Below are 112,416 nucleotides of genomic sequence, written 5' to 3' on the forward strand. Positions count from 1 at the left end.
TTCCACAGCAGCACCACTGCGGTGAGGGCCAGCAGCGCGCCGACCGTGAGCACGGGGAAGGGCAGGGCGTTCATCGCTGGCCCTCCGTCTCACCGGTGCTGCGCAGCGCGAGGGCGTCGTGGGAGAAGTCCGCGGCCAGCTCGCAGGCCTTGGCGTGCTCGGGGTGCGCCACGTCGGTGGTGACCGGCTTGAGCAGCGTCACGGCCAGCTCGAACCAGTCGGATACCGCGTCGTGGGAGGCGTGCATACCGGGGGCGAGCGACGCCCAGCCCAGCAGGATGCTCGACAGGTGCGACAGGTCGGTGGTGGGCTCGGGGACGGTGGTGGTGGACACTGAGGTGGCCCTTCGGTCTGTTGATCGCTTGGGGTGTTGGAACCCGGACCGGTGGTGTCTCTTGCCGGAGTTGGCCGCCGGTCCGGGCGAAAGCAAGTGGCGCGGATGCGCCTCAGAAGTCGTCTTCCTCGTCACCGACGACCGCGGTGAGTCGCGGGAAGATGGAGATCTGGCCACGCCCGCCGCAGAGCAGGCATCCGGGATGAGCCGGGGCGTCGGCGGGGCAGTACGCGCAGTCGACCGTCCGCTCGTCACGCACGTCGTCCAGCGCCATCCAGACCCGGCCGGTACCAGCACAGAGTTCACAGCCGACGTAGGTGTTTTCGTCCCAGAGCTGGCCCGATCCCTCACAGTCGGGGCACCCCTCGGCGGCGGCGGGGATGTCGAAGAGGTCGGAGTTCTCTGCCATCAAGCGTTCTCCCTGTTCTCGTTGACCGGGCGGTCCTTCGGTCTGTTGATCGCTTGGGGTGTTGGAACCCGGACCGGTGGTGTCTCTAGCCGGAGTTGGCCGCCGGTTCGGGCGTAGCTAGGCGTCGGACCTGTTGACCTGCAACCAGGTCGTCACCCAGGCCGCGGTCTTGTCGCTCGGGTCGTCCCACGTGGTGTCGGGGTCGGTGTGGAACTCCTGGCACAGCCGCACGGCCAGCGCCTGGTCCGGCAGTCCGACCGGCAGGACATGCGTCTTGCCGTTGGCGATGCGGGCCGGAGACCACTGGCTGAAGTCGATCTGCACGCTCACGCCGGCGTCGGCACCCTTGATGCGCGGGACCAGGGCGAGACCGTTGCCGATCCGCATGAACGGCAGCGGGAACTGCACGGTGGTGCCGTCACCGAACCTCGCGGTGATCGACGGGTCGAACACGACCACCTGGTTGCCGCGGTTCTCGACGTAGTGACTGGTGAGTTGCAGGTACGTGGACATCACGCGGCCTCCGTCATCTCGGTGTTCTCGTTGGCTTCAAAGCACTTCCAGCACAGACGGGTGCTGGTCGGGACCACGTACAGCGGGTCCTTGCCACAGTGGCAGCAGATGCGCCGCGCGAGGTTGGCCTTGGCCAGCGCGGTCCACTTCGCCGGCGTCATCGGCCGCACCGGCGCGGCCTTCGCAATCAGGTACAGCGACGCGAACCACGTCGTGCCCGACCCGTTGTGCCGTCCGTACAGCACCGCCACCGGGTCGGACCCGTTGGGACGCAGGCTCATCGCCCGCAACTGGCGGTAGGTGGCCAGCTTGTCCCGCGGCGCGCAGCTGTACGACAGCAACGGCAGACCGTCGTGCGTGCCACGCGTCCACTGCGGACCCTGCGCCCACACCACCGACGTGAACACCCACGGGAACGTCTTGCCCGCCACGGCTACACCACCGCCGTGACCGTCAGCGCGACACCCAGCAGCAGCAAACCAACCACCAGCAAGTCCACGGCGCGGCGCACGTTGGCGTACTTGGCCTGGGCGATCGCCGACAAGTGGCACACGTCCACCGCGAGCACGGTCGGCGACGTCTCGTCCGCGAACTGCTCCAGCAGCTCAGACGGCCGCTCCACGTAGCCCGCGAAGTGCAGGAACCCGTGCGGGGCGACCTGGGTCAGCCTCGGCCGCACCGCGGACAACAGCAGCAGCAGCACGCTGAACGCCATCGGAGCCGCGGCCAGCCACAGCACCACCTCAGCCGCGACCGGGAGGCTGCGCGTCGTCAGCGCGACCACACCCGCGAGGAACCCGCCGAACAGCGGCAGCAGCGTGGCCGCCTTGGTGTCCGCGCGCCTCAACTGGTCAGCCACATCCGCCTGCGCCTTGTCGATCCGCGCAACCACCTGGTCGTCGGTCCCGCTCATCACGCGGCCTCCGTCCCGCTCGGAACGGACGTCGCCTGAACCCGCAGAACCCGCACGGTCTGACCGGTCACCCGGTTCACCTCACGGCGCTCCCATCGAACCGCGGCCACGCCGTCCAGCAACCGCGACGTCGGCACCGGCATCTCCTCCAGCTCCGCGTCCACCTCGGCGATCACGGCGTCGATCGCCACCTCGGTCAGCCCGTCCGGGCTGAACCACCTCTGACCGTTGCTGTGCATCCGTCAAGCTCCTCAACTTGGTTAACCTGGCTAGTCAGATTCGGTCGTGAGGACGAGCTTGGGCTACATGGCTAGTCATGTCAAGAGGTTGGCTGCGACAGGACTGTCTTGGCTAGTCAGGAGGGGTATGCTCCCCGGTATGAGCGACGCAACGGACCTTCTAGACGACCTGGACCCTGACGATCCGCGCACGGAGTCTCAGCAGATCGCCAATAAGCTGCGTGCCGCGATCCTGACGCGAAAGCTTCAGCCGGGAGACAAGCTGCCATCGCAGCCGGACTTGGCCAGCCGGTACGGCGTCGCTCGGGAGACAGTGAAATCGGCTTTGCGTGTGCTGGTCAATGAGCGGCTTATTGTTAGTCGGCAGGGGAGTGGCACGTTTGTGCGCGCGGAGACGGAGCGGCCGGTAGGTCTGCGGCCACATGTTGAGTTGGCGTTTGAGCGGCCGCATATCTCTATCGATTTCGCTGGCTTCTCGGGTGAGACTCTTCGCAACACGTTGTCTGAAGTGCTGGACAAAGTGCGCGCAGGGCGGCTTACGCCTGAGTCGATTGCTGTTCGGATCATGCTCACGGATACATCGGTTCCGCTGGCATTGCCTTGTCGAGTCGACACGGGGGCGGACGATCCTGCTGTTCGCAAACGCGCCGACCGAATAACGCGACGGGCCATTGAGAGTATCGTGGACGAAGTGGAAGAGCTTGCGGATCTTGGACTTGTTAAGGCAGCGAAAGCTGAGGTTCGGGTAATCGGCATCGCGCCGCTATTCAAGCTTTACATCCTCAATAATGAAGACGCTTTCTTTGGTTTCTATCCGGTGGTGGAACACTCAGTCTCGATCGGCGGTGAGCAGGTCCCGATCTTCGATCCAATGGGCAAAGATGCCACCCTGTTCCACTACTCGGTCAGTGCGGACGAAGACACCTCTACCGCCTCTCGTTACGTCGAACAGGCTCGTACCTGGTTTGACTCCCTCTGGAACACCATTGCTCGGGAGTACGTCCGTGGCTGAGCTTCGAGACTTGCTGAATGAAGTGGACGCTGTTCTGCTGGACTTTGATGGTCCGGTCTGCGGTGTCTTTGCGGGTTATCCGGCTCCGGTCATCGCGCGAGAACTTCTGGACTTCCTGGCTGGCCAGTGCGTCGCTTTGCCTTCTGAGATAAGCGAGCTGCGTGATCCGCTTGAGGTCCTGCGCTGGACGGGCGGGCACCATCCTGTGCTCACCTCCGCTGTTGAGGAAATGCTCTGTGCCGCAGAATTGCGGGCGGTGGAAACGGCCGCGCCTACCGAGTTTGCGAACGCGGCGATTGAGGCGGCGCGAGATCGCCGTCAGTCGGTAGCGATCATTAGCAACAACTCGGGTAAAGCGATCAAGCAGTATCTCTCTTCGCATAACCTAACTCGACATGTTGGCATTGTGATTGGCAGGCCATATGCGGAACCTGACCGAATGAAGCCCAATCCGGAGAACGTTGTTCGCGCTGTCGAGAAACTTGCTATTGCGCCTAGTGCGGCGATATTCGTGGGTGACACGGTGTCGGATATGGAGGCATCACTTGTCGCTGGTGTGCATCCGGTCGGGTATGCGAAGAGCGCTGATCGCGCGCGGGCTCTCTCCGATGCCGGGGCTGAGGTCGTGATCGGGAGCATGCGGACGCTCTGCTGAGCGTCGAGGATATATCCACGGATCTTGCAGTGGCGGAGAGGAAGACAGTAGAGCGGGCTCCGCCTTTCAAACATCGGTAACTGCGGTAACTGCGGTAACCGTGCAGGTCAGACGGTTACCGCAAGGGGCGCGGTTACCGATTGCTGCGGTAACCGGGGGCGTTCGCGGCGTAGATCCGCACTGCCGGCGTGAGCGCAGGACGGCTGTAGCCGGGGGGGACTGCGGTAACTGCGGTAACCGTGCAGGTCAGACGGTTACTGCATGAGGTGAGGTTACCGATTGCTGCGGTAACCATCAGCCTCCAGCACGCGCGTCCTTTGCCCTGCGGTGAGGCATTGGTACTTGCCGCAGGAGGTGGAACTCGCGTTGCCGACGTCGATATCTATGCTGGTGGGAGCGTTTCTTGACAGAGGGCGGCTATCGCCGAACATCGCCAATGCCCCCCGGCTACAGCGTCCGTAGCGTCGTCGCGCGCCGTTCGCAGCAACGACAGGGTTACCGAGCTGATCGGTAACCACGCCCTCACCGGTAACCGTCTGACCTGCACGGTTACCGCAGTTACCACAGTTACCGACATTTGAGAGGCAGGGGAGCGCTACAGCAGCGCCAGGAACTCGGCGGGTGTCAAGCCTGCCTGTCGGATGATCGAGGCGAGCGTGCTGCGCTTCACGGTGCCGTGCCAGTCGCAGCGGTGTCGGCTGAGCCGCTTTGGGGCGGCCTGAGACGGGCGCCGGCGGGGACAGTTCGAGAGGGCCGCGAGGGACCAAGGAGGTGCAGAAGCGCACTCAGACAGTGTCCACAGTGGATCGATCCGTCTCAGTCTCCGTCTCAGTTGTCGTTCGTACGGCGCTGTTCGCGACCGTTCGTGAGCGTCCGGAGAATGTCTGAGTATTGCCTTAGCCTGCACGAACGCTCTTCGGTGGGTCTGGCCGGACAGCCGCTCGCAGACCCCGAAAGAGTATGAGGTGAGAGCCTCCGGAAGTCGATATCACTCGAATGGCGGAGTAGAAACCTTCGCAGAAGGAGAAAGATCTAGGAGTAGTTCGAGTGGTGGGCTGAACCAAACGCTAACTAATTGGCGTATAACTACAAGGCGCTGCTCGGAAGTTTAGTTTATGGAAAACGGGGGGTATGGTCTGCATGGAAAAAAAATTCGGACGTGCTCTTGTTGTATTTATTTCCTTTTTGAGCGCTGTCGCCATTCATCGTGAAGCCTCGGCGGCGGATTCGACGGAATCTGTTCGGTCGTCGGAATGGTGTCATTGCGACACTTATATAACTAGGAAGTTTAATATTCCCTTTGCTACTCCGAGGCGATTGCCTCCGGTGTTGCAGGCTGCTGGGTTTCGGCAGGTCTCGTCGTGGCAGGGCGGTGACATTGTTATCTATGCGCCGAGTGACCCATCTAATCCAAATGATGCTGGCCATGTAAGCTGGATCGATGTGCATCCAACAACAGGTGCTCCATATGATGTCGGAGCTGCCCAGGGCGGATGGCCTGAGTACACTGACGCAAATTGTAGTAATGTTTCTTCTAGGGTCTTTCCGGTCTCGTCAGCGGCGCGCACCTATTGGCGTAGGTAACGTGAGGTACGTCGCTGCGGTAACCGACCGAGCTTCGCGCTACACGGCCGTTGCGGGAGCAGGGCGGCCGTAGCCGGAAGGGCTCCGGGTCGGTAACTGCGGTAACTGCGGTAACCGTGCAGGTCAGACGGTTACCGCAGTAGGTGTGGTTACCGATCGCTGTGGTAGCTCGAACTTTCAGCACGCGCGTCAGTCTCTCTACGGCACGGAATTGGTGCTTAACGCAGATCAGAGCCCTGATCATCACATCCGGTGACCGGGGCTCTGGCGTTTCGTCTCAGTTCTCTCGTGGGTCGTCGTCAGCCGCTGACTTCCAGTTACCGGGGGAGTAGATTGCGACGACGTGGTTCTTGGCGTTCCGGACGCGCAAGTGACCGTCGATGGCCTTGATCGAGTGCCCTTTGCGCGTGCGTCGTGTGGTTGTTGCTTGACGTTCGAACCGTGATGCTCATGTCGTCATCGTCGTAGTGACGTCCGATGGTGTTACGTCGGAACTAGGGGTGCTTCGACGTTCCAGGGCACTCCAACGGCCTTTGAGCGACGTTAGGCCGGATTAAGGCGGGTCTGGAGGTCGGTAACTGCGGTAAACCGACCGCCTGCGCGGAGTGCGCAGGGGTGTGGTTCCATCGCCGGCGGGAATGTCTTCGCTGGTGACGATACCGCGTCCCCCGGCTACGGCTCATGCGATTACCGTTCTGATCGGTAACCGCGCCCCTATTGGTAACCGTCTGACCTGCACGGTTACCGCAGTTACCGACATGCAGGCAACCTTGTCACCTGCTAGTGCAGCTCATTCCCCTTGATGTACTCCAAGGTCTCCATCGCCTGATTGGGTTGGTCGACATCTACAGTGTAGGAAATCCTATCGAGAGGGCTCAGAAGACCTTCTAGGTCAAGGTTGGGCAGTGCGCTGCTGGCATAGAAGGAGACGAAGCTTCTTGCCGTACCTGCCCGCTTAACTGCATCTATGCGTGCGCGCAGCTCGCGCGCGTCAGCCTCCGCCTTGTCTGGCTTCACGTGCCAGTAGATGCGGTCCATTAGATGAGGCTGTCCGTTCACGAACGAATAGCTGAATGGAACCTGTACTGTCGGCCCGTCATCAAGCCACTTGCCGTTTACTTTGACATGCCTGTCGGGCTGAATTCCGGCATTGGAAAGGAGTTCTTCGATGGCCGCATCGAAACGATCTTCCGCTTTGTTTTTCAGTGATGCAGGTTCTTCGGGGGCCTCTACTAGCTCGGAATACAGCTGATTGAGTGTGCTCGTCCATGACGAAGAGTCAATTAGCAGGTGGCCGCCGATCTGTGCAACATAGTTTCCTCGGCGAGTCGCCTGAAGGTCGTCGACATCATTCCATTTGTTGCGCTCAGCCTTGCGTCGGTAGTACGACACCCAGGTCTTGTAGACCTCGGTATCGATTCCTCTTCCGCGGAGCTTGTGCCCATTGATCGTTCCGTCTGACTGCTCAGCGAAAAACCGGGTCAACCATCCGGACGGAGTGTGGAGCGCTACACCGATGTTTCGCGGCTCGCGGCGTCGCACATCGGGAATGTACTGGACTAGGTACCATGTGGCGGTCATCTATTCCTCACCCCGTTCCGCTGCTTCCTGATCTTCATCAAGTGACGGTGCTGTCACACTTGATTGTACGGTGCTCTTAACTAGCCTGTGGATCTCCTGCTGGCGATGAAGCAAGAAGTCTTCTAGATCGTCAGGATTCCCCGGATTGAGCAAACCGCGCCTGTCTGCTTCGGTGACTATGCCCCTGATTGCAGTCTTGGTTATCTGTTGAACTCGAACTCCCCATGAATGGAGGTCGCCGGGGTTTAGGTTCGAATCCTGGAACATGTGCCAAGACGTTCGGCTCTTCATGCCCTTTAGGCCTGACGTTCCGCTTGCGGTTTGGCCCATCAGTGCCTGGTCGTGGTCAATGACGTAGATGCCGAGGCGTGGATGGGAAATAACGTTCTTCTCATGCCTGTCGTAGTTACACACCCAGACGTCAAAGACCAGGATGCCAGCGCACAAGGACGGCTCCCGTGCGACGAGGTCATCAGGGTCCTCGGGAGCCGGCGTGCCGCCTGGAAGCTGCACGACAGCGCTGGACCACGAGAGGCGGTTATCGGGCAGTGTGCTGACGTCACCGAATGGTGTGAGGATTCCGAGTGCGTTCGCCAGGCGTGCACAGACGAACTCGTTCGCGACCATGAGCGGGTGGGCCGGTTCTTGGATCTTGATGTGGCCATCGAACGTTCCCCACCACGCGTCGTTGGAGCTCTCGCCGGACGGCGTGTCAAGCGACCTGACCTTGACTCCGACGGTCAGCCTGTTTCGGCTCACAGACGATGCTCCTTGGGCTTGCCATGGCGAGACTCGACGATCTATTGGACCGTACCGCTGGTTGCGGTCCAATAGGCAGTGCGGTATCAAGCTCCACGGCTCGCCGTGGGCGAGGCTTGAGGATCTGACAGCGTACGTACCGGTGATGTACCGAAGTCGGGCTCAGCGTAGGTCGCACCGCAGGTCAGGGCAGGTGCTCACGCGAGTCTGTAAATCCGTCGCGAAAGCTACAGAGGTTCGAATCCTCTACCCGCCACTCGACGCCAGGGGTCTCTGTCTGCGGACAGGGACCCCTCGTCGTTTTCCGGGTCAGTTCGTCCGATCGGGACTGAGTCCGAACGCTCACCCGTGCCGCGGAGCCGGCTCGACGCCGCGGCGGCGCGCGATGTCGGTCATGTTCTCCTCGCCCCAGTCGCCCAACGGCAGCAGTGCGTCGTTCAGCCGCGTGCCCTGCGGCGTCAGCGAGTACTCGACGCGGGGTGGGACCTCGTGGAACACCTCGCGGTGCACGATCCGGTCCGCCTCCAGCTCGCGCAGCACCTGGATGAGCATCTTCTCGCTGATGCCGGACACCGAGCGGCGCAGTTCGCCGGTGCGCATCGGGCCGTGGTGCAGGGCCCAGAGGATCAGGGCCTTCCAGCGGCCGCCGATCACGTCGATGGCCGCATCGAGGCCGCACGAGTACGTTCGTGGCTTCATGCTCGATCCTTACCAAAAGGTGGGTACCTGACAAAATAGTAGGTACTTGTTGTTCTGTCAGTGTCGGCACGACGATTTCGGCCATGGGGACCAAGAAATCGGTGAGCGTGCTCGGCCTCGGCCGCATGGGCAGCGCGCTCGCCTGCGCCCTGGTCGAAAAGGGCTACGACGTGACGGTGTGGAACAGGTCGGCGGACAAACCAACGCCGGCCGGCACGACGAGGGTGCGCACGACCGAGGAAGCGTTCGAGGCGGACGTCGTGGTGACGTGCCTGACCTCCTACGCGGTGCAGCAGCCGTTGCTCAGCAAGAACATCAGGACGCTGGTCAACCTCACCAGCGGCACGCCGGAGGAGGCGCGGGCCACCGCGCGGTGGGCGTCGGACAACGGGGTCGAGTACGTCGACGGCGTGATCATGGCCGTGCCGCAGCAGATCGGGACGCCGGGTGCACGGATCTTCTTCAGCGGCAACGAGGAACACCACGTGCTGGACGCGTTCGGCGAGCCGGTGCACGTCGGGCAGGACGCCGGGCTGGCCGCGCTGTACGACCTCGGGTTGCTCGGGGTCATGTGGTCCACGTTCGCGGGTTACCTGCAGGCGCTCGCGCTCACGGGTGCCGAGGGGGTCACGCCCGAGCAGCTCACGCCGATGGTCGCGGACTGGTTGCGCGAGCTCGCCGGGATGCTGCCGGAGATGGGGGAGGAGACGCGCCACCGCAACTACGAGACCGAGGTGTCCGCTTTGGACATCAACGTGGCCGGGCTGCGCATGCTCACCGAGGCCAATCGGGAGCAGGGGCTCGACACCGCGCTGCCGCAGGCGTTGCACGACCTGTACCGGCGCGCGCAGGAGCAGGGGCACGGCACGCACAGCATCGCGAGCGTCATCGAGGTGATCAGGTGAGGTACCAGGGGAAGAAGGCCGTCGTCACCGGCGGCACGCACGGCATGGGGCGCGCGGTCGTGGACAGGCTGCTCGAACAAGGCGCCGAGGTGCTGCTGACCGGGCGCAAGGCCGACGACGTCGAGCACGGCCTCTCGATGGACGCCGCGAACCTCGGCGACATCGCACGGCTCAGGGACGAGGCGAGGCGCCGGTTCGGCACCATCGACCTGCTCTTCGTCAACGTCGGCTTCTCCACGCTGACGCCGTTCGCGCAGACCGGCGAGGCCGACTACGACACGACGTTCGACGTGAACACGAAGGGCGCTTTCTTCACCGCCCAGCTGCTCGCGCCGCTGGTCGTCGAGGGTGGCTCGATCGTCTTCACCACCAGCGTCGCCACGGTGCTGGGGTCGCCGGGGCTGAGCGTCTACGCCGGGGCCAAGGCCGCGGTCAGGGCGTTCGCCAGGGGGCTCGCGGCGGAGCTGGCGCCGCGGGTCAGGGTCAACGTCGTCAGCCCCGGGTTCATCGACACCCCGTCGATGGGCGTGACCGGTGTGCCGGACGAGGTCGTCCAGCAGTTCAAGGAAGAGGGCGACCGGATCACGCCGCTCAAGCGGCACGGCACGTCCGACGAGGTGGCGAAAGCCGTGCTGTTCCTCGCGTTCGACGCGACCTTCACGACCGGGGCGGAGCTCGCCGTCGACGGTGGTCTCGGCCAGGGCGTCAGCGCCTGAGGCGAAGTTCTCGCGCCGGCCTGTCACACGTTCGCCGCCCGCCGGGTCAACAGGGCACAGGCGAAGACAGACAGGGAGAACGACGATGAGGATTGCCAACCCGGTGCTGAGCGTTCCCGGTGCGATGCAGGCGCTGCTGGCGTTGTCCGAGGCGGCCGCGACCACCGGGGTCGACAAGGACCTCGCGGAGCTGATCTGCCTGCGGGTCAGCATCATGAACGGCTGCGGGGCCTGCATCGACTACCACACCAGGCTGCTGCGCGAGGCGGGCGTCGAGGACCAGAAGATCTGGGCGATCGCGGGGTGGCGGGACGTGCCGTACTACACCGACGCGGAGAAGGCGGCGTTCGCGCTGGCCGAGCAGGTGACGCACGTGCACGTCAGCGACGAGGTGTGGAACGGGGCCGCGGAGCACTTCGACGAGGAGCAGCTGGCCGGGCTCATGCTCGTGATCGGCGCGATCAACCTGTGGAACCGCATGAACGTCGGCACCCAGCAGAAAGCCGGCTGATCCGGCGCCTCGAAGAGCGAGGCCGGCGCGCAAGAGCTTCCTCTCCCTTGCGTGCCGGCCTCACGGCGCAGCATACCTCATGTCGAACAAATGTTCGATCATCAGGCGATCAACTCGCCGCGAGCGCGGCGCGTCCGTCCTCGGTCAGCTCGGCGCACACGCGGTGCTCGAACCGGGTCGGTTCGGCCGCGCGCAGCAGTCCCGCGTGGACGAGGTCGTGCGTCGCCGTCTGGTCGCAGCACGGCAGGCCGTCGACGTACAGCTCCGGTTCCGAGCCGCCCGTCACCTCGGCCCTGCCTGCCTCGACAGCCTTCAGCATCGCGCGGGCTCTTCCGCTGAGCTCCATCTCGACCCCCAGGTGTGGTGTCCGGTCCACTTGTCCCTTTGTCGAAAAGAGTCCGCATTCGTTCCACAAGTACGGGTCGGTCCGGGTTCTTCACGGTTGCGAACGCCGTGAGCTTGACCCAGTAGGCCGTTCGGGTCACGGCGACACGCCGGGGGAGGACCTCAGCGCGGGCCGGCGCACCCACGTCGTCCAGCGCGGCCGGTAGCCGTGCGAGTACCAGAACGGCGTCGAGCGCGGGTTCGGCAGCGCGTGGTGCAGCAACGTCGACGCCACGCCTGCTCCGTCCAGTACCGCGTGGGCGTGCGCGACGAGGGCGCTGCCGGCGCCGCTGCCGCGGGCGTCGGGTCGCACGCCGAGGTGGCCGAGGTAGGCGAACGGCCGCTGCTCGGCGAACCGGTCCATCCACCCCGCGTGCCGCGGCAGGTCCACGTAGACCATCCCGACGGGCGTGCCGCCGTGGACCGCGAGCCACATCGCCTCGTGGTCGCGGTCGAGCACCTCGGCCAGCGCCGCCCGCAGGTGCTCCGCGCCGTTCGCGCGCACGGTGACCATGCCGAACTCGGCGTCGTACCGGACCGTGTGCAGGTTCAGCTCGACCGCGACGTCCAGGTCGGCGCGGGTCGCGGGGCGCACCGCGACGGTCGAGGGCCGCGCAGGGGCGGTCCGCCCGGCGAGGCGTTCCGCGACCACCGTGAGCGGGGCGAAGCCGTGGTGCAGCAACGGCGCCGCGGTCGCCGTCTCGTGGCTCGGCACGGTCACGAGCGCCGCGGTGTCGGGGTCGTCGAGACCGGTGAGCCGGGGCTCCCACTCGTCGAGCAACGCGGGCAGGTCGCAGCCGGGCCGCCAGTGCAGCCGGTGCACCCGCAGCGGCCCCCAGGTCGCCCCGATCGAGCCGGGGTCCGTCTCGGTGAAGGAGAAGTCGTCGTCCACCGGCCACTTCTACCTGGCAGGGTCGGTCCGGTGGAGATATTCGTGGTGGACTCGTTCACCGACAAGCGCTTCGCGGGCAACCCGGCCGGGGTCGTCCTCCTGACCGAACCGCGCGACGACGTGTGGATGCAGCACGTCGCCGCCGAGATGAAGCACGCCGAGACGGCCTTCGTCACCCCCGACAACCACCTGCGCTGGTTCACCCCGGAGGTCGAGGTCGACCTCTGCGGGCACGCCACGCTGGCCACCGCACACGTGCTCGGCGGCGAGCAGAGGTTCACCACGCGTAGCGGTGTGCTCACCTGCGTACCCGACAACGGGTGGATCCGGATGGACTTCCCGGCCGATCCGCCGAAGTTGACTGACCCGCCAGTCGGACTAGTGGAGGCGCTCCCACATGCGACGATCAAGTCCGTCGCGGTCGGCCGCTTCGACTACCTGATCGAACTCGGCAGCGCGGAGGAGGTCCGTTCCCTGCGGCCCGACGTCCAAGGACTGGCACAGATGTCGTCACGTGGAGTGATCGTCACGGCGGTCGGCGATGGCGAGGCGGACATCGTCAGCCGGTGCTTCTACCCGGCCGTCGGCATCCCGGAGGACCCCGTCACCGGATCGGCGCACTGCACGCTCGCGTCCTACTGGGTGCCCCGGTTGCAGCGCGCTGACCTGCTGGCGGAGCAGGCGTCGGCGCGCGGCGGGTTCGTCAGGGCTGCTCTCGCCCAAGATCGGGTGCTGCTCTCCGGGCAGGCCGTGACGGTGCTCCAGGGGCGTCTGACCGACTAGCCACGTCTGGGTGAACAGGCGTCACGCGGGGTGCTCGACCTGCCATTTCGTCCCCCGAGCGGGGTACTCTGGTGCCCCTGGAGGGGTCCTGATCATCAAGTACGGGACCCCTCAGTCACGCCTGAGCGTCCCCACCCCAGGCCGACGAGGAGGCTGGATGTCCGACCGAGCGTCGGCCCCCGTGTCGAACTCGGCCGCCTGGTCGGCCAAGTCGACCAACCGCGCGTTCAGCGCGTTCGCCGTCACCCTCCTGGTGGCCGGCGTCGTGTGCGCGGGCATGGTCGCGGCCTGGCTCCCCGAGGAGGAGCACACCTCCCTCTTCTGGATCGGCCCGCTGCTCGTCGTCGGCTTCCTGCTGGCCGAGCAGCTCGCGATCAACGTCGACGTCCGCAGCGGCGTCGCCTGGACCATCTCCTTCACCGAGATCCCGCTGGTGCTCGGCCTGCTGGTGGCCCCGTTCGAGATCGTCCTCGCCGCGCACGTAGTCGCGGGCGTGGGCACGCTGCTGGGCAGGCGGATCCTGGACCGCGCCGTCTACAACGCGGGCCTGATGTTCATGGAGATCTCCGTCGCGTTCGCCGCGGCGGCCGTGGTGAACCGGGTGGTCGGCGAGGGCGGGCCGTTCTGGGCGGGCGCGTTCGTCGGCACGATCACGGTGCCGCTGCTCGCGAGCGTCCTGGGCCTCTGCGCCCTGCGGCTCATGGGCAAGTCGATGCGGGTGGGCAACAGCCTCCGCCTCGTGCTCCAGACGCTCGTCGTGGCGCTGCTCAACACCTCGGCCGGCCTCGTCGGCTACCAGATCGTCTCGACCACGCAGTGGGGCGGCCTGCTGATCGTCCTGGTGCTCGCCGGGATCATCGCCACCTACCTCGCCTACTCCGGGCTGCTGCGCGAACAGCGCGACCTGGAGGCGCTGAGCGAGGTCAGCCTCCGCGTCGCGCGGTCGGGCCAGCACGGCACCGGCCCGCGCCAGCCCGACGACGACCTCACCGCGAACGTCGAAGAGGACGAGTGGCAGCTCATCGCGGAACGCATCCGCGAGCAGCTCAACGCCAACCGGGTCGTGCTGCGCCTGCGCACCGACCCGCAGGAAGCCATGATCACCCTCGTCGCCGGCGAACCGCTGCCGGAGGAGATGACCACCACCGACCCGCGGGCCGTGCGCGAGGACCCGGTCCTGCAGCTGCCCGGCACGCACGTCCGCTACTACCGCGTGGCCGACGCGACCGAGGACGTCACCGAGGCCCTGCTGCGCCGCGACGTGCAGGAGGCGCTGGTCGTTCCGTTGCGCGGCGCGACCCAGCTGCTCGGCGCGGTCGAGGCGCACGACCGGCTCTCCCGGTGGCGCGGCTTCGGCAAGGCCGACATCCAGCTGCTGCGCACCCTCGCCTCCCACCTCGCGACCGCCGTGGACAACCGGCGGCTGCTCGCCCGCCTGCGCCACGACGCCTACCACGACCCGCTGACCGGCCTGCTCAACCGCGCGGGCTTCCGCGAGGCCTGCGCCGAACCGCTGCGCGAGTCGAAGAGGGGCGTGGTGCTGCGCATCGACCTCGACGTCCTGTCGACGGTCTCCGACGCGCTCGGCCAGGCCTGGGGCAACCGCATGGTCGTCGCCGCCGGGCGCAGGCTGCGCGACGCGCTGGGCGCCGACGTGCCGCTGGCCCGCCTGGAGGGCGGCGCGTTCGCGGCGTTCTTCGACGACGAGCGGGCGGCAACGGCCCACGAGATCGCCGACCGGCTCCGCGCGGGCCTGTCCGTGCCGTACCCCGTCGACCGGCTGACCGTCGAGGCCTCCGCCGTCGTGGGCTACGCGTCCAAAGCGGACTCCGAGACCGAGGACCCCGACCCCGACGCGTTGCTGCAGCGGGCGGACGTCGCCGTGCGCGCCACGACGGAGGGAACGCCGGTGCGGGCCTACGCACCGAGCATGGGCCAGATCTTCCTGCGCCGCTTCCAGCTCGTGACGCAGTTCCGCCAGGCCGTCGAGACCGGGCAGATCTCCGTGCACTACCAGCCGAAGGTCGCCCTGCCCTCACGCCAGGTCGTGGGCGCGGAGGCGCTGGTGCGCTGGACGCACCCCGAGTTCGGCCGCGTCGACCCGGACGAGTTCGTGCCGGCCGTCGAGGCCACCGGCCTGGTGGACGTGCTGACGGACTTCGTGATGGACCGCGCCCTGGAACGGGTGCGCCGCTGGCTCGACCGCGGGCTGCGGATGTCCATCGCGGTCAACCTGTCCGTGCGGACGCTGGGCGACGAGGACTTCCCCAACCGCGTGGCGGCCGCGCTGGAACGCCACGACGTGCCCTCCGGCCTGCTGACCTTCGAGCTCACCGAGTCCGGCGTCATGGCCGACCCCGAGCGCGCCCTGCCGGTGCTGCGGCGCCTGCACGCGATCGGCGTCGTGCTGGCGGTCGACGACTTCGGCACCGGGTACTCCTCGCTGGCCTACCTGCGCCAGCTGCCGGTGGACGAGGTGAAGATCGACAAGTCGTTCGTGCTCGGCATGGGCACCGACCTCGGCGACATGGCCGTGGTGCGCTCGATCGTCGAGCTCGGTCACTCGCTCGGTCTCGTCGTGGTCGCCGAGGGCGTGGAGGACGACGCCGCACGTGACCAGCTGGTCGGCATGGGCTGCGACGTCGCGCAGGGGTACCTGATCTCCCGGCCGCTCTCCGAAGATCGCTTCGAGGCGTGGCTGCGGGCACGAACGGTGCAGGTCAGGGGTGCTCGTGATGAGACGGTGCTCACCTTGGTCCACTGAAGGGACCCCCGGATTTCGTTCTTGGTGGACGGGTGTTGTAGAGTTCTCCTCGCTCGGCAAGAACGAAAGAGCAAGCCCCTTTAGCTCAGTCGGCAGAGCGTCTCCATGGTAAGGAGAAGGTCTACGGTTCGATTCCGTAAAGGGGCTCCACTACTGGCCGCGGTGCTGAGCATCGCGGCTGTGGTGTGTTAAAGCGGTGTAGCTCAGTTGGTAGAGCAAGCGGCTCATAATCGCTGTGTCGCCGGTTCAAGTCCGGCCACCGCTACGTGAGTGGGTGAGGTGTGCTGGCGGAGAGCGCCAGCCGTCCTCACTCCGCCATGATTTTGGGGGCCGAGCCCCCAGACCCCCGGGCAGCACCCTCGCTGCCCATCCCCGCCAGGCGGTAAGCCCGCACTGGGTTGTCCGGGGTTCGCGTGCTCTCAGGAAGGCAAGGACCGTGGCTGCAACCGACGTACGCCCGAAGATCACCCTCGCGTGCGAGGAGTGCAAGCACCGGAACTACATCACCAGGAAGAACCGGCGCAACGACCCGGACCGCCTGGAGGTCAAGAAGTTCTGCCCGAACTGCAAGACGCACCGCGCGCACAAGGAAACCCGCTGAGCGCGTAGCGAGTCTTTCGGCGAGGCCCGTCCCACACCGTGGGGCGGGCCTCGCCGCATATAGGCTCATTCGGTGCCTCTGGACCCCGCCTTCATCGGACGTAGTTATCCGCCGTCGCAGCCGTACGACGTGAGCCGCGAGAAGATCCGCGAGTTCGCCGACGCGATCGGTGCCGACAGCCCGGCTCATCGCGACGCGGAAGCGGCGAAGGCGCTGGGGTACGGGGACGTCATCGCGCCGCCGACGTTCGCGATCGTGGTGTCGATGAAGACCAACGAGACGGTCATGTTCGACCCGGAGCTGCAGCTCGACTACAGCCGGGTCGTGCACGGCGACCAGAACTTCGTCCACCACCGGCCCATCACCGCGGGCGACCAGCTCGTGTGCGTGGCGCACATCGACGGCATCGTGGCCCGCATGGGCAACGACATGGTGACCGTCCGGACCGAGATCAGCACGGCCGAGGGCGAGCCGGTCACCACCGCCAGGTCGATGCTCGTCGTGAGGGGAGAAGACGCGTGAGCCACGAAGTCGGGACCGTGCTGCCGGCCCTGTCCGTCCGCCTCACGCGCGCCGACCTGGTGCGCTACGCGGGCGCCTCGCTGGACTTCAACCCCATCCACTGGAACGAGAAGACCGCGAAGGACGTCGGCCTGCCCGACGTCATCGCCCACGGCATGCTCACGATGGCCGTGGCGTCGCGGATCGTCGCGGAGTGGATCGGCGACCCCGGTGCGATCGTCGAGTACGGCTGCCGCTTCGGCCGGCCGGTCGTGGTGCCCAACGACGACGAGGGCGCGCTGGTCGAGGTGACCGCGAAGGTCACCAAGGACCTCGGCGACGGAACTGTGAAGGTCAACATCAACGCGGCTTTTGACGGCAAGTCGGTGTTGACGGGCGCGTTCGCCCGCGTGCGCGTGGCCTGACGATGTGATCAACGACACCGCCGGGCCACCCGGTCCGGTGGTGTTTGCCGTGCTCACGGGAGGTTCTGGTCACACCGCCGCCGCGGTTGCCCGACCCTGATTCGTCTTCTCGGCACTCGTGTGGGTAGGGTGTGCGACAGGCCGCTCGACAGATGCTTGGGCGGTCTGGTTGGAATGGACGGGGCAGGCTCCCGTACACTTCCTGCGTGGCCAGGGGATCTCTCGCAGATCCCGAAGGGGCGTAGCTCAACTGGCAGAGCAGCGGTCTCCAAAACCGCAGGTTGCAGGTTCAAGTCCTGTCGCCCCTGCTGTCGAAGCGTCATGGGTGGAGTGGAGGACGGCATGAGCGAGGGCCGCGAGCAGGACCAGCCGGAGGAGCGCGAAGGCGCTGTCCGGCCGTCCACTGCTGCGGCGCGGCGTGAACGTCGTGCCTCCTCTCGCCCGGCCGCCCGCAAGGACGGCAGCAGCGCTGAGTCGAAGAAGAGCGCCGTCAAGTCCGACGACTCGGACGACGACGCCAAGAAGGGTCGCCCGACGAAGACCCGTGATGGACAGGAGAAGGGCCCCTCGCTGATCGGGCGGTTCTTCCGCTACATCCGCGAGGTCATCAGCGAACTCCGCAAGGTGATCTGGCCGACGCGCAAGCAGCTCGTCACGTACACCGGTGTAGTCCTGGTGTTCGTGGTCGTGATGGTCGCGCTGGTGTGGGCTCTCGACCTCGGCTTCGGCGCGGCTGTTTTCGAGTTGTTCGGCTGAGCCGGACAGCTGCCGCTGCAACCAGGAAGCGAGATCCACAGTGAGCTCCGACAACGGCGTTGACGCCCAGGAGAAGACCGACCTCATCGACGACGAGGTGTCCGAGGACACCGCGGCCGACGAGACGGTCGAGTCGGAGGCTGTGGACTCCGAGGACGCCGCTGACGCCGACGTCGCGGACGAGGCCGACGAAGACGAGGCCGAGGACGTCGACGTCCTCGCCATCGACGAGACCCCGATCGACGAAGAGATCGCCGACCCCGCCGAAGAGCTGCGCCAGGCCCTGCGCCACGCGCCCGGCGACTGGTACGTCGTGCACTCGTACGCCGGTTACGAGAACAAGGTCAAGGCCAACCTCGAGACCCGCATCCACACGCTCGACATGGAGGACTACATCTTCCAGGTCGAGGTGCCGACCGAAGAGGTCACCGAGATCAAGAACGGCCAGCGCAAGCTGGTGCAGCGCAAGGTGCTGCCCGGCTACATCCTGGTCCGCATGGAGCTCACCGACGCGTCCTGGAGCGCCGTCCGCAACACGCCGGGCGTGACCGGGTTCGTCGGGGCCACCTCCAAGCCCTCGCCCCTCACGATCGACGAGGTGCTGAAGTTCCTGCTCCCGCAGGGCGAGCAGAAGCCGGCAGAGGGCAAGAAGGCCGCCTCCACCACCGCGCCGAAGCCGACCATCGAGGTCGACTTCGAGGTGGGCGAGTCGGTCACCGTCATGGACGGCCCGTTCGCCACGCTGCCCGCCACGATCAGCGAGGTCAACGCGGACGGCCAGAAGCTGAAGGTCCTGGTGTCGATCTTCGGCCGGGAGACGCCGGTCGAGCTGTCGTTCAGCCAGGTCTCCAAGATCTGAGCGGTTCCCTCGAGAGAGGAACCGATCGGCCACGCTGCGGCTGGCAGGGCCGCGCGCGGACACCGCAATAACAGGAAGTACGGACATGCCACCCAAGAAGAAGAAGCTGTCAGCGATCATCAAGCTGCAGATCAAGGCTGGTGCCGCCAACCCGGCACCGCCCGTCGGTCCCGCGCTTGGTCAGCACGGCGTCAACATCATGGAGTTCTGCAAGGCCTACAACGCCGCGACCGAGTCGCAGCGCGGTCAGGTCGTGCCGGTCGAGATCTCGGTCTACGAAGACCGCTCGTTCGACTTCAAGCTGAAGACCCCGCCGGCCGCGCGCCTCATCCTCGCCGCCGCCGGCGTCGACAAGGGATCGGGCGAGCCGCACCGCGTCAAGGTCGCCAAGGTGACCATGGAGCAGGTGCGCCAGATCGCGCAGACCAAGATGGTCGACCTGAACGCGAACGACGTCGACCAGGCCGCGAAGATCATCGCCGGCACCGCCCGCTCCATGGGCATCACGGTCGAAGGCTGATCTTTCTCTTTCGCAAGCGTGGGAGAGCCGAGCGCGGCTCATTCACCACGACTGATCCACGGTTAGGACAGAGTCATGAAGCGCAGCAAGGCCTACAAGGCCGCAGCCGAGCTGGTGGACCGGGAGCGGCTGTACTCGCCGCTGGAGGCCGCCAAGCTCGCCAAGGAAACGTCCAAGGTGAAGCTGGACTCGACCGTCGAGGTCGCGATTCGCCTCGGCGTCGACCCCCGCAAGGCCGACCAGATGGTCCGCGGCACCGTGAACCTGCCGCACGGTACGGGCAAGACCGCCCGCGTGATCGTCTTCGCAACCGGTGACAAGGCCGCAGAGGCCGAGGCCGCCGGTGCGGACGCCGTCGGCGCCGAAGACCTCATCGAGCGCATCCAGGGTGGCTGGCTCGACTTCGACGCCGCGATCGCGACCCCCGACCAGATGGCGAAGGTCGGCCGCATCGCCCGCATCCTCGGCCCGCGTGGCCTGATGCCGAACCCCAAGACCGGCACCGTGACCCCCGAGGTCGCGAAGGCGGTGAACGACATCAAGGGCGGTAAGATCAACTTCCGCGTCGACAAGCAGGCCAACCTGCACTTCGTGATCGGCAAGGTGTCGTTCGACCCCGAGAAGCTGGTCGAGAACTACGCCGCGGCTCTGGACGAGGTGCTCCGCGCCAAGCCGTCCGCGGCCAAGGGCCGGTACGTCAAGAAGGTCACCGTCTCCACGACGATGGGCCCCGGCATCCCGGTCGACCCGAACCGCACCCGCAACATGCTGGTGGACGAGGCCTGAGCCTCGCGGTTCTGAAGCACCCGTGAAAGGCCCCCGGCGCACGCCGGGGGCCTTTTGCCTGCGTCGCTCAGTGCTGCTCGACGGGCGGTGAGGCCCGCTTCCGCCGCTCCGGCTGCCACGCCTGCCGGTAGTCGCTGGGCGACACCCCGACCTGCTTCAGGAAGTGGTGCCGCAGGTTGTTCGCCGTGCCGATGCCGCTCAACGCCGCGATCTTCTCCACCGGCAGGTCAGTCGACTCCAGCAGCGCCTGCGCCCTGGCGATGCGTTCGTTGAGCAGCCACTGCAACGGCGTGGTTCCGGTGGCCGCGTGCAGGCGGCGGTAGAACGTCCGCGGGCTCACGGCGGCGCGGCGGGCCAGGGCGTCGATGGTCAGCGGTTCGTCCAGGCGTTCGCGAGCCCAGTCGAGGGCCGCGGTCATGCCCGCGCTCGTGAGGACGTTGCCGTCGTCGACGTGGAGGACCGAGTCGTCGACCCGCACCGCGGGGTAGCGCTCGGCGAGCAGTGCGGTGTGCATCCAGTGGGCCGTTGCTCTGCGGCCGTCGAGGAGGCCCGCTTCGGCCAGTGCGAAGGCGCCGACGCAGAGCGAGACGATGCGGGCGCCGGCCTCGTAGGTCTCACGGAGGGCGGAGACCAGGGCGGTGTGCAGCGCGAACGTCGAAGTGCCTTTGCCCGCAAGGCTTTCCGTGCGGCAGAGCCACAGGTCGTACCAGGGGTCGGCGAGGTCGGGGTGCGGCGTGCCGAAGACGGCCGAGGGGATGCCCAGTTCGTAGAGGTCCAGGACGCCGAAGTCGTCGGGCACGACCAAGGCGACGGAGCCGGCGGTCATGCGACCCAGCCTATGGCAGGAATTTGGTGGACGGGGGCATTCCGGTCACTGGTTGCGGTGATCACCGGTGGCGAAGCTGGAGCCATGACGACTGAGGCGATCACGGTGCTGGGGCTGGGCAACCTCGGACGTGCCGTGGCGGAGGCGTTCCTGCGGGGCGGGCACCCCACGACGGTGTGGAACCGTTCTGCCGCAAAGGCTTTGGCGCTCGTGGAGGGTGGTGCGACCGCGGCGGCCACCGTCGGGGAGGCGGTCACGGCGGGTGAGCTCGTGGTCGTGGCCGTGCTCGACCAGCGGGCGGTGCGGGAGGTGCTGCACGGGGTGGACGTGCGGGGGCGGGTGTTGGTGAACCTCACCTCCGGCACGCCGGACGAGGCGCGCGCGGTGGCGCGGTGGGCCGGGGAGAACGGCGCGGAGTACCTGCACGGCGCGGTCTGCGCGGTGCCGCAGACGATCGGGACCGCGGCGTCGTCGATCAACTGCAGCGGTTCCGCCGCGGTGCACGAGCGGTGGCAGGAGCGGTTGGGGCTGCTCGGGAAGGTCACGTTCCTCGGCGCCGACGCCGGGCGCGCGTCCGGGTACGACGTGGCGGTCCTGGCCGGGATGTACGGGCTGATCGGCGGGTTCCTGCACGCGGCGGCGCTGGCGCGGCCGGTGCCATCAAGGCCACCGAGCTGACGCCGATGTTGTTGTCGTGGCTCGTGGACCTGCACCCCGCGCTGGTCGCGTTCGCCGAGGAGGTCGACTCGGCCGCCTACGCCGGCGGGGAGTCGAGCCTCGCGATGAACCAGAGCGGGCTGGCCACGCTGATCCGCGCCGCCGAGGCGTAGGGCGTGCCGTTCGCGGGATTCGACGCCGTCAAGGCGCTGGTCGACCGGCAGGTCGCCGAAGGGCGGGGCGCGGAGAGCCTGGCCCGCGCCGTCGAGTCCCTCGGCGGCTCACCCCGGCGTGCGGGCTGACAGCAGGAACACCGGGCGAGCCGCCCTGCTCAACCGCAGGTGCTCGGGTTCCAGTCGGTGATGACCCAGCCGGAGCCGACCTTCTCGACGACGAACGTGCCCAGCCGCGGGCCGCCCTCGACGGTCAGCGCGCAGGAGTCGATGGTGACCTTGGTGGAGGTCGGGGTCTTCAGCATCTCGGGCGGGAACATGACCTGCTGGTACCGGTCGACGTTGGTGACCTGCGCCCGCAGCCCCTTCACCGCGGCGGCGCAATCGCTTGCGCCCTGGGCGTTCGCGAACTTCTGGCGGGTGTCGTCGCGCAGGATCAGCGTGCAGGCGCGGGTCGTGTCGGCGAAGGAGACGTGCTTGTAGAACATGCCGACGGTGCCCTGCAGGCCCGCGGGTGCGGACAGTCCCTGTGCCGCACCGGTCACGCCGCCGCTGTCCTGCGCGATGTCGCCGGGGTCGTCGGTGCCGAAGAAGTGGTTGTAGGCCCAGATCGCCGAGCCCAGCACGACGAGGAACGTCAGCACGCGCCAGAAGAGCGCGCTGCCGAGGATGAACAGCACCCACCGCAGCCGGTTGCCGGGGCCCGGCCTGGGTGCCTGCGGCGCTTGGCCGGTGGCCTCCTGGTAGCGCTGGAACTCCTGGAAGCGCTGGAACTCCTGGAACTGCCGGAGCTGTTCGGGGTCCATCGGGGGCTGCGGCGGCTGCGGGGGCTGCCGGGGTGCGAGGTCCTTGCCGGGCTCGTCCGTCACAGGTCACATCATGCCGATTTGGAGTGGCCGTACACAGTCGAGTACTCTTTTCCTGGTTCTACCGAAGACCGCTGGTTTTCTCCGCGAGGAGAACGAAGGCCCCGTTGCAACACGGGCGGCCCGCGCAGGGAGGACGAGGCTCAGCTTGTCGTGACGCCCCGTGCTGCTTGTGCGCGTGGGCGTTTTTGTTGTTTCGGAGCCTTCTCGAACCGGCGGTCACCCAGCCCAGAGAGGAGGCGATCATGGCGAAGCCCAGCAAGGTTACGGCGGTCGCTGAGCTCGCGGACCAGTTCCGCAGCAGCTCGGCAGCGGTTGTCACCGAGTACCGTGGCCTCTCCATGGCGCAGCTCACGACGCTGCGTCGCGCTCTCGGCGCGGGCACCAAGTACACCGTCGCGAAGAACACGCTGGTCAAGCTGGCCGCCGCGGACGCCGGCATCGAGGGCCTCGAGGCTCTCCTGTCCGGTCCGACCGCCATCGCGTTCGTCGAGGGCGAGCCCGTCGACGCCGCCAAGGCGATCCGCGACTTCGCGAAGGACAACAAGGCCCTGATCATCAAGGGCGGCTTCATGGATGGCCGCCCGCTCTCGGTCGACGAGGTCACGGCTATCGCCGACCTCGAAAGCCGTGAGGTGCTGCTCGCGAAGCTCGCGGGCGCGATGAAGGGCAACCTGGCCAAGGCCGCGGGTCTGTTCAACGCCCCGGCTTCCCAGGTCGCTCGCCTGGCTGCTGCCCTGCAGGAGAAGAAGGCCGAGTCGGCTCCCGCCGCCGAAGCCGACGCTCCCGCCGAAAGCTGATCACCCGAAGACACACCCGACGCTTTCGCGCGGGAAATTAGAAAGGACCGCCGATCATGGCGAAGCTCAGCACCGAAGAGCTGCTCGACGCGTTCAAGGAGATGACCCTCCTGGAGCTGTCGGCGTTCGTGAAGCAGTTCGAGGAGACCTTCGAGGTCACCGCCGCGGCTCCGGTCGCCGTCGCTGCCGCCGGCCCGGCCGGCCCCGCCGCCGCCGAGGTCGAGGAGAAGGACGAGTTCGACGTCGTCCTCGAGTCCGCCGGTGACAAGAAGATCCAGGTCATCAAGGTCGTCCGCGAGGTCGTCTCGGGCCTGGGCCTGAAGGAGGCCAAGGAGCTGGTCGAGTCCGCTCCGAAGCCGATCCTCGAAGGTGTCGCGAAGGACGTCGCGGACGCCGCCAAGGAGAAGCTCGAGGCCGCCGGCGCCAAGATCACCCTCAAGTGATCCGGGCCCCCTCGGGGGCTTGGCGTTCAGCCGCTTGAAACGGGCGTGCACCCACAACGGGGGTGCACGCCCGTTTTGCTGTGTCCGGACCTTCACGACATGCGCCGTGTGACCGTTTCACGAGGTCACGCTCAGTGCTGTTATCCGAACGCAACCGCCATTAACCCAACTGGTGAGTAACCTCCCGCGAACGAACTCGTTGCCCAGGTGTGACGCCGGTCCCGTCGGCGTCGTCGGGCTGTGCGGAGGTGCGGATGGGCGTCGAGGTGGTCGTCGAGGGTCTGACCAAGTCCTTCGGCAAGCAGACCATCTGGCAGGACGTCACGCTCACGTTGCCGCCGGGTGAGGTCAGCGTGATGCTCGGACCGTCGGGCACCGGCAAGAGCGTGTTCCTGAAGTCGCTGGTGGGACTGCTCAAGCCGGAGCAGGGCAAGATCGTCATCAACGGCACGGACCTCGTGCGGTGCTCCGAGCACAAGCTCTACGAGATCCGGAAGATGTTCGGCGTGCTGTTCCAGGACGGTGCGCTGTTCGGGTCGATGAACCTGTACGACAACATCGCCTTCCCGCTGCGGGAGCACACCCGCAAGAGCGAGGCCGAGGTCCGCAGGATCGTCCTCGAGAAGATGGAGATGGTCGGTCTCGTCGGTGCGGAGAAGAAGCTCCCCGGTGAGATCTCCGGCGGCATGCGCAAGCGGGCCGGTCTGGCCCGCGCGCTGGTGCTCGACCCCGAGATCATCCTGTGCGACGAGCCGGACTCCGGGCTCGACCCGGTGCGCACGGCGTACCTGAGCCAGCTGCTGATCGACCTCAACGCGCAGATCGACGCGACGATCCTCATCGTCACGCACAACATCAACATCGCGCGGACCGTGCCGGACAACCTCGGCATGCTGTTCCGGCGGGAGCTCGTCATGTTCGGGCCGCGGGAGGTCCTGCTCACGAGCGACGAGCCGGTGGTCGAGCAGTTCCTCAACGGGCGGCGGCTCGGGCCGATCGGCATGTCCGAGGAGAAGGACCAGGCGACCATGGCCGCCGAGCAGGCGCACGCGGACGCCGGGCACTCGGACGGGTCGCCGGACGAGGACATGCGCGGGGTCGTGCCGCAGCTGGAACCGACGCCGGGGTTGCCGTACCGGGACGCGGTGCGCCGGCGCAAGGACCGGGTCATGTCGATCATCCACCGGCTGCCGCACGAGGCGCAGCAGGGCATCATCGCCAGCCTCACCACCGAGGAGCAGGTGCGGTACGGGGTGCACGTCGGGACGCCGGTCGCGGCTCCCACGCCGAGCCCGTGGCCGCGGACCGGTGGTGTGCTGTGAGCACCCAGACCTTTCCCGGCGCGGGCGCGCTGCGGGAGACCGGGAAGCTGTGCCAGCTCGGCATCGACGTGGTGCGCACGTCGTTCCGGCGGCCGTTCCAGCTGCGGGAGTTCATCCAGCAGAGCTGGTTCATCGTCAGCGTCACGGTGCTGCCGACGGCACTGGTCAGCATCCCGTTCGGCGCGGTCATCGCGTTGCAGCTGGGCAGCCTGACCAGGCAGATCGGCGCGCAGTCGTTCACCGGTGCCGCCAGCGTGCTCGCGATCATCCAGCAGGCCAGCCCGATCGTGACGGCGCTGCTCATCGCCGGTGCCGGCGGCAGTGCGATCTGCGCGGACCTCGGGTCCCGCACGATCCGCGAGGAGATCGACGCCATGGAAGTGCTCGGGGTGTCGCCGATCCACCGGCTGGTCGTGCCCAGGGTGCTGGCGGCGATGCTGGTGTCCGTGCTGCTCAACGGCATGGTCAGCGTCGTCGGCGTGCTCGGCGGCTACTTCTTCAACGTGATCATGCAGGACGGCACGCCCGGTGCCTACCTCGCGAGCTTCAGCGCGCTGGCGCAGCTGCCGGACCTGTGGATCAGCGAGCTCAAGGCGCTGATCTTCGGGTTCATCGCGGGCATCGTGGCCGCCTACCGGGGGCTCAACCCCGCGGGCGGGCCGAAGGGCGTGGGCGACGCGGTCAACCAGGCCGTGGTCATCACGTTCCTGCTGCTGTTCTTCGTCAACTTCGTCCTCACCACGATCTACCTGCAGGTCGTGCCCGCGAAGGGGAGCTGATGGCGAACAAGGTGCTGTCCACCCTGGACGGGTTCGGCGACCAGCTGTCGTTCTACCTCAAGGCGCTGGCGTGGACCCCCCGCGCGTTGAAGCGGTACTCCAAGGAGACGCTGCGGCTGCTGGCCGAGGTGAGCTTCGGGTCCGGTGCGCTCGCGGTCATCGGCGGCACGATCGGCGTGATGGTCGGGTTGTCCGTGTTCACCGGCACCGTCGTCGGTCTGCAGGGGTTCACGGCCCTCAACCAGATCGGCACGAGCGCGTTCGCCGGGTTCGTGTCCGCCTACTTCAACACGCGTGAGATCGCGCCGCTCGTCGCCGGGCTGGCGTTGAGCGCGACGGTCGGAAGTGGGTTCACGGCGCAGCTCGGTGCCATGCGGATCTCCGAGGAGATCGACGCGCTGGAGGTCATGGGCATCCCGAGCCTGCCGTTCCTGGTCACCACGCGGATCATCGCCGGGTTCGTCGCGATCATCCCGCTGTACGTGATCGGCCTGCTCACCAGCTACCTGGCGGCCAGGACGATCACCGTGGAGTTCTACGGGCAGTCGGCGGGCACGTACGACCACTACTTCAACCTGTTCCTGCCACCGGTCGACGTGCTCTGGTCGTTCGGCAAGGTGCTGGTCTTCGCGGTCGTGATCATCATGACCCACTGCTACTACGGCTACCGCGCCTCCGGCGGGCCGGCGGGGGTCGGTGTGGCCGTCGGACGGGCGGTGCGCACCGCCATCGTCACGACCGCGCTGCTCGACTTCTTCCTGAGCCTCGCGATCTGGGGCGCCACGACGACGGTGAGGATCGCCGGATGAAGAAGCGCGTGCTGGGCATCGCGTTCCTCCTCGCGATCGCCATGTTCCTGTCGCTCACGGTGGCGCTCTACAAGGACGCCTTCAGCGACTACGTGAAGGTGACGCTCAAGACCGACCACATCGGCAACCAGCTGCTGACCGCGAGCGACGTCAAGGTCCGCGGGCTGATCGTCGGCTCGGTCAAGGCCATCCGCACCACCGGCGACGGCGCCGAGCTGGAGCTCGCGCTGCTGCCGGACAAGGTCGAGCAGATCCCCGGCAACGTCTCCGCGCGCCTGCTGCCCAAGACGTTGTTCGGCGAGCGGTACGTGAACCTCGTGCTGCCGCAGCGCAAGGGCGCCGCCATCAGGGAGGGCGCGGTCATCGAGCAGGACCGCACCAGCAGCGCCATCGAGGTCGAGCGCGTGCTGAACAACCTGATGCCGGTGCTGCAGGCGATCCAGCCGGAGAAGCTCGCCACGACGCTCACGGCGTTGTCGCAGGCGCTCGACGGCCGCGGCAAGCCGCTCGGCGAGACGCTGGTGTCGCTCGACGCCTACCTCGGTGAGCTCAACCCGCAGCTGCCGGCGCTCAAGGAGAACATCTCCAGGCTCGCCGACGTCGCGAACGTCTACTCCGACGCCGCTCCCGACCTGCTCCAGGCGCTCAACGACATGACCACGACGACCAAGACCGTGGTCGACCAGCGGGACAACCTGCTCGCGCTGTACGGCTCGCTCACCACGACCTCGCAGGACCTCACGGGCTTCCTCGCGGTCAACAAGAACAACATCATCCAGCTCGCGGACACCAGCCGCCCGACGCTGGAGCTGCTCGCCAAGTACGCGCCCGAGTACCCGTGCCTGCTCAAGGGCCTCAGCGAGTTCAAGCCGGTCATCGAGAAGGCGTTCGGTGTGGGCACCAACGAGCCCGGCCTGCACATCACGCTGGAGATCACGAACACCCGCGGCAAGTACAAGCCCGGCATCGACGACCCCGAGTACCGGGACAAGCGCGGGCCACGCTGCTACGACCTGGTCCCGCGGCCGGACCCGTTCCCGCAGTACCCGCCGGAGGGTCCGGTGAAGGACGGCTCCAGCTCGCCGCCGCCCGCCCGCGTCGCCAACGACGGGATCCTGCCGCCCGCGACCGCCGGGAACGCGACCTCGCCGTCGTCGGCCACCGCGGTGAACCTCGCGAACTCGCCGGAGGAGGCCCGGATGATCGCGGCGCTGTTCGGCCCGCGGATGGGCGTGGACCCGCAGGACGTGCCGGGCTGGTCGAGCCTGCTGCTCGGACCGCTGGTGCGCGGAACGGAGGTGACGGTCGAGTGAAGGGTGTGCTCGCCCCGCTGCTGAAGCTGATCACGTTCGCCGTGGTCACGATCCTCGCCACGACCCTGCTGGCGATCACCATCGCGAACGTCAACCTGGCCGGCGCCACCGGGTACAAGGCGCGGTTCACCGACGTCACCGCCCTGAACGAGGGCGACGACATCCGCATCGCCGGCGTCCGCGTCGGGCAGGTCGACGAGATCAGGGTCGTCGACCGCAAGACCGCCGAGGTCGAGTTCTCGATCGACGGCGACCGCCGGCTGCCCGACGCGGTGACCGCGACCATCAAGTACCGCAACCTGGTGGGCCAGCGGTACATCGCGCTGGAGGCCGGCACCGGCGACACCAGCGCGGTGCTGCCCGAGGGCGGCACGATCCCGCTGGAGCGCACCAGGTCAGCGCTCGATCTCACGGTGTTGTTCAACGGCTTCAAGCCGCTCTTCCAGGCCCTGTCGCCGGACGACGTGAACAAGCTGTCGTTCGAGATCGTCCAGGTGCTGCAGGGAGAGGGCGGCACGATCGACAGCCTGCTGCGGCACACGGCGTCGCTGACCAGCACGCTCGCCGGCAAGGACAAGGTCATCGGCCAGGTCGTCGACAACCTCAACGTCGCGCTGGACACCGTGAACTCGCGCGGCGACGACCTGAACAACCTCGTCGTCACGTTGCAGCAGCTCGTGTCCGGGCTCGCGCAGGACCGCCAGCCGATCGGCGAGGCCATCACCGCGCTCGGCGACCTCACCAACGCGACCGCCGGCCTGCTGGAACAGGGCCGCGAACCGTTGCGCAACGACATCGCTCAGCTCGGCATCGTCTCGAAGACGCTGGGGGACAACGAGGTGCTCGTCGAGGGCGTGCTCCAGCGGCTGCCGAACAAGCTGGAGACGATCACCAGGACCGCGACCTACGGCTCGTGGTTCAACTTCTACCTGTGCGAGGCCAGCGGCCAGATCGCCGTGCCGCCGGTCATCACCAACCCCGTCCCCATCACGGCGTTGCCGGTGACACAGCAGAGGTGCCGCCGATGAAACAGCGCAACCCCATCGCCACCGGCGCGATCAGCCTGACGTTGATCGCACTGCTGCTGCTCGCCGCGTTCTACTCCGACGACCTGCCGATCGTGGGCGGCGGCACGAGCTACGCGGCGGACTTCAGCGAGGCCGCGGGCCTGGTGCCGGGCAACGAGGTCCGCGTCGCCGGCGTGAAGGTCGGCAAGGTCACCAAGGTCGGGCTGAACGGCGACCGGGTGCGGGTGACGTTCAAGGTCAAGGACGCCTGGGTGGGCGACCGGTCGACCGCGATGATCCGCATCAAGACGTTGCTGGGCCAGAAGTTCCTGGCGCTCGACCCGCAGGGCTCGCAGCCGCTCTCGCCCGGTGACCCGATCCCGAAGGAACGCACGCTCGCGCCGTACGACGTGAACGAGGCGTTCAACGGGCTCGCGACGACCGTCGGCCAGATCGACACCAAGCAGCTCGCGGACAGCTTCACCGTGCTGTCCGAGACGTTCAAGAACTCGCCCGAGCACGTCCGCGGCGCGCTGGACGGCCTGTCCGCGCTGTCGAAGACGATCTCCTCGCGCGACGAGCAGCTCGCGAAGCTGCTCGACAACACCCGGCAGCTGACCGGGACGCTGGCCGACCGCAACGCCGAGTTCGAGAAGCTGATCGCCGACGGCAACCTGCTGCTGGGCGAGCTGCGCAAGCGGCGGGAGGCCATCAGCGCGGTGCTCGGCGGCACGCGCGACCTGGCCAGGCAGCTCTCCGGGCTGGTCGCGGACAACCAGGACCAGCTGCGGCCGGCGCTGCAGCAGCTCGACCGGGTCACCACGATCCTGCAGCGCAACCAGGACAACCTGGACCGCAGCCTGGCGCTGCTGGCCCCGTTCTACCGGGTGTTCGCGAACACCCTGGGCAACGGGCGCTGGTTCGACACCTACATCTGCGGTCTGCTGCCGCCCTCGGTGAACCTCGGCGTCGTCGGGTTCAACGAGGAAGGCTGCCTGCCTCCGGGGGTGGCGCGATGACGACTGTGGTGCACAGCAGGGCCGGCCGGTTCATCGCGATCGCGTGCGTGCTCGCGCTCGTGCTGACCGCCGCGCTCTGGTGGGTGTTCAACGGCATGAACGGGCGCAAGGTCACCGCGCACTTCGCGGCGGCCGTCGGCGTCTACCCCGGCGGTGACGTGCGGGTGCTGGGCGTGAAGGTCGGCACGATCGACGAGGTCACGCCGGAGGGCAAGACGGTGAAGGTGGTGTTCACCGTCGACCGCGACGTGCGGGTGCCGGCGAACGCGCAGGCCGTCGTGGTCTCGCCGAGCGTGGTCAGCGACCGGTACGTGCAGCTCTCGCCCGCCTACACCGGTGGGCCGGCGATGGCCGACGACGCCGTGATCCCGCGCGAGCGCACCGCGACACCGGTCGAGCTCGACGAGCTGTACTCGTCGCTGGACAAGCTCACGACCGCGCTGGGGCCCAACGGCGCGAACGCCGACGGCGCGCTCGCGGACCTGCTGAACTCCGCGGCGAAGAACCTGGAGGGCAACGGCCAGGCGCTCAACGACACGCTGAAGAACCTGGGCCAGGCCACCCGCACGCTGTCGGGGTCGAAGGAGGACCTCTTCGCGACCGTCGACAACCTGCAGAAGTTCACGGCGATGCTGGCCGCGAACGACAGCCAGGTGCGGGACCTCAACAAGCAGCTGGCTGACGTGGCGAAGCTGCTCGCCGACGAACGCGGCGACCTCGGTGCCGCGCTGAGCGAGCTGGCGACCGCGCTGGGGCAGGTGCAGGGGTTCGTCAAGGACAACCGCGCCGGGCTGAAGTCCAACGTGGACAAGCTGGCGTCGATCACGCAGGTGCTCGTGAACCAGCGGGCGGCACTGGCCGAGACGCTGGACGTGGCACCGCTGGCGCTGGGCAACCTGCAGAACTCCTACAACGCGGCGTCCGGCACGCTCGACACCCGCGCGAACATCAACGAGCTCAACCAGCCGCCGATCGTGCTGATCTGCAAGCTGGTGCAGCAGGCGACGCCGAACAACGTGCCGCCGGTGCTCGCGAACACGTGCAAGCAGCTGGAGCCGCTGCTGAGCGGTGCGATCCCGCTGAAGTCGCCCGCAGAGGTGCTCGGCGACCTCAACGCGGGCAAGCTGCCGCTGCCCCTGCCGCTCGCGGGGGTGCCCCGGTGAAGAAGCTCGTCGTGGGTCTCGCGGCGGTGTTGCTGGTCTCCGGCTGCGGTTCCGGTGGCTTCGACGGCGTCTACAACATGCCGCTGCCCGGTGGCGCGGACGTGGGCGACCACCCGTACCGGGTGAAGGCGCACTTCAAGGACGTGCTCGACCTGGTGCCGCAGGCGGGCGTGAAGGTCAACGACGTGCCGGTCGGCCGGGTGGAGCGGATCGACCTCGCTCCCGGCGGCTGGACCGCCGAGGTCACGCTGCTCGTCAACGGCGACGTGCAGCTCCCGGCCAACGCGTACGCGAACCTGCGCCAGTCGGCGTTGCTCGGCGAGAAGTTCATCGAGCTGGGCAAGCCCAAGGACGCGAGCGGCAAGCTCGCGGACAACGCGACCATCCCGATCGAGAAGACCAACCGCAACCCCGAGGTCGAAGAGGTCTTCGGCGCGTTGTCGTTGCTGCTCAACGGTGGCGGTGTCGCGCAGCTGCAGAACATCACCAAGGAGCTCAACGCGACGTTCGAGGGCAACGAGCAGGAGATCAGGTCGCTGCTCGGCAACCTCGACACGTTCGTCGGGCAGCTGGACGAGCACAAGGCGGAGATCGTCCGCGCGCTCGACTCGATGAACCGGCTCGCCGCCACCCTCGCGCAGCAGCGGGACCGGATCACCGTGGCGCTGACCGACCTGGAGCCCGGCCTGAAGGTGCTGGCCGAGCAGCGCACGCAGCTGGTGACGTTGCTGCAGTCGCTGACCAGGCTGTCCGACGTCGCCGTGGACACGGTCAACCGCAGCCGCGACGACATCGTGGCCGACCTCAAGGCGTTGCAGCCGACGCTGACGAAGCTCGCCGAGTCGGGGCAGAACCTGCCGAACGCGTTCGAGCTGCTGCTGACCTACCCGTTCCCGGACGCGGCGGTCGACGGCATCAAGGGCGACTACACCAACGCGTTCATCGACCTGGACCTCAACCTGGGCAACGTCCTCGACAACCTGGGCCGGTCGCGGCAGACCCCGCTCGAAGGCATCCTGCCGCCGAGCCAGGGCACTCCGCTGCCGCTGCCGAACCTCCCGCTGCCCGGCATCGGCCAGGGCACCGGGTCGGGTCTCGGCGACATCCTCGGCGGTCTGCTGGGAGGGGGGCGCAAGTGATCACGCGGGGCACGAAGCTCAAGGTCGTGGCGTTCGTCCTGGTGGCGTTGCTGGGCATCTCCTACGTCAGCGCGAACTACGTCGGGCTCTTCCGCTCGTCGTCGACCGTCGTGACGATGCAGCTCGCCGACTCCGGCGGCATCTTCTCCAACGCCGAGGTCACCTACCGCGGTGTCACGATCGGCCGGGTCGGGCAGCTGCGGCTGACCGCCGACGGCGTCGAGGCCGACCTGGAGCTCGACGCCGACGCACCGCGGGTGCCGGCGTCGGCCGAGGCCGTCGTCGCCAACCGGTCGGCGGTCGGCGAGCAGTACGTGGACCTGCGGCCGAAGACCGACGGCGGCCCGTTCCTGGAGGCCGGGTCGGTGATCCCGCGGTCGGCGACGAAGACACCGCCGCCGGTGGACGGGCTGCTGACGAACCTCGACGCGTTCGCCACCTCGGTGCCGACGGACTCGCTGAAGGTCGTGGTCGACGAGCTGCACACGGCCTTCAACGGCACGGGCGGCGACCTCCAGGTGCTGATCGACAACACCGCGGCGTTCACGGCAGCGGCGCGCGAGCACCTGCCGCAGACCACGCGGCTGCTGCAGGACGGGCGGATCGTGCTGGCCACGCAGGCCGCGTCCGGCGGCGCCATCCGGTCGTTCAGCGGTGACCTGCGGTTGCTCGCCGAGCAGCTGAAGGCCTCCGACGGCGACCTGCGGCGGCTCATCGTCGCGGTGCCGCCGGCGTCCGAGCAGGTGTCGGCGCTGCTCAGGGAGAGCGGGCCGAACCTGGGCGTGGTGTTCGCGAACCTGCTGACCACCTCGAACATCCTGGTGACGCGGCGCGACGGCCTGGAGCAGATCGCCGTCACCTACCCGATCGCCGTGGGCGGTGGCTTCACCGTGGCGCCGGGCGACGGGTCGGCGCACTTCGGGCTGGCGCTGAACGTGTTCGACCCGATGCCGTGCACGGTCGGGTACGAGGGCACGCGCATCCGCACCGGTGCCGACACCGCGCCCGTGCCGCTGAACACGCAGGCCTACTGCGCGCTCGCGCCCGGAAGTGCCACCTCGGTGCGCGGGTCGCAGAATGCTCCGTACGGCGGGACACCGGTGGGCACCGCGGTGACCCAGCCCGGCCAGGAGCCCACCACCGGGTCGCAGACCACCGTGCCCGAGGTGCCGTTGCTGACGTCGCTGGGCCAGCTGCTGGGCCTGCCAGAGGGGAAGAAGTAGTGCGGACCTTCACCACCGTCGCCGCCGTCCTCGCGGTCCTGACCTTCGGCTTCGCCGCGTACGCGGGCGTGACCTGGTACGCGGCGGCCCATTCCTCCGAGTCGTCGTTCGCCTCCGCGCGCGACGAGGCCCGGCGCGCGGGTGAGGTCGGCATCACGAACTTCCTGACGCTCGACTACCGCAAGGTCGACGAGGACCTGCAGCGCTGGCTGAGCTCGTCGACCGGCGAGCTGCGCGCGGAGATCGACAAGGACAAGGACGCGCGCAAGAAGCAGCTGGTCGACGCGAAGTCCGTGACGACGTCGAAGGTCCTCGACGCCGCCGTGTCCGAGCTGGACGACCGCGCGGGCACCGCCGAGATGATCGCCGTGGTCGAGAGCACCGTGACGCCCGACGGCGGCCAGCAGGTCACCAAGATCAACCGGTACCTGACCAAGCTCACCCGCACGGACGACGGCTGGAAGCTGAGCCAGCTGGGCCCGCTGCGGGCGGGCGTCTGACCCGGTCCCGGTCCCGGCTTCGGCCAGAGTTGATTGGACGAGAGCACGTGCCCCCACCCCGCCGCCGCCCCATCCCCACGCCGCCCGCCGGTGGCCGCCCGCGCGTGGCCGGCCTGAACCGCCGTGCCGCCGCGCCCGAGGCCGGTGAGGCGACCGAGGTGGTGACGCCGGAGAGCGCCGCTGCGAAGCGGGCCGAGGCGGCTGAGGCCGTCGAGCGGGCCGAGGCGGCCGGCGCGGGTGAGGTCGTCGAGGCTGCGGAGGCCGGGCAGCCCGCCGAGACCGTCGAGCCGGAGGAGTCCGGGCTCAAGGCGCCCGAGGCGGTGGACTGGACGCCGTCGGCCGCTCCGAAGCCCGCGAAGTCAGAGCCTGCGGAGGCCGAGCCGGAGGGGCTCCCGGTCGAGGTCGCCGGCACGAGGTCAGCGTCCGGGGGCTGGGTGCTGCCGGTCGCGCTGGTCGTGGTCGCGCTGCTGTTCGCGGGCCTCGGCACGTTCTTCCTGGTCAAGTCCAGGTCGGGTGGCTACGACTCGGCGCTGGTCGACTCCGCCACCACGTCCTCGGTGAACGGCCAGGTCCGCGAGGCCGTGGAGAAGTCGTTCTCGTACAACTTCGCCGACGTCTCCGCCACCGAGAAAGCCGCGAAGGAGCTCCTGACCGGCAAGGCGCTCTGCCAGTACAACGCGGTCTTCGGCCCGGTCCGCGAGATCGCCCCGCAGCAGAAGCTCGTGGTCAGCGTCCGCGTCGTCTCCTCCGCCGTGTCGTCCCTGCGCGACGGCCGCGCCACCGTCCTGGTCTTCGCCGACCAGGTCACCACCCGCACCACCGACAACCAGACCGGCGGCGGCACCGCCATGCTCCAGGTCGGCGCCGTGGAGGACGGCGGCCGCTGGAAGGTCGACAACCTGAGGATGTTCGGCGCGACCGCCGACCAGGACCGCCAACTCCAGTCCTGCTGACCGGCACGCGGGCCCCCGCGTGCCGTCCCGGGGTACGCGGGGACCCCGCGTGCCGACTTGGGGGTACGCGGGGACCCCGCGTGCGGACTTGGGGGGGGGTACGCGGGGACCCCGCGTGCCGTCCTGGAGTACGAAAGCTCCCCGCGTGCACTTGCCGAGGGGGTGCGGACGTTCGGTTCGGGCTGCCTCGCTGCCCTTCGCCGGGAGCCACATACCCGGTGGATGGTCGGTGCCAAACGCTTCGGCGGGGTCGAGTAAGATCAACAACCTCGTCCAAGGCCCGCAAAGGGCTTGGAAGCACCCCAAAGGGGCCCTTCGCCAGACCCGACACGCGTGATCTCGGTCACACGGTTTCTCGTGGCGCTCTGTAAGAGCGCTTGAGGCCGTCAACTTCCCACCAAACCGGGCGTACACGTGTTTGTGCAGGTCAACTGGATGACGGTCGGTGAACGGCGCTCCATCCAGAGAGTGGATAAGCGCTCGACATCTTGACTGCGCGCTCATGCAGGGTCACTCTGTCGGTGAGCAAGAGGAGGGTCCTTCCAGGTGCCTCTCGACAGTCGCCGTGCGTGTGGCTAGACTGCCCCTTTGCGCTGCCCATTTTCCGCTTGCCCTTCGCCGAGAGCGTGGATTAGTCGAGCAGCGCCGCACCCTAGACAGCCGTGCTAGTTCGCTCTAGCCAGCTATTTGTCCCTGGAAGGACGCATCTTGGCGATCTCTCGCGCGACCAAGGCCACTGCTGCGACCAACTCCACGTCGGGGATCCCTGGAGCGCCGAAGCGAGTTTCCTTCGCGAAGATTCACGAGCCGCTTCAGACGCCCAACCTGCTCGACCTGCAGATCCAGTCCTTCGAATGGCTCACCGGTGACGAGGCGTGGTTCCAGCGCCGCGTCGACGCCGGCGACGAGACCCCGACGGGCGGCCTCGAAGAGGTCCTCAACGAGATCTCGCCGATCGAGGACTTCTCCGGCTCCATGTCACTGTCCTTCTCCGACCCGCGCTTCGACGAGGTCAAGGCCTCGACCGAGGAGTGCAAGGACAAGGACATGACGTACGCGGCACCGCTGTTCGTCACGGCGGAGTTCACCAACCACACCACTGGCGAGATCAAGAGCCAGACGGTGTTCATGGGTGACTTCCCGATGATGACGAACAAGGGCACGTTCATCATCAACGGCACCGAGCGCGTGGTTGTCTCGCAGCTCGTTCGCTCGCCTGGTGTCTACTACGACACCGCGGTCGACAAGACGACGGACAAGGACGTCTTCAGCGTCAAGATCATCCCGTCCCGGGGTGCCTGGCTGGAGTTCGACGTCGACAAGCGCGACACCGTGGGTGTCCGCATCGACCGCAAGCGTCGCCAGCCGGTGACGGTGCTGTTGAAGGCCCTGGGCTGGAGCACGGAGCAGATCCGCGAGCGGTTCGCGTTCAGCGAGACGTTGCTGACCACGCTCGAGAAGGACCACACCGCGGGTACCGACGAGGCGTTGCTCGACATCTACCGCAAGCTGCGTCCGGGCGAGCCGCCCACGAAGGAGTCCGCGCAGGCCCTGCTGGAGAACCTGTTCTTCAAGGACAAGCGCTACGACCTGGCGAAGGTTGGTCGCTACAAGATCAACAAGAAGCTGGGCCTGGACACCGAGATCAACACCGGTGTGCTGACCGAGGACGACATCGTCACGACGATCGAGTACCTCGTCCGCCTGCACGCCGGTGAGACGATGATGGATGCCGCCGCCGGTGGCGACGTGCCGGTCGAGGTCGACGACATCGACCACTTCGGCAACCGCCGCCTGCGCACGGTCGGCGAGCTGATCCAGAACCAGATCCGCGTCGGTCTGTCCCGCATGGAGCGCGTCGTCCGCGAGCGCATGACCACGCAGGACGTCGAGGCCATCACGCCGCAGACCCTGATCAACATCCGTCCCGTCGTGGCGGCGATCAAGGAGTTCTTCGGCACCTCGCAGCTGTCGCAGTTCATGGACCAGACCAACCCGCTCGCGGGTCTGACCCACAAGCGCCGCCTGTCGGCGCTGGGTCCCGGTGGTCTGTCCCGTGAGCGGGCCGGCATGGAGGTCCGCGACGTCCACCCGTCGCACTACGGCCGCATGTGCCCGATCGAGACGCCGGAAGGCCCGAACATCGGCCTGATCGGTTCGCTCTCGTCCTACGCGCGGGTCAACCCGTTCGGCTTCATCGAGACGCCGTACCGCAAGGTCGTCGACGGCCGGGTCACCGACCAGATCGACTACCTGACCGCGGACGAGGAAGACCGCTTCGTCAAGGCGCAGGCGAACTCGCCGACCGACGACGAGGGCAACTTCACCGACGACCGCGTCCTGGTCCGCAAGAAGGGCGGCGAGGTCGAGTTCATCGACCCGACCGACGTCGACTACATGGACGTCTCGCCGCGCCAGATGGTGTCGGCCGCGACCGCCATGATCCCGTTCCTCGAGCACGACGACGCCAACCGCGCCCTGATGGGTGCGAACATGCAGCGCCAGGCCGTGCCGCTGCTCCGCTCCGAGTCGCCGCTCGTCGGCACCGGCATGGAGCTGCGCGCCGCGGTCGACGCCGGTGACGTCGTCGTCGCGAAGAAGACCGGTGTGGTCGAGGAGGTCTCCGCCGACTACATCACCGTCATGGCCGACGACGGTGCGCGCAACACCTACGCGCTGCACAAGTTCCGCCGGTCGAACCAGGGCACCTGCATCAACCAGAAGCCCATCGTCAACGAGGGCGACCGGGTCGAGCAGGGCCAGGTCCTGGCCGACGGTCCGTGCACCGAGAACGCCGAGATGGCGCTCGGCAAGAACCTGCTCGTGGCGATCATGCCGTGGGAAGGCCACAACTACGAGGACGCGATCATCCTGTCGCAGCGCCTCGTGCAGGACGACGTTCTCACCTCGATCCACATCGAGGAGCACGAGATCGACGCCCGCGACACGAAGCTCGGCGCCGAGGAGATCACCCGGGACATCCCGAACGTCTCCGAGGAGGTCCTCGCCGACCTCGACGAGCGCGGCATCATCCGCATCGGTGCCGAGGTCCAGCCGGGCGACATCCTCGTCGGCAAGGTCACGCCCAAGGGCGAGACCGAGCTGACGCCGGAGGAGCGCCTGCTCCGCGCGATCTTCGGTGAGAAGGCGCGCGAGGTCCGCGACACCTCGCTCAAGGTGCCGCACGGCGAGTACGGCAAGGTCATCGGCATCCGCGTGTTCTCGCGCGAGGACGACGACGAGCTGCCTCCGGGCGTGAACGAGCTCGTGCGCGTCTACGTGGCCCAGAAGCGCAAGATCCAGGACGGTGACAAGCTCGCCGGCCGCCACGGCAACAAGGGCGTCATCGGCAAGATCCTCCCCGTCGAGGACATGCCGTTCCTCGAGGACGGCACGCCGGTCGACATCATCCTGAACACGCACGGTGTTCCGCGTCGTATGAACATCGGCCAGGTGCTGGAGACCCACCTCGGGTGGATCGCCAAGCAGGGCTGGAGCATCAACGGCGACCCGGACTGGGCGAAGAACCTGTCCGAGGACCTGCTGGAGGTCGAGCCCGGCACCAAGACCGCGACCCCCGTGTTCGACGGCGCGAAGGAAGAGGAGATCACGGGCCTGCTCGGCTCGACGATCCCGAACCGCGACGGCGAGCGCATGGTCAAGGAGAACGGGAAGGCGCAGCTCTTCGACGGCCGCTCCGGCGAGCCGTACCCGTTCCCCGTGTCGGTCGGCTACATGTACATCCTGAAGCTGCTGCACCTGGTGGACGACAAGATCCACGCGCGTTCGACCGGCCCGTACTCGATGATCACGCAGCAGCCGCTGGGTGGTAAGGCGCAGTTCGGTGGTCAGCGCTTCGGTGAGATGGAGTGCTGGGCGATGCAGGCGTACGGCGCCGCGTACACCCTGCAGGAGCTGCTCACCATCAAGTCCGACGACGTGCTCGGCCGCGTGAAGGTCTACGAGGCCATCGTCAAGGGCGAGAACATCCCGGAACCCGGTATCCCGGAGTCCTTCAAGGTGCTGCTCAAGGAGCTGCAGTCGCTCTGCCTCAACGTCGAGGTCCTGTCTTCGGACGGTGCCGCGATCGAGATGCGCGACGGCGACGACGAGGACCTGGAGCGCGCGGCCGCGAACCTCGGCATCAACCTGTCGAGGTCCGAGTCGCCCTCCGTGGACGACGTCGTCAACTAGTCACCTCGCCGGCTGGTGATGGGGCTGCCTCCGAGCCAAGAAATCGGACGCAGTCCCTCACCGGCCCTCCGACCAGCTCCTTTGCCACCGATCTAAAAAGGGGAAGAGAGTAGACGTGCTCGACGTCAACTTCTTCGATGAGCTCCGCATCGGTCTCGCGACCGCGGACGACATCCGCCAGTGGTCCTACGGCGAGGTCAAGAAGCCCGAAACCATCAACTACCGCACGCTCAAGCCCGAGAAGGACGGCTTGTTCTGCGAGAAGATCTTCGGTCCCACCCGGGACTGGGAGTGCTACTGCGGCAAGTACAAGCGCGTGCGCTTCAAGGGCATCATCTGTGAGCGCTGCGGCGTCGAGGTGACCCGCGCGAAGGTGCGTCGTGAGCGCATGGGCCACATCGAGCTCGCCGCTCCGGTCACGCACATCTGGTACTTCAAGGGCGTCCCCAGCCGGTTGGGCTACCTGCTCGACCTGGCCCCCAAGGACCTCGAGAAGATCATCTACTTCGCCGCCTACGTCATCGTGGGCGTGAACGCCGAGCTGCGCCACAACGACCTGCCGACGCTCGAGAGCGAGATGCAGGTCGAGCGCAAGCGCGTCGAGAACCGCCGCGACGCCGACGTGGAGGCCCGCGCCCAGAAGCTCGAGGCCGACCTGGCCGAGCTCGAGGCCGAGGGCGCCAAGTCCGACGTGCGCCGCAAGGTCAAGGAGGGTGGCGAACGTGAGATGCGCCAGCTCCGCGACCGCGCCCAGCGCGAGCTGGACCGCCTCGACGAGATCTGGTCCACCTTCACCAAGCTCGAGCGCGCCCAGCTGATCGCGGACGAGCTGCTCTACCGCGAGCTGTACGACCGCTACGGCGACTACTTCACCGGTGCCATGGGCGCCGAGGCCATCCAGAAGCTCCTGGGTGACTACGACGTGGACGCCGAGGCCGAGGTCCTGCGCGAGACGATCCGCAGCGGCAAGGGCCAGAAGAAGCTGCGTGCGCTCAAGCGCCTCAAGGTCGTCGCCGCGTTCCAGGCGACCCGCAACAACCCGCAGGGCATGGTCCTGGACTGCGTCCCGGTCATCCCGCCGGACCTGCGCCCGATGGTGCAGCTCGACGGTGGCCGCTTCGCGACCTCGGACCTGAACGACCTGTACCGCCGCGTGATCAACCGCAACAACCGCCTCAAGCGACTGATCGACCTCGGCGCGCCCGAGATCATCGTCAACAACGAGAAGCGGATGCTGCAGGAGGCCGTCGACGCGCTGTTCGACAACGGCCGCCGCGGCCGCCCGGTCACCGGGCCCGGCAACCGCCCGCTCAAGTCGCTGTCCGACCTGCTGAAGGGCAAGCAGGGCCGGTTCCGCCAGAACCTGCTCGGCAAGCGCGTCGACTACTCCGGCCGTTCGGTCATCGTGGTCGGCCCGCAGCTCAAGCTGCACCAGTGCGGTCTGCCCAAGCAGATGGCGCTGGAGCTGTTCAAGCCGTTCGTGATGAAGCGGCTCGTGGACCTCAACCACGCGCAGAACATCAAGTCCGCCAAGCGGATGGTCGAGCGTGCGCGCCCGGCCGTGTGGGACGTGCTGGAAGAGGTCATCACCGAGCACCCGGTGCTGCTCAACCGCGCACCCACGCTGCACCGCCTCGGCATCCAGGCCTTCGAGCCGCAGCTGGTCGAGGGCAAGGCCATCCAGCTGCACCCGCTGGTCTGTGAGGCGTTCAACGCCGACTTCGACGGTGACCAGATGGCGGTCCACCTGCCGCTGAGCGCCGAGGCGCAGGCCGAGGCCCGCGTCCTGATGCTGTCGTCGAACAACATCCTGTCCCCGGCGTCCGGCAAGCCGCTGGCCATGCCGCGTCTGGACATGGTGACGGGTCTGTACCACCTGACCCGGCACAAGCCCGGCGACATCGGCGAGGGCCACTTCTACTCGTCGCCCGCCGAGGCCCTGATGGCGTTCGACCGCAAGGTCCTGGGCCTGCAGTCGATGGTGAAGATCCGCGTCTCCGACAAGAACCCGCCCAAGGGCCAGGAGCCCGAGGGCTGGGAGCCCGGTCAGCCGTGGCTCGCGGAGACCACGCTGGGTCGCGTGCTGTTCAACGAGATCCTGCCGCAGGACTACGCCTTCATCAACGAGGTCATGCCCAAGAAGCGGCAGGCCATCATCATCAACGACCTGGCCGAGCGGTACCCGATGGTCACCGTCGCCCGGACGCTGGACAAGCTGAAGGACGCCGGTTTCCACTGGGCCACCCGTTCCGGTGTGACCGTCGCGATCTCGGACGTCCTCGTCCCCGCCGCGAAGCAGGACATCCTCGAGGAGCACGAGCGCCTCGCGGACGCGGTGGAGAAGCGCTACCAGCGCGGTCAGCTCTCCCACGAGGAGCGCAACTCCGAGCTGGTCAAGGTGTGGACCAAGGCCACCGAGCAGGTCCACGAGATCATGGAAGACAACTTCCCCGAGGACAACTCGATCCGCGTCATCGTGCAGTCCGGCGCCGCCGGCAACATGACGCAGGTCCGTTCGCTCGCGGGTATGCGTGGTCTCGTCACCAACCCGAAGGGTGAGTACATCCCGCGCCCGATCAAGAACTCGTTCCGCGAGGGCTTGTCGGTGCTGGAGTACTTCATCGCGACGCACGGTGCCCGCAAGGGTCTGGCCGACACCGCGCTGCGCACCGCCGACTCGGGTTACCTGACCCGTCGTCTGGTGGACGTCTCGCAGGACGTCATCATCCGCGAGGTCGACTGCGGCACCACCCGTGGTGTCCAGATGACCGTCGGCGAGCAGCTGGGCGACAAGGTCGGCCTGCACGAGTTCGCGCAGACCTCGGTCTACGCCCGCACCGTCGCGGACGACATCCTCGACGCGCAGGGCAACCTGGTCCTGAACCGCGGTGACGACCTCGGCGACCCGGCGCTCCAGTCGCTGGTCGACGCGGGCATCATCCGCGTGAAGGTGCGCTCGGTCCTGACCTGCGAGTCCGCGGTCGGTGTGTGCGCGTCCTGCTACGGCCGCTCGATGGCGACCGGTCAGCTGGTCGACGTCGGCGAGGCCGTCGGCATCGTCGCCGCCCAGTCGATCGGTGAGCCGGGCACGCAGCTGACGATGCGCACGTTCCACCAGGGTGGTGTGGCCGGTGACGACATCACGACCGGTCTGCCCCGTGTCCAGGAGCTCTTCGAGGCCCGCGTCCCGAAGGGCAAGGCGCCGATCGCCGACGTCGACGGCCGCGTCCGCATCGAGGACGGCGACCGCTTCTGGAAGATCACGCTGATCCCGGACGACGGTTCCGAGGAGATCGTGTTCGAGAAGCTGTCGAAGCGTCAGCGCCTCGCGAACACGGCGACCGGCCCGCTGCAGGACGGCGACCACGTGGCCGTCGGTCAGCAGCTGCTGGAAGGTACCCCGGACCCGCACGAGGTCCTGCGCGTCATGGGCCCGCGCGAGGCCCAGCTGCACCTGGTGCAGGAAGTGCAGAAGGTGTACCGCGCCCAGGGTGTGGCCATCCACGACAAGCACATCGAGGTCATCGTCCGGCAGATGCTCCGCCGGGTCACGATCATCGACTCGGGTGCGACGGAGTTCCTCCCGGGCTCGCTGGTCGAGCGCGCGGACTTCGAGTCGGGCAACCGCGCCGTCGTCGCCGAGGGTGGCGAGCCGGCGGCCGGACGTCCGGTGCTGATGGGTATCACGAAGGCCTCGCTGGCGACGGACTCGTGGCTGTCCGCCGCGTCGTTCCAGGAGACCACGCGTGTGCTGACCGACGCCGCCATCAACGGGCGTTCGGACAAGCTCATCGGTCTGAAGGAGAACGTCATCATCGGTAAGTTGATCCCGGCCGGTACGGGCATCAACCGCTACCGCAACATCCAGGTCCAGCCGACCGAGGAGGCGCGCGCTGCCGCGTACGCCATCCCCTCGTACGACGACGGGTACTACACCCCGGACGTCTTCGGCACGGGCACTGGTGCCGCGGTGCCGCTGGACGACTACGACTTCGGTCGCGACTACCGCTGAACGCGCTAGTGGAGAACGGCCCCCGGAGCTTCTGCTCCGGGGGCCGTTCCGTTTGTGCCGTCAGCGGTGGGCGAGGCCGTCCAGCCGCAGCGTGGTGGAGTCGTCCCGGTGGCTGCCGGTGCTGCCGACGTGCTTGGCGCTGATCTCCGCGCCGTTCTTGAGCACGTGGTAGAGCGCCATCCCGTGCCCGCGGCCCAGGTCGTAGTCCGTCTTCAGCCATTCCAGGAAGACGCTCGCCTTCGTGCTGCCGTCGTAGCCCTGTTCGGCGGCGGCCGCCAGCAGCTCGGCCGGGGTCTTGCCGGTCTTCTTCTCCGCGCCGTCGAGGTAGGCCTGGAAGGACATCGCCGTCTCCGTTCGTCGTGATGCCGCAAGCCTAGGACAACTCAAGCTGTCTTGACAACTTTTATTGTCGGTGAGTCACAGCCCCGGCCCGGAGACCTCGACGCCGTGGTCGGTGAAGCGGAGCCGGTAGATCGCCGGCATCGGCATGGCCTGGGAGAACGAGTGGTCCACGGTGCCGGCGCCGAAACCGACGAGCGCGCGGGACACGAACGTGCCGTGGCTGCCGATGACCACGGGGCCGTCCCGGTGCTCGCGGGCGAGCGAGGTCAGGACCGCCGTGGCGCGGGCCGTGAGCTGGTGCAGGCTCTCCGCGCCGGGGCGGGCGAAGTGCGGGTTGGCCCAGCTCTCGGCGTAGTGGCGCGCGTAGTCCGGCGTGGGGTCGATGCCGGAGTCCCACTCCCGCAGGTCGTGGCCGGTGCGCACGGGCAGGCCCAGCGCGCGGGCGAACGGTTCGACGGTCTGGACCGCCCGCAGGTACGGGCTGGAGGCGATGAGGCTGGGCTTGACCCCGTCGAGGTGCGCGACGAGGTGTTCGGCCTGCGCCAGGCCCTCCGTGGTCAGCGGCCTGCGGTACTCGTCAGGGCCGCCGCGGCGGGGAGGCGTCGACCGGGCATGCCGGACCAGGACAACTTCGGCGCGCATCAGCCGAGTGTGGCAGCGATCAGCGGCGACGGGCACGGGCCAGCGCGCGGGCCCGCAGGACGAGGTCGTCGACCAGCTGCTCGTCCACCAGCGGCGGCACGCCGGACTCGTCGGTGCAGCACCGCGGTTTCGTGCGCTTCTCCGACAACCGCGGGCGGACGCCGGCCATCTCGTACAGCACCTCGTAGAGGTCGAGGCCGGGATCGTCGTCGTGCGGGCCGACCAGCAGCACCCACACGACGTCGGGGGAGGGGAAGGCGACGACGACCCGGTCGGCACCGCGCAGGTGCTTCACGCACAGGCGGGGCAGCGGTTCGGGGCCGGTGACGCGGTAGCCGAGGGCGGCGCAGCCGGAGTGGGCGAGCTCGTCGAGGAAGCGCTCGTAGGCGACGCGGGCGCGGCCGCGGAGGCCGGCTGCCTGGGCGTGGGCGGTGTGGGTTTCTACGACCTGGAGCAAAGGGGATCTCAGACCGGGCGGACCACGCGTCCCCTGCCGCTGCGCATCTCGTCGAGGGAGGCGGCGAGGTCGCTGCGTTCGAGCAGTGACTGGTCGCTGAGGCGGCGGTGGACTTCGTCGAGGAGGCCGCGGGTCTTGCCGGCGCGGCGGAGGTCGGACACGAGGTGCAGCACCTCGTGCAGGCGCACGGTGTCGAGCAGCATGCGCGGTTCCTGGCTGTGGATGGCCAGCACGCCCTCGCGGGCCCAGGCCTTCACGGTCTTCTCGGTGAGGTCGAGCAGCTCGCCGGCCACCACCGGGCGCACCGGCGGGGCCTGGCGCAGGGTCTTCGCCACCACGCCGTCCAGCCGGTGGCGGCGTTCGTCGTCCTCCGCCAGGGAAGACGCGACGGACTCGAGCTCTTCGATGGTGTCGAACAGGTCGCGGATCTGGGCGGCCTCGGTTGCGACGGACATCGCTCCTCCTCCCGTTGACTACCGATTATCGCCCTGATTCTCGGTAGTCGTCAACGGCCCCGGAGTCGGGGGTCCGGGGCCGTCGCGCGGGCGTCAGGAGGAGAAGAACAGGCCGGAGAGGCCGTGGTGCTTGCGGTGGCCGTAGCCGTAACCGTGGTGGCCGCCGTGGTGGTGGTGGACCTGCTGCGGCGCGGCGCCCCAACCGGGCTGGACCGGCTGCGGGTAGGCGACGGGCGGCGGGGCCGGAGCGGCCGGCGGCGGCGTGTGCATCTGGGCCTCGAGGCGGGTGATGGACTCGAGCTCGCCGTAGTCGAGGAAGACGCCGCGGCAGCCGTCGCACTGCTCGATGTGAACGCCCATGCGGTCGAACGTGCGCATGTTCGCATGACACTTGGGACACTGCATCGTGGTGAGCCTCCTGCGGTGGGACCGGACAAAAACGATATTAGCCGCGGTCGTCGTGCTCATGCGCCGCAGCGATCCGACGACAAGCCTCGACCAGCGGTTCCACGGCCTGCAGACCGGTCACGAGTGCCCGCGCTGCCATTTGCACAACGTACGCCTGGGCCGGGATGTTGAGCGCTTCCCATTCTGATGTCGGCAGCGCCACACCCCCCGTTTCACGGTAGGTGTTCAGGAACCGCGCCCACAGGTCCGCCGGCAGGATGCCCGCCGCGAACAACGCCGCAGGTCGGGCCAGGTCCCACACCGGGTCGCCCACCCCCAGGTCGTCCACGTCGATCAACCGCCACGCCCCCCGGTGCACCAGCTGCCCGAGGTGCCAGTCGCCGTGGATCAACGCCCGCGTCGACATGCCCAGCGGCGGCAGCACCGCGAACGCCGCCAGCACCACGTCCGCGTGCGGCAGCTCCGGCGGCAACGCCCTGATCGCCCGCACGATCCGCTCCGGCGCCCCCGCCACGGGCCCCCGTGCCGGCAGTGCGTGCAGCTGGGCCAGCAGCTGCGCGCTCTCCTCCCACGGCGCCGCGTCCGGGTCCGCCTGGCTCACCGGCGTCCCGTACGGCCACACCGTCACCGGCCGGTCGTCCACGAACTGCACCGGCCGCAACGGCGGCAGCATCAGCTCCGGGTGCGCGGCCGCGATCTCCAGCCGCTGCGCCAGCGCCTCGACGTCGGTGTCCGCCGAGTGCGCCTTGGCCACCACGTCACCGACCCGCACCACCACGACGTCACCGCGGTCGCCGCCCAGCACCTCCGGGTCGCCGGAAGAGCCGGTCAACGAGGCCATCGCCGCGATCAGGTCGTCCACGCCGCACAGTGAACCAGGTGGCCACCGCGTGGGGATCACGCTCGTTGCAGCGATCCCGCGTAGGAGTAGAAGAACCCGATCAGGTAGGTCGCCGCGTCTCCCGGGCTGTCGAACTCGGCGTAGAACCGCCGCTCGTCCTCGTTCACCCAGTACACGGCGTAGCGGTCACCGACCCGCACCAGGCACAGCGCGCCGTCGACCTGCTCGCCCACCGAGTAGCGCGCGGGGTCCAGGCCGAGGTGGGCGGCGATGTCCAGGGCGGCGCTCGCCGCCTGCTCGAACTCCTCCTGCAGCCCCGGTTCCTCCTCGGCGCTGCCGGTGGCCGTCGCGAGTGCCCGCGCCCTGACCGCGGAGGGCAGCCGGTCGGGCGGGCGGTACCGGTTGGCCCTGATGTGCGCGAGCAGGGCTGTGTCCGGCGCGATGTCGTGGTGTTCGAGGTAGTGCGGTATCGAACCGGACCAGACCCACCTGCCGTCGGTGTGGAACACCATCGGCACCGTTTCCGGGTGCTCGGGGTCGACCAGGTCGGGTGCGAGACCGCGGGAGGACAGCACGACCGGTGCGCCGCGCAGGTAGTCGAGCACCGCCTGCTTCTCGAACCGCACGACCGGGGTGCGGTAGGTGAGCGCCACGCCGTCCGCGGACATGCCGTCGACCGCCCGCGCCAGGAGCAGCTCCGGCCGGTGCGGTGCCTTCGCCCGCGGCTCGGGCTTCAGCGTGCCGGTCGTGCTCAGCGCCGCGCTGAGCCAGCCCGGCACGTACCGGGGGTTGCGCGGGTAGAACGTCGGCTCGTGCCGCAGGGCCTGGGCCGCGAAGTCCGCGAGGTCGCTGAAGTACGGCCGCCAGGCGGGTTCGGCCTCGGTGTCGAAGGCCAGCGTCGGCTGACCGCCGTCCTCCAGCACGTAGCGGGCGGTGAACCACGCCCCGAACGGGTAGGAGTAGCCCGCGGCCCTGAGCCGGTGGAACCACTGGCTCACCACCGCCGACGGCAGCCAGTGCACCTCCTCGCCGTCCGCCGTCGTCACCGTGGTCGTGAGGACCTGCCACCCGGCCGTCGCGTCGCACTCGACGCTGATCCGCGTCCACCCCTCGGGTGCGGACGAGGCGAGCTCCGCCGTGATCGCGTCGACGATCGCGTCGAGGTCCGGTTCCCCCGGCGGTCCCCACGCCAGCGAGACGCCGTGCGCCGCGGGCGGTTCGTCCAGGAAGGACAGGTGGTCGACCCGCACCTGGCAGAGCCGGTCGAACTCGCCGGCGGGCCCGCGCAGCCGCCAGCTCCGGGGAACCCGCAGGGAGAGCGGGCTGGTGACGAGGTCCGCACCGTCGGCGGCGACGACCTCGGCGGCGGTCTCACCGGCCAGGGCAACGGTGATGAGCGTGAACCACGACTCGACGAGGCTGCGCTGCAACGGCGTGCCCGCGATGTCGTCGTCGGGGTCGGGATCGACGACGACGTACTGGCGCGCACCGTCCTGCCCCGCACGCGCGACGCAGAGCTGGTCGGACCAGACCGCGTGCGTGGTCCTGCCCAGCGGACCGGACAAGATCGCCTTCACTGCTGTCCTCCCGGCATCGCGGTGCCCATCGGCGTCGGCGTCGCGGGAAGCGGCCCGACGCGCATGAGGTCGTTGACTCGTTCGCTCTCGGCCCGGTGCAGCTCGGCCAGCGTCTGCACCGGTATCCGCAGCTTCGGCTTGGACGACCGGTTGAGCTGCAGGCCGACGTGGTGGCGGCCGTGGCCGAGGTGCCTGATCAGGTCGATGCCGCGCACCGACGTCCAGTGCGGCCAGGTGCTCGGCACCCGCACGAACGAGGTGCAGACGTCGAGCGTGCGGTCGCCGTGCTCGTTCGGCCGGAGCACCAGCTCCTCGCCCTCGTCGCACATGGCCATGAGCTCCGCTTCCGCGAACGCCCGCGCGAACGGCCCGAGCCGCACGAACCCGTTGATCGTGCGCCACAGCTCCAGTTCGAAGTCCGTGTGGAACCTGGTGCCCGCGGTGTCCGGGTGCGGCACGAAACCGGGGTTGCGCCACTCCTCACCGGTGAACGCACCGTCCGGGCCGACCTCGCGGAGCCCCTTCAGGGTCCGGGTGTCGTCGCGCTTCTCCCGCGGCTGGTGGAGGTCGTAGTAGCCGACCTGACCACCGGGGTTGCGGGCGGCCAGGGCAATGCCCTCGTCGTCGACGTCGGGCAGGGGGGACCTGCCCAGGTACCAGTCGACGTGCACCTCTGGCACCCCGCTCATAGCTCTGCCTCCAGCTCCTGCATTTCCGCGAGCCACTTGAAGTTCTCGTTCACCTGGGGGTTGCCGACGCTGGTGTCGTGGATGTCGCCGTTGTCGTCGAAGTACGTGACGCGTTCCCAGGTCCGGTAGACGTACTCGTTGCCCATGCCGCCGGGGAACACGTACTCCGACTCCCCGTGCGTGCCGTTCTGGCCCGCGTCGTGGTAGGTGAAGTCGACGTTGACGCCGTTCGGGTGGTACGCCTCCGTGATCCGCTCCACCCTCTTGTTGAGCCCGCTCTCCGTCTTCACGTCGGTGTCGGCGTTGAACCTCATGTTCGTCTCGAACCGGCCGGGCGCGTGGTCGACGTCCATCGTGAACGACACGTGCGCGGAGCCCGTGACGATCTTGTCGCCGAACCCGGACATCGCGCCGCCCGCCACGTGGTTGTTGATGCTCAGCGCCTCGGGGTTGCGCGGCGCGATGCCCTGACCGGCGTGGATGTCGGCCGCACTGCCGCCGTCGATGCGCAGCAGCGGCTGGCTGAGCATCTGCCGCAGGCCCTGGACGTTGCGGTAGACCGGCTTCTCCGGGATGGCCGAGACGTCCACCCGGACCGGAGCGCCGTCGAGCATCCCGGGCGGTGCCTGGCGGGTGTGGCCGGGCGGCAGCTCCCCACCGGGGGTGAAGGTCGGCTTCTCGTCGTTGCGCCCGCCGGTGATCTCCCCCTTGTTCTTGAACACCCGGTCGACGTACTCCGTCGCGGCCTTGTTCAACCTGCGCTGCATCGCGTCCTGCGCCGACTCGCGGGGTGCGGTCGAGGCCGCGTCCGGCTCGATGAACCTGCCGTCGGGACCGACCTCGAGGCCCGCCGTCCGGATCCACACCTCGGCCATGGACAGCTCGGGGTGCTCCAGCGCGTAGAGCTTGACGGCGTGCTGCTCCAGCTCCGCCTGGCTCATGTCCTCCAGCGACCGCTGCCGTCGAGGAGCTTCCGGTTCCGTGCTCCTGGGCTGCGGTGCGTCGGCCCTGGTGGGGACCGTGTGCTGGACCGGGGCCGGCTGGTGCCGTGCCGGATCGGCCGGTCGGTTCCACGGCTGGTCCTGGGTGCTGCCCGGGGGCATCGGCCGGCGAGGTGGCTGCGGGCCCTGTGCCGGGTGCACCGGGCGAGGAGGACCGGCGTTCGGCGGCGCGGTGTGCCGTGCCTGCTGGGGGTGGTGACCGGCGGGAGGCGCCATCGGGCGCCGCAGCTGGTCGGGGTGCTGCGGGTGGCTGCGGTGCTGTGGGTGGCTGTGGTGTTGCGGGTAGCCGTTGTGCTGCGGGTGACCGTGGTGCTGCGGGGGCTGGCCCTGCTGTGGTGCGGGCCTGCCCTGTTGCGGGTGCTGGCCGGTGTGCGGACGTGGTCCGGCCTGTGGGTGTTGCCAGGCCTGTGGGTGTTGCCCAGCTGCCGGGTGTGACCTGGCCTGCGGGTGTTGGCCGGTGTGCGGACGTGGCGCGGGCTGCGGGTGCTGACCGGTCTGCGGGTGCTGACCAGGCTGTGGATGTTGTCCGGCTTGCGGGCGAGGCCCTGCCTGCGGAGGTGGTCCGGCCTGCGGGCGTGGTCCGGCCTGCCGCGGACGCGGTCCCGCCTGGGGGTGCTGCCCTGCTTGCGGGTGCCGGCCGACCGGTGGCTGGAGCGGGCGTTGCTGCTGGTGCCACGTGCGCGGGTCGGCTCCGTGCTGCGGGCGTTGCTGCCCTGCCCACGGCTGGCCGGGACCGTGGGCCGGGCGCTGCGGAACCCCACCCGGAGGCATCCCGCCCACGGGCGTTCCACTGCGAGGCGGCAGCCCCGGTGGAGGTCCCTGCCGCCGCGGTGGCTGCCGGTCCGACCAGCCCGGTGGCGGTGCGCCGGGGTGGACCGGTCGCTGGTGGCCGTCCGGCTGCACCGGGTGCCACTCGCCGGACGCGTCGCGCATCCAGTCCGTCGGTTCGCCGCGGCGCCATGCGCGCGGACGGTGCTCCGGTGTCGCGCCGCCCCACGTGGGGGTCGTGCCGGGCGGGGTCGGGCGGTCGTGCCGGGTGCTGGTGCCGTCCGGCTTGAAGGTGACCCAGTCGCCGTTCGGCGGCCAGCCGGGGGAGAAGTCGCCGCGGACGTGGTCGAAGTGCGACGAGCTCGCGAAGACGTTGCCCATGTCGTCGACCCACGCGTCCTTGGTGGGGGAGACGACGTCGACTCCGAGCTCCTGGCTCAGCCGGGCCGCGAACCCGTCCGACCTCGTGCCGGTCTGGCAGGAGACCAGGCGGATCGGCTGCCTGCCGTCCCAGTCGCCGCTCGACCTGATGATGTCGGCGAGGTCCTCCGGCGTCAGCCTGGTGCCGCCCACCCGGACGTCGTCGGTGGAACCGTGCAGGTCAACGGTGTAGCGGTGCGGGTCGGGGGCGACCATCGCCGCCGACTGCGAGTAGGCCTTGAACTCGTCGTCGTGCAGCGACAGGCCGGACCGGGTGTGCCTGACGTCGTCCCGCAGGTGCTCGAAGCGGTCCGGCAGCGGCACCGGGCTCCGCAGCCTCTTGTGCTCCTCCCACGGCGTGCGCGCGGGCCGTTCGTGCGGCGAGGCGGCGTCGGCAGGCGGCTGTGGTGCGTGCGCGGGGTGCGGGGACGGTCCGGCTGGAGGCAACGGACGGGCGTGCGGTGACGGGCCCGCGGGGTGGGCCGGCCGGTGCGGGGACGGGGGAGGCTGGGGAGCGCGGTGCGGTGCCGGAGCGGCTGCCGGTGGAGCGGAGCGGTGCTGCGGCGGTGGCACCTGACCGTGCTGCGGCGGGGAGGTCTGGGCGTGCTGTGGCGGCACGTGGGCAGGCTGGTGCTGGGGGACGTCGTTGGCGGTGCGGTGCGTCGGCGGGAGCAGAGGCGCCGGCGTCGCCGCCTGGTGCACGCCGTCCGCCGGCGGTGTGCGCGGAGCGGTCGGCGGTGGGGCCGAGGTCGTCGGTGCCGGCTGGAAGGGGGCGGAGGCGTTCGGCGCGTGGTTGCCGTGGGAGGCGGGGCCGGACGGGACCGGGCCGGTTGTCGCGTGGGTGCCGGGGGCAGGGGCCGACGGTGCCGGGCCGGTGTGGCCGTGGGGTGCGGACGTGCTGCTGCCGGCGGGCACGGGCTGGTGGCTGCTGCCGGACGGGTGAGGACCGGCGTTGGTCGGCGAGTTGCCGGCGTGCCCACCCGGCGTCGAGACGGGTGCGCTGCTCGGTGAGAAGGCCGAGGGGGCCGTCGTCGGCACCGAGCGAGCCGCGGCGGGTGAGCCCTGCTGGCCCGGACTCTGCTGGCCCGGACCCTGCGGCGCTGGACCGGTCTGTGCGGGAGCGTGCTGAAAGCCCTGCGGTTGCTGCGGAGCAGCCGCCGCGGAGGACGGGGCAGCGGAGGACGGGGCCGCTTCGGGCGTGGCCGGGCGGTGCGCCGGCTGGTCGGTGGGTGGGCCCGCGAACGACGTGTTCACCGCGTCCGCGGCACGCGGCGGGGGAGGGCTGTCCGACCCGGACGGCGCGGTCGAAGCCGCCGCAGGAGGGGTGATCGGGGGAGCGGACGGCGCCGCAGGAGGTGCGACTGCGGGAGCGGAAGACGCCGCAGGAGGGGCGACCGGGGGAGCGGACGGCGCAGCGGGCGGACCGTCGGGGCGTGCCGTGGGCATGTCGCCGGCCGCAGGGGCGTCGAAGTCGGCGTTCACGCCCTCCATGCCCGACTTGAGGCCGGAAACGCTGCCGCTCACCGCCCCCGACGTGGCGCCGAAGAGGACGTCCCCGGCCTGGATGCCCTCCTCGGACAGGGCACCCTCGGCCAGAGCGGAGCCGGCGCCGATGAGGGCTTCCTCGGCGGCGTTGCGGCCGATGGAGCGGCCGATCGAGTCGCCTACGCCGTCGCCGAGGGCCTTGCCCGCGCCGGCGCCCACGCCGAAGCCGACGGCGCCGGAGATGAGGCCCGACTTGGCGGCGTCGAGGGTGAGCTTGCCGTCGAGCTCGGAACGGGTGCCCTTGGCCAGCTGGATGCCCTGGACGGCGAGGTCGGTGGCCACGGAGGTGGCCACCTCGATGCCCACCTGCACGGCGAGCTTTCCGATGAGGTTGCGGCCGACCTGCTGCATCAGCCGTTGCACCAGTTGCCGGAACACGATCTGCACGCCGGCGCGGGTGGCCAGCTGGGCGGGGACGATGCCTGCGGTCGAGGCGCCGAAGGACGCCACCGCGGAGGCGATCATCGCGGCGATCTGGATGGCCAGGATCACCAGCGCGATGATGATCGAGAGCTTGGCGTACTCGATCTGCATGGCGCAGTTGCGGCAGGCGGTGGCGAGCTTCTCGGAGACGTTCTTCATCTTGGGCAAGGTGGCTTCCTCGCCCTTGACGAACTTCTCCCAGTACTTCTTGAACGCCTCCGCGGCCTCGCCGTCCATGTGGGACGTGGCCTGCGCCACGGCCTCGTCCGCCTCGCGCATGGCGTTGTCGATGTCGGTCGCGGCGGTCTGCCACACCTCGGCGAGGCGTTGCAGTGCCGTCTCGTCGCCTTCCGGCCAGCTGTCGCCCACCACGATCGGGATGAGCCAGCGGACCTCGGCGGGCATCTCGATGCCCATTGCAGCAATCCCCCCAGACTGCTAACCGCTGATGCCGCGTGCGTTGAAGTCGTCCTGCTGTTCCATCAGGTTCGCGGACTCTTCGAGGTTCTTCCCGATGTCCTGCAACGTCTGCGCGACCTTCGCCATCACCTCGCGCACGGCCTGCGCGGCGGGGGCGTAGTCGGTGCCGAACTTCTGGCCGGCCTCGTCGTTGCCCCAGCACTGGCCCTCGGCGTCGAGACCGCGGGCCAGCGCCGCCGCGTGCGTGCCCATCTCCTCGCCCGCGTGGCCCATCTTCGCCGCGGCCGAGCGCACGCCGGCCGCTTCCATCCACGTGTGCCCGCTCACCAGCGGTGGCCCCTGCCCATGATCGAGTCGCCGCCGAAGTCCTCGTCGTCGGACTCGGCGGAACCGGCGCGCTGCACCGGGCGAGCCTCGCGGCGCAGCACCGAGGAGCCGAAGTCCTCATCGGACGGTGGTGGCGGAGCGGCGGGCTCCTCGCGCTGCTCGACCTTGAAGAAGTCCTTCAGCGACGGTGCGCCCGGCACGACGTCCGGCAGGTCGACCATGCCCTCTTCCGAGGTGAGCGGGGCCATCTCGGCGTTGACCTGCTCGCGCACGTTCATAGCGGCACGGCGGGCCACCTGCGTGATCGTCTGCGCCAGCTGTTCGGGGGTCACCCGGTCGAACGCCCGCGGGCCCAGCTCCAGCTCGTCCAGCACACCGGTCGCGTCCACGGTCACCACGACGTTGCCGTCCGGTGAGGACGCGACACCCGACATCGCCGCGATCGCCGCCTGTGCGTCCCGCAACCCGTCCGTGCGCTGCTTGAGCTCGCGCATCAGGGTGTCGAGCGTGCCTCGCAACTCTGCGTTACGTGCCGCTAGCTGTTCGTCATCGAGCACTGCGGCAACGTACCGAACGCCCCTGCGGCCTGTCGGGCGTATGGATCATTTGGTGATGCAGATCGTCGTCGGCGGCCGGTCGTAGGTCCTGGTGTCGTCGTCGGGACCGCACAACGACCGGTCCGACCTGCCGTCGACCACCTTGGTGACCCTGCGGGTGCCGGTGCCGCAGGCGAGCTTGGTGTCGAAGTCGCCGACCTGCTGGAGGCAGTCGCCCTGGCGCACGTTCAGCGAGTAGCACTCCCGCGTCTTGCGCTTGGTCTTGCGGTTGCGCGCCGACGCCTCCTCCACGTAGTCGCCGCCGGGGCAGGGCGCGGTGACGCCGCGCTCGATGGACACCAGCCGGTAGGTGGCGTCCTGCGCGGCGCAGTCCACCTTCGTCAGCTCGGCCTTGTCGCGGGACAGGTCCACGACCTTGGCGCACTCGCCGACGCCGGGCTGCTCGGTCCAGAGCGAGCAGCCGGAGACGACCAGCGCCAACGCGGTGACCGCGACGAGCTTCCGCACGGCGAAGTGGTACTTCGACATGGCCTCACACCTCCGGGACGCGGACGTCGGACAGCTGCTGTGGCGAAAGTCGCACCGCCCGCGGCCGGGGGCCGGCGTCCGCGGCCGGACCACCGGGTCCTGCGGCGGCGCTGACCGCACGGTCGGGTGACGAGGCGGCGGTGGGCTGTGACAAAACCGCTTCCCCCAGGTAGAGCTTGATGTGCGGACCATGTCTACTGCACGGGCGGGAGCGGTACCCCCGTTTTGACCCAGGTAGACGTGGGCGGGTATCTTTGCTACTCGTGCCCGACCCATGTCGGGCCGCTCCGCGTGCCCGTGAGGCCGCGGTGTCCTCCACTCGCGGTGGCAGTCGAACTGTTGCTTGCGGACCTGAGTAGCGGGCGACACGCCCGACCTCGGGTGCAGAGAGGGATCAAGAAACACGAGGGTGAACCGCAAGGGGAACCCGCAGAAGACGGAAGAAGCAGCCGGCGAATGCCAACGATCCAGCAGCTGGTCCGCAAGGGCCGCCAGGACAAGGTGGCCAAGCAGAAGACGGCGGCCCTCAAGGGCTCGCCGCAGCGGCGCGGTGTGTGCACCCGCGTTTACACCACCACCCCCAAGAAGCCGAACTCCGCACTGCGCAAGGTCGCTCGCGTGAAGCTGACCAGCGGTATCGAGGTCACGGCCTACATCCCCGGTGAGGGTCACAACCTCCAGGAGCACTCGATGGTGCTCGTGCGCGGTGGTCGTGTGAAGGACCTGCCGGGTGTTCGCTACAAGATCATCCGTGGCTCTCTCGACACGCAGGGTGTCAAGAACCGCAAGCAGGCTCGCAGCCGCTACGGCGCGAAGAAGGAGAAGAGCTGATGCCCCGCAAGGGACCGGCCCCGAAGCGGCCGCTTATCTCTGACCCGGTCTACAGCTCGCCGCTCGTGACCCAGCTCATCAACAAGGTGCTGGTGGACGGCAAGCGCTCCGTGGCCGAGAAGATCGTCTACGAAGCCCTCGAGGGTGCTCGCGAGAAGACCGGCACCGACCCGGTCGTCACGCTGAAGCGCGCGCTGGACAACGTGAAGCCCTCGCTGGAGGTCAAGAGCCGCCGCGTCGGTGGTGCGACCTACCAGGTGCCGATCGAGGTCAAGCCCGGCCGCTCCACCACGCTGGCGCTGCGCTGGCTGATCACCTTCTCCCGGCAGCGCCGTGAGAAGACCATGGTCGAGCGTCTGATGAACGAGCTGCTCGATGCGAGCAACGGTCTCGGTGCGAGCGTCAAGCGCCGTGAGGACACTCACAAGATGGCCGAGTCCAACAAGGCCTTCGCCCACTACCGCTGGTGATGTGCCGCCCGGCCTGCCGGTCAGGCCGGGCGCTCCCAGCCCTAGTGAGCCCACAAGCTCAAGACAGGGGAAAGACCCGTGGCACAGGACGTGCTCACTGATCTTGCCAAGGTCCGCAACATCGGGATCATGGCCCACATCGACGCGGGCAAGACCACGACGACTGAGCGGATCCTGTTCTACACCGGGATCAGCTACAAGATCGGCGAGGTCCACGACGGCGCTGCCGTGATGGACTGGATGGAGCAGGAGCAGGAGCGCGGCATCACGATCACGTCGGCCGCGACGACCTGCTACTGGAAGAACCACCAGATCAACCTGATCGACACGCCCGGCCACGTCGACTTCACCGTCGAGGTCGAGCGCAACCTGCGCGTCCTCGACGGCGCCGTTGCCGTCTTCGACGGCAAGGAGGGCGTCGAGCCGCAGTCCGAGCAGGTCTGGCGGCAGGCGACCAAGTACGACGTCCCGCGCATCTGCTTCGTCAACAAGATGGACAAGCTCGGCGCGGACTTCTACTTCACCATCCGCACCATCTCCGAGCGCCTGGGCGCCAAGCCCCTCCCGATCCAGATCCCGATCGGTGCCGAGAGCGACTTCATCGGCGTCGTCGACCTGATCGAGATGCGCGCTCTGACCTGGCGCGGCGAGGTCCAGAAGGGCGAGGACTACGCGATCGAGGAGATCCCCGCGGATCTCGTCGAGAAGGCGCAGGAGTTCCGCGAGGCGCTGCTCGAGGCCGTCGCCGAGACCGACGACGACCTGACCGAGAAGTACTTCGAGCAGGGCGACCTGTCCGTCGAGGAGATCAAGGCCGGCCTCCGCAAGATCGTTGCCGAGGGCACCGCCTACCCGATCCTCTGCGGCTCCGCGTTCAAGAACAAGGGCGTCCAGCCCATGCTCGACGCGGTGATCGACTTCCTGCCGTCGCCGCTGGACCTCCCGCCGGTCGAGGGCACGCTGCAGGACGGCGAGACCGTCGTGTCGCGCAAGGCCTCGTCCGACGAGCCGTTCTCCGCGCTCGCGTTCAAGATCGCCGTGCACCCGTTCTTCGGCAAGCTGACCTACATCCGGGTCTACTCGGGCAAGGTCGCCTCCGGCACCCAGGTCGTCAACGCGACCAAGGACCGCAAGGAGCGCATCGGGAAGATCTTCCAGATGCACGCCAACAAGGAGAACCCGGTCACCGAGGCCATCGCCGGTCACATCTACGCCGTGATCGGTCTGAAGGACACGACGACCGGTGAGACCCTCGCCGACCCGGCGAACCCCATCGTCCTCGAGTCGATGACGTTCCCCGAGCCGGTCATCCAGGTCGCCATCGAGCCCAAGACGAAGGCCGACCAGGAGAAGCTGGGCACCGCGATCCAGAAGCTGGCCGAGGAGGACCCGACGTTCCGGGTCAACCTCGACCAGGAGACGGGCCAGACCATCATCGCCGGCATGGGCGAGCTCCACCTGGACATCCTGGTGGACCGCATGCGCCGCGAGTTCAAGGTCGAGGCCAACATCGGCAAGCCTCAGGTGGCGTACCGGGAGACCATCCGCAAGGCGGTGGAGAAGTACTCCTACACCCACAAGAAGCAGACCGGTGGCTCCGGCCAGTTCGCGAAGGTGCTCGTCACCGTCGAGCCGCTGGAGAAGAAGGAAGACGGCGCGCTCTACGAGTTCGTCAACGCCGTCACCGGTGGTCGCATCCCCCGCGAGTACATCCCGTCGGTCGACGCGGGTGCGCAGGACGCGCTGCAGTACGGCGTGCTGGCGGGCTACCCGCTGGTCGGCGTGAAGGTGACGCTGCTCGACGGCGCCTACCACGAGGTCGACTCCTCGGAGATGGCGTTCAAGATCGCTGGTTCGATGGCCCTCAAGGAAGCCGCCCGTCAGGCGTCTCCCGCGATCCTCGAGCCGCTGATGGCCGTCGAGGTCACGACGCCCGAGGAGTACATGGGCGACGTGATCGGCGACCTGAACTCCCGCCGTGGCCAGATCCAGGCCATGGAGGAGCGCAGCGGTATCCGCGTCGTCAAGGCGCTGGTCCCGCTGTCGGAAATGTTCGGGTACGTGGGTGACCTGCGGTCCAAGACCCAGGGTCGTGCCAACTACTCGATGGTGTTCGACTCCTACGCAGAGGTTCCCGCGAACGTCTCGAAGGAGATCATCGCGAAGGCGACTGGGGAATAACCCCACACCGGAGCACCGCAGTTCCACCGCGGGCTCTCCGGGGTTGATTCCCTGGGGTCCGCTACTTTTTGACCCTGACGTGTAAGTCCGGCCGGCCGCCCCTAGCCGGCCGGACCAGCAAAAGAAGTCCAGGAGGACAATCCAGTGGCGAAGGCGAAGTTCGAGCGGACGAAGCCGCACGTCAACATCGGCACCATCGGTCACATCGACCATGGCAAGACCACGCTGACCGCGGCGATCTCCAAGGTTCTGCACGACGCGTACCCCGATGTCAACGCTTCGTTCGCGTTCGACCAGATCGACAAGGCGCCGGAAGAGAAGCAGCGCGGCATCACGATCTCGATCGCGCACATCGAGTACCAGACGGAGAACCGTCACTACGCGCACGTCGACTGCCCCGGTCACGCCGACTACATCAAGAACATGATCACCGGTGCGGCGCAGATGGACGGCGCCATCCTGGTGGTCGCGGCGACCGACGGCCCGATGCCGCAGACGAAGGAGCACGTCCTCCTGGCCCGCCAGGTCGGCGTCCCCTACATCGTCGTCGCGCTGAACAAGGCCGACATGGTCGACGACGAGGAGATCCTGGAGCTCGTCGAGCTCGAGGTCCGCGAGCTGCTCTCCGAGTACGAGTTCCCGGGCGACGACCTGCCGGTCGTGCGCGTTTCGGCGCTGAAGGCGCTGGAGGGTGACGAGACCTGGGGCAAGTCCGTGCTGGAGCTCATGGCCGCCGTCGACTCGGCGATCCCGGAGCCGGAGCGCGAGACCGACAAGCCGTTCCTCATGCCCGTCGAGGACGTCTTCACGATCACCGGCCGCGGCACCGTCGTGACCGGTCGCATCGAGCGCGGCATCATCAACGTGAACTCCGAGATCGAGATCGTCGGCATCAAGGAGCAGTCGAAGAAGACGACTGTCACCTCGATCGAGATGTTCAAGAAGTTCCTCGACGAGGGTCGCGCCGGTGACAACGCCGCGCTGCTGCTCCGCGGCATCAAGCGCGAGGAGGTGGAGCGCGGCATGGTCATCGTCAAGCCGGGCACCACGACCCCGCACACCGAGTTCGAGGCGCAGGTCTACATCCTGTCGAAGGACGAGGGTGGCCGCCACACGCCGTTCTTCAACAACTACCGTCCGCAGTTCTACTTCCGGACGACGGACGTGACCGGCGTCGTGACCCTGCCCGAGGGCACCGAGATGGTCATGCCCGGTGACACCACCGGCATGTCGGTCAAGCTGATCCAGCCGATCGCCATGGACGAGGGCCTCCGCTTCGCGATCCGCGAGGGTGGCCGCACCGTCGGCGCCGGCTCGGTCACCAAGATCGTCAAGTGACCTGGCTCTAGCTGTTAGTTCGGCGTCAGGCCGGGCCAACGTTCGCGTTGGCCCGGCCTTCGTCGTAGCAGGACCAGGCGTGTGCGACAGCTCACGCCGGAAATGTTTCGCGGCGCGCGAGGTAGATCCGCCGCGGGGATCTCGTTGCCGGGCAACGGGTCCGTTTCGCTCGTCGGTCCACACGCGACCGATCGGGCGGCTCGTCGGACAAGATCCGCACGTGATCTGCCTCCAACTGACCCACCCCGATTTGGAGTGCCCCGCGACCGTGTGGCATCCTTTACGGGTTGCTCGACGAAGGCCGGGTCGCATCCGTGCGTGCCCATCTCCTTCGACCGAGCGTCCGCGCCCTGTTAGTGAACGCCTCCTTGCGGAGATGGGCATCAGGGTGCATGGGCTGTGGTAGGCCCAATCCCACCGGGGAGACCTTGCGTGGGACCGGTATGCGTACCGGGCGCGACACGCCCGACCGCGTGGACCGGGCACCATGACACTTCAACAGGGGCGGAGCGCGCCAAGAGGCTGTAACAGGCCTCATCCGAGGCACCGCACCGCAGCGGTTACGAGAAGCAGAGGAACGGCAAGCCATCATGGCGGGACAAAAGATCCGCATCCGGCTCAAGGCCTACGACCACGAGGCGATCGACGCGTCTGCGCGCAAGATCGTTGAGACCGTGACGCGCACCGGCGCTCGGGTTGTCGGGCCCGTGCCGCTGCCCACTGAGAAGAACGTGTACTGCGTCATCCGCTCGCCGCACAAGTACAAGGACTCGCGCGAGCACTTCGAGATGCGCACGCACAAGCGGCTGATCGACATCCTCGACCCGACGCCGAAGACGGTTGACGCGCTCATGCGCATCGACCTGCCGGCCAGCGTCGACGTCAACATCCAGTAAGCGTTGGGCGCGGAGAGTAACGGACCAATGTCTGACAGGCAGATGAAGGGCATCCTGGGCACCAAGCTCGGCATGACTCAGGTCTTCGACGAGAACAACCGGGTCGTCCCGGTGACCGTCGTCAAGGCTGAGCCCAATGTCGTGACCCAGGTTCGCACCGAAGAGAAGGACGGCTACACCGCCGTCCAGCTGGCGGCCGGCGCGATCGACCCGCGCAAGGTCAACAAGCCCGTCGCGGGCCACTTCGCCAAGGCCGGGGTCACGCCCCGTCGCCACCTGGTGGAGCTGCGCACGGCGGACGCCGGCGAGTACACGGTCGGCCAGGAGATCACCGCTGAGGTGTTCGAGGCCGGCGCTGTTGTCGACATCACCGGCACCAGCAAGGGCAAGGGCACCGCGGGTGTCATGAAGCGCCACAACTTCCGGGGTCTCGGCTCCAGCCACGGCACCCAGCGCAAGCACCGCTCGCCGGGTTCCATCGGCGGCTGCGCCACCCCGGGTCGCGTCTTCAAGGGTCTGCGCATGGCCGGCCGCATGGGCCACGAGCGCGTGACGACCCAGAACCTGAAGGTGCACAAGATCGACGTGGAGAACGGCCTGCTGCTCATCAAGGGCGCGGTTCCCGGTCCCAAGGGCGGTCTGGTGTTCGTCAAGACTGCTGCGAAGGGTGGTGCCTGATGTCGACGGTTGAGATCCGTACGCCGGACGGCAAGTCCGCCGGCACGGTCGAGCTCCCCTCGGCTGTTTTCGACGCGCAGGCGAACGTCGCGCTGCTGCACCAGGTCGTCGTGGCCCAGCAGGCCGCCGCGCGCCAGGGCACGCACTCGACGAAGACCCGCGGCGAGGTGTCCGGTGGTGGCAAGAAGCCGTACCGCCAGAAGGGCACCGGTCGTGCCCGCCAGGGTTCGACGCGTGCGCCGCAGTTCGCCGGCGGTGGCGTCGTCCACGGCCCGCAGCCGCGCGACTACTCGCAGCGGACGCCCAAGAAGATGAAGGCCGCCGCTCTGCGCGGTGCCCTCTCCGACCGGGCCCGCGCCAACCAGGTGCACGTCGTGTCCGGCCTGGTGGACGGGGACACCCCGTCGACCAAGTCCGCGCGCAAGGTCCTGGAGTCGGTCACCCAGGCCCGTCGCGTCCTCGTGGTGCTCAACCGCACCGACGAGGTCTCGTGGGTCAGCGTGCGCAACCTGCAGCACGTGCACGTGATCGCGCCCGACCAGCTCAACACCTACGACGTGCTCGTCAACGACGACGTGGTGTTCACCAAGGACTCGCTCGACGTGTTCCTCGCCAGCAAGGCCCAGTCGGGTTCTGGCTCGGCTGAGGCCACGGCGACCGTGGTGGACGAGGAGGCCTCGAAGTGATCCCCGACCACAGGGACATCTTGCTCGCGCCGGTGATCTCCGAGAAGTCCTACGGACTGCTCGAGGAGAACAAGTACACCTTCCTGGTGGCGCCGGGTTCGAACAAGACCCAGATCAAGATCGCCGTGGAGAAGGTCTTCGGCGTGAAGGTCGTCAGCGTCAACACCATCAACCGGCAGGGCAAGCGCAAGCGCACCCGCACCGGGTTCGGCAAGCGCAAGGACACGAAGCGCGCGATCGTGACGCTGTCGGCTGACAGCAAGGCGATCGAGATCTTCGGCGGCCCTGCCGCCTGATGACGAGGACTGCGTAGAGATGGGCATTCGCAAGTACAAGCCGACGACTCCCGGTCGTCGCGGTGCGAGCGTCTCCGACTTCGCCGAGATCACTCGGTCGACTCCGGAGAAGTCGCTGATCCGCCCGCTGCACAAGCTGGGTGGCCGCAACGCCTCGGGCAAGATCACCACGCGGCACAAGGGTGGCGGTCACAAGCGGGCTTACCGCCTGATCGACTTCCGCCGCAACGACAAGGACGGCATCCCGGCCAAGGTCGCTCACATCGAGTACGACCCCAACCGCACCGCCCGCATCGCGCTTCTGCACTACGCCGACGGCGAGAAGCGCTACATCATCGCCCCGGAGAAGCTCAAGCAGGGTGACACGGTTGAGAACGGCCCCAAGGCCGACATCAAGCCGGGCAACAACCTGCCGCTGCGCAACATCCCGGTCGGTTCCGTGATCCACGCGATCGAGCTCCGCCCCGGCGGCGGCGCGAAGATGGCGCGCTCGGCCGGTGCCTCGGTCCAGCTCGTGGCCAAGGACGGTCCGTACGCCCAGCTGCGCCTCCCCTCGGGTGAGATCCGCAACGTGGACGTGCGCTGCCGCGCCACGCTCGGCGAGGTCGGCAACAAGGACCACCAGAACATCAACTGGGGCAAGGCCGGCCGCATGCGGTGGAAGGGCAAGAAGCCCACCGTCCGCGGTGTCGCGATGAACCCGGTCGACCACCCGCACGGTGGTGGTGAGGGCAAGACCTCCGGTGGTCGCCACCCGGTCAACCCGGCTGGTAAGCCCGAGGGTCGTACCCGCCGCCGCAAGCCAAGCGACAAGCTCATCGTCCGGCGTCGTCGCACCGGTAAGAAGCGCTGAGCAGGGAGGGAGTGAAGGATGCCTCGCAGCCTTAAGAAGGGTCCCTTCGTCGACGACCACCTGCTCAAGAAGGTGGACGTTCAGAACGAAGCGGGCAAGAAGACCGTCATCAAGACGTGGTCCCGCCGGTCCACGATCATCCCGGACATGCTGGGTCACACCATCGCGGTGCACGACGGCCGCAAGCACGTCCCGGTGTTCGTGACCGAGGCCATGGTCGGGCACAAGCTGGGCGAGTTCGCCCCGACCCGGACCTTCAAGGGCCACATCAAGGACGACCGGAAGTCTCGTCGCCGCTAGGCGCCGAACTGAGAAGAGCAAGGGAAAAGCAGCGATGAACGCCCGTAAGGACGCTGAGGCGCAGGAGTTTCCGCGCGCCGTGGCTCGGGCTCGTTACGTTCGCGACACCCCCATGAAGGTGCGTCGCGTCATCGAGCTCATCAAGGGTCGTAACGCCAGCGAGGCCCTGGCCGTGCTCCAGTTCGCGCCCCAGGCCGCCTCTGAGCCGGTCGCGAAGGTGCTCGCCAGCGCCATGGCCAACGCCGAGAACAACCTGTCCCTGGACCCGTCCACCCTCTGGGTGTCGGTGGCCTACGTGGACGAGGGTCCGACCCTCAAGCGTTTCCGCCCGCGTGCCCAGGGCCGCGCGTACCGGATCCGCAAGCGGACGTCGCACATCACCATCGAGGTGGAGTCGCGTCCGAAGAAGACCAGCGCGAAGGGAACCCGGTAGTGGGCCAGAAGATCAACCCGCACGGCTTCCGGCTGGGGATCACCACCGACTGGAAGTCCCGCTGGTACGCCGACAAGCAGTACGCCGAGTACGTGGCGGAGGACGTCAAGATCCGCCGCCTGCTCGGCAAGGGCATGGAGCGTGCCGGCATCTCCAAGGTGGAGATCGAGCGGACCCGTGACCGGGTGCGCGTCGACATCCACACCGCCCGGCCGGGCATCGTCATCGGCCGCCGCGGTGCCGAGGCGGACCGCATCCGCGGTGAGCTGGAGAAGCTCACCAAGAAGCAGGTCCAGCTGAACATCCTCGAGGTCAAGAGCCCCGAGTCGGACGCGCAGCTCGTGGCACAGGGTGTCGCCGAGCAGCTGTCCAACCGCGTCGCCTTCCGGCGCGCGATGCGCAAGGCCATCCAGTCGGCCATGCGTTCGCCGCAGGTCAAGGGCATCCGCGTGCAGTGCGGCGGTCGCCTCGGCGGCGCCGAGATGTCCCGCTCGGAGCACTACCGCGACGGCCGCGTGCCGCTGCACACGCTCCGCGCCAACATCGACTACGGCTTCTTCGAGGCCCGCACCACGTTCGGCCGCATCGGCGTGAAGGTGTGGATCTACAAGGGCGACATCGTCGGTGGCATCTCGGCCAAGCGCGCGCTCGACGCGGCCCCGGCTCAGGGAGCCGACCGCGCCCCGCGCCGCGACCGCGGCGAGCGTCCGAACCGGGCCCGTCGCTCGGGTGCCAGCGGCACCACCGCGACGAGCACCGAGGCCGGCCGTGCCGCAGCTGACGCCACGGCGTCGGCCGAGGCCCCGGCTGCTGCAGAGAAGACGGAGAGCTGAGTCATGCTCATCCCTCGTAGGGTCAAGCACCGCAAGCAGCACCACCCCAAGCGGTCGGGTGCTGCCAAGGGCGGCACGAAGGTCACCTTCGGTGAGTACGGCATCCAGGCTCTCGAGCCGGCCTACGTCACCAACAGGCAGATCGAGTCCGCTCGTATCGCCATCACGCGCCACATCCGTCGTGGCGGCAAGGTCTGGATCAACATCTTCCCGGACCGTCCGCTGACGAAGAAGCCGGCCGAGACCCGCATGGGTTCCGGTAAGGGTTCGCCGGAGTGGTGGGTGGCCAACGTCAAGCCGGGTCGCGTCCTCTTCGAGATGGCCTTCCCGAACGAGCAGGTGGCCCGCGAGGCTCTTCGCCGCGCGATCCACAAGCTCCCGATGAAGTGCCGCATCGTTACGCGTGAGGGTGGTGAGTTCTGATGGCAGCGGGTACCACCGCTTCTGAGCTGCGTGAGCTCACCGAGGAAGAGCTCGTGCTGCGTCTGAAGGAGTCGAAGGAAGAGCTCTTCAACCTTCGCTTCCAGATGGCCACGGGCCAGCTCGACAACAACCGGCGGCTGCGCACGGTCCGGCACGAGATCGCCCGGATCTACACCGTGATGCGGGAGCGGGAGCTCGGGCTCTCCGTCACGCCGGATTCCACTGGTGAGGGTGCGGCATGACCGAAAGCAACGAAGTCCAGACCGAGAAGCGCAACGACCGCAAGGTCCGCGAGGGCCTCGTCGTGTCCGACAAGATGGACAAGACGATCGTCGTGGCGCTCGAGGACCGCAAGAAGCACCCGCGTTACTCCAAGATCATGCGCTCCACCACCAAGGTGAAGGTGCACGACGAGGAGAACGCGGCGGGCGTCGGCGACCGCGTCCTGCTCATGGAGACCCGGCCTCTGTCGGCGACCAAGCGCTGGCGGCTCGTCGAGATCCTCGAGAAGGCCAAGTAAGTCCTTTCTAGACAGACCGAGCCCGTCGGGTCGGAAATCCGGCGGGCCAGGAATGGTCAGGAGCAGGTAAGTGATTCAGCAGGAGTCGCGGCTTCGTGTCGCCGACAACACCGGTGCGAAGGAGATCCTTTGCATCCGTGTTCTCGGTGGTTCGGGCCGCCGCTACGCGGGCATCGGCGACATCATCGTCGCGACCGTCAAGGACGCGATCCCCGGTGCCGGCGTGAAGAAGGGTGACGTCGTCAAGGCCGTCATCGTCCGCACCGTCAAGGAGCGCCGTCGCGCGGATGGCTCGTACATCCGCTTCGACGAGAACGCCGCCGTGCTCATCAAGAACGACAACGAGCCGCGCGGTACCCGCATCTTCGGCCCGGTCGGCCGCGAGCTGCGCGACAAGAGGTTCATGAAGATCATCTCGCTGGCTCCGGAGGTGCTCTGACCATGAAGGTGAAGAAGGGCGACACGGTCGTCGTAATCGCCGGCAAGGACAAGGGCGCGAAGGGCAAGGTCATCCAGGCCTACCCGGAGACCGGCAAGGTCCTGGTCGAGGGCGTCAACCGGATCAAGAAGCACACCAAGATCACGCAGACCCAGCGGGGCGCGCAGTCGGGTGGCATCGTGACCCAGGAAGCCCCGATCAACGTCTCCAACGTGATGGTGGTCGACTCGGACGGCAAGCCGACCCGCGTTGGTTACCGTACGAACGACGAGGGCAAGCGGGTCCGCATTTCCCGTCGTAACGGGAAGGACATCTGATCATGACTACCGCAGAGAAGATCATCCCGCGGCTCAAGACGCGCTACCGCGACGAGGTCAAGGGCGAGCTGCAGAAGCAGTTCTCCTTCGCCAACGTGATGCAGATCCCCGGCGTCGTCAAGGTCGTCGTCAACATGGGTGTCGGCGACGCCGCCCGTGACGGCAAGCTGATCGACGGTGCCGTCAAGGACCTGTCGATCATCACCGGCCAGCGTCCCGAGATCCGTCGGGCCCGCAAGTCCATCGCGCAGTTCAAGCTGCGCGAGGGCATGCCGATCGGCGCGCGCGTCACGCTGCGCGGCGACCGCATGTGGGAGTTCCTCGACCGCCTGCTGACGATCGCTCTCCCGCGCATCCGCGACTTCCGCGGACTCTCGGGCAAGCAGTTCGACGGCAACGGCAACTACACGTTCGGTCTGAACGAGCAGTCGATGTTCCACGAGATCGACCCCGACTCGATCGACCGTCCCCGCGGCATGGACATCACCGTCGTCACCACCGCCACGAACGACGAGGAGGGCCGGGCGCTGCTGAAGCTCCTGGGCTTCCCGTTCAAGGAGAACTGAGTCGATGGCCAAGAAGGCGTTGATCAACAAGGCCGCGAAGAAGCCGAAGTTCAAGGTCCGGGGCTACACCCGGTGCCAGCGTTGCGGCCGCCCCCACGCGGTGTTCCGCAAGTTCGGCCTCTGCCGGATCTGCCTGCGCGAGATGGCTCACCGCGGTGAGCTGCCTGGCGTGAGCAAGTCCAGCTGGTAATTCAGAGCACCATTACTTCGCTGTAGGCCCGCACGCGACCGTCCTGGCCCCTTCACGGGGGCCAGGTCTGGACCCCGAGCGGTGAACCGCAGCGAGAAAGGTTGACCAGGTCACCATGACGATGACCGACCCGATCGCAGACATGCTCACTCGTCTGCGCAACGCGAACTCGGCTTACCACGACAAGGTCGTGATGCCGCACTCGAAGCTGAAGGCCAACATCGCCGAGATCCTCAAGCGCGAGGGCTACATCGCCTCGTACCGCGACGAGGAGGGCGAGGTCGCGAAGAACCTCGTCGTCGAGCTGAAGTACGGCCCGAACCGGGAGCGCAGCATCGCCGGCCTCCGCCGCGTGTCGAAGCCCGGCCTGCGCGTGTACGCGAAGTCCACCGGTCTGCCCCGAGTTCTCGGTGGCCTCGGTGTGGCGATCATTTCGACCTCTGGTGGTCTCATGACCGACCGCCAGGCCAACAAGGCAGGCGTGGGCGGAGAAGTCCTCGCCTACGTTTGGTAAGGGGGAGTAGACATGTCGCGCATCGGTAAGCAGCCGATCATTGTCCCCTCCGGGGTCGACGTGAACATCGCCGGTCAGGACGTGAGCATCAAGGGCCCCAAGGGCACCCTGACGCTGACGATCGCTGAGCCGATCAGCCTGGAGAAGGCTGAGGACGGCACTCTCGAGGTCAAGCGCCCGAACGACGAGCGCCGCAACCGCGCGCTCCACGGCTTGTCGCGCACGCTGGTGCACAACATGGTCGTCGGTGTGACCCAGGGTTACGAAAAGAAGATGGAAATCCACGGCGTCGGTTACCGCGTCGCGCTCAAGGGCTCTGAGCTCGAGTTCGCGCTCGGTTACTCCCACCCCGTCAAGGTCGAGGCCCCCGCGGGCATCACCTTCGCGGTGGAGACCCCGACCCGCTTCTCCGTCTCGGGTATCGACAAGCAGCTGGTCGGTGAGGTCGCCGCCAACATCCGCAAGCTGCGCAAGCCCGACCCGTACAAGGGCAAGGGCGTCCGCTACTCGGGCGAGAAGATCCGTCGCAAGGTCGGAAAGACGGGTAAGTGACATGAGCGAGTCGACTGTTACGAAGCGCAAGCCGGTGGGCAAGGACATCTCCACCAGGCGTCGTGTTGCCAAGGCCCGTCGCCACTTCCGCCTCCGCAAGAAGGTCAACGGAACGGCCGAGCGCCCGCGCCTGGTCGTGCACCGTTCGTCGAAGCACATCACCGTGCAGATCATCGACGACCTGAAGGGCCACACGGTCGCGTCCGCTTCCTCCATGGAGGCCGACGTCCGTGCCCTGGAGGGCGACAAGAAGGCCCGCGCGGCCAAGGTCGGCCAGCTGGCCGCGGCCCGTGCCAAGGACGCCGGTGTCACGGCGGTCGTGTTCGACCGCGGCGGCAACGCGTACCACGGCCGGATCGCTGCTCTGGCGGATGCCGCTCGCGAGGCGGGGCTGGAGTTCTGACAATGATCATCACTGGAATTGAGAGGGACGCCTGATGCCAGGACGTACGCGTCGCGAAGGCGGCGGGGGCGAGCGCGGAGAGCGCCGCGACCGTCGTGACGGCGGCCGCGGCGGCGCGGCCCAGGAGAAGACCCCGCACCTCGAGCGCGTGGTTGCGATCAACCGCGTGTCCAAGGTGGTCAAGGGTGGTCGTCGCTTCAGCTTCACCGCCCTCGTGGTGGTGGGCGACGGCGACGGCATGGTCGGCGTCGGCTACGGCAAGGCCAAGGAAGTTCCCGCGGCCATCGCCAAGGGTGTCGAGGAAGCGAAGAAGAACTTCTTCCGCGTGCCTCGCATCGCCGGCACCATCCCGCACCCGGTGCAGGGTGAGAAGGCCGCCGGTGTGGTCCTGCTGCGTCCGGCCTCGGCCGGTACCGGTGTCATCGCGGGTGGCGCCGTCCGCGCCGTCCTCGAGTGCGCCGGCGTGCACGACGTGCTGTCGAAGTCGCTCGGCTCCGACAACGCGATCAACATCGTGCACGCGACCGTGGCGGCCCTCAAGGGCCTGCAGCGTCCCGAAGAGGTCGCGGCCCGTCGTGGCCTGCCCCTCGAGGACGTCGCCCCCGCCGGCATGATCCGCGCTCGCGCGGGCCAGGGGGTGTGATCATGGCTCAGCTGAAGATCACGCAGGTTCGCAGCACCATCGGTACCAAGCACAACCACCGCGAGTCGATGCGCACCCTCGGGCTGCGCAAGATCCGCCAGTCGGTCGTGCGTGAGGACACCCCCCAGGTGCTCGGCCTGATCCACGCCGTGCGCCACCTGGTGGTTGTTGAGGAGGTCCAGTCGTGACCATCAAGATTCACGACCTGCGTCCTGCCCCCGGGGCCAAGACCGCCAAGACCCGCGTCGGTCGTGGTGAGGGCTCCAAGGGCAAGACCGCCGGCCGCGGTACGAAGGGCACGGGCGCTCGCAAGAACGTCTCGCCGCGCTTCGAAGGTGGCCAGATGCCGCTCCAGATGCGGCTGCCCAAGATGAAGGGCTTCAAGAACCCGTTCCGCACCGAGTACCAGGTCGTGAACGTCTCCGACATCGCTGCCTCGTTCCCCGAGGGCGGTTCGGTCGACGTCGCCGCGCTGGTGCTGGCCGGGCTGGTCCGCAAGGGCTCGCTCGTCAAGGTGCTGGGTGACGGTGAGGTCAGCGTCAAGCTCGACATCACCGCGAACAAGTTCTCCAAGACCGCTGTGGAGAAGATCGCTGCTGCGGGTGGGACGACCACGGTCGCCTGATCCGCGGGACTGTCCGAAGGGCCTCGGGGCGTTGCCCCGGGGCCCTTCGGCGTTTCCGGGGGACGTGGCCGCGAGCGCGGTGGCGGTGACGGCGACGTCGGCGCGGAACCGCTCGCGGAGGGCCTTGACGCCTCGCCTTCGGCGTCGGCTGGGCCGGTGCGGCCCGATCGTGCTGCGGCGCGACTCCGCGGCCCGACCGTGGTGCAACCCGACCGTGGTGCGGTGCGGCTCGGCAGCGCGACGCGGTGCGGCGCGATTCGGCGCGCGTGCGGGGTTCTGCGAACAGCTGAACTTTCCGCCCGATCGGAGGGAACACGAAGAGTGGTGTGGACGTTCCGCCGGGTCTGTTCTGGCTGCTGGTAGCACGGATTGTCCGGGTTCGGTACCCCGAAAGGACCAGTGGACCGGGCAGAGATCAACCGAGTTGAACCTGTGATTGGCCACTGGGTACGACCAGGTGGTGGGGGGCTGTTAGTGTTGCGGGCTGAACCCGGATGTCCTCCGGGTTGCTTGGTCGTGGCTACCTACCTCGGCCCTGCCATCTACCGCATGCGCCGGTCCCTGGGGGTCGGCAACGCTCAGGAGGTTCGCGTGCTCGGCGCATTCCGCTCGGCTCTCGCGACGCCGGATCTACGCAAGAAGATCCTCTTCACGCTCGGGATCATCATTGTGTACCGGCTTGGTGCGACCATGCCCGCGCCGGGCGTGTCCTTCAAGAACGTGCGGGCGTGTGCCGAGCAGCTCGAAGGCCAGAACATCTACTCGCTGATCAACCTGTTCAGCGGTGGTGCGTTGCTCAACCTGTCGGTGTTCGCGCTGGGGATCATGCCCTACATCACCGCGAGCATCATCATCCAGCTGCTCACCGTGGTCATCCCGCGGTTCGAGCAGCTGAAGAAGGAAGGGCAGGCCGGGCAGGGCAAGCTCACGCAGTACACCCGCTACCTCACGATCGGGCTGGCGATCCTGCAGTCCACCGGTCTGGTGGCGCTGGCGGTGCGCGGGCAGCTGTTCGGTGAGTGCGACCAGGACGTCATCCCCGGCAAGGACAGCATCTTCACGCTGATCGTGCTGGTCATCACGATGACGGCCGGTACCTCGGTCATCATGTGGCTGGGTGAGCTGATCACCGAGAAGGGCATCGGCAACGGCATGTCGTTGCTGATCTTCACCGGCATCGCCGCCCGCATCCCGGCCGAGGGCAAGAACATCTGGGACAAGGACCAGTCGCGGATCACCTTCGTCCTCGTCATCATCGCCGCTCTGATCATCATCGCGAGCGTCATCTACGTCGAGCAGGCGCAGCGCCGCATTCCGGTGCAGTACGCCAAGCGCATGATCGGTCGCCGCATGTACGGCGGCACCTCGACCTACCTTCCGTTGAAGGTGAACCAGGCCGGCGTCATCCCGGTCATCTTCGCCTCGTCGCTGCTCTACCTGCCGGACCTGATCGTCCGCCTCACGAACTCCACGGGTGAGCCCAACTGGTTCACCACGTTCGTGCAGACCTACCTGGTCAAGCAGTCGAGCTGGGTGCACATCAGCGCGTACTTCCTGCTGATCGTCTTCTTCACCTACTTCTACGTCGGCATCACGTTCAACCCGGACGAGCGCGCTGACGAGATGAAGAAGTTCGGTGGCTTCATCCCCGGCATCCGTCCCGGTCGCCCGACCGCCGAGTACCTCAAGTTCGTCCTGGGCCGCATCACGCTGCCCGGTTCGCTCTACCTCGGCATCGTGGCGATCCTGCCGAACCTGTTCCTCGACATCACCAGCGAGGGCCAGAACCAGAACTTCCCGTTCGGCGGTACCGCGGTTCTGATCATGGTCGGTGTCGGTCTCGACACCGTGAAGCAGATCGAGAGCCAGCTCATGCAGCGCAATTACGAAGGGTTCCTCCGCTAGTGCGACTTGTTCTCGTTGGCCCGCCGGGTGCGGGCAAGGGCACTCAGGCCGAGGTGCTGAGCACCAAGCTCGGCGTGCCGCACATCTCGACGGGCGACCTCTTCCGGTCACACATCAGCAACCAGACCGAGCTCGGGCTGGAGGTGCAGAGCATCCTCGACGAGGGCGCTCTCGTACCGGACAGCATCACGAACGAGATGGTGCGCAAGCGCTTGGCCGAGTCCGACGCCACGGACGGGTTCCTGCTCGACGGGTTCCCGCGCAACGTGGCGCAGGCCGACAAGCTCGCTGAGTTCCTCTCGGTCGACGGACACGGGCTCGACGCGGTGCTGGAGTTCCGGGTCGACGAGGACGTCGTGGTGGAGCGGTTGCTGGCGCGCGGGCGCACGGACGACAAGGAAGAGGTCATCCGGCACCGGCAGCAGGTGTACCGCAACGAGACCGCGCCGCTGCTCGACTACTACGCGGACAAGGTCATCACCATCGACGCCGTCGGTGAGATCGACGAAATCAGTGAGCGGGCCCTCGCTGCGCTGCACGCGCTGCGCGGCGAGAAGTGACCGGTGGACTGCTCGACCGACTCCGGTCTCTAGTTTCCCCAGGCAGTGAACGCATGATCGAGATCAAGACCCGCGGCCAGCTGGAGGCCATGCGCGCCTCCGGCCTGGTCGTGGCCAGGGCCCTGCGCAACGTCGTCGACGCGGTCAAGGTCGGTGTCTCCACGCAGGAGCTCGACGAGATCGCGGAGCAGACGATCCGCGACGCCGGCGCCGTCCCGTCGTTCAAGGGCTACCACGGGTTCCCCGCGAGCATCTGCGCCTCCGTGAACGAGCAGATCGTCCACGGCATCCCCAGCAGCAAGCAGGTGCTGGCCGAGGGCGACCTCATCTCCATCGACTGCGGTGCCATCCTCGACGGCTGGCACGGCGACTCGGCGGTCACCGTGGGCGTCGGCGAGCTCTCGCCGGCCGACCACCGGCTCTCCGAGGCGACCAGGCTGTCGATGCTCGCGGGCATCGAGGCCGCGGTGCCCGGCGGGAAGCTCACCGACATCTCGTTCGCCATCGAGTCCTCGGCGATCGAGTCCGGTGAGCGCGACGGCATCGAGTACGGCATCGTCGCGGACTACGGCGGCCACGGCATCGGCACCAAGATGCACATGGACCCGTTCCTGCCGAACTACGGCAAGCCCGGCAAGGGCCCGCGCCTGAAGGTCGGCATGGCCATCGCGATCGAACCGATGCTCACGCTCGGCTCCGACGACTCCCAGGAGCTGGACGACGGCTGGACCGTCGTCACGCTCGACGGGACGCGGGCCGCGCACTGGGAGCACTCGGTCGCCATCACCGAGGACGGCCCCTGGGTGCTCACCGCGCCCGAGAAGTGACCCGGCAGCACCACGAACGTCTCCGGCACGGCCCCCGTCTCCACGCGAGGCGGGGGCCGTGCCGTTGTCGCGCCCCGAGTGGCGAGCGGGCCGCCGTCGGACCTGAGCTCCGGTCCCGCGCTCGTCGACGCAGCTCAGCGGTGTTCCAGCGACACCGCGCACAGGCGGCGCGGCACTGTTCAGCGGGGCGCACGGGGCCCGATTTGGGTTGCCGGGGTGAACTGCGTACACTGGTCAGGTGGCGCACCCGTAGCGCCGGTTCTGTCGTGCCCTTCAAGGTGAGATCGAGCCGGGCCGAAACGCGTCCAAAGGTTATTATCACCGTCACGAAACGCGGAGGACATGGGCAAGAAGGACGGGGCCATTGAGGTCGAGGGCCGCGTAGTCGAGCCGCTCCCCAACGCGATGTTCCGCGTCGAGTTGGAGAACGGTCACAAGGTACTCGCGCACATCAGCGGCAAGATGCGTCAGCACTACATCCGCATCCTCCCTGAGGACCGGGTTGTCGTGGAGCTCTCGCCCTACGACCTGTCCCGCGGGCGCATCGTCTACCGCTACAAGTGACCTCCAATAGCAGGAGACTTCAGGCGTGAAGGTCCAGCCGAGCGTCAAGAAGATCTGCGACAAGTGCAAGGTGATCCGCCGTCACGGCCGGGTCATGGTGATCTGCGAGAACCTGCGCCACAAGCAGCGCCAGGGCTGAGCAGCTCCACCACGCGCTCGTCGAGACCTTCGATGACGCAGTAACGAGAAACTCCTCGCACCTGCCGCACGCAGGGCTTCAAGCGTGCGGACACCCCCGGATTCCAGGCCGGGGCCGGGACACCGGCTGTGAGAGCAGCCGGAACGACACAGCGAGTCAGTCGCCGGAACTGGGCGAGGAGCAGACCTGGAAGTAATCGACAGGAGTTAACCGCCACATGGCACGACTCGCTGGCGTCGACCTCCCCCGCGAAAAGCGGATGGAGATCGCGCTCACCTACATCTTCGGCATCGGCCGCACCCGTTCCAAGGAGGTGCTGGCCGCCACGTCGATCTCGCCCGACCTCCGGGTGAAGGATCTGACGGACGACGACGTCGCCACCCTGCGGGACTACATCGAGAACAACTTCAAGGTCGAGGGTGACCTCCGTCGCGAGGTCGCGGCCGACATCCGTCGCAAGATGGAGATCGGCTGCTACGCGGGTCTTCGGCACCGTCGCGGCCTGCCCGTTCGCGGGCAGCGCACCAAGACGAACGCTCGTACCCGCAAGGGTCCGAAGAAGACCGTGGCCGGCAAGAAGAAGGCCGGCAAGAAGTAAGACCTCGGGTCTGCTGCCCTCAACTTAGGAGTTTGCTTTGCCACCGAAGTCCCGCACGGGCGCCGGGGTCAAGAAGATCCGGCGCAAGGAAAAGAAGAACGTCTCGCACGGCCAGGCGCACATCAAGAGCACGTTCAACAACACCATCGTGTCCATCACGGACCCGATGGGCAACGTGATCTCGTGGGCGTCCGCCGGCCACGTCGGCTTCAAGGGTTCTCGCAAGTCCACGCCGTTCGCGGCGCAGATGGCTGCCGAGAACGCCGCCCGCAAGGCCGCAGAGCACGGCATGCGCAAGGTGGACGTGTTCGTCAAGGGTCCCGGCTCCGGCCGTGAGACCGCGATCCGTTCGCTGCAGGCCGCCGGTCTCGAGGTCGGCACCATCCAGGACGTGACCCCGCAGCCCCACAACGGCTGCCGCCCGCCCAAGCGGCGCCGGGTCTGAGGCACGGGGAGGAGTAAGAACTAATGGCTCGTTACACGGGACCCGCGACGCGCATCTCGCGTCGCCTGAAGGTCGACCTCGTTGGTGGGGACCAGGCCTTCGAGCGCCGTCCGTACCCGCCCGGCCAGCACGGCCGCGGCCGGGTCAAGGAGTCCGAGTACCTGCTGCAGCTCCAGGAGAAGCAGAAGGCTCGCTACACCTACGGCGTTCTTGAGCGGCAGTTCGTCCGCTACTACAAGGAAGCGGTTCGCCGCCCCGGCAAGACCGGCGAGAACCTGCTCCAGATCCTCGAGGCCCGCCTCGACAACGTGGTGTACCGCGCGGGCCTCGCCCGCACGCGTCGCCAGGCCCGTCAGCTGGTCGCTCACGGTCACTTCCTGGTCAACGGCCACAAGGTGAACATCCCGAGCTACCAGGTGTCGAAGTTCGACATCATCGACGTGAAGCCGAAGTCCATGCCGACGCTGCCCTTCGAGGCTGCTCGCGCGTCCTTCGGTGACCGCCCGATCCCGGCTTGGCTGCAGGTCGTCCCCTCGAACCTGCGCATCCTCGTGCACCAGCTGCCCGAGCGCGCGCAGATCGACACGCCTGTCACCGAGCAGCTCATCGTCGAGCTCTACTCGAAGTGATCCTCTCCGGGCGGCTGTCCCTCGTGGACGGTCGCTCGGGTCGGGTCCCGCATCGGCGCGAAGGGTGTGCCGAGTGCGTTTGCCGGTCTCCGCACCGGCGTCGTGACGGCGTCAAATAGCGGGCGTCGTTGTAGAAAGGTTGAACCCAGTGCTGATTTCCCAGCGCCCCTCGCTCGGCGAGGAAGCGGTCTCCGAGACCCGTTCCCGGTTCGTCATCGAACCGCTGGAGCCGGGCTTCGGCTACACGCTCGGCAACTCGATCCGCCGCACGCTGCTCTCGTCGATCCCCGGTGCTGCTGTCACGAGCATCCGCATCGACGGCGTGCTGCACGAGTTCACCACGGTTCCCGGGGTGAAGGAGGACGTCACCGACGTCATCCTGAACCTGAAGGAGCTCGTCGTCTCGTCCGAGGAGGACGAGCCGGTGACCATGTACCTGCGCAAGCAGGGCCCCGGTGTGGTGACCGCGGGCGACATCGTGCCTCCGGCCGGTGTCACCGTGCACAACCCCGACCTGCACATCGCGACCCTGAACGGCAAGGGGAAGCTGGAGATCGAGCTCGTCGTCGAGCGCGGTCGCGGCTACGTCCCGGCTGTCCAGAACAAGCAGGCGGGCGCCGAGATCGGCCGCATCCCCGTCGACTCGATCTACTCGCCGGTTCTCAAGGTGACGTACAAGGTCGAGGCGACGCGTGTTGAGCAGCGGACGGACTTCGACAAGCTGATCCTCGACGTGGAGACCAAGCCCTCGATCACCCCGAGGGACGCGGTTGCCTCCGCGGGCAAGACCCTGGTGGAGCTGTTCGGCCTCGCTCGCGAGCTGAACATCGACGCCGAGGGCATCGAGATCGGCCCGTCGCCGGCCGAGGCCGACACCATCGCCGCGTTCGCGATGCCGATCGAGGACCTGGACCTCACCGTCCGGTCCTACAACTGCCTCAAGCGGGAAGGCATCCACACCGTCGGCGAGCTGGTTTCGCGCAGCGAAGCGGACCTGCTGGACATCCGCAACTTCGGTGCGAAGTCGATCGACGAGGTCAAGATGAAGCTCGTCGGCCTCGGCCTCGCGCTGAAGGACTCGCCTCCTGGGTTCGACCCGTCCGCCGCCGCGTCGGACTACCACCCGTCCGACACGGGCTGGGGTGCCGGCGCAGGCCTGGACCCCCACGACGACGGCCAGGACTACGCGGAGACCGAGCAGCTCTGAGGCTCTGAACCAGAGCTAGAGGATCTCTTTCAGGTACAGGAGTAAGCGATGCCCACCCCTACCAAGGGCCCCCGGCTCGGTGGGTCCCCGGCACACGAGCGGCTGCTGCTCGCCAACCTGGCGACGGCGCTGTTCGAGCACGGCCGGATCAAGACCACTGAGGCGAAGGCGAAGCGGCTGCGTCCGTACGCCGAGAAGCTGATCAGCAAGGCCAAGGTCGGCGACCTGCACAACCGCCGCGAGATCATGAAGTTGATCCGCGACAAGGACGTCGTGCACAAGCTGATCGCCGAGATCGGTCCGTTCTTCAGCGACCGTTCCGGTGGTTACACCCGCATCACCAAGACGCTGGCGCGCAAGGGCGACAACGCCCCCATGGCCATCATCGAGCTGGTGCAGCAGAAGCTCGTCTCCACGGAGGCCGAGGCTGCGCGCAAGACCAAGTTCGCCAAGGACGAGAAGCCGGCCGCCGCCGAGGCCCCGGTCGTCGAGGCGGACGACGAGGTGAAGGACCAGGACGCCGACGCGCCCGAGTCCGCCACCAAGGACGCCGCCGAGGAGCCCGCTGAGGGTGCCGTCGAGGTTGACGGCGAGCCGTCGGCCGAGGACGTCAAGGCGGAAGAGGCCAAGGACGAGTCCGCCAAGGACAAGTCCTGAGTCTGACCGCTGACGAGCCCGCCGTTCCCGCTTCCGGGGACGGCGGGCTCGTTCGTGTGCGCCTTGATCTCGGTTACGACGGCACCGAGTTCTCCGGCTGGGCCCGCCAGCCCTCCCGCCGGACGGTGTGCGGTGTCCTGGAAGACACCATGTCGATGGTGCTGCGCGAGGACGTCGTCCTGACCGTCGCGGGCCGCACCGACGCCGGTGTGCACGCCTCCGGGCAGGTCGCCCACGCCGACCTGCCCGCGTCCCTGGACGTCGCCGCTTTCCCGAAGCGCCTGGCGCGTGCGCTGCCTTCGGACGTGCGGGTCTTCTCCGCCAGGGTCGTGCCCGCCGCGTTCGACGCGCGGTTCTCGGCCCTGCGCCGCCACTACGAGTACCGCGTGACCGACGCGCCGTTCGGTGCGCACCCGTTGCGCCGCCTGGACACGCTGGCCTGGCCACGCCCCCTGGACGTCGGCGCGATGAACGCCGCCGCGACGTTGTTGCTGGGGGAGCACGACTTCTGCGCGTTCTGCAAACGCCGCGAGGGCGCCACGACGATCCGCGAGCTGCAACGGCTCGAACTGGTCCGTGCCGGGAACGACGGTGTGATCACCGCGTTCGTGTCCGCCGACGCCTTCTGCCACTCGATGGTCAGGTCGCTCATCGGGGCGCTGCTGGCCGTCGGGGAGGGGCGGAAGCCGGTGGAGTGGCCCGGTGGGCTGCTGTCGCTGCACGGGCGGGCCAGCGGGGTCACCGTGGCGCCGGCGCACGGCTTGTCATTGGTTCGGGTGGACTTCCCGGCCGACGAGGAGCTGGCCGCGCGGGCCGAGGCGACCCGCCGGGTGCGCACCCTGTCCTGAGCTGTCACCGGCCGTGTCCTCCTCCCGCGCAAAGGGGAGGAGCCCCCGGTGGTGCACCGGGGGCTCCGGGAGCGGGATGAGCGTCAGAGCTTCAGGGTCCACGAGTCGATGTGGCCCGTGTCCTGGCTGTAGGCGTCGCGGACCCGCAGGTGCCAGGTGCCGTTGGCGTTCTCGGTGGAGACGTTGACGGAGTAGGTGGCGTTGACGTCGTCGGCGCTGTCACCGCTGGTGGCGACCTTCAGCAGCTTCACGGCGCCCGAGGGGGTGACCAGGGCAAGCTCCAGGTCACCGCGGTAGGTGTGCTTGATGGCGACCTTCACCGAGGCGGTGGCGGTGGCCTTGCCGTTGCACCCGGCGATGGTGATCGGGGAGGTCACCGAGCCCGCGTCGGGGATGGCCGTGTCGGTGTCGTTGGTGACCGCCGGGCACTGGCCGGGCGGGTTGCCGGGGGTGGTGCCGGTGATGTGCAGCAGCTTGTTCGGGGAGCCGGTGCCGGGGTTGGTGACGACGTCGGAGGTGGCGTTCTCCACCAGGGCGTCGCGGACCTGCTGCGGCGTGGCGGCGGGGGAGGAACCGAGGAACACCGCTGCCGCGCCCACCACGTGCGGGGTCGCCATCGAGGTGCCGGAGATGGTGTTCGTGGCGTTGTCGTCGGTCAGCCAGGCGCTGGTGATGCCGGTGCCGGGGGCGAAGATGTCGAGGCACGTGCCGATGTTCGAGAAGCTCGAACGGACGTCGGTGCGCTCGGTGGAGCCGACCGTGATGGCCTCCGGCGTGCGGGCCGGGGAGGTGTTGCAGGCGTTGGAGCCGCTGTCGTTGCCCGCGGCCAGGCCGTAGGTGACGCCGGCGGCGATGGAGCGCTTCACGGCGTCGTCGACGGTCTGGTTCGCGCCGCCGCCGAGGGACATGTTGGCGACCGCGGGCTTGCGGGCCGGGTTGCCCTGCACGTCGGCGGTGACCCAGTCGATGCCGGCGATGACGCCCGCGAACGTGCCGGAGCCCGCGCAGTTGAGGACGCGGACGGCGACGAGCTTCACGTCCTTGGCCACGCCGAAGCGGGTGCCGCCGACCGTGCCGGCGACGTGGGTGCCGTGGCCGTTGCAGTCGGTGGCGTCGTTGTCGTTGTCGACGGTGTCGCGGCCGTGGGAGGCGCGGCCGCCGAAGTCGCTGTGGGTGGTGCGGATGCCGGTGTCGATGATGTAGGCGGTGACGCCGGAGCCCGCGTTCGGGTACGTGTAACTGTTGTCCAGCGGGAGCGCGCGCTGGTCGATGCGGTCGATGCCCCACGACGGGGTCGGCGTCTGCGTGTCGGAGATGCGGACCTCGGCGTCCTGCTCGACGTACGCGACGCTCGGGTCAGCCGCGAGGCGCTTGGCCTGGGACTCGGACATCGTCGCGGAGAAACCCCGCAAAGCGGACTTGTAGGTGTGTTTCACCTGAGCGTCGTACTTGGCGCTGAGGCTTTCGACACTGGTGGTGCTGAAGTCCTTCAGCACCACGACGTAGCTGTCCTTGACCGCGTTGGACGCACCGAGGTTGCGAATCTCCCCCTCGGGCGCAGCGGTGGCGGAGACGGACGTCAACGCGAGCGCGGTGCCCGCAACCAGTCCGATTCCAGCCGCTCGTCTGAGCCACGATTCACCCATAGCAGCGTTCTCCCTCGTCGCCTGGTCCTGCAGGTGAAGTTTTTCCTAGTGGCGTGGACGGATTGCGCACAAGAAGTTTCACGGATTAAGACGCGTTCGGCCATTCCACAGATTTCGCGCCCGTGTGAATTAGTTGGTGCAGCGGGTCTATGGACAGAACAATGCGGCTTTGGGGAAGCGGACGGCTCGCGCGGCCCGGCCGGCGGTGCCCTCGCCGGTCCTGGAGTCGGTCCTGGAGTCGGTCCAGGTCGGGCCGGTGCGCACGCTCACGGCCGCCACGCAGGGAGAGCGGGCGGTCACGTGGGGCGTTCAAGTGTGGTTGAACATGTTTCACCCGTGCTCTACGTTCAGTTGTGGGAACACAAGTTCTTCTGGGGTTGTTCCCGGAGTTTCGGAACATGGGGCTGGGGGGCTCAGATCGTGCTTCCGCGCGTCGAGAAGATCGATGTCGAATGGCCGGGAAGTGGCCTGTTTTGCCTGGTGAACCGCGTTCGCGGGCGGTGACAGGTCGTCTCGTCAGCGCGTCCCCGGCTTGATTGCGCAATCGAACAACGCACGATGAACAGCGCGCGATGTGCTGTTCCTATTTGGTGACCCTGAATCACTGAGGAGAAACCAGCAATGATTCGTCGCTTCGTTCAGCTGGCTGCGATCACCGGTGCGGCCCTGGCGCTCACGACCTCGACCGCCGGTGCCACGCCGGTTGCGGTGCCGACCGCACCGGGGGTCCTGGCCTGCCACAACGCCGACAACCCCACCAAGACGACGGGCTGGGTGCACGGCAGGGGCTCCGGCAGCTGTGCCCAGGGTGTCGACGTCTTCCTCCAGCGGCTCCGCGCGTGGGGCTGGGTCATCGAGGCCAGCGCCCACTACCGGGGTCCCGGCAGCGCGATCGCGTCCTGGAACTGCTCGGGCTCCGGCCACTACACCTACCGCACGCTCGTCCAGTGGCGCGACGGCGCCGGTGTCCCGCAGAGCTCGATCTCGGGTGAGAGCCGCTTCGAGTGCTGATCAGGCCCGGCACGACCGCGCCCCCGAACGGATCACCGTTCGGGGGCGCGGTTCGTCGGGTCCTCAGTCGCCGCGGCGGACCGCTCCGAGGATCTGCTGCTCGGTGGGCGTGGTGTACAGGCGCAGGTGCGCCCACATGTCCTGGCCCATCGCGATGACCTGGTCGTCCTTCAGCTGGGTCAGCTGCTGGAACATCTGCGGGCGCAGGCGCCACATCTGCCCGGCGAGCTGCGCCTGGCCCATCGGGAGGCGCTGCAGCAGCACCAGGTCCGCGTTGTTCGCCGTCGACGAGGCCTGCGGGTGCAGGTACGGCAGCACGTACATCGTGGTCTGCCACGCCGCCCGAGGCGGGAACAGCTCCTGCGGGACGTGGCCGCCGTCGTGGATGACGAGCAGCGGCATGTCCTCGGTCGGGCGGGGCAGGTCGGCCGGCGACAACCGGCGCAGCTGCACCAGCTGGGACGGGCGGCCGTCCGGGCCCTGGCCCGCCGCACGCACCACCGGCTGCCAGGCCTGCGGGCGGCCGGTCGCGATGATGATCCACGCACCGGTCGCCATGGCCCGCAGCGCGATCTGGCGGGCCAGGTACAGGCCGCCGACGACCACCATGCGGGTCGGGGTCGGGCGCAGCACGGACACCGTGAGCGGCTCGCCCTTGGTGCCCTGGCCGAGCATCATGCCGCCGCGGTCACCGCTCGGGCTGACCAGGTCGAGCATGGACGGCGACACCAGGAACTCCGGTGCCACCGCGCCGCGGCCGCGGGCGTCCAGCAGACGGGTCGACGTGCTCATGCCACACCTCCCAGCGGCAGCGTCGCGGCGAGACCCGCGAGCTGCATGCCCCGCAACGGGGTCAGCGTGATGTCCAGCTTGTCGCTCAGCTTCGTCAGCTGGTCGTCGGCGCGGTCGAGCTCGCTCGGCGTCCTGGCGCTCACCCGCACCAGGCCGCGCAGCGACACCTGACCGTCCTCGCGCGACGGCGAGATGGACATCGCCAGCGTCGACGAGAGAGCGCGCACACCGGTCAGCGCGTTCAGGTTGCCCTTGAGGCCCTTCGCCGGCCAGCCGGTGATCGCGTAGCTCGCGTGGCCGACGCCGCCGGCCGTGACGCCGGACCACTTCTCCCGCAACGACACGGGGGTGGTGCCGCCGACCGCGGCGGTCAGCTCGGCCGAGGAGATCGCCGCGCGCAGCAGCTCGTCGGAGTCGAGCGGGCGGATCGCCACACCGGCGGACTCCAGCGCGTTGCGGACGCGCGACAGGGCGCCGATCAACGCGCGGTGCGCGCCGACGACGCCGCCGCCGCGTTCGCGGATGGCCTCGCCGCAGCGGCGCGGGTCGAGCCGGACCGTGATCCACGTGGTGCGCCTGGCCGCCGCGGGCAGCGGGCCGAGCACCTCCATGTACGAGCTGAGCGCGGGCGACGACGGCGGGAGCGCCGCGCTGCCGGGGTAGCAGTGCCAGAGCACGGTGATCGCGTCCAGCACCACGCCGCGGTCCTCCAGGCACGGCACCAGCGCGCCGAGGGGCAGCGACGGGGCGGAGCCGACGGCGGAGATCAGCGGCGGCGTCGGGTCGACGAGCAGCACCGCCGTCCACACGCCGTCGTGCCACGACAGCGCGAGCGGGCGGCGTTCGTGGTCGACGCCCTTGGCGATCACCAGGTCCGGGATCGCCAGGCGCAGCAGCGCGACGCGCGGGTCCTCGGCGCCGAGGACCTGCATCTCGTCGTCACCGGGCTTGGACTCCTGCTGCGCCTCGCGGTTCGCGGTGCGGCTGTGCGAGCGGAAGCTGTAGCGCAGCCGGACGCCGATCCACTGGGTCAGCCAGCGCCCCCGCGACCGGGTGAAGGCCACTACCAGCGCGATCAGCAGCACGCCGCCCGCGATCGACAGCGAGACGACGTTCAGGTTGCCCGCAGCGTCCTTCACGCCGACGAGGGTCAGCACGAGGAGTGCGATGGCGAGACCGACCTCGATCGTGACTACGTTCGACACGGGCAAGGAGCCCAGGCTGACGCCGGCCGCCCTGCGCCGGACGCGCCCGACGGGACGGGGAGGCGCCGGTGCCTGCTGGCCAGGAGTCCCCGGACCCTGCGGCCGTGCCATCCCGGGGTTCGGCCGGGGCGGATGTGGAGTGGTCACGGACATCCGTTGTGGTCTCTTTCCCCTCGATGGTCGGTGGGCTTGGCGAACCGGCCCACGGAGCAACCTGCGTCCGGCTATCCTGCCGAACCGTACCGCGACTGGGAGAGCAGCGAGCCGAGAATGGCATCAACACCCACCACCAAGTCACAGGTCCAGGCCTACCAATTCGTCCTGCGGCGGATGCAGTCCGCGCTCGTCCGCAGAGACGCCGTGATGCTGCATGACCCCATGCGCAACCACTCCCGCGCGACATCGGTCGGTGTGATCCTCGGCATCGTCGGTCTGCTCGGCTTCCTGGTGTACGGGTTCTTCAAGCCGGCACCGCGCCTGGACAAGGAAACGCAGATCGCCATCAGCAAGGAGACCGGGCAGGTCTACGTCGTCGACAACGCGACGTCCACCCCCGTGCTGGTGCCGATGACGAACCTCGCCTCGGCACGCCTGCTCTGGTACTCGCGGTCGAACCCGGACCAGGCGCAGAGCGGTGGCGGTGACGCCCCTGGCGGCTCGGTCGGCGGCGCCTCCGGTGGTGCCGCGGGCGGCGAGCCCAAGCTCGTCAGCGAGGCCGCGCTGTCCAAGTACCCGCGCGGGCGCCTCACCGGCCTGCCGGACGCACCGGACGTGCTGCCCAAGCCCGAGACCCGCATCGACGCGCAGTGGTCGGTCTGCGACACCCTCGACCTCGACGCGTTCCGCAGCAACCAGGCGGCGGCCAACCAGATCAAGACCTCCGTCATCGCGGGCGTCAGCGAGGGCAACCCGAAGCTCGGCGACAACGCCGTGCTCGTGCAGCAGCGGACGGGCGCCAAGAAGGCCTACCTGATCTACAAGAAGCCCGAGGGCTTCGACATCTCGTCGTCCACCGTCCGCGCCGAGGTGGACCTCAAGGACGACAAGGTGATGAACGCGCTGAACCTGCGGGGCAAGCAGCCGCGCGCGGTCAGCACGGCGCTGCTCAACTCGATCTCCGAGGCCAAGCCGCTGAAGGCGCCGGTCATCCCGAGGCAGGGCGAGCAGGCCGCCTACGTCACCGAGACCAGGGTCAACATCGGCGACGTCATCTCGGTCAGCCTGACCGGCACCCAGCGGTTCATGGTGGCGCTGGAGGACGGCTTCCAGGAGGTCGGCCAGACGGTCGGCGACCTGCTGCGCTGGGCGTACGCGAACAACAAGAAGGCGACCGAGCTCTCCCCGAGCGCGGTCACGAACAACCTCGAACCGAAGAACAAGCTCGACCTCACGCAGTACCCGGAGAAGACGCCGACCACGATCGAGCCGAACGCGAACAACGCGGTGCTGTGCCTGGGCTGGAAGGGCAAGGACTACGAGTCGCAGAACCGGACCCAGCACGCCATCGACACCTCGGTCACCATCGGTTCCGCGCTGCCGGGCCCGAAGGACATGAGCCCGGTGCAGCTGGGCGCTCCCGGTGCGGCCGGCGAGATCATCGACCAGTTCCTGATGCTGCCCGGCAAGGCGGCGGTCGTGCGGGCGAGCCAGGGCACCGGTGACTTCGGCGCCGGTCCGGTCCACATCGTGACCGGTCGCGGTGTGCGGTACGGCGTTCCGGACGGGGGCACCGCCGCGGCGCTCGGGCTGGAGGGGACGTTCCCACCGGCACCGAACGACATCCTGAACCTGCTGCCGCAGGGCCCGCAGCTCAACCGCGGCGACGCGAACCGCAGCTACGACGCGATCCCCGCGGTCAAGGGCCAGATCAAGGACCCGGCGCAGCAGCAGAAGTGACGGGAACCGTTCCGGGTGCACCGCAGTCGTAGGGGTGCACCCGAGGTGGCACCGTCGTGAAGGGACAGTCCGTGGCCGGTCGAATCGCCGTCAACCCCGAGTGGCTCGAGTCCTACGCCGACCGGATCGACGGCACGACCGACGACCTGCGGCGCGTGCGGGACGCCATGAGGGTGTCACCGCTGCGGCCGGAGTCGTTCGGCGAGGTCGGCAGGGCGCTGGGCAGTGCCCGGGGCTACGCGCGGGCGGCCGAGCTGCTCAACTCCCAGCTCGCCCGCGCCTGCGACACCCTGGACGCGGCGGCCAAGGGGCTGCACGCCGTGGCGGAGCACCACGGGTACAGCGAGGAAGAGGCCGTCCACGGTCTCAAGAAGGCCGATCGCAGGTAGTGGGGAGCTCGAAGGTGGCCGAGGACGGCAGGCAGATCGCGGCCGAGGTGGGTCCCGAGCTCGACTTCCTCTCGCGGGTGAGCCGCAGGCTGGGCGTGGTCGACCTCGTCCACGAGTTCTTCGACCCGCTCGTCGGCGACTGGAACGACCTGCGCGAGGAAGCGGAGCGCTGGCGCAAGGCCGCCAGGGTCACCGAGGCGGTCACCAAGCACGTCGCTGGCCCGCTCGGCGGTGTCGACGCGGCGTGGCAGGGCAGGGACGCCGACGCGTTCCTGGAGCACATGCGCAAGGTCGGGCTCGCCGGCGGCGACATGTCCGACGCGATGACCGCGATGGCCGACGCGCTGGAGGAGACCGCCGACGCGGTGCGCGACATCGTGCGGGACATGGCCCACGTGCTGGCCGACGCCGCGGACTCGGTGTCCGGCGTGGCGGCGCTGCCGCTGGAGGGCGACAACCGGGCGCGCGTGCACATCGAGGACCTCAGGGACCCGGTGCGCGAGCTGTTCGAGTCCGGCCGGCAGGTGCTGGAGGCGTTCCTCGCGCTGTGCGACGGGGTCGCCGGCGTGGAGGGCGGCTTCGGCGCCGTGCGGATGGAGCACCGGTACCCCGAGCAGAACTGGACGTACGCCCCGCCCGCCAAGCCGGCCGTGACGGCACCGGAACCGGCAGGGGCCTCCGCGACGGCGGCCGCGGCGACCGGTGGCGGCGCTCCCGGCTCCGGAGGCGGTGTCGGTGCGAGCGGTGTCGGCGGCAGCGGTGTCGGCGCGGGTGGTGTCGGCGCGGGTGGTGTCGGCGGTGTGGGTGGCACGGGCGCACCGGCCGCGGCGCAGCAGATGCAGTTCGGCGGGGCCACGGGCGTCAGTGAGAGTCTGCCGCCCGCCGAGCAGGGCGCGACGACGGCTGCGGCCGCCGGTGGCCGTTCCGGGGCCGCTCCCGGCGGTGGCGCGATGATGGGCGGCATGGCGCCGATGATGGGCGCGATGGGCGGCGGCGGGCAGCAGGGCGGCGACAAGGAGCACAAGTCGAAGCACCGGCTCACCGGTTCCGTCGAGGACGTGCTCGGCAAGCCGAAGAAGGCCGCTCCCAAGGTCATCGGCGAGGACTGACCCCCGGCGGAACGACAACGGCCCCGCTCGACGTCCGAGCGGGGCCGTTGTCGTTCCGCGGCTAGGCCGTGCCGCCGCGCTTGCGGTTCGAGTTGCGGACGAACAGCGTCAGCGCCAGCAGCACCGCACCGATGCCGATCCCGGACAACGCCACGATGATCGGCGGCCAGTCCAGGCTCTTCGGCGGCGTGGGCGCGGTGACCATCACCTTCGGCTCCGGCGCCGTGAAGCCCGCGGCCTCCGCCGGGAGCACGGCGGTGAGCGCCGCGACCGGGTTCACCATGCCGTGGCCGGACTTGTGGTCCTTGCCGGTCACGTTGCCCGGCTGCAGCGCCGTCGCCTTCAGCCGCGCCATCACCTGGCGCGCCTTCAGCTCCGGGAACCGCTCGCGCACCAGCGCGGCGATGCCCGCGACGTAGGGCGAGGCGAAGCTGGTGCCCTTGATGTCGCTGGTGCCCTGCGCGGTGACGTTCGCGTTGGTGAGGCCGTCACCCTTGGGGTCGACCGAGATGATGCCCTCGCCGGGGGCGGCGATGCTGACCCACGGGCCCCAGATGCTGAACTCGGAGACCTCGCCGGACCGCGCGATCGACGCCACCGAGAGCACGTCGTCGGCGAACCACGCCGGGGACGAGATCACCTTGACGTTGTTCGGGTCCATGTTGTCGTTCTGGGCCGGGCAGCCGTTGCCCTGATCGTCCTTGTTGCCCGCGGCCGTGACCACCACGACGTCCTGCACGTCCACCGCGTACCGGATGGCGGCTTGCAGGTTCCGGTCGTCCTGGCTGAACCCCTTTGGGGTGCCGCAGTTCGTCAGCGAGATGTTGATGACGCCCGCGCCCTTGTCGGCCGCGCGCACGATCGCCTCGGCCAGCGTCTTGACCTTGCCCGCGCCCTTGCGGGCCTCGTTCGTCGCGTCGCCCTTGAACTCGTAGCGGTCGCTGGTCTGGCGGATGGCCAGGATTCGCGCGTCCGGTGCGGCGCCGACGAAGTCGCCCTCGGTCTTCTTCGCGGCGGCGACGCCGGCCACCTCGGTGCCGTGGCCGTCGCAGTCGTCAGTGCCGTTCTTGGTCTTGTCGACGTAGTCGCCGCCGGGGTCGACGCGGCCGGCGAGCCGCGGGTTGCGGGGGTCGACACCGGTGTCGATGATCGCGATCACGACGTTCTTGCCGGTCGCGAACCGGTGCGCCTCTTCGAGGTTGAGGCTCAGCTGGCCCCACGGCATCTCTTCGATGAGCTCGTTCTTGGTGTCGGACGCCACGCACTCCTTGTTGGTGCGCTTGTACTCCACATCCGGCTGACCGGTGTCCTTCGGCGGCGCGGTACCGGGCGGCAGCGGTGGCGGCTCCGAGTTCACCTTGGGCGCCGAACCCGTCGCCGACGTCGGCGCCGCTGCGGACGTCGAGGACGGCGGTTGCGCTGACGACGGTTGTGCGGCGGAGGCGGCGGCGGGCACCGCTCCCGTCAGCAGCAGCAGTCCGGCGGTCGCAGCCGCCGTGGTGCGCCTGATACCGGTCCTCATGGCGTGATCAGGCTCCGGAAGACGGAGTACATGTCCATGACCGCGAGCGCCAGCGGCACCACGGCGGCGATGAGGATCGCCTCCAGGATGTCCACCGTGCGGCGCAGCGGCGGCGAGAACTTCTGGCCGGGGAAGATCACGCCGAGCACCAGCGCGGCCGCGCCCAGCACGAGCAGCGTGCCGAAGACGAAGACGATCAGGTTGAACTCGGAGGCCTTGGCGATCCAGGCGACCAGGATGCCCGCCGCGGCGAACATGCCGGTCGAGAGCAGCGCCACGGCCTGCGCACCGTTCGCGTACGCACGACCGCGCATCATCAGCACGATCGAGACGACGACGCCGTAGATCGGGCCCCAGACCGTGCCGTCGCCGGACGCGACGATCGCGGCCAGCGCGGCGATCACGCCGGTGCCGATGATCATGCCGGTGAGGTACTCGTGGGCGACGGCCGTGCGGCGCTCGATGACCGCGAACTCCGGGAAGCCGCTGTCCTCCTTGAGGTCCTCCGCGTTCGTCGGCACGACGGGCGGCGGGATCTTGGCGAGCTGCAGCGTGAGCCGGGGCAGCATCGACATCGCGCCCAGCGCCACCGCTCCCGCCGCCGCGGCCACACCGGCCAGCGGGTGCTCGACGAACGTGGCGACGAGGAACGCGAGCGCGGCGATCGTGCCGGCCGTGGCCGCGGCGATGAACACCGTGACGCCCTGGCCGATCAGCAGGATGCCGCCCCACGCGAAGATCATCATGAGCGCGGACGCGAGCAGCATCTTCGGCTCGAAGTTGACGCCCGGCACCGCGTGGAAGCCCGCGACGAACGCCATCGGCAGCGAACCGCACGCGGCGATCAGCACACCGGTCGACACCGCCTTGTAGGCGCGCGCGATGGTCGCGCCCGTGGCGAGCGCGGCGACGGCGGCCACACCGGCGGCGATGGCGGCCGCGAGGGCGCTCCCCTTGCCGGCGGTCACGACCGGGCCGGACAGGAACAGCGCCACCGCGGAGGCGATCAGCGCGAGCGCGCCCGCGAGGTGACCGAACTTCTGCGCGGTCTCCTTCGTCCACGGCCGGAACGAGTCGGGGTCGGACTCGGCGATCGCGTCGACCACGTCGTCGTACAGCGGCGGCGGCGGGTTCTCGTTGCGGCGCCGCAACTGCAGCAGCTCGCCGTCGACCACGCCGAGCGACGCGAGCGTGCGCGCCGGGTCGAGCGGGCTGTCGCCGAGCTTCGCGAGGCACCAGCCGCCGTGCCGGACACCACCGTCCGGAGTGGCCTCCCTCGCCATGTCGAGCAGCATCGGCAGGAGATCGGCCACCGCCACGTCGGCAGGCAGCGCGACGTCGATACGCGTTCGAGGTGCCACCACCGTGACACGGCTGAACACCGTCGTACCGGTCGCCACCAGGGCCCCCTAAGTCAGATCAGCACTTACGAATCAACGGCCCGACCCTATTCGTCCAGCTGGCCGCTCGTCGGGCGGCCCTAGTATGGCCGGACCGACGCCTGTTGCACGTGTGGTTCGCCGGAACCCGTCAGACTGGGTTTTTTCCCGACCCAGCTTCGTCACGCGCGCGGATGCGCAATAGTGTCGGTTGCTACTGGTGGCGTAACGAGTCGAAGAGGTGCCTGTCAGTTGAGCACGCTGCAGTTCAAGCGAACGGCACGCCTTGCTGCTCCCCGGCCTCCTGGCGGCGAGGTGCACCTCGAGCCGCCACCCGAGGTCCCCAGGATCATCCCCGGCAACATCATGATGAAGGCGATGCCCGTCGTCATGATCGTCGCCTCCGTGGGCATGATGGGCATGATGTTCGTGTACTCGAACAGGCAGCCCATGGCGATGCTCATGCCGGGCATGATGCTCATCTCGACCGTCGGCATGATGGCCAGCGGCATGGGCTCCGGCAAGGGCCAGAAGAAAGCCGAGATGAACGAGGACCGCAAGGACTACCTGCGGTACCTCGGCCAGATGCGCGACCGCGCCCGCGAAGCCGCCGACGAGCAGCGCGCCGAGCGCGAGTGGGTGCACCCGGACCCGCAGCAGCTGTGGTCGCTCGCCACCACCCGGCGCATGTGGGAACGCCGCCAGAACGACCCCGACTTCTGCCACCTGCGCGCGGGACGGGGCTCGCAGCGCCTCGCCACCCGCCTGGTGCCGCCGCAGACCGGTCCCGTCGAGGAGCTGGAGCCGATCGCGACGCTGGCGCTGCGCCGGTTCGTGCGCGCCCACTCGCTCGTCCCCGACCTGCCGATCTCCATCGCTCTGCGCGGCTTCGCCGCCGTCGGCCTGCTCGGCGACATCGAGGACCGCCGCAACCTCGCCCGCGCCCTGCTCGCCCAGCTCGTCACCTTCCACGCCCCTGACGACCTGCTGATCGCGGTCGTCAGCGCGGGCCGCACCAAGCAGCAGTGGGAGTGGGCGAAGTGGCTGCCGCACGTGCAGCACCCCACCGACATCGACGGCATCGGCCAGCGCCGCATGATGGCGAACTCGCTCGCCGAGGTCGAGGCGATGCTCGACGAGTACCTGCGCGACCGGCAGCGGTTCACCCGCAACGCCCCGCCGCCGCCCGACCAGCCGCACATCGTGATCGTGATCGACGACGGCGACATCAGCCGCGAAGAGATGATCATCCTGGAGGAGGGGCTGGTCGGCGTCACGCTGCTCGACCTCTCCGAGTGCCTGGGCAACCTGACCGCCCGCCGCGGTCTGCGCCTGGTCATCGAGAACAACCAGCTGGGCGCCCGTTCCGCGAGCGGCGTCGAGTGGTTCGGCGCACCGGACGGCCTGTCCGTCGTCGAGGCCGAGGCACTGGCCCGCAGGCTCGCCCCGTACCGCATGGGTGCGGCGGGCGACGTCGGCGGCGACGGTGGCGAGGACCCGTTGGCGATGAACAACAACCCGCCGCTGCTCGAGTTCATGGGCATCCCCGGCGACCCGATCACGTTCGACGTGCAGCAGGCGTGGCGGCCCCGGCCCAAGCGCGACCGCTACCGCATCCCGTTCGGCATCGGCGAGCACGGCCAGCAGGTCGAGCTCGACATCAAGGAGGCCGCGGAGGACGGCATGGGCCCGCACGGCCTGTGCATCGGCGCGACCGGTTCCGGCAAGTCGGAGTTCCTCCGCACGCTGGTGCTCGGCCTGCTGGCGTCGCACTCGTCGACCGCGCTCAACATGATCCTCGTCGACTTCAAGGGTGGTGCGACGTTCCTCGGTCTGGACAAGGCACCGCACGTCGCCGCGACGATCACCAACCTGGCCGGCGACCTCAGCCTCGTCGACCGCATGAAGGACGCCATCGCCGGTGAGGTCTCGCGCCGGCAGGAGGTCCTCGCGAAGGGCAACTACAAGAACGTCTGGGACTACGAGAAGGCCCGCGAGAACGGCGCCCAGCTCGACCCGCTGCCCGCGCTCTTCATCTGCATCGACGAGTTCTCCGAGATGCTGACGGCGAAGCCGGACTTCATCGACATCTTCCTCCAGATCGGTCGTGTCGGCCGGTCGCTGCAGATGCACATGCTCCTCGCGTCGCAGCGGCTGGAGGAGGGCAAGCTGCGCGGCCTGGACACGTTCCTCTCGTACCGGATCGGTCTGAAGACGTTCAACGCGGCCGAGTCGCGTGCGGCGATCGGCGTGCCCGACGCCTACGAGCTGCCGCCGATCCCGGGCTCCGGCTACCTCAGCGTGCAGGGCATGCCGCTGACCAGGTTCAAGGCGCTCTACGTCTCGGGCACCTACCGGCCGTCCGGCATGCAGTCCGCCGGTGAGTCGGTGGCCGTGCGCAGCGACAAGCGCCCGCGGTTCTTCGTGCCGGACTTCATCGAGATGCCGAAGGAGCCGGAGCGCCCCGTCGAGCCGGTCGCGGTCGCGGCCGCACCGGTCAAGGAGGACGCGAACGAGCCGACGCAGCTCGAGCTGATCGTCGACCGCCTCGTCGGCCAGGGCCCGCCCGCGCACGAGGTGTGGCTGCCGCCGCTCAACGAGCCGCCGACGATGGACACGATGCTGCCGCCGCTCGACGTGACGCCGGACCGCGGCCTCACGCCGCCGCAGTACCCGGCCAACGGCATGCTGCAGATCTCGGTCGGCGTGGTCGACAAGCCGTTCGAGCAGCGCCGCGACCTGCTGTGGGCCGACTTCTCCGGTGCCGCGGGCCACGGTGCGGTCGTCGGTGGCCCGCAGTCGGGCAAGTCGACGCTGCTGCGGTCGATCATCGCCTCGATGGCGCTCACGCACACCCCGCAGGAGGCGCAGTTCTACTGCATCGACCTCGGCGGTGGCACGCTCGCCGCGATGGAGAACCTGCCGCACGTCGGTGGCTTCGCCGGCCGTCTCGACGTCGACAAGGTCCGCCGCATGGTGGCCGAGCTGCAGACCCTGATCACCGAGCGCGAGCTGCGGTGGCGCGAGCAGCGGATCGACTCGATGGTCGAGTACCGCAACCGCAAGCGCCGCGGTGAGATCAAGGACGACCACTTCGGCGACGCGTTCCTGGTCGTCGACGGCTGGATGAACTTCCGCCAGGAGTTCGAGATGGTCGAGCCGCAGATCCAGGCGCTCGCCGCCCAGGGCCTGTCCTACGGCGTCCACGTGATCGTCGCCGCGAACCGGTGGGCGGAGATCCGGCCCGCGATGAAGGACCTCCTCGGCACCCGCTTCGAGCTGCGCCTCGGTGACCCGAGCGAGTCCGAGATCGACCGCAAGGTCGCGGCCAACGTGCCCCCCGGCCGTCCCGGTCGCGGTCTGACCGGCGACAAGCTGCACTTCCTCACGGCACTGCCGCGCATCGACACCTCGCAGGACCCGACCACGATCTCCGCGGGTGTCCAGGACCTCGACGCCAAGCTCAACCAGGCCTGGCAGGGCCCGCGCGCGCCGCAGGTCCGGATGCTGCCCGACGTGCTGGAGCACGCGCAGCTCATGGCGCAGGTCCAGCAGGTCAACCCCAACCGCGGCCACCTGGTCCCGGTCGGCGTCAACGAGGACGAGCTCGCGCCGGTCTACTTCGACTTCGACGCGGACCCGCACTTCATGGCGCTGGCCGACGGCGAGTCGGGCAAGACGAACATCCTGCGCACGATCGTCCGCGGCATCATGCAGAGCTACACCTCCTCGGAGGCGCTGATCGTCCTCGCGGACTACCGCCGCACGATGCTCGGCTTCATCGACACCGACCACCTCCTGACCTACGCCGTGTCGTCGACCCAGTTCGCCGACACGATCAAGGAGGTGCGCGGTTCGCTCGGCCGCCGCATGCCCGGCCCGGACGTCACCCAGGAACAGCTCAAGAACCGCTCCTGGTGGACCGGCCCCGAGGTCTTCGTCGTCGTGGACGACTACGACCTCGTCGCCCCGCAGGGCGCCGCGAACCCGCTGCAGCCGATCGCCGAGTTCATCCCGCAGGCCAAGGACGTCGGTCTGCACGTGGTCGTCGTCCGCCGCATGGGTGGTGCCTCCCGCGCCATGTACGACCCGGTGATGGGCAAGCTGAAGGAGATCGCGGCCCCGATCTTCGTCGGCTCCGGCTCGAAGGAGGAGGGCGCGATCATCGGCACGCTGAAGCCGTCGCCCCAACCTCCCGGCCGCGGCACCCTGGTGACCCGCAAGCACGGTCAGCAGCGCATCCAGTTCGCCTGGATCGCTCCGGACTAGCCGTTCCGCCCGGTGGCCCCCGTCGTTCCGCGGCGGGGGCCGCTCCGGTTTCCGGCACGGAGAAAGGCCCTCGTGGACCGGTGCACGTGAAAAGGGCCCGCAGCCGAAGCTGCGGGCCCACCGAACAGCAGGGGACTGTCCGGTTCCCCCCAAGAACCGACGCCCTTCCGGTCCGACCCACTGGGGAGGGCCGATCCGGTAGGACCACGACGGTCGCGACACCCCCCAGGGCTTGCGTTGCCGCTCTCGTCGTCCGGCTGAGGAGAACTCTGCCCGACGGCGCTCACACTCCGGTCACACCGCGAGCACGCGCTGCCGGGGCTGCTGGAGAGGCCGGTCCGGCCACGGTGAAGAGGGAGGTAACCGCGGTCGAACCGGCCAAGCACATGGTCTCCGCGGACGCTCACAATCCGGTCACACAGGGGGGAACGTGGTAGGGCCTGTGTCGAGGTCCATGTTCGCGACAGCCGGGCCTGAGGCGGCCCCTGGGGGCACGGGCGACCAGCCCACATACAACACCGGTATGCGGGCTGGTCGCCCGCACCGCCAGGAACCACCTCAGGCGCGACTCTCATCGAACGGGACCTCGACACAGGCCCTAGCCGAGTACCGGGTGCTCGGTCCGCTGGAGGTGCTGCTCGACGGGGTCGTCGTGCCGCTGCCGGCCGGTCGGAGCCGAGTGCTGCTCGCCACGTTGTTGTTGCGGCCCAACCAGGTCGTCTCGATCGACGCGCTGGTCGACCGGCTCTGGGACGGTGAGCCGCCGACACCGGACCGGGCGCACAAGACGCTGCACACGGTGGTCATGCGGCTGCGCCGGGCGCTGGGCGAGGCGGACTGCGTGCGCACCTCGACCGGTGGCTACCTCGCCGAGGTGGCCGTGGACGCGCTCGACCTGACCCGGTTCCGCCGGTTGGTCGCGGCGGGGGAGCTGGCCGCCGCCGTCCGGTTGTGGCGCGGGCCGATGCTCGTCGACGTGCGGTCCGGTGCCCTGCACCAGCACGACGTCCCGCTGGTGACCGAGGAGTGGCTGCACGCGCTGGAACGGCGGATCAGCGCCGACCTCGACGCCGGCCGGGCCGCAGAGGTGGTGCCCGAGCTGCGCGGCCTCACCGCCCAGCACCCGTTCCGCGAGGCGTTCTGGGCGCAGCTGGTGCTGGCGCTCGCGATGTCGGGGCAGCAGGAACGCGCGCTGGCCGCCTACCGGGAGGTCCGGGCGCTGCTGGCCGACGAGCTCGGCGTCGACCCCGGTGACGAGCTGCGGGCGGTGCACCAGCGCGTGCTCGCCGGTCCCGTTCCTGCGCGCAGGACGGCGGCCGTGCTCCGGCCGGTGCCGCGCCAGCTGCCGACGACGACACCCCGGTTCGTCGGGCGGTCCGCCGAGCTGCGCGACCTGACCGGACTGGCAGCCGGCGACGGGCTGGTGGTCGCGGCGATCACCGGAACCGCGGGCGTCGGCAAGACGACACTGGCCGTGCACTGGGCGCGGGGCGCGGCGGACCGGTTCCCGGACGGCCAGCTCTACGTGAACCTGCGCGGGTTCGACCGCCACCGCGAACCGGTGGCGCCCGGCGACGCGCTCAGCCGGTTCCTCGAAGCGCTCGGCGTGCCGCCGGACCGCATCCCGGCCGCGCTCGACGCCCAGTCGGCGCTGTACCGCAGCCTGGTCGCCGAGCGCCGGGTGCTCGTGCTGCTCGACAACGCCCGCGACCCCGACCACGTGCGGCCGCTGCTGCCCGGTCCGTCGTCGTCGTTCGTGCTGGTCACGAGCCGCGACCGGCTCACCGGCCTGGTCGTGAACGAGGGTGCGCGCGAGCTGGCGCTGGACGTGCTCACGCCCGCGGAGGCGCGCGCGTTGATCGTGAGCAGGCTCGGTGCGCGGCGCGCGGGTGACGCCGACGAGCTGATCCGGTGGTGCGGTGGCCTGCCGCTGGCGCTCGCGATCGTGGCGGCCCGCGTCGCCCAGTCGCCGGAGCTCCCGCTGGCCGGGCTGGTCGCGGAGCTGTCCGACGCCCGCACCCGCCTCGACACGCTGGACACCGGTGACGCGGCGACCACCGTGCGCACCGTCTTCCAGTGGTCCTACCGGCAGCTCGGCCCGGCGACCGCGCGGGTGTTCCGGCTGCTCGGCGTGCACCCGGGGCCGGACATCACCGTCGCGGCCACCGCGAGCCTCGCCGGCCTCACCGAGGACGAGGCGCTGCGGCACGTGCGGGAGCTGGTCGAGGCGAACCTGCTCGCCGAGCCCATGCCCGGCCGGTTCACGAGCCACGACTTGCTGCGCGTGTACGCGGCGGACCGGGCGGAGGCCGAGGAGCCCGCCGAGCCCAGGGCTGCGGCCGTCGAGCGGATGTACGACCACTACCTGCACACGCTGGTCGCGATCGACGCCTCCTGCTTCGCCGGGCGCAGGCAGGCGCAGGCGGTGATCGAGCTGCGGCCGGCACCGGGCACGCGGCCGGAGCTGCCGGCCGGGCGCGAGGAGGCCGACGACTGGTTCCGCGCCGAACGCGCCGTGCTGCGCGCGATCATGGTCCAGGCCGCGGAACGGGACCTGCACCGCTACGCCTGGCAGCTGCCGTGGTTCACCTTCGACCTGGTCGACCGGGTCGGCCCGTGGCAGGAGTGGGTCTGGTCGATGGAGGGCGCCGTGGCGGCGGTCACGCACACCGGTGAACGCCTCTGGGACGCCCGGATGCAGTTCACCCTCGCCGTGGCCCACTGCCGGGCCGGCCGCTTCGACGACGGCAGCGACCTCTTCGCGCGCAGCGCCGACGTGTACCGCGAGGTCGGTCGCGTGACCGGTCAGGCGCGCGCGTTGAGCGGGCTCGCGTGGTCGCTGGGCGAGGCGGGCCGGCTGCGGGAGGCGCTGGAGGTGTCCAAGGAGGCGCTCACGACGTTGCGCGCGTCGCCGACGCCGTACCCGTTGCAGACCGGGATGGCGCTGCACCAGGTCGCGGCGGACCACCTCAAGCTGGGCGAGTACGCGGAGGCGCTCGTGTGCTGCGCGGAGTGGGAGGCCGAGTTCGCGGTCGACATGACCGCGGAGTGGAAGGGGCTCCTCGCCGCGATGAAGGCCAGCGTCCAGGTGGGGCTGGGCGACCACGCGGTCGCGGTCGAGAACGCCCACCTCGCGCTGGGGCACTTCGAGACCGAGGGTTCCTGGCACCACATCGCCGACGTGCACAACACCCTCGGCGACGCGCACCTCGGCCTGGGCGAGCCCGACGCGGCGCGGAGCTGGTGGACGAAGGCACTGGAGGCCTACGAGTACAACGACCACGCCGACGCCGAGCAGGTGCGCGCCAAGCTCGCCGAGCTCCGCTGAGAACTGGTGAGCGGTGCTGGTGACCCCCCAGGAACTGTGCCACCAGCACCGCTGAGGAGAACTCTGCCAGGGGCCGCTCACACTTCGCTCACACCTGGACCACAGGGCCCCTAGACTGGGTTTTCGAGCCGGTGGAGGGGTGTGCGAGCCGAGTACCGGGTGAACCCGTCACCGTCGCGACAGGACGGTCGCAGGCACTGCTCGCCGGACTGGGAGGGCGCCGTCTCCGCGGCGAGCACCGGGCGGCAGCGACGAGCCCCCAGGTGCTTTCCCGTCGCTGCCGTTCCCGGCCGAGCACCACGTTGCCGCACGGCGCTCACACATCGGTCACACCGGGTCCGAAGAGGACGGGAGCAGGGAGTCATGAACGTCGAGTACCGCGTCCTCGGACGGGTCGAGGTGCTGCGTGACGGCGTGCCGGTGCCGTTGCCGGCCGGGCGCGGACGGGTGCTGCTCGCCACGCTGTTGTTGCGGCCCAACCGGTTCGTGCCGGTGGACGAGCTGGTGGACCGGTTGTGGGACGGGGAGCCGCCGACGGTCGACCGGGCGCACAAGACGTTGCAGATGGTGGTGCGGCGGCTGCGGGTGGCGTTGGGGGACGCGGACTGCGTGCGCACGGCGACCGGCGGGTACCTGGCCGAGGTCGACCCCGAGCGGCTGGACCTGACCCGGTTCCGGCGGCTCGCGGCCGACGGGGAGTTCACGGCGGCGCTGGCGCACTGGCGGGGACCGGTGGCGGCGGACGTCGACTCGGTGCTCCTGCACCGCGAGGACGTGCCGCCGCTGATCGAGGAACGGCTGGTGGTGCTGGGCCGCAGGATCGACGCCGACCTCGCGCGGAGCCGGGGTGCCGAGCTGGTGGACGAGCTGCGCGAGCTGACCGGCGAGCACCCGTTGCGCGAGGGGTTCTGGGCACAGCTGGTGCAGGCGCTGCACCAGGCGGGCCGGCCGCGGGACGCGCTCGCGGCCTACGAGCAGATCCGCGCGCACCTGGCCGACGAGCTCGGCGTCGAACCCGGCCAGCAGCTGCGGGAGCTGCACGAACGGTTGCAGGACCCGGAGGCCCGCAGCGACGTGCCGCGGCAGCTGCCCGCACCGTCGGCGCACTTCACCGGGCGGGACGCGGAGCTCGCGAAGCTCACCGCGCTCCTGGACGCGGGAACAGCGGTGGTGATCGCCACGATCGACGGCACGGCCGGCGTCGGCAAGACCGCGCTCGCCGTCCGCTGGGCGCACTCGGTGGCCGACCGGTTCCCCGACGGCCAGCTCCACGTCGACCTGCGCGGCTTCGACCCGTCCGCGCAGCCGCTCGACCCGTCCGCCGTGCTGGCCTCGTTCCTGGCCGCGTTCGGCGTGCCCGGCGGCAAGGTGCCGGCGGACCTGCCGGAACGGGCCGCGCTCTTCCGCAGCGTCAGCGCCGACCGCCGCGTGCTCGTGCTGCTCGACAACGCCCGCGACGTCGAGCAGGTCCGGCCGCTGCTGCCGGCCGGGCGCGGGTGCCTGGTCGTGCTCACCAGCCGCAACCGGTTCACCGGGCTGGTCGTGCGGGAGGGCGCGTTCCCGGTGACGCTGGACGTGCTCGCCGAGCCCGACGCCGTCGCGCTGCTCACCGCGCGGCTCGGCGCCGACCGGGTGCGGGCCGAACCGGACGCGGTCGCGGACCTCGTGGCGTTCTGCGGCGGCCTCCCGCTCGCCCTCGCCGTCCTCGCGTCCCGGGCGGCCGGGGCGCCCGAGCTGTCCCTGCGCGCGCTCGCCGACGAGCTGTCCGACGCGAGCGGCGGGCTGCTCACCGGCGTGGAGACGGTCTTCGCCACCTCCTACCGCTGCCTCGACCCCGACTCGGCCCGCCTCTTCCGGCTGCTCGGGCTCGCCACCGGCCCGGACGTCTCGCTGGACGCGGCGGCCGCGCTCGACGGCAGGCCCCGTTCCGCGGTGCGCCGGTCGTTGCACGTCCTCACCCGCATGAACCTGGCCGTCGAACGCGCACCGGGCCGCTACACGTGCCACGACCTGCTGCGGGCGTACTCGCAGACGCGGTCGGTGGCCGAGGACACCGACACCGGGCGGCACGAGGCGGTGCGCCGGCTGCTGGACTTCTACCTGCACACGGCGGAGAGCGCCGACCGGCTGCTGCGCCGCACCCGCGTCGCGCTGACGCTGCCGCCGCTCGCCGAGGGCGTGCACCCGGCGCTGCTCGCCGACCGGGCCGCCGCGCTCGCGTGGTGCGAGACCGAGCACCGCAACCTGATGGCCGCCGCGCGCCTGGCCGGTGAGCACGGGTACCACCAGCACGCGTGGCAGCTGCCCACCACGATGTTCGGCTACCTCAACTTCCGCCAGCTCCCCTCCGAGCGCATCGAGCTGTGCAAGGTCGCGCTCGCGGCGGCACGGGCCGCCGAGGACCAGTTCGCCGTCGGCAACACCCTGCACTCGCTGGGCAACGCGCTCGGCGCGCTCGGGGCGTTCGAGGAGGCCGACACCGCCTACGCCGAGGCGCTGGAGGTGCGGGAGGGCATCGGCCACCTGCACGGCATCGCCGTCACGCTCGACCAGTGGGCGGTCAACCAGGCCAGGCAGGGCCGTCTGGAGTCCGCGCGCTCCCTGCACGAACGGGCCGTGCGCCGCCGCCGCGAGCAGGGCGACCCGGCCGGGCTCGCCATGGCGTTGAACAACCAGGCCATGACCCTCGTGGCGCTGGAGGACCTGGAGGCCGCGCTGGCCGCGAGCGACGAGGCGTACGCCACGATCACCGGCGGCGGCATCGACCACCTGCTCCCGTCCACACTGGACACACGCGGCCTGCTCCAGCTCCGCCTCGGCCGGGTCGACGCGGCGATGGACACGTTCCACCAGGTGCTGGCGCTGCCCGACGACGAGGTGCCCAACGCCGTCCGCGCCGTCACGCACGAGAACATCGCCGACGCACACCTGCGCCGCGGTCGCACCGCGGAAGCCGTTGCGGCACTGGAGGAAGCGCTGCTCATGCGGGAGGCGCAGGGCAACGCGCGCGCGGTCACCCGGCTGCGGGCGCGCCTCGCCGGGCTGGTACCGGAACGCCGCTGACGCTCACGCCTCCAGCTCGCGGATGAGTCCCCGGACCTCGTCCGCACCGGGCAGGCTGCTGCGTTCGGTGAGGGCCAACGCCTCGCGGGCACACCACAACGCCGCCTCCCGGTCGTTCACGGCGGCGAACACCCTCGAACCCTTGAGCAGCATGGCCACGCGCGGGTGGCTGGTCACCTGGTCGAGCGAGCCGGCGAAGATGTCGCGGTACAGCCGCGCCGCCTCCTGGAGGTTCCCCAGCGCGGCCATCGCGTGCGCCTTGGTGTTCTGCACCAGCGGGTCGCTGAGACCGAGCGAGGCGCACCTCGCCGCGGTGTGGTCGGCGATCCTGAGGCTCTCCGCGAAGTCGCCGGTGTGGAGCAGGGTCCAGGCGAGGCCGTTCAGCGACTTCACCGCCGTGACCTCGTCACCGGCGAGTTCCCAGTGCTCGATGGCGGAGCGGAAGTACCGCGCGGCGGCGTCGTGGTCGCCCAACGCGAAGCACAGGGCCGCCAGCTCGTGCTCGCTCGTCGCGATGCCGCGCGGCTCACCGATCTCGTGCCTGATCCGGAGCGACTCGGTCAGCAGCCGCCGAGCCCGCTCGAGCTGGTTCGTGGTCCTGCAGGTGCTGCCGAGCGTGTTCAGCGCAGCAGCTTCCGCACGCCGGTCACCGGTGAGCCGCGCACTGTCCAGCGCGATCGTGAAGAGCCGGAAGAAGTCGTCCGTCGAGCCTCGGACCAGCAGGTACCCCGTCAACGAACCGGGCAGCGTGGACGCGTGTGCGAGGTGGCCGTTGCCCGCCGCGAACTCGCACAGCTCGAAGAGAAGGTCGTGTTCGCGTTGGCACCACGCCACGGCCTCCGCGCTGTCGCTGAACTCGGCCACCTCGACGACGGGGGCGCGCTCGGTCAGCGGCCGGACCGGGCGGCTGGCGCGGATGACGCGGTCGGCGTTGTCCGCGGAGTGCAGGTGGTGGTCGAGGAACCTGACGACGGCGGTGTGCCGTTCTTCGGCGGTGTCCTCGGCGGCCGCGCATTCACGGGCGTGCAACAGCAACAGGTCGTGCAACGAGAACCGCTCAGGCGTGTGCTCCTCGACGAGGTGTGCGCGGGCGAGCGAACGCAACAACGTCAGCGCCCGTCCACTCGGCACACCGAGGAGCGCCCCCGCGGACATCGGCGTGAAGTCGGCGCGCGGGGCCAGGCCGAGCACGCGGAACATCCGGCGTTCCTCGGCACCCACCGCGGTGTAGGAGAGGTCGAACGCGGCGCGCACAGCGGCCTCCTGGCCGTCGCCGACCTCCAGCTGGGTCAGCGCATCACCGGCGCTCAGGTGCAGCACCAGGTCCCGCAGCCGCCGGTGCGGCTCGCTGACGAGGATCGAGGCGGCGATCCGCAACGCGAGCGGCAGGTGCGCGCAGAGCCGCGCGAGCTCGGTCACCGCGTCGGGCTCCGCTTCGACCCGCTCGGCGCCGATCACGTTCGTCAGGAGTTCCACCGCCTCACCGGGCGGCAGCACACCCAGCCGCAGCACCTCGGCGTCGTTCGTCGCGACGAGCCCGCGCAGGTCGGACCGGCTCGTGACCACGACCACCGATCTCCCACCCGCTGGCAGCAGCGGCCGCACCTGCTCAGCTGTGCGCGCGTTGTCGAGCAGCACCAGCACCCGGCGATCGGCGAGCAGCGAGCGGTACACACCCGTGCGCTCGTCGGTTTCCAGGGGGACCTGCCGAGCGGGAACGCCGAGGCCGCGCAGCAGCTGGCCGAGTGCGTCGTGCGGTGTCAGCGGTTCCTCGCGGTCGTAGCCGCGGAGGTTGATGGCGAGCTGCCCGTCGGGGAACCGGTCGCGCACCCGGTGGGCCCAGTGCACGGCGAGTGCCGTCTTGCCCACTCCGGCCGACCCGGCGATGGCGGAGATCACCACCGCCTGCCCCGCCGTTCCGGTGGGCAGCAGCCGGTCGAGCCGGGCCAGGTCGTCGACGCGGCCGCTGAAGCGGGCGAGCCCCGGCGGCAGCTGACGCGGGACCACGGTGTCGCGCCGCGCGCTCAGCTCCGGTTCGGCGCGCAGGATCGACTGGTGGAGGTCGCGCAGCAGCTCGCCGGGGTCGATGCCGAGCTCGTCCGACAGCAGCGCCCTCACCCGGTGGAACGCGTCGAGTGCCGCGGCCTGCTGGTTCGAGCGGTACAGCGCCACCATCAGCTGCGCCCAGAAGCGCTCCCGCAGCGAGTGGTCCGTCGTCAGCGTCCTCAGCTCGGGCACCAGGGCGGTCGCGAGCCCGTTGTCGAGGTCCAGCTCGATGCGCCGCTCCAGCACCAGCAGCCGTTCCTCGACGAGCCGCGGCACGTCCTCGCGGTGCAGGGCGTCGGACGTCACGTTGGCGAGCAGCGGACCGCGCCACAGCGCCAGCGCGGCGTGCGGGTCGGTGCGCGCCAACGCACGGAACCGCAGCAGGTCCAGGTCTTCGACCTCGGCGAGGTAGCCGTTCGTGGTGGTGACCACGCAGTTGGCCGGCCCGAGTGCCCGCCGCAGCCGCGCGACGGTCATGTGCAACGTCTTGACCGCGCGGTCGATCGAGGGCGGTGAACCGTCCCAGAGGCGCTCGACCAGCTCGTCGACCGACACGAACCGGTTGGGCCGCAGGAGCAGCGTCGCGAGCAGCACGCGGCCCTTGCCCGCCGGCACCACGACCCGTTCGCCGGCGAAGAGGACGTCCAGCGGTCCCAGCACGCGGTACTCGGCCCCCAGCACGCGCACGAGCTTAGGGCCGCCCCTCCGTCCCGGTGCGACCCACGCCCGTCCTGAAGCCCCACAGCGTGACCGGTGTGTCGCAATCCGTGATCCGCGGTGAACTCCCGGTGGCCACCTGGACCATCCGTGTCGTCCGGCTGTGCCGCATCCGGTAAGCATGTGCGCGGAAGAGGGGATGGTGCATGAGCCTCCAGGTCGCGGTGGACTTCGGCACGTCGAGCACCTGCGTCGCGATCTCGGTGCACGGCAGGGAGCCGCAGGTCGTCGTTTTCGACGGCCAGCCGCTGGTGCCGTCCGCCGTGTTCGCGGCCGCGGACGGGACGTTGTTCGTCGGGCAGGAGGCCGAGCGGCAGGCCGCGGTCGACCCGGCCCGCTACGAGCCGCACCCGAAGCGCCGCGTGGACGAGGGGGAGCTGCTGCTGGGCAGCACCGTGCTGCCCGTCGTGGACGTCGTGCGCGCGGTGCTGACCCGTGCGGTCGGGGAGGCGCGGCGCGTGGGCGGCGGTGCGCCCGTCGACCTGCTCGTGCTCACCCACCCCGCCGACTGGGGCACGGTCCGCACCCGCGTGCTGGTCCAGGCCGCGCGCGGGCTGGGGCGGGAGCTGGCGCTCGTGCCGGAACCCGTGGCGGCCGCCGTCTTCCACTCCGCGAGCCACTCCGTTCCCGACGGTGCGGCGCTGGCCGTGCTCGACCTCGGCGGCGGCACCGTCGACGCGAGCGTGGTCGCGCGCACCGGCAGGAGCTTCCGGGTGCTCGCGACGAAGGGCGACCCCGGCTTCGGCGGCGCGGACGTCGACCAGGCGTTGCTGGAGCACGTCGGCGCGCTCGTGTCGGCGGAGGACCCGGACGCGTGGCGGCAGCTCGTCGAGGGCCGTGAGATGACCGACCGGCGCAAGCGGCGGGTGCTGCGGCAGGACGTCCGCGGCGCCAAGGAGACGCTGTCGCGGCACGCCTACACCGACGTGCCGATGCCGCCGCCGTTCCCCGACGCGCACGTCACCCGGTCCGACCTGGAGCAGCTGGTGGCGGTCCCGCTGGGCGGCGCGGCCGCGCTGGTGGGCTCGGCCGTGCGGGAGGCCGGTCTGGCGCCGCAACAGCTGGCCGCGGTGTTCCTGGTGGGCGGCTCGTCCCGGATTCCGCTCGTCGCGCGGCTCGTGCACGAGCACACCGGCGTGGTGCCGACGAGCATCGACCAGCCGGAGACCGTCGTGGCCCGCGGTGCGCTGCGCGCGGTGAGCCTCGACCCGGAGCGCACCGGCGGCATGGCGCAGCAGGGTGCGCCGGCCAAGCCACCTCAGAACCGGGCGCACCCACCGTCCAGGGGCCCCTCGGGGGAGGTGACCCACAACCTGCGCGTGTCCGGCGACACCACCCGCAAGATCACCCGCCGCATCACGCCGCCGCCGGTCGCGCAGTTCCCCGCGTCGTTCCCGCCGATGACACCGCCGATGACACCGCCGGAGAAGAAGAGCAAGGCGCCGTTGTTCATCGCGCTCGGCGTGGTCGTCGTGCTCGTGGCGGCCGGCGTCGGCGGGTTCCTCTGGTGGCAGCACCGGGAGGGGACGGGAACCGCCACCCCGCCGCCCGCGGACCAGATCGCGCAGTACGACTACAGCTTCACCCGGCCCGACGGCTGGGAGCAGACCGGCGGCGCACCCGCGGCCAGGCAGGTGCTCCTGCAACCGGTCGACCGGGAAAAGAACACCGGTGATTCCCCGGCGGACCGCATCGCTGTGCAAGAGCAAAAGCTGGAGTACAACAGCGACCAGGACCGCGGGCGGGCATTCGCGGAATTGCAGAAGCAATATGGCGAGCGCGAGGAGAGGGGCGACAAGGTCGCCGCGTTCAGCGACCGCCACACATTCGCGGGCAAGTCCGTTGTTCACTATCGCGAAGAGATCGGCGGGGCCGGGGTCGACTGGTACATCCAGTTCGTCGGTACGGCTCAGGTGAGCGTGGGCTGCCAGGCGACCGAGGCCGGCCGTGACCGCGTCCGCACCGCCTGCGAGCAGATCGTCCGCTCGCTGACCATCAAGCCGTGAACAGCACCAGGGGAGTCGCCTGATGTCCGCCAACGAGGTCCTCGCCCGGTTCCGCGCCGAGGTCGGCCACGCGGTCACCCGCGCACGCCGCGCCGCCGGTGAGGCCGGCGCGCGCAACGCCGAGCTGCGGGAACGCACCCGCGAGCTGGCCCGGCAGGCCCGTGACCGCCGGGTGGAACCGGCGGCCGGTGCCACGCCGGGCGACGTCCGCGAGGCCGCCACGGGGTTCCGCACCGAGCGCGGACTGCCCGTCGAACGGACTCCGGAGGCCGCCGAGCTCGCCGCCGCGGCGTCTCAACCGGTTCCGGGACCTGAGGTTCCCGCCACCCCCGGTTCGACCGCGGTCGCCGGTCCGAGTGGCCAGCTTCCCCGCGCGGGTGACGATGACGAGGACTTTTCGCAGTCGCGAATCCTCTACTGACACCGTGCGTTCACCTGGCGTCGTTTACTAGCGCAACTACTTCGAAAGAAGTCGCGACAGGGCGGAACCGACATGGCAGGGTCCTCGTCGGAAGAGGCGTACGAACCAAGAAGTACGACCTGAAGTTCTCTGAAGGGGGCATCTCCCAATGGCTGGTTTCGGTACCACGACCGAAGAGCTCGACACTCTGGCGAAGCGCATCATCGAGGCCGACGAGACCGCGCAGGCGAAGATCCGTCAGGTCCGCGACGCCGCCGAGACCGTCTCCGCCGCGTGGAAGGGCTCGGCCCACACCGCGTTCCAGAGCCTGATCTCCCGCTTCGACGCGGACGCCGCGAAGGTCCAGGAGGCGCTCCGCGCGATCGCCGAGCAGATCTCCGACACCTCGAAGGTCTACGCGCAGAACGAAGCGGCCCAGGAGGCCGAGATGAGCAACGTCACCGCGCGCCTCGGCTGATCCTCCTGCTCCGCAGGTCCTCGTTCCGCAGTCCAGTACTTCACAGACTTTTCTAGGGGAGATCCACAATGGGTGAAATCAAGGTTGAGTTCGGTCAGATCGCGCAGGCGGCCTCGACCATCACCACGCAGTCCAAGGAGATCGACGGCGTCCTGGACGAGATCCGCGCCGAGGTCGTGCGCGTGCTCGGCACCTGGGAGGGTGAGGGCTCGGACACCTACAAGCAGTCCCAGGAGAAGTGGGACAACGCCGCGGCCGACCTGAACTCGGTCCTCGCCGCCATCGGTACCGCCGTGCAGCAGGCCGGCGAGGCGTACCAGCAGGCTGAGAAGCAGAACGTCTCGCGCTGGTAAGACCGCGCGTGGTGGCAAGACCCCTCGTGAGCCCCGGAACCACGTGGTCCGGGGCTCACGTACGTCCGGAGCGGGGTCGGTAGGAGGGGCCGTTTTGGTCCCCGCGCCACCCATCCGGTATCTTCTTACGTTGTTGTGCGGTAGCTGGCGCCTGTGTGTGCCGCGCCTGTCTCGGAACCACCGCTTGGTTCGTCCAAGATCGGTCTGGGGCAACCGCCGCAGTGACCCCAGACGCAAGTGACGACGAGGTAATTCCGTGCGCACGTACAGCCCGAAGCCCGGTGAGGTGACCCGCACCTGGCACGTGATCGACGCCCAGGACGTGGTGCTCGGCCGGCTCGCCACCCAGGCCGCGACGCTGCTGCGCGGCAAGCACAAGCCGACCTACGCGCCTCACGTTGACACCGGTGACTTCGTGGTCATCGTCAACGCTGACAAGGTCGCTCTGACCGGCTCGAAGCGCGACCAGGCGTTCCAGTACCGCCACTCCGGCTTCCCCGGTGGTCTGCGCAAGCAGTCCTTCGGCGAGGTCCTGGACACGCGCCCGGACCGCCTGGTGGAGAAGGCGATCAAGGGCATGCTGCCCAAGAACCGCCTTGGCCGTCAGATCGCGAACAAGCTGAAGGTCTACAGCGGACCGAACCACCCGCACGCGGCGCAGCAGCCGCAGGCCTTCGAGATCAAGAAGATCGCCCAGTGAGCGACGAGTACACCGAGGAAGTTCCTGTGACCACCCCTGAGAACGAGACCCCCGAAGCCGTCGAGGCGGAGGTTGTCGAGGCCGAGGTCGTCGAGGCTGCTCCCGAGGCCGACGCCGAGGCCGCTGAGGCTGAGGTCGAGGTCGCCGAGGACGAAGCCTCCGCGCCGGTGGTCGTCGCTCCCTCGCTGAACGGTGCGCCGCACCTGGCCCAGACCGTCGGCCGCCGCAAGGAGGCCGTCGTCCGCGTCCGCCTCGTGCCCGGCACCGGCAAGTTCACGCTGAACGGCAAGGCCCTCGAGGACTACTTCCCGAACAAGGTGCACCAGCAGCTCATCAAGGAGCCGCTCGTCACCACGGAGAAGCCCGAGACCTTCGACGTCATCGCCAACCTGCGTGGCGGCGGCATCACCGGCCAGGCCGGTGCGCTGCGCCTCGCCATCGCGCGTGCGCTGATCGCCGTCGACTCCGAGGACCGCCCGGTCCTGAAGAAGGCCGGCTTCCTCACCCGTGACCCGCGGGTCAAGGAGCGCAAGAAGTACGGTCTGAAGAAGGCCCGCAAGGCGCCTCAGTACTCCAAGCGCTGAGCGAGTTCCACAGCTGTACCTGCGGGAGCAGCAGTTCACCTCGAACTGCTGCTCCCGCAGTGTTTTCCGGGTCCTTCCCGTCGCCTCGCAGTGTCCATTTCGGAGGATTCATGGCCCGCCTGTTCGGCACCGACGGTGTGCGCGGTCTCGCCAACGCCGACCTCACCCCCGAACTCGCGATGTCCGTCGCCGCCGCGGCGGCGCGCGTGCTCGCCGAACACGACCGTTCCCACCGCCCGGTCGCCGTCGTCGGCCGCGACCCCAGGGCGAGCAGCGAGATGCTGGACGCCGCCGTCACCGCGGGCCTCACCTCGGCCGGTGCCGACGTGCTGCGCGTGGGCGCACTGCCCACCCCCGCCGTCGCGCACCTGGTCTCCTCGCTGGGCGCCGACATCGGCGTGATGATCTCCGCCTCGCACAACGCCATGCCGGACAACGGGATCAAGCTCTTCGCCGCGGGCGGCCACAAGCTGCCCGACTCGGTCGAGGACGAGATCGAGCAGCGCATGGGCTCCGGTTTCGAGCGCCCGACCGGTGCCGCGATCGGCCGCGTCCGCGACATCGCCGACGCCGAGACCCAGTACGTCGAGCACCTGCTCAAGGTCACGCCGCACCGCCTCGACGGCCTCAAGGTCGTGGTGGACTGCGCGAACGGCGCCGCGTCGGTGGCCGCGCCGGACGCCTACCGCCGCGCGGGCGCCGAGGTGGTCGCGATCAACGCGGACCCGGACGGCCTCAACATCAACGACGGCTGCGGCTCCACGCACCTCGATGTGATCTCCGCCGCAGTCCGCGAGCACGGCGCCGACCTCGGCATCGCCCACGACGGTGACGCCGACCGCTGCCTGGCCGTGGACGCCGAGGGCAACGAGGTCGACGGCGACCAGATCATGGCGGTCCTCGCGGTCGCGATGCGCGACGCGGGCGAGCTGTACGAGGACACCCTCGTCGCCACCGTGATGAGCAACCTGGGCCTGCACATCGCCATGCGCGAGGCCGGCATCCGGCTGCGCACCACCGCCGTCGGCGACCGCTACGTGCTGCAGGACCTCAAGGCCGGCGGCTACTCGCTCGGCGGCGAGCAGTCCGGCCACGTGGTGCTGCCCGCGCACGCCACCACCGGCGACGGCCTGCTCACCGCCCTGCGCCTGATGGCCCGGATGGCCGAGACCGGCAAGTCGCTCGCCGACCTCGCCGGCGTGATGCGCCGCCTGCCGCAGGTCCTGATCAACGTCAAGGTCGGCGACAAGGCCGCCGTGGCGAAGGCCACCTCCGTCAGCGAGGCCGTCGCGGCCGTGGAGGCCGAGCTGGGCGACACCGGCCGCGTGCTCCTGCGGCCGTCGGGCACCGAGCAGCTCGTGCGGGTGATGGTCGAGGCCACGAGCCACGACCAGGCCGAGTCGGCGGCGCAGCGCCTCGCGGATGTGGTTTCCTCGGTGCACTGAGGACGTGCGACGGGGGCTGGCCGGTCATGAGCGTGATGATGCTGTTGATCCTCCTGGTGCTGCTGGGAGGAGTGGCCGCGGTGGTGGTCGCCGTGGTCTCGGCGTCGAAGAAGAAGACACCGCCCCCGTACCCGCCTCAGGGCTTCCCGCAGCAGCACCACGGGCAGTACCCGCCCCAGGGGTATCCGCAGCCCGGCCAGTACCCCCAGCCCGGCCAGTACCCCCAGCCCGGCCAGTACCCCCAGCCCGGCCAGCACCCTTACCCGCAGCAGGGCCAGTACCCGCAGCAGGGACCGCCACCCGGCCAGCAGCCGCCCACCCAGTGGTGATCGTCGGCGAAATGCGCCGAATGGCTGTTTACTAAGGCAACCGACATCGCGGAGCTCCGGTCGGCGTGTGAGCGGAGCTGGCACTGTATGGCGGAACCCGATGAGGCCGAACTGCGTCAGATCGGGGACTAGGGGAGGCGAGGAATGGCTGGTTTCGGCGTACAGTCCGGCGATCTCACGAAGACCGCGGGGACCTACGAGGCCGAGGGATCACAACTGATCTCGATGAAGCCGACGATCGTCCCGGTCGTGGGGGCCGGCCAGGTCGGGCGCAAGTTCCAGGCCGTCCACGCCACCTACAAGGGCTTCTTCGACCGGCTGGGTGTCAGCTGCGACACCTTCGGCAAGGAGGCCAACAACATCGCCACCCGGCTGAAGGACGTGGCGAAGTCGTACGAGTCGAACGAGTCCCAGACTTCGCAGCAGTTCAAGGGGTAGTGCGTCGTGGCCGACCAGAACGAGATCAAGAAGCTCCTCGACGACCCCAACGTCACGCCGGAGACCAAGAAGGCACTCGTCCCCGCGCTCGCCGGTGCCGGCGCGCCGGAGGAGGAGGTCGAGCGGTACGCCAAGGCGAACGGCGTCGACGTCCCCAGCGACCCCGGCCTCGGCAGCCACATCCTCGGTGCCGCGCTCGCCGCGCCCACGGCCGGTCTCAGCACCGTCTTCGTCGGTGCCAAGGAGATCAACCGCTCCCAGTGGGAGAAGAAGGGCGGCGAGGCCGACAAGCTCGTCGCCAAGGCCAAGGAGGAGCGCGAGCTCGGCGCCACCCAGAAGGTCCTGAACGAGCAGGGTGACGTCCCGAGCAGCAACACGCTGCTCGACGCCGGCGCACCCGGTCTGCGGTTCTTCGAGAAGTTCATCCCGGTCTACCAGAAGGCCGCTCCCGCGTGCGGTCACCAGGGCGCAGCGCCGAACCTCGAAGGTGACGTCTACCGCAGGTACGACGAGGTTCGCGACATCGAGTTCGCCAAGTTCCGCGAGGACTCGGTGAAGCTCCAGGAAGCCGTCGGGAAGCTCCAGACCCACGACAACGCGCTCGGCAGCGCGTGGAACGGGCTGGGCTCGTGGGAGGGCCAGGCCGCCGAGGCGGCGCGCGGCTACCACGACAAGTTCGCCGGCTCCTCCAAGACGCTCGTCCAGCAGACCGGTCAGGCCCCCGGTGCGATCACCGCCGGCGTGACGAACATGCAGAAGCACGTCAAGGAGTTCGCGCAGCAGATCCACGACCAGTACTCGGAGAAGTGCGGCGGTCTGACGGTCGAGGAGGCCGAGACCGCGATCCGGCACGCGAACGGCGACCTCTTCGAGAACGACGGCGGTGTCCTCGACTGGCTGCACGGCGTGCCCGGCCCGCTCTTCGGCGCCGTCACCGGCGCGATCTGCGGCGGACCGCTCGGCATGCTCGCCGGTCTGGGCTGGGGCAGCTGGATCAGCAACACCCGCGAGGGCATCATCAACGCGGCCAAGGACAAGCTGCGGGCGCTCTGCCAGGAGTTCGACGCCAAGAAGAAGGCGTTCGACGGCTACTGCCAGACGGTGCAGGCCGGTGTGCAGAGCGACTACGACACGATGTTCACCGCGCTCAACGCGGCGATCCCCGCGGAGAGCCCGTTCGCGAAGATCGGTGACCCGCCCGCGTTCAGCGAGGACGGCGGCGGCCGCAAGCAGGTGCCCGGCACCGACGGCGGTGGTGGCGGCGGCACGCCCGGTGGTTCGACCGGTGGCGGCGGCGGTGGCACGCCCGGCGGTGGTGGCGGCGGTACGCCCGAGATCCCCAAGCCGGAGAACCCGCTCGACAAGGACGGCGACGGCAAGCCCGACGTCCCCGGCGACACCGACGGCGACGGCAAGCCCGACGACCTCGACGGCGACGGCAAGCCGGACGACCAGCCGAAGCCCGAGGAAGAGCTCGAGAGCGTCACGGTCAAGGCGGGCGACAACACGATCAAGATCACGGAGCCCGACTCGAACGGGCACGTGAAGATGACGATCGACACGCCGAAGGGCGAGCCGAAGACCTACGACCTGGACTTCAGCAAGAACCCGGAGGCCGCCAAGGCGCTCATGGGCCAGAACGGCGCCCAGGCCGTGACGGCGCTGGCGAACCAGGTCACCGGCGGCCAGGTCACGGGTGGCCAGGCCACCGGCACGCCCACGACCGGTGCGACGCCCGCACCCGGCGGCGGTGGCGCGCCCGGCACGGGTCCCCTCGGTTCGGAGTCGAACCCGATCCCGGTCGAGGTGGGCGCCGACGGCAAGATCCACATCGAGCAGGACGGCGTGAGCTTCACCGCCGAGGTGAACCCGGACACCGGCGAGATCAACCTGACCGCGGACAACGGCGACGGCACGCCCGACCAGATCGGCGTGGCGTTCGGCGAGGACGAGAACCCGGCAGCGGCCGGTGGCTCCGGTGGCGGTGCGGTGGACGACCTGCGCCTCGACGAGCCGGTGCAGATCCCTGAGCAGGACTTCCCGCGTCCGGTCGAGGGCGAGTTCCAGACGATGCCGGCCCAGGCGGACTTCCAGCCGATGCCCGCCCCCGCGGCCGAGCAGGTGTGGAGCCCGCCCGGTCAGGACGCCCCGGGCTTCCAGGAGGCGGTGGGCCGCAACTACGTCCAGGACAACGGTTTCATGCCGGGCCTGGGCGAGCCGAGGATGCCGGCGGACGGCCCGCAGTTCGCCACCGCGCAGGCCTCCGACAGCACCTCGACCTCGGGCGTCTCGTTCACCGGCGGCGGCTCCAGCGGCAGCGAGTCCGTTCTCGGCGGCTCGTCCATGGACAGCGCCTGGAACACCCCGTCCACCGGCGACAACGGCACCGGCTTCACCACGAACACCTCCGAGGCCGGCCAGCCCGGTTCCGCGAACCTCCCGTCCATGCAGGACGGTGCCCAGGCCCCCTCAGGCGCCGCGGCCGGCGGCATGATGGGCGGCGGGATGATGGGCGGCGGCATGGCAGGCGGAGGCGCGGGCGGCCAGCAGGGCGGCGACACCGAACGGGGCGCCAGCCAGTGGCGCACCACCGGCACCCTGTTCGACGACGACCGCGACAACAACAACCCGCTGAGCGCCGTGCACACCGTCCTGGGTGACGACCGAGGAGGCCGCTGACCCATGTCGACCGGGCAAGTGGACCCCAAGATCCAGGCGCTGTTCGACGAGAACATCGCCCGCTCCCGCCGCGCCAACACCGAGATCACGGCGGACCTCAAGGCCGACCAGGCCCGCCTGGCCGCCGAGGCGAAGGCCCGCGAGGACAAGCACCAGCGCGACCTCGCCGCGGCCAACGAGGCCGCGGAGAACATCGCCAAGCAGGGCGACAAACCCCAGCGCAAACCCCAGTGGGAACAGCGCGACCGCTCCGCGGGCGAACTGGCCTTCGGCCCCGAGGACGACGACGGCAGCTACGCCCCACCCCCGCAACAACCCCAGTTCACGCCGCCACCGCCTCCGCCGCCGGTTCCGCCGGCGCGCAGCCGTCGGCCGGCTCCGGTGGCGGATGACGACGACGATTTGAGCGGTCAGACCTGGCTCAGCTGAGTCACCGGCTTGCACCCCGGTTCGTTCCGCGATGCGGAGCGGGCCGGGGTGTTCGCGTTGACGGCACCACCGCAGGCACTCCAGAGGGCTCGGCGGACACGCTTGCGCAGGGGTCCCCTCGCACTTCGGGTCCCCCGC

The 112,416-nt window shown here is 69.0% G+C and carries 117 protein-coding genes and 3 tRNA genes; 89 read left to right on the forward strand and 31 right to left on the reverse strand.

From position 1 onward, the window contains the following. Positions 1-70 precede the first annotated feature (70 nt). The 6 genes from ACZ7CF_RS17175 to ACZ7CF_RS17200 form a co-directional block, all read right to left on the reverse strand. On the reverse strand, positions 71-334 hold the full coding sequence (locus tag ACZ7CF_RS17175; RefSeq protein WP_470370001.1) for a hypothetical protein: 264 nt from the start codon (positions 332-334) through the stop codon (positions 71-73). A 112-nt stretch (positions 335-446) separates the two neighbouring features. After that, positions 447-743 (reverse strand): hypothetical protein, encoded by a 297-nt coding sequence (locus ACZ7CF_RS17180; RefSeq protein ID WP_470370002.1) that lies wholly within the window; start codon positions 741-743, stop codon positions 447-449. 117 nt (positions 744-860) lie between these two features. Next, entirely contained in the window at positions 861-1,256 is a 396-nt protein-coding gene (locus tag ACZ7CF_RS17185; protein ID WP_470370003.1) for a hypothetical protein, read from the reverse strand. Continuing rightward, positions 1,256-1,687: an RRQRL motif-containing zinc-binding protein gene (locus tag ACZ7CF_RS17190; protein ID WP_470370004.1), complete on the reverse strand. Its 432-nt coding sequence runs from the start codon at positions 1,685-1,687 to the stop codon at positions 1,256-1,258. Before ACZ7CF_RS17190 ends, ACZ7CF_RS17185 begins: the two co-directional genes overlap by 1 nt. A gap of 2 nt (positions 1,688-1,689) precedes the next feature. Further along, positions 1,690-2,169, reverse strand: coding sequence for a Pycsar system effector family protein (locus ACZ7CF_RS17195; RefSeq protein WP_470370005.1), 480 nt, complete (start codon positions 2,167-2,169; stop codon positions 1,690-1,692). Continuing rightward, positions 2,169-2,408: a hypothetical protein gene (locus tag ACZ7CF_RS17200; RefSeq protein WP_470370006.1), complete on the reverse strand. Its 240-nt coding sequence runs from the start codon at positions 2,406-2,408 to the stop codon at positions 2,169-2,171. Before ACZ7CF_RS17200 ends, ACZ7CF_RS17195 begins: the two co-directional genes overlap by 1 nt. Positions 2,409-2,547: 139 nt before the next feature. Between ACZ7CF_RS17200 and ACZ7CF_RS17205 the strand changes: the two genes are divergently transcribed. Both ACZ7CF_RS17205 and ACZ7CF_RS17210 read left to right on the forward strand, forming a co-directional pair. Further along, the gene (locus ACZ7CF_RS17205; RefSeq protein ID WP_470370007.1) at positions 2,548-3,420 is read left to right on the forward strand and encodes a GntR family transcriptional regulator; all 873 of its coding nucleotides are present in this window, start codon (positions 2,548-2,550) and stop codon (positions 3,418-3,420) included. Further along, positions 3,413-4,075, forward strand: coding sequence for an HAD family hydrolase (locus tag ACZ7CF_RS17210; protein ID WP_470370008.1), 663 nt, complete (start codon positions 3,413-3,415; stop codon positions 4,073-4,075). Before ACZ7CF_RS17205 ends, ACZ7CF_RS17210 begins: the two co-directional genes overlap by 8 nt. Before the next feature lie 2,364 nt (positions 4,076-6,439). Here the strand turns inward: ACZ7CF_RS17210 and ACZ7CF_RS17215 are convergent. From ACZ7CF_RS17215 to ACZ7CF_RS17225, 3 genes are all read right to left on the reverse strand, one after another. Then, on the reverse strand, positions 6,440-7,240 hold the full coding sequence (locus tag ACZ7CF_RS17215) for a hypothetical protein (RefSeq protein ID WP_470370009.1): 801 nt from the start codon (positions 7,238-7,240) through the stop codon (positions 6,440-6,442). Next, a complete protein-coding gene (locus ACZ7CF_RS17220; RefSeq protein ID WP_470370010.1) occupies positions 7,241-7,999 on the reverse strand; it encodes a hypothetical protein in 759 nt (252 codons plus the stop codon). It lies immediately after the preceding gene. A gap of 342 nt (positions 8,000-8,341) precedes the next feature. Further along, positions 8,342-8,698 (reverse strand): winged helix-turn-helix transcriptional regulator, encoded by a 357-nt coding sequence (locus tag ACZ7CF_RS17225; RefSeq protein WP_360401844.1) that lies wholly within the window; start codon positions 8,696-8,698, stop codon positions 8,342-8,344. Between the two features lie 83 nt (positions 8,699-8,781). On the opposite strand from ACZ7CF_RS17225, the gene ACZ7CF_RS17230 reads away from it, so the two are divergent. The 3 genes from ACZ7CF_RS17230 (at position 8,782) to ACZ7CF_RS17240 (ending at position 10,830) form a co-directional block, all read left to right on the forward strand. After that, complete coding sequence (locus ACZ7CF_RS17230) at positions 8,782-9,603, forward strand: NAD(P)-dependent oxidoreductase (RefSeq protein WP_470370011.1); 822 nt, start codon at positions 8,782-8,784, stop codon at positions 9,601-9,603. Then, entirely contained in the window at positions 9,600-10,319 is a 720-nt protein-coding gene (locus ACZ7CF_RS17235; protein ID WP_458430165.1) for an SDR family NAD(P)-dependent oxidoreductase, read from the forward strand. Before ACZ7CF_RS17230 ends, ACZ7CF_RS17235 begins: the two co-directional genes overlap by 4 nt. A gap of 85 nt (positions 10,320-10,404) precedes the next feature. Then, a complete protein-coding gene (locus ACZ7CF_RS17240; protein ID WP_470370012.1) occupies positions 10,405-10,830 on the forward strand; it encodes a carboxymuconolactone decarboxylase family protein in 426 nt (141 codons plus the stop codon). Between the two features lie 109 nt (positions 10,831-10,939). Here the strand turns inward: ACZ7CF_RS17240 and ACZ7CF_RS17245 are convergent, their stop codons facing one another. Continuing rightward, a complete protein-coding gene (locus ACZ7CF_RS17245) occupies positions 10,940-11,149 on the reverse strand; it encodes a hypothetical protein (protein WP_458430167.1) in 210 nt (69 codons plus the stop codon). Between the two features lie 162 nt (positions 11,150-11,311). Continuing rightward, complete coding sequence (locus ACZ7CF_RS17250) at positions 11,312-12,106, reverse strand: GNAT family N-acetyltransferase (protein WP_360401859.1); 795 nt, start codon at positions 12,104-12,106, stop codon at positions 11,312-11,314. Between the two features lie 30 nt (positions 12,107-12,136). Here ACZ7CF_RS17250 and ACZ7CF_RS17255 point away from each other — a divergent pair, with 30 nt between their 5' ends. The 12 genes from ACZ7CF_RS17255 to rplA all read left to right on the forward strand — a co-directional run bounded on the left by ACZ7CF_RS17255 (position 12,137) and on the right by rplA (position 20,101). Then, complete coding sequence (locus ACZ7CF_RS17255; RefSeq protein WP_470370013.1) at positions 12,137-12,889, forward strand: PhzF family phenazine biosynthesis protein; 753 nt, start codon at positions 12,137-12,139, stop codon at positions 12,887-12,889. 157 nt (positions 12,890-13,046) lie between these two features. Beyond that, a complete protein-coding gene (locus ACZ7CF_RS17260; RefSeq protein ID WP_458430170.1) occupies positions 13,047-15,653 on the forward strand; it encodes a putative bifunctional diguanylate cyclase/phosphodiesterase in 2,607 nt (868 codons plus the stop codon). Positions 15,654-15,727: 74 nt separating this feature from the next. Beyond that, positions 15,728-15,803, forward strand: a tRNA-Thr gene (locus ACZ7CF_RS17265). 42 nt (positions 15,804-15,845) lie between these two features. Continuing rightward, positions 15,846-15,918: transfer RNA gene (locus tag ACZ7CF_RS17270), tRNA-Met, on the forward strand. A gap of 171 nt (positions 15,919-16,089) precedes the next feature. Next, the gene (rpmG, locus tag ACZ7CF_RS17275) at positions 16,090-16,254 is read left to right on the forward strand and encodes a 50S ribosomal protein L33 (protein WP_053733184.1); all 165 of its coding nucleotides are present in this window, start codon (positions 16,090-16,092) and stop codon (positions 16,252-16,254) included. A gap of 72 nt (positions 16,255-16,326) precedes the next feature. Next, positions 16,327-16,776, forward strand: a complete 450-nt coding sequence (locus tag ACZ7CF_RS17280; protein WP_360401868.1) for a MaoC family dehydratase N-terminal domain-containing protein — start codon at positions 16,327-16,329, stop codon at positions 16,774-16,776. Continuing rightward, a complete protein-coding gene (locus ACZ7CF_RS17285; protein ID WP_470370014.1) occupies positions 16,773-17,180 on the forward strand; it encodes a MaoC/PaaZ C-terminal domain-containing protein in 408 nt (135 codons plus the stop codon). Before ACZ7CF_RS17280 ends, ACZ7CF_RS17285 begins: the two co-directional genes overlap by 4 nt. Positions 17,181-17,415: 235 nt before the next feature. Continuing rightward, a tRNA-Trp gene (locus ACZ7CF_RS17290) sits at positions 17,416-17,488 on the forward strand. A gap of 34 nt (positions 17,489-17,522) precedes the next feature. Next, positions 17,523-17,936 carry a preprotein translocase subunit SecE gene (secE, locus tag ACZ7CF_RS17295; protein ID WP_360401874.1) on the forward strand — a complete coding sequence of 138 codons (414 nt, stop codon included), beginning with the start codon at positions 17,523-17,525 and terminating at the stop codon, positions 17,934-17,936. 40 nt (positions 17,937-17,976) lie between these two features. Further along, positions 17,977-18,795, forward strand: a complete 819-nt coding sequence (nusG, locus tag ACZ7CF_RS17300; RefSeq protein ID WP_360401877.1) for a transcription termination/antitermination protein NusG — start codon at positions 17,977-17,979, stop codon at positions 18,793-18,795. A gap of 85 nt (positions 18,796-18,880) precedes the next feature. Then, positions 18,881-19,315, forward strand: coding sequence for a 50S ribosomal protein L11 (rplK, locus tag ACZ7CF_RS17305; RefSeq protein ID WP_360401880.1), 435 nt, complete (start codon positions 18,881-18,883; stop codon positions 19,313-19,315). A 75-nt stretch (positions 19,316-19,390) separates the two neighbouring features. Next, a complete protein-coding gene (rplA, locus tag ACZ7CF_RS17310; protein ID WP_360401883.1) occupies positions 19,391-20,101 on the forward strand; it encodes a 50S ribosomal protein L1 in 711 nt (236 codons plus the stop codon). 67 nt (positions 20,102-20,168) lie between these two features. Here the strand turns inward: rplA and ACZ7CF_RS17315 are convergent, their stop codons facing one another. Beyond that, the gene (locus ACZ7CF_RS17315; RefSeq protein WP_470370015.1) at positions 20,169-20,927 is read right to left on the reverse strand and encodes a GlxA family transcriptional regulator; all 759 of its coding nucleotides are present in this window, start codon (positions 20,925-20,927) and stop codon (positions 20,169-20,171) included. Positions 20,928-21,011: 84 nt separating this feature from the next. Here ACZ7CF_RS17315 and ACZ7CF_RS17320 point away from each other — a divergent pair, with 84 nt between their 5' ends. The 3 genes from ACZ7CF_RS17320 to ACZ7CF_RS17330 are packed head-to-tail and all read left to right on the forward strand — an operon-like array spanning position 21,012 to position 21,886. After that, the gene (locus ACZ7CF_RS17320; protein WP_470370016.1) at positions 21,012-21,605 is read left to right on the forward strand and encodes an NAD(P)-dependent oxidoreductase; all 594 of its coding nucleotides are present in this window, start codon (positions 21,012-21,014) and stop codon (positions 21,603-21,605) included. Between the two features lie 5 nt (positions 21,606-21,610). Beyond that, entirely contained in the window at positions 21,611-21,757 is a 147-nt protein-coding gene (locus ACZ7CF_RS17325; protein ID WP_470370017.1) for a hypothetical protein, read from the forward strand. A 3-nt stretch (positions 21,758-21,760) separates the two neighbouring features. Beyond that, complete coding sequence (locus ACZ7CF_RS17330; RefSeq protein WP_470370018.1) at positions 21,761-21,886, forward strand: hypothetical protein; 126 nt, start codon at positions 21,761-21,763, stop codon at positions 21,884-21,886. A gap of 29 nt (positions 21,887-21,915) precedes the next feature. On the opposite strand, the gene ACZ7CF_RS17335 is transcribed toward ACZ7CF_RS17330, so the two are convergent. Beyond that, the gene (locus ACZ7CF_RS17335; protein ID WP_360402186.1) at positions 21,916-22,626 is read right to left on the reverse strand and encodes a hypothetical protein; all 711 of its coding nucleotides are present in this window, start codon (positions 22,624-22,626) and stop codon (positions 21,916-21,918) included. Between the two features lie 242 nt (positions 22,627-22,868). Here ACZ7CF_RS17335 and rplJ point away from each other — a divergent pair, with 242 nt between their 5' ends. From rplJ to ACZ7CF_RS17410, 15 genes are all read left to right on the forward strand, one after another. After that, complete coding sequence (rplJ, locus tag ACZ7CF_RS17340) at positions 22,869-23,423, forward strand: 50S ribosomal protein L10 (protein WP_360402183.1); 555 nt, start codon at positions 22,869-22,871, stop codon at positions 23,421-23,423. A 56-nt stretch (positions 23,424-23,479) separates the two neighbouring features. Beyond that, positions 23,480-23,866, forward strand: a complete 387-nt coding sequence (gene rplL, locus ACZ7CF_RS17345; protein ID WP_360402180.1) for a 50S ribosomal protein L7/L12 — start codon at positions 23,480-23,482, stop codon at positions 23,864-23,866. 254 nt (positions 23,867-24,120) lie between these two features. Next, complete coding sequence (locus ACZ7CF_RS17350) at positions 24,121-25,188, forward strand: ABC transporter ATP-binding protein (RefSeq protein WP_458430173.1); 1,068 nt, start codon at positions 24,121-24,123, stop codon at positions 25,186-25,188. Next, entirely contained in the window at positions 25,185-25,967 is a 783-nt protein-coding gene (locus ACZ7CF_RS17355; protein WP_360395681.1) for an MlaE family ABC transporter permease, read from the forward strand. Before ACZ7CF_RS17350 ends, ACZ7CF_RS17355 begins: the two co-directional genes overlap by 4 nt. Next, positions 25,967-26,776, forward strand: a complete 810-nt coding sequence (locus ACZ7CF_RS17360) for an MlaE family ABC transporter permease (RefSeq protein WP_360395683.1) — start codon at positions 25,967-25,969, stop codon at positions 26,774-26,776. Before ACZ7CF_RS17355 ends, ACZ7CF_RS17360 begins: the two co-directional genes overlap by 1 nt. Further along, positions 26,773-28,089, forward strand: a complete 1,317-nt coding sequence (locus ACZ7CF_RS17365) for an MCE family protein (protein WP_360395685.1) — start codon at positions 26,773-26,775, stop codon at positions 28,087-28,089. The genes ACZ7CF_RS17360 and ACZ7CF_RS17365 overlap by 4 nt, the downstream gene beginning before the upstream one ends. Next, positions 28,086-29,117 (forward strand): MCE family protein, encoded by a 1,032-nt coding sequence (locus ACZ7CF_RS17370; RefSeq protein ID WP_360395687.1) that lies wholly within the window; start codon positions 28,086-28,088, stop codon positions 29,115-29,117. Before ACZ7CF_RS17365 ends, ACZ7CF_RS17370 begins: the two co-directional genes overlap by 4 nt. After that, the gene (locus ACZ7CF_RS17375) at positions 29,114-30,115 is read left to right on the forward strand and encodes an MCE family protein (protein ID WP_458430175.1); all 1,002 of its coding nucleotides are present in this window, start codon (positions 29,114-29,116) and stop codon (positions 30,113-30,115) included. Before ACZ7CF_RS17370 ends, ACZ7CF_RS17375 begins: the two co-directional genes overlap by 4 nt. Beyond that, positions 30,112-31,278: an MCE family protein gene (locus tag ACZ7CF_RS17380; RefSeq protein WP_360395691.1), complete on the forward strand. Its 1,167-nt coding sequence runs from the start codon at positions 30,112-30,114 to the stop codon at positions 31,276-31,278. Before ACZ7CF_RS17375 ends, ACZ7CF_RS17380 begins: the two co-directional genes overlap by 4 nt. Continuing rightward, positions 31,275-32,417: an MCE family protein gene (locus tag ACZ7CF_RS17385; RefSeq protein ID WP_458430176.1), complete on the forward strand. Its 1,143-nt coding sequence runs from the start codon at positions 31,275-31,277 to the stop codon at positions 32,415-32,417. Before ACZ7CF_RS17380 ends, ACZ7CF_RS17385 begins: the two co-directional genes overlap by 4 nt. Next, the gene (locus ACZ7CF_RS17390; protein ID WP_470370019.1) at positions 32,414-33,640 is read left to right on the forward strand and encodes an MCE family protein; all 1,227 of its coding nucleotides are present in this window, start codon (positions 32,414-32,416) and stop codon (positions 33,638-33,640) included. The genes ACZ7CF_RS17385 and ACZ7CF_RS17390 overlap by 4 nt, the downstream gene beginning before the upstream one ends. Further along, complete coding sequence (locus ACZ7CF_RS17395; RefSeq protein ID WP_360395697.1) at positions 33,640-34,140, forward strand: nuclear transport factor 2 family protein; 501 nt, start codon at positions 33,640-33,642, stop codon at positions 34,138-34,140. The genes ACZ7CF_RS17390 and ACZ7CF_RS17395 overlap by 1 nt, the downstream gene beginning before the upstream one ends. 47 nt (positions 34,141-34,187) lie before the next feature. Beyond that, positions 34,188-35,093, forward strand: a complete 906-nt coding sequence (locus tag ACZ7CF_RS17400; RefSeq protein ID WP_470370020.1) for a hypothetical protein — start codon at positions 34,188-34,190, stop codon at positions 35,091-35,093. Between the two features lie 708 nt (positions 35,094-35,801). Next, entirely contained in the window at positions 35,802-39,287 is a 3,486-nt protein-coding gene (gene rpoB, locus ACZ7CF_RS17405; protein ID WP_360395701.1) for a DNA-directed RNA polymerase subunit beta, read from the forward strand. 115 nt (positions 39,288-39,402) lie between these two features. Next, the gene (locus ACZ7CF_RS17410) at positions 39,403-43,299 is read left to right on the forward strand and encodes a DNA-directed RNA polymerase subunit beta' (RefSeq protein WP_360395703.1); all 3,897 of its coding nucleotides are present in this window, start codon (positions 39,403-39,405) and stop codon (positions 43,297-43,299) included. A gap of 60 nt (positions 43,300-43,359) precedes the next feature. On the opposite strand, the gene ACZ7CF_RS17415 is transcribed toward ACZ7CF_RS17410, so the two are convergent. The 12 genes from ACZ7CF_RS17415 to ACZ7CF_RS17470 all read right to left on the reverse strand — a co-directional run bounded on the left by ACZ7CF_RS17415 (position 43,360) and on the right by ACZ7CF_RS17470 (position 54,699). Next, complete coding sequence (locus tag ACZ7CF_RS17415; RefSeq protein WP_470370021.1) at positions 43,360-43,641, reverse strand: DUF4287 domain-containing protein; 282 nt, start codon at positions 43,639-43,641, stop codon at positions 43,360-43,362. A 75-nt stretch (positions 43,642-43,716) separates the two neighbouring features. After that, on the reverse strand, positions 43,717-44,283 hold the full coding sequence (locus ACZ7CF_RS17420) for a histidine phosphatase family protein (protein ID WP_470370022.1): 567 nt from the start codon (positions 44,281-44,283) through the stop codon (positions 43,717-43,719). A 19-nt stretch (positions 44,284-44,302) separates the two neighbouring features. Next, positions 44,303-44,740 carry a hypothetical protein gene (locus ACZ7CF_RS17425; RefSeq protein ID WP_360395709.1) on the reverse strand — a complete coding sequence of 146 codons (438 nt, stop codon included), beginning with the start codon at positions 44,738-44,740 and terminating at the stop codon, positions 44,303-44,305. A gap of 8 nt (positions 44,741-44,748) precedes the next feature. Next, positions 44,749-45,195: a hypothetical protein gene (locus ACZ7CF_RS17430; RefSeq protein ID WP_360395711.1), complete on the reverse strand. Its 447-nt coding sequence runs from the start codon at positions 45,193-45,195 to the stop codon at positions 44,749-44,751. A 93-nt stretch (positions 45,196-45,288) separates the two neighbouring features. Then, entirely contained in the window at positions 45,289-45,663 is a 375-nt protein-coding gene (locus ACZ7CF_RS17435; protein WP_470370023.1) for a TFIIB-type zinc ribbon-containing protein, read from the reverse strand. Then, a complete protein-coding gene (locus ACZ7CF_RS17440) occupies positions 45,641-46,465 on the reverse strand; it encodes a phosphotransferase family protein (protein ID WP_458430183.1) in 825 nt (274 codons plus the stop codon). Before ACZ7CF_RS17440 ends, ACZ7CF_RS17435 begins: the two co-directional genes overlap by 23 nt. 35 nt (positions 46,466-46,500) lie before the next feature. Next, positions 46,501-48,021, reverse strand: a complete 1,521-nt coding sequence (locus ACZ7CF_RS17445; protein ID WP_470370024.1) for a hypothetical protein — start codon at positions 48,019-48,021, stop codon at positions 46,501-46,503. Next, the gene (locus ACZ7CF_RS17450) at positions 48,018-48,710 is read right to left on the reverse strand and encodes a hypothetical protein (protein WP_458434478.1); all 693 of its coding nucleotides are present in this window, start codon (positions 48,708-48,710) and stop codon (positions 48,018-48,020) included. Before ACZ7CF_RS17450 ends, ACZ7CF_RS17445 begins: the two co-directional genes overlap by 4 nt. Next, positions 48,707-53,284 carry a WXG100 family type VII secretion target gene (locus tag ACZ7CF_RS17455; RefSeq protein WP_470370025.1) on the reverse strand — a complete coding sequence of 1,526 codons (4,578 nt, stop codon included), beginning with the start codon at positions 53,282-53,284 and terminating at the stop codon, positions 48,707-48,709. Before ACZ7CF_RS17455 ends, ACZ7CF_RS17450 begins: the two co-directional genes overlap by 4 nt. A 21-nt stretch (positions 53,285-53,305) precedes the next feature. After that, the gene (locus tag ACZ7CF_RS17460) at positions 53,306-53,614 is read right to left on the reverse strand and encodes a WXG100 family type VII secretion target (RefSeq protein WP_360395723.1); all 309 of its coding nucleotides are present in this window, start codon (positions 53,612-53,614) and stop codon (positions 53,306-53,308) included. Next, complete coding sequence (locus tag ACZ7CF_RS17465) at positions 53,611-54,108, reverse strand: YbaB/EbfC family nucleoid-associated protein (protein WP_458430186.1); 498 nt, start codon at positions 54,106-54,108, stop codon at positions 53,611-53,613. Before ACZ7CF_RS17465 ends, ACZ7CF_RS17460 begins: the two co-directional genes overlap by 4 nt. 108 nt (positions 54,109-54,216) lie before the next feature. Further along, a complete protein-coding gene (locus ACZ7CF_RS17470; RefSeq protein ID WP_470370026.1) occupies positions 54,217-54,699 on the reverse strand; it encodes an LppU/SCO3897 family protein in 483 nt (160 codons plus the stop codon). A 456-nt stretch (positions 54,700-55,155) separates the two neighbouring features. Here ACZ7CF_RS17470 and rpsL point away from each other — a divergent pair, with 456 nt between their 5' ends. The 36 genes from rpsL (at position 55,156) to truA (ending at position 78,065) form a co-directional block, all read left to right on the forward strand. Further along, positions 55,156-55,530, forward strand: a complete 375-nt coding sequence (gene rpsL / locus ACZ7CF_RS17475; RefSeq protein WP_030473471.1) for a 30S ribosomal protein S12 — start codon at positions 55,156-55,158, stop codon at positions 55,528-55,530. Further along, a complete protein-coding gene (rpsG, locus tag ACZ7CF_RS17480) occupies positions 55,530-56,000 on the forward strand; it encodes a 30S ribosomal protein S7 (protein ID WP_030478293.1) in 471 nt (156 codons plus the stop codon). Before rpsL ends, rpsG begins: the two co-directional genes overlap by 1 nt. A 78-nt stretch (positions 56,001-56,078) precedes the next feature. Then, positions 56,079-58,181 (forward strand): elongation factor G, encoded by a 2,103-nt coding sequence (gene fusA / locus ACZ7CF_RS17485; RefSeq protein ID WP_360395728.1) that lies wholly within the window; start codon positions 56,079-56,081, stop codon positions 58,179-58,181. Positions 58,182-58,325: 144 nt separating this feature from the next. Beyond that, positions 58,326-59,519: an elongation factor Tu gene (gene tuf, locus ACZ7CF_RS17490; protein WP_360395730.1), complete on the forward strand. Its 1,194-nt coding sequence runs from the start codon at positions 58,326-58,328 to the stop codon at positions 59,517-59,519. Positions 59,520-60,109: 590 nt separating this feature from the next. Further along, positions 60,110-60,415 (forward strand): 30S ribosomal protein S10, encoded by a 306-nt coding sequence (gene rpsJ, locus ACZ7CF_RS17495; protein WP_003938093.1) that lies wholly within the window; start codon positions 60,110-60,112, stop codon positions 60,413-60,415. A gap of 27 nt (positions 60,416-60,442) precedes the next feature. Continuing rightward, positions 60,443-61,093 (forward strand): 50S ribosomal protein L3, encoded by a 651-nt coding sequence (gene rplC, locus ACZ7CF_RS17500; protein ID WP_360395731.1) that lies wholly within the window; start codon positions 60,443-60,445, stop codon positions 61,091-61,093. After that, positions 61,093-61,779: a 50S ribosomal protein L4 gene (rplD, locus tag ACZ7CF_RS17505; RefSeq protein WP_360395732.1), complete on the forward strand. Its 687-nt coding sequence runs from the start codon at positions 61,093-61,095 to the stop codon at positions 61,777-61,779. The genes rplC and rplD overlap by 1 nt, the downstream gene beginning before the upstream one ends. Beyond that, entirely contained in the window at positions 61,776-62,075 is a 300-nt protein-coding gene (gene rplW, locus ACZ7CF_RS17510) for a 50S ribosomal protein L23 (protein ID WP_065915972.1), read from the forward strand. The genes rplD and rplW overlap by 4 nt, the downstream gene beginning before the upstream one ends. Positions 62,076-62,094: 19 nt before the next feature. Next, positions 62,095-62,928 (forward strand): 50S ribosomal protein L2, encoded by an 834-nt coding sequence (gene rplB, locus ACZ7CF_RS17515; protein WP_065915973.1) that lies wholly within the window; start codon positions 62,095-62,097, stop codon positions 62,926-62,928. Positions 62,929-62,946: 18 nt separating this feature from the next. Beyond that, positions 62,947-63,228 (forward strand): 30S ribosomal protein S19, encoded by a 282-nt coding sequence (gene rpsS, locus ACZ7CF_RS17520; RefSeq protein ID WP_030478300.1) that lies wholly within the window; start codon positions 62,947-62,949, stop codon positions 63,226-63,228. Positions 63,229-63,262: 34 nt separating this feature from the next. Next, on the forward strand, positions 63,263-63,661 hold the full coding sequence (gene rplV / locus ACZ7CF_RS17525; RefSeq protein WP_285643061.1) for a 50S ribosomal protein L22: 399 nt from the start codon (positions 63,263-63,265) through the stop codon (positions 63,659-63,661). Next, a complete protein-coding gene (gene rpsC, locus ACZ7CF_RS17530; protein ID WP_360395734.1) occupies positions 63,661-64,494 on the forward strand; it encodes a 30S ribosomal protein S3 in 834 nt (277 codons plus the stop codon). The genes rplV and rpsC overlap by 1 nt, the downstream gene beginning before the upstream one ends. Positions 64,495-64,497: 3 nt before the next feature. Further along, positions 64,498-64,917: a 50S ribosomal protein L16 gene (gene rplP / locus ACZ7CF_RS17535; protein WP_030473461.1), complete on the forward strand. Its 420-nt coding sequence runs from the start codon at positions 64,498-64,500 to the stop codon at positions 64,915-64,917. After that, positions 64,917-65,159 carry a 50S ribosomal protein L29 gene (gene rpmC, locus ACZ7CF_RS17540; RefSeq protein ID WP_053733144.1) on the forward strand — a complete coding sequence of 81 codons (243 nt, stop codon included), beginning with the start codon at positions 64,917-64,919 and terminating at the stop codon, positions 65,157-65,159. Before rplP ends, rpmC begins: the two co-directional genes overlap by 1 nt. Then, positions 65,156-65,437: a 30S ribosomal protein S17 gene (gene rpsQ / locus ACZ7CF_RS17545; protein ID WP_089949051.1), complete on the forward strand. Its 282-nt coding sequence runs from the start codon at positions 65,156-65,158 to the stop codon at positions 65,435-65,437. The genes rpmC and rpsQ overlap by 4 nt, the downstream gene beginning before the upstream one ends. A 70-nt stretch (positions 65,438-65,507) precedes the next feature. After that, positions 65,508-65,876 (forward strand): 50S ribosomal protein L14, encoded by a 369-nt coding sequence (rplN, locus tag ACZ7CF_RS17550; RefSeq protein ID WP_089915281.1) that lies wholly within the window; start codon positions 65,508-65,510, stop codon positions 65,874-65,876. Positions 65,877-65,878: 2 nt separating this feature from the next. Next, a complete protein-coding gene (gene rplX / locus ACZ7CF_RS17555) occupies positions 65,879-66,193 on the forward strand; it encodes a 50S ribosomal protein L24 (RefSeq protein ID WP_045309812.1) in 315 nt (104 codons plus the stop codon). 2 nt (positions 66,194-66,195) lie between these two features. Next, entirely contained in the window at positions 66,196-66,759 is a 564-nt protein-coding gene (gene rplE / locus ACZ7CF_RS17560; protein ID WP_360395736.1) for a 50S ribosomal protein L5, read from the forward strand. Between the two features lie 4 nt (positions 66,760-66,763). Further along, positions 66,764-66,949 (forward strand): type Z 30S ribosomal protein S14, encoded by a 186-nt coding sequence (locus tag ACZ7CF_RS17565; protein WP_030473455.1) that lies wholly within the window; start codon positions 66,764-66,766, stop codon positions 66,947-66,949. A gap of 115 nt (positions 66,950-67,064) precedes the next feature. After that, on the forward strand, positions 67,065-67,463 hold the full coding sequence (gene rpsH, locus ACZ7CF_RS17570; RefSeq protein ID WP_030473454.1) for a 30S ribosomal protein S8: 399 nt from the start codon (positions 67,065-67,067) through the stop codon (positions 67,461-67,463). Between the two features lie 12 nt (positions 67,464-67,475). Further along, positions 67,476-68,015, forward strand: coding sequence for a 50S ribosomal protein L6 (gene rplF, locus ACZ7CF_RS17575; protein WP_090094708.1), 540 nt, complete (start codon positions 67,476-67,478; stop codon positions 68,013-68,015). A 1-nt stretch (position 68,016) separates the two neighbouring features. Then, positions 68,017-68,418: a 50S ribosomal protein L18 gene (gene rplR / locus ACZ7CF_RS17580; RefSeq protein WP_360395738.1), complete on the forward strand. Its 402-nt coding sequence runs from the start codon at positions 68,017-68,019 to the stop codon at positions 68,416-68,418. 34 nt (positions 68,419-68,452) lie between these two features. Further along, complete coding sequence (gene rpsE, locus ACZ7CF_RS17585) at positions 68,453-69,061, forward strand: 30S ribosomal protein S5 (RefSeq protein WP_030473451.1); 609 nt, start codon at positions 68,453-68,455, stop codon at positions 69,059-69,061. Between the two features lie 2 nt (positions 69,062-69,063). Further along, the gene (gene rpmD / locus ACZ7CF_RS17590; RefSeq protein WP_045309828.1) at positions 69,064-69,249 is read left to right on the forward strand and encodes a 50S ribosomal protein L30; all 186 of its coding nucleotides are present in this window, start codon (positions 69,064-69,066) and stop codon (positions 69,247-69,249) included. Continuing rightward, positions 69,246-69,686 carry a 50S ribosomal protein L15 gene (gene rplO, locus ACZ7CF_RS17595; protein WP_360395741.1) on the forward strand — a complete coding sequence of 147 codons (441 nt, stop codon included), beginning with the start codon at positions 69,246-69,248 and terminating at the stop codon, positions 69,684-69,686. Before rpmD ends, rplO begins: the two co-directional genes overlap by 4 nt. A gap of 591 nt (positions 69,687-70,277) precedes the next feature. Further along, positions 70,278-71,591 carry a preprotein translocase subunit SecY gene (gene secY / locus ACZ7CF_RS17600; RefSeq protein WP_360396061.1) on the forward strand — a complete coding sequence of 438 codons (1,314 nt, stop codon included), beginning with the start codon at positions 70,278-70,280 and terminating at the stop codon, positions 71,589-71,591. Continuing rightward, positions 71,591-72,151: an adenylate kinase gene (locus ACZ7CF_RS17605; protein ID WP_360395742.1), complete on the forward strand. Its 561-nt coding sequence runs from the start codon at positions 71,591-71,593 to the stop codon at positions 72,149-72,151. Before secY ends, ACZ7CF_RS17605 begins: the two co-directional genes overlap by 1 nt. Positions 72,152-72,204: 53 nt before the next feature. Further along, complete coding sequence (map, locus tag ACZ7CF_RS17610; RefSeq protein WP_360395744.1) at positions 72,205-72,978, forward strand: type I methionyl aminopeptidase; 774 nt, start codon at positions 72,205-72,207, stop codon at positions 72,976-72,978. 342 nt (positions 72,979-73,320) lie between these two features. Then, the gene (infA, locus tag ACZ7CF_RS17615; RefSeq protein WP_005166804.1) at positions 73,321-73,542 is read left to right on the forward strand and encodes a translation initiation factor IF-1; all 222 of its coding nucleotides are present in this window, start codon (positions 73,321-73,323) and stop codon (positions 73,540-73,542) included. Positions 73,543-73,567: 25 nt separating this feature from the next. Further along, positions 73,568-73,681, forward strand: coding sequence for a 50S ribosomal protein L36 (rpmJ, locus tag ACZ7CF_RS17620; protein ID WP_010148647.1), 114 nt, complete (start codon positions 73,568-73,570; stop codon positions 73,679-73,681). Positions 73,682-73,898: 217 nt separating this feature from the next. Further along, positions 73,899-74,279, forward strand: coding sequence for a 30S ribosomal protein S13 (gene rpsM / locus ACZ7CF_RS17625; RefSeq protein ID WP_053733134.1), 381 nt, complete (start codon positions 73,899-73,901; stop codon positions 74,277-74,279). 37 nt (positions 74,280-74,316) lie between these two features. Continuing rightward, on the forward strand, positions 74,317-74,724 hold the full coding sequence (rpsK, locus tag ACZ7CF_RS17630) for a 30S ribosomal protein S11 (protein WP_086669042.1): 408 nt from the start codon (positions 74,317-74,319) through the stop codon (positions 74,722-74,724). A 23-nt stretch (positions 74,725-74,747) separates the two neighbouring features. After that, positions 74,748-75,353 (forward strand): 30S ribosomal protein S4, encoded by a 606-nt coding sequence (rpsD, locus tag ACZ7CF_RS17635; protein ID WP_089915251.1) that lies wholly within the window; start codon positions 74,748-74,750, stop codon positions 75,351-75,353. 148 nt (positions 75,354-75,501) lie between these two features. Next, positions 75,502-76,560, forward strand: coding sequence for a DNA-directed RNA polymerase subunit alpha (locus tag ACZ7CF_RS17640; protein WP_053733132.1), 1,059 nt, complete (start codon positions 75,502-75,504; stop codon positions 76,558-76,560). A 48-nt stretch (positions 76,561-76,608) separates the two neighbouring features. Next, a complete protein-coding gene (gene rplQ, locus ACZ7CF_RS17645) occupies positions 76,609-77,217 on the forward strand; it encodes a 50S ribosomal protein L17 (protein ID WP_360395745.1) in 609 nt (202 codons plus the stop codon). Positions 77,218-77,273: 56 nt separating this feature from the next. Beyond that, positions 77,274-78,065, forward strand: a complete 792-nt coding sequence (truA, locus tag ACZ7CF_RS17650; protein ID WP_360395747.1) for a tRNA pseudouridine(38-40) synthase TruA — start codon at positions 77,274-77,276, stop codon at positions 78,063-78,065. Positions 78,066-78,148: 83 nt separating this feature from the next. Here the strand turns inward: truA and ACZ7CF_RS17655 are convergent, their stop codons facing one another. After that, positions 78,149-79,711 (reverse strand): S8 family peptidase, encoded by a 1,563-nt coding sequence (locus ACZ7CF_RS17655; protein ID WP_360395748.1) that lies wholly within the window; start codon positions 79,709-79,711, stop codon positions 78,149-78,151. A gap of 621 nt (positions 79,712-80,332) precedes the next feature. On the opposite strand from ACZ7CF_RS17655, the gene ACZ7CF_RS17660 reads away from it, so the two are divergent. Further along, on the forward strand, positions 80,333-80,722 hold the full coding sequence (locus ACZ7CF_RS17660) for a hypothetical protein (RefSeq protein ID WP_470370027.1): 390 nt from the start codon (positions 80,333-80,335) through the stop codon (positions 80,720-80,722). A gap of 63 nt (positions 80,723-80,785) precedes the next feature. Here ACZ7CF_RS17660 and ACZ7CF_RS17665 read toward each other — a convergent pair whose 3' ends face one another. Continuing rightward, entirely contained in the window at positions 80,786-81,514 is a 729-nt protein-coding gene (locus ACZ7CF_RS17665; protein WP_360395751.1) for a hypothetical protein, read from the reverse strand. After that, on the reverse strand, positions 81,511-82,719 hold the full coding sequence (gene eccE / locus ACZ7CF_RS17670) for a type VII secretion protein EccE (RefSeq protein WP_360395753.1): 1,209 nt from the start codon (positions 82,717-82,719) through the stop codon (positions 81,511-81,513). The genes ACZ7CF_RS17665 and eccE overlap by 4 nt, the downstream gene beginning before the upstream one ends. Positions 82,720-82,989: 270 nt before the next feature. Here eccE and eccB point away from each other — a divergent pair, with 270 nt between their 5' ends. The 3 genes from eccB to ACZ7CF_RS17685 are packed head-to-tail and all read left to right on the forward strand — an operon-like array spanning position 82,990 to position 86,113. Beyond that, entirely contained in the window at positions 82,990-84,615 is a 1,626-nt protein-coding gene (gene eccB / locus ACZ7CF_RS17675; RefSeq protein ID WP_458430190.1) for a type VII secretion protein EccB, read from the forward strand. A gap of 56 nt (positions 84,616-84,671) precedes the next feature. Continuing rightward, entirely contained in the window at positions 84,672-85,004 is a 333-nt protein-coding gene (locus ACZ7CF_RS17680; RefSeq protein WP_458430191.1) for a hypothetical protein, read from the forward strand. A gap of 14 nt (positions 85,005-85,018) precedes the next feature. Continuing rightward, positions 85,019-86,113, forward strand: a complete 1,095-nt coding sequence (locus ACZ7CF_RS17685) for a WXG100 family type VII secretion target (protein ID WP_470370028.1) — start codon at positions 85,019-85,021, stop codon at positions 86,111-86,113. A 61-nt stretch (positions 86,114-86,174) separates the two neighbouring features. Here ACZ7CF_RS17685 and mycP read toward each other — a convergent pair whose 3' ends face one another. Continuing rightward, on the reverse strand, positions 86,175-87,635 hold the full coding sequence (mycP, locus tag ACZ7CF_RS17690) for a type VII secretion-associated serine protease mycosin (RefSeq protein WP_360395759.1): 1,461 nt from the start codon (positions 87,633-87,635) through the stop codon (positions 86,175-86,177). Next, positions 87,632-89,035, reverse strand: a complete 1,404-nt coding sequence (eccD, locus tag ACZ7CF_RS17695) for a type VII secretion integral membrane protein EccD (RefSeq protein WP_360395760.1) — start codon at positions 89,033-89,035, stop codon at positions 87,632-87,634. Before eccD ends, mycP begins: the two co-directional genes overlap by 4 nt. Before the next feature lie 231 nt (positions 89,036-89,266). On the opposite strand from eccD, the gene eccCa reads away from it, so the two are divergent. From eccCa to ACZ7CF_RS17710, 3 genes are all read left to right on the forward strand, one after another. Continuing rightward, positions 89,267-93,283 carry a type VII secretion protein EccCa gene (eccCa, locus tag ACZ7CF_RS17700; protein WP_470370029.1) on the forward strand — a complete coding sequence of 1,339 codons (4,017 nt, stop codon included), beginning with the start codon at positions 89,267-89,269 and terminating at the stop codon, positions 93,281-93,283. A gap of 613 nt (positions 93,284-93,896) precedes the next feature. Then, positions 93,897-96,611: an AfsR/SARP family transcriptional regulator gene (locus ACZ7CF_RS17705; RefSeq protein ID WP_470370030.1), complete on the forward strand. Its 2,715-nt coding sequence runs from the start codon at positions 93,897-93,899 to the stop codon at positions 96,609-96,611. A gap of 363 nt (positions 96,612-96,974) precedes the next feature. Further along, on the forward strand, positions 96,975-99,674 hold the full coding sequence (locus ACZ7CF_RS17710; protein WP_470370031.1) for an AfsR/SARP family transcriptional regulator: 2,700 nt from the start codon (positions 96,975-96,977) through the stop codon (positions 99,672-99,674). Between the two features lie 3 nt (positions 99,675-99,677). Here the strand turns inward: ACZ7CF_RS17710 and ACZ7CF_RS17715 are convergent, their stop codons facing one another. After that, the gene (locus ACZ7CF_RS17715; RefSeq protein WP_470370032.1) at positions 99,678-102,401 is read right to left on the reverse strand and encodes an AfsR/SARP family transcriptional regulator; all 2,724 of its coding nucleotides are present in this window, start codon (positions 102,399-102,401) and stop codon (positions 99,678-99,680) included. A 182-nt stretch (positions 102,402-102,583) separates the two neighbouring features. Here ACZ7CF_RS17715 and ACZ7CF_RS17720 point away from each other — a divergent pair, with 182 nt between their 5' ends. From ACZ7CF_RS17720 to ACZ7CF_RS17770, 11 genes are all read left to right on the forward strand, one after another. Further along, the gene (locus tag ACZ7CF_RS17720; RefSeq protein WP_470370033.1) at positions 102,584-104,443 is read left to right on the forward strand and encodes a type VII secretion-associated protein; all 1,860 of its coding nucleotides are present in this window, start codon (positions 102,584-102,586) and stop codon (positions 104,441-104,443) included. A gap of 22 nt (positions 104,444-104,465) precedes the next feature. After that, a complete protein-coding gene (locus ACZ7CF_RS17725) occupies positions 104,466-104,864 on the forward strand; it encodes a hypothetical protein (RefSeq protein ID WP_458430197.1) in 399 nt (132 codons plus the stop codon). A 148-nt stretch (positions 104,865-105,012) separates the two neighbouring features. After that, positions 105,013-105,321 (forward strand): WXG100 family type VII secretion target, encoded by a 309-nt coding sequence (locus tag ACZ7CF_RS17730; protein ID WP_360395773.1) that lies wholly within the window; start codon positions 105,013-105,015, stop codon positions 105,319-105,321. 68 nt (positions 105,322-105,389) lie between these two features. Further along, entirely contained in the window at positions 105,390-105,674 is a 285-nt protein-coding gene (locus tag ACZ7CF_RS17735) for a WXG100 family type VII secretion target (RefSeq protein WP_360395775.1), read from the forward strand. Positions 105,675-105,930: 256 nt separating this feature from the next. Beyond that, a complete protein-coding gene (gene rplM, locus ACZ7CF_RS17740; protein WP_360395776.1) occupies positions 105,931-106,374 on the forward strand; it encodes a 50S ribosomal protein L13 in 444 nt (147 codons plus the stop codon). A 26-nt stretch (positions 106,375-106,400) separates the two neighbouring features. After that, positions 106,401-106,958 (forward strand): 30S ribosomal protein S9, encoded by a 558-nt coding sequence (gene rpsI / locus ACZ7CF_RS17745; RefSeq protein WP_360395777.1) that lies wholly within the window; start codon positions 106,401-106,403, stop codon positions 106,956-106,958. 110 nt (positions 106,959-107,068) lie between these two features. Then, positions 107,069-108,403 (forward strand): phosphoglucosamine mutase, encoded by a 1,335-nt coding sequence (gene glmM, locus ACZ7CF_RS17750; protein ID WP_458430198.1) that lies wholly within the window; start codon positions 107,069-107,071, stop codon positions 108,401-108,403. Between the two features lie 26 nt (positions 108,404-108,429). Further along, on the forward strand, positions 108,430-108,732 hold the full coding sequence (locus ACZ7CF_RS17755; RefSeq protein WP_470370034.1) for a hypothetical protein: 303 nt from the start codon (positions 108,430-108,432) through the stop codon (positions 108,730-108,732). 144 nt (positions 108,733-108,876) lie between these two features. Continuing rightward, positions 108,877-109,170, forward strand: a complete 294-nt coding sequence (locus ACZ7CF_RS17760; RefSeq protein WP_360395782.1) for a hypothetical protein — start codon at positions 108,877-108,879, stop codon at positions 109,168-109,170. Positions 109,171-109,176: 6 nt separating this feature from the next. After that, positions 109,177-111,849 carry a hypothetical protein gene (locus tag ACZ7CF_RS17765; protein WP_470370035.1) on the forward strand — a complete coding sequence of 891 codons (2,673 nt, stop codon included), beginning with the start codon at positions 109,177-109,179 and terminating at the stop codon, positions 111,847-111,849. 3 nt (positions 111,850-111,852) lie between these two features. Continuing rightward, positions 111,853-112,278: a hypothetical protein gene (locus tag ACZ7CF_RS17770; protein ID WP_470370036.1), complete on the forward strand. Its 426-nt coding sequence runs from the start codon at positions 111,853-111,855 to the stop codon at positions 112,276-112,278. Positions 112,279-112,416 lie beyond the last annotated feature (138 nt).

Source organism: Lentzea sp. NPDC036955, assembly GCF_055608005.1.

Coding starts and splice junctions, on each gene's coding strand:
- ACZ7CF_RS17180 (WP_470370002.1), bottom strand. CDS start 743: ATGGCAGAGAACTCCGACCTCTTCGACATCCCCGCCGCCGCCGAGGGG.
- ACZ7CF_RS17185 (WP_470370003.1), bottom strand. CDS start 1,256: ATGTCCACGTACCTGCAACTCACCAGTCACTACGTCGAGAACCGCGGC.
- ACZ7CF_RS17195 (WP_470370005.1), bottom strand. CDS start 2,169: ATGAGCGGGACCGACGACCAGGTGGTTGCGCGGATCGACAAGGCGCAG.
- ACZ7CF_RS17200 (WP_470370006.1), bottom strand. CDS start 2,408: ATGCACAGCAACGGTCAGAGGTGGTTCAGCCCGGACGGGCTGACCGAG.
- ACZ7CF_RS17205 (WP_470370007.1), top strand. CDS start 2,548: ATGAGCGACGCAACGGACCTTCTAGACGACCTGGACCCTGACGATCCG.
- ACZ7CF_RS17215 (WP_470370009.1), bottom strand. CDS start 7,240: ATGACCGCCACATGGTACCTAGTCCAGTACATTCCCGATGTGCGACGC.
- ACZ7CF_RS17225 (WP_360401844.1), bottom strand. CDS start 8,698: ATGAAGCCACGAACGTACTCGTGCGGCCTCGATGCGGCCATCGACGTG.
- ACZ7CF_RS17230 (WP_470370011.1), top strand. CDS start 8,782: ATGGGGACCAAGAAATCGGTGAGCGTGCTCGGCCTCGGCCGCATGGGC.
- ACZ7CF_RS17240 (WP_470370012.1), top strand. CDS start 10,405: ATGAGGATTGCCAACCCGGTGCTGAGCGTTCCCGGTGCGATGCAGGCG.
- ACZ7CF_RS17245 (WP_458430167.1), bottom strand. CDS start 11,149: ATGCTGAAGGCTGTCGAGGCAGGCAGGGCCGAGGTGACGGGCGGCTCG.
- ACZ7CF_RS17260 (WP_458430170.1), top strand. CDS start 13,047: ATGTCCGACCGAGCGTCGGCCCCCGTGTCGAACTCGGCCGCCTGGTCG.
- secE (WP_360401874.1), top strand. CDS start 17,523: ATGAGCGAGGGCCGCGAGCAGGACCAGCCGGAGGAGCGCGAAGGCGCT.
- rplK (WP_360401880.1), top strand. CDS start 18,881: ATGCCACCCAAGAAGAAGAAGCTGTCAGCGATCATCAAGCTGCAGATC.
- rplA (WP_360401883.1), top strand. CDS start 19,391: ATGAAGCGCAGCAAGGCCTACAAGGCCGCAGCCGAGCTGGTGGACCGG.
- ACZ7CF_RS17315 (WP_470370015.1), bottom strand. CDS start 20,927: ATGACCGCCGGCTCCGTCGCCTTGGTCGTGCCCGACGACTTCGGCGTC.
- ACZ7CF_RS17320 (WP_470370016.1), top strand. CDS start 21,012: ATGACGACTGAGGCGATCACGGTGCTGGGGCTGGGCAACCTCGGACGT.
- ACZ7CF_RS17325 (WP_470370017.1), top strand. CDS start 21,611: ATGTTGTTGTCGTGGCTCGTGGACCTGCACCCCGCGCTGGTCGCGTTC.
- rplJ (WP_360402183.1), top strand. CDS start 22,869: ATGGCGAAGCCCAGCAAGGTTACGGCGGTCGCTGAGCTCGCGGACCAG.
- rplL (WP_360402180.1), top strand. CDS start 23,480: ATGGCGAAGCTCAGCACCGAAGAGCTGCTCGACGCGTTCAAGGAGATG.
- ACZ7CF_RS17350 (WP_458430173.1), top strand. CDS start 24,121: ATGGGCGTCGAGGTGGTCGTCGAGGGTCTGACCAAGTCCTTCGGCAAG.
- ACZ7CF_RS17360 (WP_360395683.1), top strand. CDS start 25,967: ATGGCGAACAAGGTGCTGTCCACCCTGGACGGGTTCGGCGACCAGCTG.
- ACZ7CF_RS17365 (WP_360395685.1), top strand. CDS start 26,773: ATGAAGAAGCGCGTGCTGGGCATCGCGTTCCTCCTCGCGATCGCCATG.
- ACZ7CF_RS17375 (WP_458430175.1), top strand. CDS start 29,114: ATGAAACAGCGCAACCCCATCGCCACCGGCGCGATCAGCCTGACGTTG.
- ACZ7CF_RS17380 (WP_360395691.1), top strand. CDS start 30,112: ATGACGACTGTGGTGCACAGCAGGGCCGGCCGGTTCATCGCGATCGCG.
- ACZ7CF_RS17415 (WP_470370021.1), bottom strand. CDS start 43,641: ATGTCCTTCCAGGCCTACCTCGACGGCGCGGAGAAGAAGACCGGCAAG.
- ACZ7CF_RS17420 (WP_470370022.1), bottom strand. CDS start 44,283: ATGCGCGCCGAAGTTGTCCTGGTCCGGCATGCCCGGTCGACGCCTCCC.
- ACZ7CF_RS17430 (WP_360395711.1), bottom strand. CDS start 45,195: ATGTCCGTCGCAACCGAGGCCGCCCAGATCCGCGACCTGTTCGACACC.
- ACZ7CF_RS17435 (WP_470370023.1), bottom strand. CDS start 45,663: ATGAGCACGACGACCGCGGCTAATATCGTTTTTGTCCGGTCCCACCGC.
- ACZ7CF_RS17450 (WP_458434478.1), bottom strand. CDS start 48,710: ATGAGCGGGGTGCCAGAGGTGCACGTCGACTGGTACCTGGGCAGGTCC.
- ACZ7CF_RS17455 (WP_470370025.1), bottom strand. CDS start 53,284: ATGGGCATCGAGATGCCCGCCGAGGTCCGCTGGCTCATCCCGATCGTG.
- ACZ7CF_RS17465 (WP_458430186.1), bottom strand. CDS start 54,108: ATGCGCGAGCTCAAGCAGCGCACGGACGGGTTGCGGGACGCACAGGCG.
- ACZ7CF_RS17470 (WP_470370026.1), bottom strand. CDS start 54,699: ATGTCGAAGTACCACTTCGCCGTGCGGAAGCTCGTCGCGGTCACCGCG.
- rpsL (WP_030473471.1), top strand. CDS start 55,156: ATGCCAACGATCCAGCAGCTGGTCCGCAAGGGCCGCCAGGACAAGGTG.
- rpsG (WP_030478293.1), top strand. CDS start 55,530: ATGCCCCGCAAGGGACCGGCCCCGAAGCGGCCGCTTATCTCTGACCCG.
- rpsJ (WP_003938093.1), top strand. CDS start 60,110: ATGGCGGGACAAAAGATCCGCATCCGGCTCAAGGCCTACGACCACGAG.
- rplC (WP_360395731.1), top strand. CDS start 60,443: ATGTCTGACAGGCAGATGAAGGGCATCCTGGGCACCAAGCTCGGCATG.
- rplD (WP_360395732.1), top strand. CDS start 61,093: ATGTCGACGGTTGAGATCCGTACGCCGGACGGCAAGTCCGCCGGCACG.
- rplB (WP_065915973.1), top strand. CDS start 62,095: ATGGGCATTCGCAAGTACAAGCCGACGACTCCCGGTCGTCGCGGTGCG.
- rpsS (WP_030478300.1), top strand. CDS start 62,947: ATGCCTCGCAGCCTTAAGAAGGGTCCCTTCGTCGACGACCACCTGCTC.
- rplV (WP_285643061.1), top strand. CDS start 63,263: ATGAACGCCCGTAAGGACGCTGAGGCGCAGGAGTTTCCGCGCGCCGTG.
- rplP (WP_030473461.1), top strand. CDS start 64,498: ATGCTCATCCCTCGTAGGGTCAAGCACCGCAAGCAGCACCACCCCAAG.
- rpmC (WP_053733144.1), top strand. CDS start 64,917: ATGGCAGCGGGTACCACCGCTTCTGAGCTGCGTGAGCTCACCGAGGAA.
- rpsQ (WP_089949051.1), top strand. CDS start 65,156: ATGACCGAAAGCAACGAAGTCCAGACCGAGAAGCGCAACGACCGCAAG.
- rplX (WP_045309812.1), top strand. CDS start 65,879: ATGAAGGTGAAGAAGGGCGACACGGTCGTCGTAATCGCCGGCAAGGAC.
- rplE (WP_360395736.1), top strand. CDS start 66,196: ATGACTACCGCAGAGAAGATCATCCCGCGGCTCAAGACGCGCTACCGC.
- ACZ7CF_RS17565 (WP_030473455.1), top strand. CDS start 66,764: ATGGCCAAGAAGGCGTTGATCAACAAGGCCGCGAAGAAGCCGAAGTTC.
- rpsH (WP_030473454.1), top strand. CDS start 67,065: ATGACGATGACCGACCCGATCGCAGACATGCTCACTCGTCTGCGCAAC.
- rplF (WP_090094708.1), top strand. CDS start 67,476: ATGTCGCGCATCGGTAAGCAGCCGATCATTGTCCCCTCCGGGGTCGAC.
- rplR (WP_360395738.1), top strand. CDS start 68,017: ATGAGCGAGTCGACTGTTACGAAGCGCAAGCCGGTGGGCAAGGACATC.
- rpsE (WP_030473451.1), top strand. CDS start 68,453: ATGCCAGGACGTACGCGTCGCGAAGGCGGCGGGGGCGAGCGCGGAGAG.
- rpmD (WP_045309828.1), top strand. CDS start 69,064: ATGGCTCAGCTGAAGATCACGCAGGTTCGCAGCACCATCGGTACCAAG.
- map (WP_360395744.1), top strand. CDS start 72,205: ATGATCGAGATCAAGACCCGCGGCCAGCTGGAGGCCATGCGCGCCTCC.
- infA (WP_005166804.1), top strand. CDS start 73,321: ATGGGCAAGAAGGACGGGGCCATTGAGGTCGAGGGCCGCGTAGTCGAG.
- rpsM (WP_053733134.1), top strand. CDS start 73,899: ATGGCACGACTCGCTGGCGTCGACCTCCCCCGCGAAAAGCGGATGGAG.
- rpsD (WP_089915251.1), top strand. CDS start 74,748: ATGGCTCGTTACACGGGACCCGCGACGCGCATCTCGCGTCGCCTGAAG.
- rplQ (WP_360395745.1), top strand. CDS start 76,609: ATGCCCACCCCTACCAAGGGCCCCCGGCTCGGTGGGTCCCCGGCACAC.
- ACZ7CF_RS17655 (WP_360395748.1), bottom strand. CDS start 79,711: ATGGGTGAATCGTGGCTCAGACGAGCGGCTGGAATCGGACTGGTTGCG.
- ACZ7CF_RS17660 (WP_470370027.1), top strand. CDS start 80,333: ATGATTCGTCGCTTCGTTCAGCTGGCTGCGATCACCGGTGCGGCCCTG.
- ACZ7CF_RS17665 (WP_360395751.1), bottom strand. CDS start 81,514: ATGAGCACGTCGACCCGTCTGCTGGACGCCCGCGGCCGCGGCGCGGTG.
- eccB (WP_458430190.1), top strand. CDS start 82,990: ATGGCATCAACACCCACCACCAAGTCACAGGTCCAGGCCTACCAATTC.
- mycP (WP_360395759.1), bottom strand. CDS start 87,635: ATGAGGACCGGTATCAGGCGCACCACGGCGGCTGCGACCGCCGGACTG.
- ACZ7CF_RS17710 (WP_470370031.1), top strand. CDS start 96,975: ATGAACGTCGAGTACCGCGTCCTCGGACGGGTCGAGGTGCTGCGTGAC.
- ACZ7CF_RS17720 (WP_470370033.1), top strand. CDS start 102,584: ATGAGCCTCCAGGTCGCGGTGGACTTCGGCACGTCGAGCACCTGCGTC.
- ACZ7CF_RS17725 (WP_458430197.1), top strand. CDS start 104,466: ATGTCCGCCAACGAGGTCCTCGCCCGGTTCCGCGCCGAGGTCGGCCAC.
- ACZ7CF_RS17730 (WP_360395773.1), top strand. CDS start 105,013: ATGGCTGGTTTCGGTACCACGACCGAAGAGCTCGACACTCTGGCGAAG.
- ACZ7CF_RS17735 (WP_360395775.1), top strand. CDS start 105,390: ATGGGTGAAATCAAGGTTGAGTTCGGTCAGATCGCGCAGGCGGCCTCG.
- glmM (WP_458430198.1), top strand. CDS start 107,069: ATGGCCCGCCTGTTCGGCACCGACGGTGTGCGCGGTCTCGCCAACGCC.
- ACZ7CF_RS17755 (WP_470370034.1), top strand. CDS start 108,430: ATGAGCGTGATGATGCTGTTGATCCTCCTGGTGCTGCTGGGAGGAGTG.
- ACZ7CF_RS17760 (WP_360395782.1), top strand. CDS start 108,877: ATGGCTGGTTTCGGCGTACAGTCCGGCGATCTCACGAAGACCGCGGGG.
- ACZ7CF_RS17770 (WP_470370036.1), top strand. CDS start 111,853: ATGTCGACCGGGCAAGTGGACCCCAAGATCCAGGCGCTGTTCGACGAG.